The sequence below is a fragment of the Bordetella sp. BOR01 genome (assembly GCF_019218885.1).
GTDB lineage: Bacteria > Pseudomonadota > Gammaproteobacteria > Burkholderiales > Burkholderiaceae_B > Bordetella_A.
The window spans coordinates 1-112,687 of sequence record NZ_JAHUWT010000004.1 but is presented as its reverse complement, the minus strand read 5'-3'; the positions used below and the strand labels follow the sequence as shown (position 1 = coordinate 112,687).

109 protein-coding genes, 2 tRNA genes and 1 pseudogene (1 of these 112 cut by a window edge) are annotated in these 112,687 nt (G+C 64.4%); 42 read left to right on the top strand and 70 right to left on the bottom strand.

What is annotated here, in order from left to right; translation table 11 throughout:
• The 5 genes from glcF to aroG all read right to left on the bottom strand — a co-directional run.
• Positions 1–828 carry the 5' portion of a glycolate oxidase subunit GlcF gene (gene glcF, locus KW845_RS22230; protein ID WP_218371553.1) on the bottom strand. Its footprint begins 393 nt before the window's first position, so only the first 828 of its 1,221 coding nucleotides appear in the window; the start codon lies at positions 826–828; the stop codon falls past the left edge of the window.
• Between the two features lie 6 nt (positions 829–834).
• Positions 835–1,944, bottom strand: coding sequence for a glycolate oxidase subunit GlcE (glcE, locus tag KW845_RS22225; RefSeq protein WP_218371552.1), 1,110 nt, complete (start codon positions 1,942–1,944; stop codon positions 835–837).
• Between the two features lie 10 nt (positions 1,945–1,954).
• On the bottom strand, positions 1,955–3,454 hold the full coding sequence (locus KW845_RS22220) for an FAD-linked oxidase C-terminal domain-containing protein (protein WP_218371551.1): 1,500 nt from the start codon (positions 3,452–3,454) through the stop codon (positions 1,955–1,957).
• 90 nt (positions 3,455–3,544) lie between these two features.
• Complete coding sequence (locus KW845_RS22215) at positions 3,545–4,954, bottom strand: FAD-binding oxidoreductase (protein ID WP_218371550.1); 1,410 nt, start codon at positions 4,952–4,954, stop codon at positions 3,545–3,547.
• A gap of 113 nt (positions 4,955–5,067) precedes the next feature.
• Positions 5,068–6,141, bottom strand: coding sequence for a 3-deoxy-7-phosphoheptulonate synthase AroG (gene aroG / locus KW845_RS22210; protein ID WP_218371549.1), 1,074 nt, complete (start codon positions 6,139–6,141; stop codon positions 5,068–5,070).
• Between the two features lie 288 nt (positions 6,142–6,429).
• Here aroG and KW845_RS22205 point away from each other — a divergent pair, with 288 nt between their 5' ends.
• On the top strand, positions 6,430–6,990 hold the full coding sequence (locus KW845_RS22205; protein WP_218371548.1) for a M23 family metallopeptidase: 561 nt from the start codon (positions 6,430–6,432) through the stop codon (positions 6,988–6,990).
• A 54-nt stretch (positions 6,991–7,044) separates the two neighbouring features.
• Here the strand turns inward: KW845_RS22205 and tldD are convergent, their stop codons facing one another.
• Both tldD and KW845_RS22195 read right to left on the bottom strand, forming a co-directional pair.
• Positions 7,045–8,505 carry a metalloprotease TldD gene (tldD, locus tag KW845_RS22200; RefSeq protein ID WP_218371547.1) on the bottom strand — a complete coding sequence of 487 codons (1,461 nt, stop codon included), beginning with the start codon at positions 8,503–8,505 and terminating at the stop codon, positions 7,045–7,047.
• Positions 8,506–8,518: 13 nt separating this feature from the next.
• Entirely contained in the window at positions 8,519–9,337 is an 819-nt protein-coding gene (locus tag KW845_RS22195) for a carbon-nitrogen hydrolase family protein (protein WP_218371546.1), read from the bottom strand.
• A 136-nt stretch (positions 9,338–9,473) separates the two neighbouring features.
• Here KW845_RS22195 and KW845_RS22190 point away from each other — a divergent pair, with 136 nt between their 5' ends.
• Complete coding sequence (locus KW845_RS22190; protein WP_218371545.1) at positions 9,474–9,836, top strand: H-NS family nucleoid-associated regulatory protein; 363 nt, start codon at positions 9,474–9,476, stop codon at positions 9,834–9,836.
• 99 nt (positions 9,837–9,935) lie between these two features.
• On the opposite strand, the gene KW845_RS22185 is transcribed toward KW845_RS22190, so the two are convergent.
• On the bottom strand, positions 9,936–10,574 hold the full coding sequence (locus KW845_RS22185; protein WP_218371544.1) for a DUF4136 domain-containing protein: 639 nt from the start codon (positions 10,572–10,574) through the stop codon (positions 9,936–9,938).
• A 142-nt stretch (positions 10,575–10,716) separates the two neighbouring features.
• Here KW845_RS22185 and pepN point away from each other — a divergent pair, with 142 nt between their 5' ends.
• Positions 10,717–13,422 carry an aminopeptidase N gene (pepN, locus tag KW845_RS22180; RefSeq protein WP_218371543.1) on the top strand — a complete coding sequence of 902 codons (2,706 nt, stop codon included), beginning with the start codon at positions 10,717–10,719 and terminating at the stop codon, positions 13,420–13,422.
• 37 nt (positions 13,423–13,459) lie between these two features.
• Positions 13,460–14,479, top strand: coding sequence for a class 1 fructose-bisphosphatase (locus KW845_RS22175; protein WP_218371542.1), 1,020 nt, complete (start codon positions 13,460–13,462; stop codon positions 14,477–14,479).
• Between the two features lie 57 nt (positions 14,480–14,536).
• On the opposite strand, the gene KW845_RS22170 is transcribed toward KW845_RS22175, so the two are convergent.
• The 4 genes from KW845_RS22170 to alaC all read right to left on the bottom strand — a co-directional run bounded on the left by KW845_RS22170 (position 14,537) and on the right by alaC (position 19,044).
• Complete coding sequence (locus KW845_RS22170) at positions 14,537–14,758, bottom strand: YgdI/YgdR family lipoprotein (protein WP_218371541.1); 222 nt, start codon at positions 14,756–14,758, stop codon at positions 14,537–14,539.
• A gap of 221 nt (positions 14,759–14,979) precedes the next feature.
• Positions 14,980–16,389 carry a threonine synthase gene (gene thrC, locus KW845_RS22165; protein ID WP_218371540.1) on the bottom strand — a complete coding sequence of 470 codons (1,410 nt, stop codon included), beginning with the start codon at positions 16,387–16,389 and terminating at the stop codon, positions 14,980–14,982.
• 38 nt (positions 16,390–16,427) lie between these two features.
• On the bottom strand, positions 16,428–17,732 hold the full coding sequence (locus KW845_RS22160; protein ID WP_218372133.1) for a homoserine dehydrogenase: 1,305 nt from the start codon (positions 17,730–17,732) through the stop codon (positions 16,428–16,430).
• A gap of 124 nt (positions 17,733–17,856) precedes the next feature.
• The gene (gene alaC / locus KW845_RS22155) at positions 17,857–19,044 is read right to left on the bottom strand and encodes an alanine transaminase (RefSeq protein ID WP_218371539.1); all 1,188 of its coding nucleotides are present in this window, start codon (positions 19,042–19,044) and stop codon (positions 17,857–17,859) included.
• 184 nt (positions 19,045–19,228) lie between these two features.
• Between alaC and KW845_RS22150 the strand changes: the two genes are divergently transcribed.
• The 5 genes from KW845_RS22150 to KW845_RS22130 all read left to right on the top strand — a co-directional run bounded on the left by KW845_RS22150 (position 19,229) and on the right by KW845_RS22130 (position 24,132).
• Positions 19,229–19,687 carry an Mth938-like domain-containing protein gene (locus KW845_RS22150; RefSeq protein ID WP_218371538.1) on the top strand — a complete coding sequence of 153 codons (459 nt, stop codon included), beginning with the start codon at positions 19,229–19,231 and terminating at the stop codon, positions 19,685–19,687.
• Entirely contained in the window at positions 19,684–20,148 is a 465-nt protein-coding gene (locus KW845_RS22145; RefSeq protein WP_218371537.1) for a peroxiredoxin, read from the top strand. The genes KW845_RS22150 and KW845_RS22145 overlap by 4 nt, the downstream gene beginning before the upstream one ends.
• 57 nt (positions 20,149–20,205) lie before the next feature.
• The gene (locus KW845_RS22140) at positions 20,206–21,864 is read left to right on the top strand and encodes a PhoH family protein (RefSeq protein ID WP_218371536.1); all 1,659 of its coding nucleotides are present in this window, start codon (positions 20,206–20,208) and stop codon (positions 21,862–21,864) included.
• Entirely contained in the window at positions 21,864–22,844 is a 981-nt protein-coding gene (gene pdxA / locus KW845_RS22135; protein WP_218371535.1) for a 4-hydroxythreonine-4-phosphate dehydrogenase PdxA, read from the top strand. The genes KW845_RS22140 and pdxA overlap by 1 nt, the downstream gene beginning before the upstream one ends.
• A gap of 319 nt (positions 22,845–23,163) precedes the next feature.
• Positions 23,164–24,132 (top strand): bile acid:sodium symporter family protein, encoded by a 969-nt coding sequence (locus KW845_RS22130; protein WP_218371534.1) that lies wholly within the window; start codon positions 23,164–23,166, stop codon positions 24,130–24,132.
• 21 nt (positions 24,133–24,153) lie between these two features.
• On the opposite strand, the gene KW845_RS22125 is transcribed toward KW845_RS22130, so the two are convergent.
• The 3 genes from KW845_RS22125 to purL all read right to left on the bottom strand — a co-directional run bounded on the left by KW845_RS22125 (position 24,154) and on the right by purL (position 30,367).
• The gene (locus KW845_RS22125) at positions 24,154–24,708 is read right to left on the bottom strand and encodes a DUF1415 domain-containing protein (RefSeq protein WP_218371533.1); all 555 of its coding nucleotides are present in this window, start codon (positions 24,706–24,708) and stop codon (positions 24,154–24,156) included.
• A 7-nt stretch (positions 24,709–24,715) separates the two neighbouring features.
• The gene (locus KW845_RS22120; RefSeq protein WP_218371532.1) at positions 24,716–26,185 is read right to left on the bottom strand and encodes a M20 family metallopeptidase; all 1,470 of its coding nucleotides are present in this window, start codon (positions 26,183–26,185) and stop codon (positions 24,716–24,718) included.
• Between the two features lie 129 nt (positions 26,186–26,314).
• Positions 26,315–30,367, bottom strand: coding sequence for a phosphoribosylformylglycinamidine synthase (purL, locus tag KW845_RS22115; protein WP_218371531.1), 4,053 nt, complete (start codon positions 30,365–30,367; stop codon positions 26,315–26,317).
• A 361-nt stretch (positions 30,368–30,728) separates the two neighbouring features.
• Here purL and KW845_RS22110 point away from each other — a divergent pair, with 361 nt between their 5' ends.
• From KW845_RS22110 to KW845_RS22100, 3 genes are read left to right on the top strand one after another with little or no spacing between them, the layout of a single operon-like run.
• On the top strand, positions 30,729–31,268 hold the full coding sequence (locus KW845_RS22110; RefSeq protein ID WP_218371530.1) for a TRAP transporter small permease: 540 nt from the start codon (positions 30,729–30,731) through the stop codon (positions 31,266–31,268).
• On the top strand, positions 31,265–32,563 hold the full coding sequence (locus KW845_RS22105) for a TRAP transporter large permease (RefSeq protein ID WP_218371529.1): 1,299 nt from the start codon (positions 31,265–31,267) through the stop codon (positions 32,561–32,563). Before KW845_RS22110 ends, KW845_RS22105 begins: the two co-directional genes overlap by 4 nt.
• A 54-nt stretch (positions 32,564–32,617) precedes the next feature.
• Positions 32,618–33,646, top strand: coding sequence for a DctP family TRAP transporter solute-binding subunit (locus tag KW845_RS22100; protein ID WP_218371528.1), 1,029 nt, complete (start codon positions 32,618–32,620; stop codon positions 33,644–33,646).
• Between the two features lie 152 nt (positions 33,647–33,798).
• On the opposite strand, the gene greB is transcribed toward KW845_RS22100, so the two are convergent.
• The 7 genes from greB to KW845_RS22065 form a co-directional block, all read right to left on the bottom strand.
• A complete protein-coding gene (gene greB, locus KW845_RS22095; protein ID WP_218371527.1) occupies positions 33,799–34,356 on the bottom strand; it encodes a transcription elongation factor GreB in 558 nt (185 codons plus the stop codon).
• 7 nt (positions 34,357–34,363) lie between these two features.
• On the bottom strand, positions 34,364–35,209 hold the full coding sequence (locus KW845_RS22090) for a 3',5'-nucleoside bisphosphate phosphatase (protein ID WP_218371526.1): 846 nt from the start codon (positions 35,207–35,209) through the stop codon (positions 34,364–34,366).
• A gap of 43 nt (positions 35,210–35,252) precedes the next feature.
• Positions 35,253–36,188, bottom strand: coding sequence for an alpha/beta fold hydrolase (locus KW845_RS22085; RefSeq protein WP_218371525.1), 936 nt, complete (start codon positions 36,186–36,188; stop codon positions 35,253–35,255).
• 51 nt (positions 36,189–36,239) lie between these two features.
• Positions 36,240–38,621, bottom strand: a complete 2,382-nt coding sequence (locus tag KW845_RS22080; protein WP_218372132.1) for a DNA internalization-related competence protein ComEC/Rec2 — start codon at positions 38,619–38,621, stop codon at positions 36,240–36,242.
• 222 nt (positions 38,622–38,843) lie between these two features.
• A complete protein-coding gene (locus KW845_RS22075) occupies positions 38,844–39,644 on the bottom strand; it encodes a TatD family hydrolase (protein WP_218371524.1) in 801 nt (266 codons plus the stop codon).
• Between the two features lie 29 nt (positions 39,645–39,673).
• Positions 39,674–40,381: an ABC transporter ATP-binding protein gene (locus KW845_RS22070; protein ID WP_218371523.1), complete on the bottom strand. Its 708-nt coding sequence runs from the start codon at positions 40,379–40,381 to the stop codon at positions 39,674–39,676.
• Positions 40,374–41,606 (bottom strand): lipoprotein-releasing ABC transporter permease subunit, encoded by a 1,233-nt coding sequence (locus tag KW845_RS22065; RefSeq protein ID WP_255592923.1) that lies wholly within the window; start codon positions 41,604–41,606, stop codon positions 40,374–40,376. The genes KW845_RS22070 and KW845_RS22065 overlap by 8 nt, the downstream gene beginning before the upstream one ends.
• A 57-nt stretch (positions 41,607–41,663) precedes the next feature.
• On the opposite strand from KW845_RS22065, the gene KW845_RS22060 reads away from it, so the two are divergent.
• From KW845_RS22060 to KW845_RS22035, 6 genes are all read left to right on the top strand, one after another.
• Positions 41,664–42,662 carry a hypothetical protein gene (locus KW845_RS22060; RefSeq protein ID WP_218371521.1) on the top strand — a complete coding sequence of 333 codons (999 nt, stop codon included), beginning with the start codon at positions 41,664–41,666 and terminating at the stop codon, positions 42,660–42,662.
• Positions 42,644–44,344 (top strand): single-stranded-DNA-specific exonuclease RecJ, encoded by a 1,701-nt coding sequence (gene recJ / locus KW845_RS22055; RefSeq protein WP_218371520.1) that lies wholly within the window; start codon positions 42,644–42,646, stop codon positions 44,342–44,344. Before KW845_RS22060 ends, recJ begins: the two co-directional genes overlap by 19 nt.
• Before the next feature lie 48 nt (positions 44,345–44,392).
• Positions 44,393–45,497, top strand: a protein-coding gene (gene prfB, locus KW845_RS22050; protein WP_218371519.1) for a peptide chain release factor 2 whose coding sequence is annotated in 2 segments (ribosomal slippage) — positions 44,393–44,473 and positions 44,475–45,497 — 1,104 coding nt in all. Because the reading frame shifts where the segments join, the coding sequence is not laid out codon by codon here.
• A 46-nt stretch (positions 45,498–45,543) separates the two neighbouring features.
• Positions 45,544–46,299 carry an SDR family oxidoreductase gene (locus KW845_RS22045; protein ID WP_218371518.1) on the top strand — a complete coding sequence of 252 codons (756 nt, stop codon included), beginning with the start codon at positions 45,544–45,546 and terminating at the stop codon, positions 46,297–46,299.
• Positions 46,300–46,305: 6 nt separating this feature from the next.
• The gene (lysS, locus tag KW845_RS22040; RefSeq protein WP_218371517.1) at positions 46,306–47,826 is read left to right on the top strand and encodes a lysine--tRNA ligase; all 1,521 of its coding nucleotides are present in this window, start codon (positions 46,306–46,308) and stop codon (positions 47,824–47,826) included.
• Positions 47,827–47,861: 35 nt separating this feature from the next.
• On the top strand, positions 47,862–48,170 hold the full coding sequence (locus KW845_RS22035) for a hypothetical protein (protein ID WP_218371516.1): 309 nt from the start codon (positions 47,862–47,864) through the stop codon (positions 48,168–48,170).
• A 15-nt stretch (positions 48,171–48,185) separates the two neighbouring features.
• Here KW845_RS22035 and KW845_RS22030 read toward each other — a convergent pair whose 3' ends face one another.
• The 11 genes from KW845_RS22030 to uvrB all read right to left on the bottom strand — a co-directional run bounded on the left by KW845_RS22030 (position 48,186) and on the right by uvrB (position 57,517).
• Positions 48,186–49,073 (bottom strand): methylglyoxal synthase, encoded by an 888-nt coding sequence (locus KW845_RS22030; protein WP_218371515.1) that lies wholly within the window; start codon positions 49,071–49,073, stop codon positions 48,186–48,188.
• A 3-nt stretch (positions 49,074–49,076) separates the two neighbouring features.
• On the bottom strand, positions 49,077–49,271 hold the full coding sequence (iscX, locus tag KW845_RS22025) for a Fe-S cluster assembly protein IscX (RefSeq protein WP_218371514.1): 195 nt from the start codon (positions 49,269–49,271) through the stop codon (positions 49,077–49,079).
• Positions 49,271–49,612 (bottom strand): ISC system 2Fe-2S type ferredoxin, encoded by a 342-nt coding sequence (gene fdx, locus KW845_RS22020; protein ID WP_218371513.1) that lies wholly within the window; start codon positions 49,610–49,612, stop codon positions 49,271–49,273. The genes iscX and fdx overlap by 1 nt, the downstream gene beginning before the upstream one ends.
• 16 nt (positions 49,613–49,628) lie before the next feature.
• Positions 49,629–51,491 (bottom strand): Fe-S protein assembly chaperone HscA, encoded by a 1,863-nt coding sequence (hscA, locus tag KW845_RS22015; protein ID WP_218371512.1) that lies wholly within the window; start codon positions 51,489–51,491, stop codon positions 49,629–49,631.
• 58 nt (positions 51,492–51,549) lie between these two features.
• Positions 51,550–52,062: a Fe-S protein assembly co-chaperone HscB gene (hscB, locus tag KW845_RS22010; protein WP_218371511.1), complete on the bottom strand. Its 513-nt coding sequence runs from the start codon at positions 52,060–52,062 to the stop codon at positions 51,550–51,552.
• 3 nt (positions 52,063–52,065) lie between these two features.
• Complete coding sequence (gene iscA / locus KW845_RS22005) at positions 52,066–52,389, bottom strand: iron-sulfur cluster assembly protein IscA (RefSeq protein WP_218371510.1); 324 nt, start codon at positions 52,387–52,389, stop codon at positions 52,066–52,068.
• A 1-nt stretch (position 52,390) separates the two neighbouring features.
• Positions 52,391–52,813: a Fe-S cluster assembly scaffold IscU gene (gene iscU / locus KW845_RS22000; protein WP_218371509.1), complete on the bottom strand. Its 423-nt coding sequence runs from the start codon at positions 52,811–52,813 to the stop codon at positions 52,391–52,393.
• Positions 52,814–52,844: 31 nt separating this feature from the next.
• Positions 52,845–54,056, bottom strand: coding sequence for an IscS subfamily cysteine desulfurase (locus tag KW845_RS21995; RefSeq protein WP_218371508.1), 1,212 nt, complete (start codon positions 54,054–54,056; stop codon positions 52,845–52,847).
• 16 nt (positions 54,057–54,072) lie between these two features.
• The gene (gene iscR / locus KW845_RS21990; RefSeq protein WP_218371507.1) at positions 54,073–54,612 is read right to left on the bottom strand and encodes a Fe-S cluster assembly transcriptional regulator IscR; all 540 of its coding nucleotides are present in this window, start codon (positions 54,610–54,612) and stop codon (positions 54,073–54,075) included.
• A gap of 157 nt (positions 54,613–54,769) precedes the next feature.
• Positions 54,770–55,261, bottom strand: coding sequence for a low molecular weight protein-tyrosine-phosphatase (locus KW845_RS21985; RefSeq protein WP_218371506.1), 492 nt, complete (start codon positions 55,259–55,261; stop codon positions 54,770–54,772).
• 228 nt (positions 55,262–55,489) lie between these two features.
• Positions 55,490–57,517, bottom strand: coding sequence for an excinuclease ABC subunit UvrB (gene uvrB / locus KW845_RS21980; protein ID WP_218371505.1), 2,028 nt, complete (start codon positions 57,515–57,517; stop codon positions 55,490–55,492).
• 75 nt (positions 57,518–57,592) lie between these two features.
• Here uvrB and KW845_RS21975 point away from each other — a divergent pair, with 75 nt between their 5' ends.
• Both KW845_RS21975 and lexA read left to right on the top strand, forming a co-directional pair.
• Complete coding sequence (locus KW845_RS21975) at positions 57,593–58,798, top strand: amino acid aminotransferase (protein ID WP_218371504.1); 1,206 nt, start codon at positions 57,593–57,595, stop codon at positions 58,796–58,798.
• Positions 58,799–58,948: 150 nt separating this feature from the next.
• Positions 58,949–59,623, top strand: a complete 675-nt coding sequence (gene lexA, locus KW845_RS21970; RefSeq protein WP_218371503.1) for a transcriptional repressor LexA — start codon at positions 58,949–58,951, stop codon at positions 59,621–59,623.
• Between the two features lie 83 nt (positions 59,624–59,706).
• On the opposite strand, the gene lon is transcribed toward lexA, so the two are convergent.
• The 8 genes from lon to KW845_RS21930 form a co-directional block, all read right to left on the bottom strand.
• Entirely contained in the window at positions 59,707–62,163 is a 2,457-nt protein-coding gene (gene lon / locus KW845_RS21965; RefSeq protein WP_218371502.1) for an endopeptidase La, read from the bottom strand.
• A 174-nt stretch (positions 62,164–62,337) separates the two neighbouring features.
• Positions 62,338–63,636 carry an ATP-dependent Clp protease ATP-binding subunit ClpX gene (gene clpX, locus KW845_RS21960; RefSeq protein WP_218371501.1) on the bottom strand — a complete coding sequence of 433 codons (1,299 nt, stop codon included), beginning with the start codon at positions 63,634–63,636 and terminating at the stop codon, positions 62,338–62,340.
• Between the two features lie 107 nt (positions 63,637–63,743).
• Positions 63,744–64,397: an ATP-dependent Clp endopeptidase proteolytic subunit ClpP gene (gene clpP / locus KW845_RS21955; RefSeq protein WP_218371500.1), complete on the bottom strand. Its 654-nt coding sequence runs from the start codon at positions 64,395–64,397 to the stop codon at positions 63,744–63,746.
• Between the two features lie 2 nt (positions 64,398–64,399).
• Positions 64,400–65,710: a trigger factor gene (gene tig / locus KW845_RS21950; RefSeq protein ID WP_218371499.1), complete on the bottom strand. Its 1,311-nt coding sequence runs from the start codon at positions 65,708–65,710 to the stop codon at positions 64,400–64,402.
• 135 nt (positions 65,711–65,845) lie between these two features.
• A complete protein-coding gene (locus KW845_RS21945; protein WP_218371498.1) occupies positions 65,846–66,601 on the bottom strand; it encodes a M48 family metalloprotease in 756 nt (251 codons plus the stop codon).
• A gap of 210 nt (positions 66,602–66,811) precedes the next feature.
• On the bottom strand, positions 66,812–67,018 hold the full coding sequence (locus tag KW845_RS21940) for a cold-shock protein (RefSeq protein WP_207405529.1): 207 nt from the start codon (positions 67,016–67,018) through the stop codon (positions 66,812–66,814).
• A 247-nt stretch (positions 67,019–67,265) separates the two neighbouring features.
• Entirely contained in the window at positions 67,266–67,469 is a 204-nt protein-coding gene (locus tag KW845_RS21935) for a cold-shock protein (RefSeq protein ID WP_012249703.1), read from the bottom strand.
• Between the two features lie 270 nt (positions 67,470–67,739).
• Positions 67,740–68,060: a hypothetical protein gene (locus KW845_RS21930; RefSeq protein WP_218371497.1), complete on the bottom strand. Its 321-nt coding sequence runs from the start codon at positions 68,058–68,060 to the stop codon at positions 67,740–67,742.
• Positions 68,061–68,158: 98 nt separating this feature from the next.
• On the opposite strand from KW845_RS21930, the gene KW845_RS21925 reads away from it, so the two are divergent.
• Positions 68,159–68,455, top strand: a complete 297-nt coding sequence (locus KW845_RS21925; RefSeq protein WP_218371496.1) for a DUF2513 domain-containing protein — start codon at positions 68,159–68,161, stop codon at positions 68,453–68,455.
• A gap of 13 nt (positions 68,456–68,468) precedes the next feature.
• Here the strand turns inward: KW845_RS21925 and KW845_RS21920 are convergent, their stop codons facing one another.
• Both KW845_RS21920 and KW845_RS21915 read right to left on the bottom strand, forming a co-directional pair.
• Positions 68,469–68,744 (bottom strand): hypothetical protein, encoded by a 276-nt coding sequence (locus KW845_RS21920; protein WP_218372131.1) that lies wholly within the window; start codon positions 68,742–68,744, stop codon positions 68,469–68,471.
• 99 nt (positions 68,745–68,843) lie between these two features.
• Positions 68,844–68,930 (bottom strand) — tRNA-Leu (locus KW845_RS21915).
• 45 nt (positions 68,931–68,975) lie between these two features.
• On the opposite strand from KW845_RS21915, the gene dapC reads away from it, so the two are divergent.
• Genes dapC through KW845_RS21890 form a run of 5 tightly spaced genes read left to right on the top strand, consistent with a single transcriptional unit; the run spans position 68,976 to position 75,015 of the window.
• Positions 68,976–70,172 (top strand): succinyldiaminopimelate transaminase, encoded by a 1,197-nt coding sequence (gene dapC / locus KW845_RS21910; protein WP_218371495.1) that lies wholly within the window; start codon positions 68,976–68,978, stop codon positions 70,170–70,172.
• A 29-nt stretch (positions 70,173–70,201) separates the two neighbouring features.
• Positions 70,202–71,023, top strand: coding sequence for a 2,3,4,5-tetrahydropyridine-2,6-dicarboxylate N-succinyltransferase (dapD, locus tag KW845_RS21905; protein ID WP_218371494.1), 822 nt, complete (start codon positions 70,202–70,204; stop codon positions 71,021–71,023).
• Positions 71,023–72,165: a succinyl-diaminopimelate desuccinylase gene (gene dapE / locus KW845_RS21900; RefSeq protein WP_218371493.1), complete on the top strand. Its 1,143-nt coding sequence runs from the start codon at positions 71,023–71,025 to the stop codon at positions 72,163–72,165. Before dapD ends, dapE begins: the two co-directional genes overlap by 1 nt.
• A gap of 10 nt (positions 72,166–72,175) precedes the next feature.
• Positions 72,176–73,084: a 50S ribosomal protein L3 N(5)-glutamine methyltransferase gene (gene prmB / locus KW845_RS21895; protein ID WP_218371492.1), complete on the top strand. Its 909-nt coding sequence runs from the start codon at positions 72,176–72,178 to the stop codon at positions 73,082–73,084.
• Positions 73,081–75,015, top strand: coding sequence for an ATP-binding cassette domain-containing protein (locus tag KW845_RS21890; protein WP_218371491.1), 1,935 nt, complete (start codon positions 73,081–73,083; stop codon positions 75,013–75,015). The genes prmB and KW845_RS21890 overlap by 4 nt, the downstream gene beginning before the upstream one ends.
• 39 nt (positions 75,016–75,054) lie before the next feature.
• Here KW845_RS21890 and KW845_RS21885 read toward each other — a convergent pair whose 3' ends face one another.
• Complete coding sequence (locus KW845_RS21885; protein ID WP_218371490.1) at positions 75,055–75,957, bottom strand: LysR family transcriptional regulator; 903 nt, start codon at positions 75,955–75,957, stop codon at positions 75,055–75,057.
• Positions 75,958–76,128: 171 nt separating this feature from the next.
• On the opposite strand from KW845_RS21885, the gene KW845_RS21880 reads away from it, so the two are divergent.
• From KW845_RS21880 to KW845_RS21870, 3 genes are read left to right on the top strand one after another with little or no spacing between them, the layout of a single operon-like run.
• On the top strand, positions 76,129–77,382 hold the full coding sequence (locus KW845_RS21880; RefSeq protein WP_218371489.1) for an aromatic ring-hydroxylating dioxygenase subunit alpha: 1,254 nt from the start codon (positions 76,129–76,131) through the stop codon (positions 77,380–77,382).
• Between the two features lie 5 nt (positions 77,383–77,387).
• Positions 77,388–77,861 (top strand): aromatic-ring-hydroxylating dioxygenase subunit beta, encoded by a 474-nt coding sequence (locus KW845_RS21875; RefSeq protein WP_218371488.1) that lies wholly within the window; start codon positions 77,388–77,390, stop codon positions 77,859–77,861.
• 33 nt (positions 77,862–77,894) lie between these two features.
• Positions 77,895–78,209 carry a non-heme iron oxygenase ferredoxin subunit gene (locus tag KW845_RS21870; protein WP_218372130.1) on the top strand — a complete coding sequence of 105 codons (315 nt, stop codon included), beginning with the start codon at positions 77,895–77,897 and terminating at the stop codon, positions 78,207–78,209.
• 16 nt (positions 78,210–78,225) lie between these two features.
• On the opposite strand, the gene KW845_RS21865 is transcribed toward KW845_RS21870, so the two are convergent.
• Genes KW845_RS21865 through KW845_RS21855 form a run of 3 tightly spaced genes read right to left on the bottom strand, consistent with a single transcriptional unit; the run spans position 78,226 to position 81,988 of the window.
• Complete coding sequence (locus tag KW845_RS21865) at positions 78,226–78,531, bottom strand: chorismate mutase (protein ID WP_218371487.1); 306 nt, start codon at positions 78,529–78,531, stop codon at positions 78,226–78,228.
• A gap of 5 nt (positions 78,532–78,536) precedes the next feature.
• Positions 78,537–80,798 carry a UvrD-helicase domain-containing protein gene (locus KW845_RS21860; RefSeq protein ID WP_218371486.1) on the bottom strand — a complete coding sequence of 754 codons (2,262 nt, stop codon included), beginning with the start codon at positions 80,796–80,798 and terminating at the stop codon, positions 78,537–78,539.
• Positions 80,795–81,988, bottom strand: a complete 1,194-nt coding sequence (locus tag KW845_RS21855) for a fatty acid desaturase (RefSeq protein WP_218371485.1) — start codon at positions 81,986–81,988, stop codon at positions 80,795–80,797. Before KW845_RS21855 ends, KW845_RS21860 begins: the two co-directional genes overlap by 4 nt.
• Positions 81,989–82,272: 284 nt before the next feature.
• Here KW845_RS21855 and KW845_RS21850 point away from each other — a divergent pair, with 284 nt between their 5' ends.
• Positions 82,273–82,686 carry a hypothetical protein gene (locus KW845_RS21850; RefSeq protein WP_255592859.1) on the top strand — a complete coding sequence of 138 codons (414 nt, stop codon included), beginning with the start codon at positions 82,273–82,275 and terminating at the stop codon, positions 82,684–82,686.
• Here KW845_RS21850 and KW845_RS21845 read toward each other — a convergent pair.
• Both KW845_RS21845 and purN read right to left on the bottom strand, forming a co-directional pair.
• Entirely contained in the window at positions 82,683–84,251 is a 1,569-nt protein-coding gene (locus tag KW845_RS21845; RefSeq protein ID WP_255592858.1) for an RsmB/NOP family class I SAM-dependent RNA methyltransferase, read from the bottom strand. The genes KW845_RS21850 and KW845_RS21845 overlap by 4 nt on opposite strands.
• Before the next feature lie 68 nt (positions 84,252–84,319).
• Complete coding sequence (gene purN, locus KW845_RS21840; protein ID WP_218372128.1) at positions 84,320–84,964, bottom strand: phosphoribosylglycinamide formyltransferase; 645 nt, start codon at positions 84,962–84,964, stop codon at positions 84,320–84,322.
• Positions 84,965–85,034: 70 nt separating this feature from the next.
• Here purN and KW845_RS21835 point away from each other — a divergent pair, with 70 nt between their 5' ends.
• From KW845_RS21835 to KW845_RS21815, 5 genes are read left to right on the top strand one after another with little or no spacing between them, the layout of a single operon-like run.
• A complete protein-coding gene (locus KW845_RS21835) occupies positions 85,035–86,000 on the top strand; it encodes a bifunctional riboflavin kinase/FAD synthetase (protein WP_218371484.1) in 966 nt (321 codons plus the stop codon).
• A complete protein-coding gene (ileS, locus tag KW845_RS21830; RefSeq protein WP_218371483.1) occupies positions 85,990–88,851 on the top strand; it encodes an isoleucine--tRNA ligase in 2,862 nt (953 codons plus the stop codon). The genes KW845_RS21835 and ileS overlap by 11 nt, the downstream gene beginning before the upstream one ends.
• Before the next feature lie 4 nt (positions 88,852–88,855).
• On the top strand, positions 88,856–89,380 hold the full coding sequence (lspA, locus tag KW845_RS21825; RefSeq protein WP_218371482.1) for a signal peptidase II: 525 nt from the start codon (positions 88,856–88,858) through the stop codon (positions 89,378–89,380).
• 56 nt (positions 89,381–89,436) lie between these two features.
• Positions 89,437–90,639 (top strand): bifunctional phosphopantothenoylcysteine decarboxylase/phosphopantothenate--cysteine ligase CoaBC, encoded by a 1,203-nt coding sequence (gene coaBC, locus KW845_RS21820; protein WP_218371481.1) that lies wholly within the window; start codon positions 89,437–89,439, stop codon positions 90,637–90,639.
• A 14-nt stretch (positions 90,640–90,653) separates the two neighbouring features.
• On the top strand, positions 90,654–91,880 hold the full coding sequence (locus KW845_RS21815) for a DUF418 domain-containing protein (protein WP_218371480.1): 1,227 nt from the start codon (positions 90,654–90,656) through the stop codon (positions 91,878–91,880).
• On the opposite strand, the gene KW845_RS21810 is transcribed toward KW845_RS21815, so the two are convergent.
• Complete coding sequence (locus tag KW845_RS21810; protein WP_218371479.1) at positions 91,861–92,823, bottom strand: hypothetical protein; 963 nt, start codon at positions 92,821–92,823, stop codon at positions 91,861–91,863. The genes KW845_RS21815 and KW845_RS21810 overlap by 20 nt on opposite strands.
• A 133-nt stretch (positions 92,824–92,956) precedes the next feature.
• Between KW845_RS21810 and KW845_RS21805 the strand changes: the two genes are divergently transcribed.
• Positions 92,957–93,415 (top strand): Lrp/AsnC family transcriptional regulator, encoded by a 459-nt coding sequence (locus KW845_RS21805; protein ID WP_218371478.1) that lies wholly within the window; start codon positions 92,957–92,959, stop codon positions 93,413–93,415.
• Positions 93,416–93,434: 19 nt separating this feature from the next.
• Here KW845_RS21805 and KW845_RS21800 read toward each other — a convergent pair whose 3' ends face one another.
• The gene (locus KW845_RS21800; RefSeq protein WP_218371477.1) at positions 93,435–94,490 is read right to left on the bottom strand and encodes a metal-dependent hydrolase; all 1,056 of its coding nucleotides are present in this window, start codon (positions 94,488–94,490) and stop codon (positions 93,435–93,437) included.
• 123 nt (positions 94,491–94,613) lie between these two features.
• On the opposite strand from KW845_RS21800, the gene KW845_RS21795 reads away from it, so the two are divergent.
• Together KW845_RS21795 and KW845_RS21790 are read left to right on the top strand one after the other, a co-directional pair.
• A complete protein-coding gene (locus tag KW845_RS21795) occupies positions 94,614–95,105 on the top strand; it encodes a hypothetical protein (RefSeq protein WP_255592857.1) in 492 nt (163 codons plus the stop codon).
• A 123-nt stretch (positions 95,106–95,228) separates the two neighbouring features.
• Entirely contained in the window at positions 95,229–95,858 is a 630-nt protein-coding gene (locus KW845_RS21790; protein ID WP_218372127.1) for a dUTPase, read from the top strand.
• A gap of 33 nt (positions 95,859–95,891) precedes the next feature.
• Here KW845_RS21790 and KW845_RS21785 read toward each other — a convergent pair whose 3' ends face one another.
• The 13 genes from KW845_RS21785 to thrS all read right to left on the bottom strand — a co-directional run bounded on the left by KW845_RS21785 (position 95,892) and on the right by thrS (position 107,982).
• Positions 95,892–96,662 (bottom strand): amino acid ABC transporter ATP-binding protein, encoded by a 771-nt coding sequence (locus KW845_RS21785; protein WP_218371475.1) that lies wholly within the window; start codon positions 96,660–96,662, stop codon positions 95,892–95,894.
• Positions 96,659–97,330 carry an ectoine/hydroxyectoine ABC transporter permease subunit EhuD gene (gene ehuD / locus KW845_RS21780; protein WP_218371474.1) on the bottom strand — a complete coding sequence of 224 codons (672 nt, stop codon included), beginning with the start codon at positions 97,328–97,330 and terminating at the stop codon, positions 96,659–96,661. Before ehuD ends, KW845_RS21785 begins: the two co-directional genes overlap by 4 nt.
• Entirely contained in the window at positions 97,327–97,968 is a 642-nt protein-coding gene (gene ehuC, locus KW845_RS21775; protein WP_218371473.1) for an ectoine/hydroxyectoine ABC transporter permease subunit EhuC, read from the bottom strand. Before ehuC ends, ehuD begins: the two co-directional genes overlap by 4 nt.
• 15 nt (positions 97,969–97,983) lie before the next feature.
• Positions 97,984–98,910 (bottom strand): ectoine/hydroxyectoine ABC transporter substrate-binding protein EhuB, encoded by a 927-nt coding sequence (gene ehuB / locus KW845_RS21770; RefSeq protein WP_218371472.1) that lies wholly within the window; start codon positions 98,908–98,910, stop codon positions 97,984–97,986.
• Between the two features lie 189 nt (positions 98,911–99,099).
• Positions 99,100–100,260: an ABC transporter substrate-binding protein gene (locus tag KW845_RS21765; protein WP_218371471.1), complete on the bottom strand. Its 1,161-nt coding sequence runs from the start codon at positions 100,258–100,260 to the stop codon at positions 99,100–99,102.
• A gap of 57 nt (positions 100,261–100,317) precedes the next feature.
• Positions 100,318–101,280: an ornithine cyclodeaminase family protein gene (locus tag KW845_RS21760; RefSeq protein ID WP_218371470.1), complete on the bottom strand. Its 963-nt coding sequence runs from the start codon at positions 101,278–101,280 to the stop codon at positions 100,318–100,320.
• A gap of 95 nt (positions 101,281–101,375) precedes the next feature.
• Entirely contained in the window at positions 101,376–101,561 is a 186-nt protein-coding gene (locus KW845_RS21755) for a hypothetical protein (RefSeq protein WP_218371469.1), read from the bottom strand.
• A gap of 255 nt (positions 101,562–101,816) precedes the next feature.
• A complete protein-coding gene (gene ptsP / locus KW845_RS21750) occupies positions 101,817–103,523 on the bottom strand; it encodes a phosphoenolpyruvate--protein phosphotransferase (protein ID WP_255592918.1) in 1,707 nt (568 codons plus the stop codon).
• Positions 103,524–103,578: 55 nt separating this feature from the next.
• Positions 103,579–103,848 carry an HPr family phosphocarrier protein gene (locus KW845_RS21745; RefSeq protein ID WP_218371468.1) on the bottom strand — a complete coding sequence of 90 codons (270 nt, stop codon included), beginning with the start codon at positions 103,846–103,848 and terminating at the stop codon, positions 103,579–103,581.
• A 106-nt stretch (positions 103,849–103,954) separates the two neighbouring features.
• Complete coding sequence (locus KW845_RS21740; protein WP_218371467.1) at positions 103,955–104,353, bottom strand: PTS sugar transporter subunit IIA; 399 nt, start codon at positions 104,351–104,353, stop codon at positions 103,955–103,957.
• Positions 104,354–104,362: 9 nt separating this feature from the next.
• Positions 104,363–105,319: a glutathione synthase gene (gene gshB, locus KW845_RS21735; protein WP_218371466.1), complete on the bottom strand. Its 957-nt coding sequence runs from the start codon at positions 105,317–105,319 to the stop codon at positions 104,363–104,365.
• Positions 105,320–105,463: 144 nt separating this feature from the next.
• Entirely contained in the window at positions 105,464–106,009 is a 546-nt protein-coding gene (gene infC / locus KW845_RS21730) for a translation initiation factor IF-3 (protein ID WP_218372125.1), read from the bottom strand.
• 20 nt (positions 106,010–106,029) lie between these two features.
• Positions 106,030–107,982 (bottom strand): threonine--tRNA ligase, encoded by a 1,953-nt coding sequence (thrS, locus tag KW845_RS21725; protein ID WP_218371465.1) that lies wholly within the window; start codon positions 107,980–107,982, stop codon positions 106,030–106,032.
• 426 nt (positions 107,983–108,408) lie between these two features.
• Between thrS and KW845_RS21720 the strand changes: the two genes are divergently transcribed.
• Both KW845_RS21720 and KW845_RS21715 read left to right on the top strand, forming a co-directional pair.
• The gene (locus tag KW845_RS21720) at positions 108,409–109,146 is read left to right on the top strand and encodes a response regulator (RefSeq protein ID WP_370628290.1); all 738 of its coding nucleotides are present in this window, start codon (positions 108,409–108,411) and stop codon (positions 109,144–109,146) included.
• A gap of 5 nt (positions 109,147–109,151) precedes the next feature.
• Positions 109,152–109,553, top strand: a complete 402-nt coding sequence (locus tag KW845_RS21715) for an Hpt domain-containing protein (RefSeq protein WP_218371464.1) — start codon at positions 109,152–109,154, stop codon at positions 109,551–109,553.
• A 23-nt stretch (positions 109,554–109,576) separates the two neighbouring features.
• Here KW845_RS21715 and KW845_RS21710 read toward each other — a convergent pair whose 3' ends face one another.
• From KW845_RS21710 to fabZ, 3 genes are all read right to left on the bottom strand, one after another.
• On the bottom strand, positions 109,577–109,780 hold the full coding sequence (locus KW845_RS21710) for a cold-shock protein (protein ID WP_218371463.1): 204 nt from the start codon (positions 109,778–109,780) through the stop codon (positions 109,577–109,579).
• Positions 109,781–110,015: 235 nt separating this feature from the next.
• The gene (locus KW845_RS21705) at positions 110,016–110,267 is read right to left on the bottom strand and encodes a hypothetical protein (RefSeq protein WP_218371462.1); all 252 of its coding nucleotides are present in this window, start codon (positions 110,265–110,267) and stop codon (positions 110,016–110,018) included.
• 140 nt (positions 110,268–110,407) lie between these two features.
• The gene (gene fabZ, locus KW845_RS21700) at positions 110,408–110,851 is read right to left on the bottom strand and encodes a 3-hydroxyacyl-ACP dehydratase FabZ (RefSeq protein ID WP_218371461.1); all 444 of its coding nucleotides are present in this window, start codon (positions 110,849–110,851) and stop codon (positions 110,408–110,410) included.
• Positions 110,852–111,067: 216 nt separating this feature from the next.
• On the opposite strand from fabZ, the gene KW845_RS21695 reads away from it, so the two are divergent.
• The gene (locus KW845_RS21695; RefSeq protein ID WP_218372183.1) at positions 111,068–111,277 is read left to right on the top strand and encodes a hypothetical protein; all 210 of its coding nucleotides are present in this window, start codon (positions 111,068–111,070) and stop codon (positions 111,275–111,277) included.
• A gap of 183 nt (positions 111,278–111,460) precedes the next feature.
• On the top strand, positions 111,461–111,706 hold the full coding sequence (locus KW845_RS21690; RefSeq protein WP_218371460.1) for a hypothetical protein: 246 nt from the start codon (positions 111,461–111,463) through the stop codon (positions 111,704–111,706).
• A 19-nt stretch (positions 111,707–111,725) separates the two neighbouring features.
• Here the strand turns inward: KW845_RS21690 and KW845_RS21685 are convergent.
• The 3 genes and pseudogenes from KW845_RS21685 to KW845_RS21675 all read right to left on the bottom strand — a co-directional run.
• A tRNA-Val gene (locus KW845_RS21685) sits at positions 111,726–111,802 on the bottom strand.
• Positions 111,803–111,829: 27 nt separating this feature from the next.
• Positions 111,830–112,492, bottom strand: a complete 663-nt coding sequence (locus KW845_RS21680; RefSeq protein ID WP_218371459.1) for a phosphoribosylanthranilate isomerase — start codon at positions 112,490–112,492, stop codon at positions 111,830–111,832.
• Positions 112,493–112,496: 4 nt separating this feature from the next.
• Positions 112,497–112,687 (bottom strand): annotated as a pseudogene (locus KW845_RS21675) (C4-dicarboxylate ABC transporter); the annotation flags it as partial.

Here is a 112,687-nt window from a genome sequence, read left to right as displayed (position 1 = left end):
GGCCACGACGCGCGCAGCGCGCTCGGCATAACGCGCGTCGCCACGCAGATGATGGGCGTATTCCTTGACCATGGCGCCGCAGCCCGACGCATTCATGACGATGGCCTCGACCTCGCCGCGCTCGATCGGCGGCCACCACGCGTCGATATTCGCGCGCATCTGGTCCAGTGCCTTGGCCTGCGCATCCAGGTGGAAATTGACGGCGCCGCAGCACCCTGCCCCTGACAGGCGTGCGCCGATACCCACCGCATCCAGCACCCGAATTGTTGCGCTGTCGATAGTGGGCATCATCGCTGGCTGCACGCAGCCGGTCAGCATGAGCACCTGGCGGGTATGGCGCGTCGAATCGGGCAGCAAGCCGGGGTTGCGCCAGACAGGCACCTTGCGCTTGAATGCCGCCGGCAACAAGCCGCGCACCATCTGTCCGGCTCGCATGGCAGGCCCGAACAACGCCGAATTCAACCCTTTGCGCAGCAGCGCGCGGCGCAGGCGATCGCGCCATGGGCGCTGCACTTTCTGGTCGACCAGATTGCGGCCGATATCGACCAGATGACCGTACTGCACGCCCGATGGGCAGGTGGTTTCACAATTGCGGCACGTCAGGCAGCGGTCCAGGTGCTGTTGCGTGGCGAGCGTGGGCTCGCTGCCTTCCAGCACTTGCTTGATCAGGTAGATGCGGCCGCGCGGGCTGTCGAGCTCATCGCCCAACACCTGGTAGGTTGGACAGGTTGCCGTGCAGAACCCGCAATGCACGCAGCGACGCAGAATCTCATCGGCCTCGCGGCCATAGTCTGTATCGCGCGCCCAGGAAGCAAGATTGGTCTGCATACTGCGTTATAGCTCCAACACCAGACGGCCCGGATTGAACAATCCGGCCGGATCCAGCTCCTGCTTCAGGCGCCGGGTAATCGCCGCTACGCCGGGCGACAAGGGATGAAACACACCATCGGCGGGAACAGCCGCGCCGGCCGGCCGGAACAACGTGGCGTGGCCACCCAGGCCTTGCGCCAGTTCGCGCATCGCCTGCGCGTCGGCGGCACCGCTTACCCAGCGCTGGCCGCCGCCCCACTCGAGCAAGGTCGGCAGGGCCAGGTCCTGCACCGGCGCGGTGGGCGGCAAGGCCAGGCGCCACAAGGGTCGCCCGCGCCCGAAGAACGGATGGGTATGCTCGCGCAGCGATGCCCACCATTGCACGGCCTGTGCGGCATCCAGTTCCTGCCCACCGATGCGATGAACCGCATTGCGCACCGCCGGCGGCGCACCCGATAGCCGCACCGTAACGTGTCCACCAATGCCGTCGTCAGCGGGGCTCCAGCACGTGGCCGACACAGCCAGCGGCTGGCCGCGCCATTGGGTGAAATGCGCCAGCGCTTCTTGCTGGGTAGCTTCGAAGCGCAACGTGCGCTCTTCGAATGGCCGCGGCGCAACTTTCAGCGATACCTCGAGAATGGCGCCGAAAATACCATGCGAGCCTGCCAGCAGGCGCGACACATCGTAGCCCGCCACGTTCTTCATGACCTCGCCACCGAACGACAGCATGCGGCCCTGGGAGTCGAGCAGGCGCGCACCCAGCACGAAATCGCGCACACCGCCCGCTGCCATGCGGCGCGGCCCGGCCAGGCCGGCGGCCACGCACCCGCCTACCGTGGCCGACGAACTGAAATGTGGCGGCTCGAATGCCAGCATCTGGCCATGCTCGGCCAACGCCGCTTCCAGAGCGGCCAGGGACGTACCGGCGCGGGCCGTCACCACCAGCTCGGACGGCTGATAACTGACGATGCCGCTGTAGGCGGTCATGTCGAGCAGGCAATGGCCATCTTGCGGCGTGACCGGCCGGTAATTGCCATAGAAGGATTTGCTGCCGCCTCCCATGACGAACAGCGACTTGTGGCCGGCGCGCGCCGTCATGACCTGGTCGCACAACTCCGACAGGACGAAATCCATGGGGCGCGCCTTAGAAGCGTGCCAGGTCGGGAAAGCTCAGCGCTCCGCCATGCACATGCATCTTGCCGTATTCGGCGCAGCGTGCCAGGGTGGGAATCACCTTCTCAGGATTCAACAGGCCCGGCGGATCGAACGCCCGCTTCACGGCAAGGAACGCGTCCAGCTCATCACGCGAAAATTGCACACACATTTGATTTATCTTCTCCATACCCACCCCGTGCTCACCAGTCAGGGTGCCTCCTACTTGCACGCACAGCTCAAGAATCGCTGCGCCGAATTTTTCCGCCCGCTCGACTTCGTCGGGCTTGTTCGAGTCGAACAGGATCAACGGATGCAGGTTGCCATCGCCCGCATGGAACACATTGGCGCAACGCAATCCGAATTCGTCTTCCATTTGCTCGATGGCACCCAGCACGCGCGCCAGATGACGGCGCGGGATCGTGCCGTCCATGCAGTAATAGTCGGGCGACACGCGCCCCGCGGCCGGAAACGCATTCTTGCGCCCGGCCCAGAACCTGAGCCGTTCGGCCTCGTCGCGCGAGACCTGCAGGCGCGTGGCGCCAGCCTTGCGGAACACGGCCTCCATGTGTTCGACCTCGTGCGCCACCTCTTCGACCGTGCCATCGGATTCGCACAGCAGGATAGCCTGCGCCGAGACGTCGTAGCCCGCGTTCACGAATGGCTCGACCATCTGCACCGCCTGACGGTCCATCATTTCGAGCCCGGCCGGAATGATCCCCGCCGCGATAATGTCGGTGACCGCCTGGCCGGCCGATTCGGCGCTGGAGAAACTGGCCATGACCACTTGCGCGCACGCCGGCTTGGGGATGAGCTTGACCATGATCTCGGTCACTACGCCCAGCATGCCTTCCGAGCCGACGAACACCGACAGCAAGTCCAGCCCGGGCGCGTCGGGCGCCTCGGACCCCAACTCGACAATATCGCCATCGATGGTGACCACACGTACGCGCAGCACGTTGTGCACCGTCAGGCCATACTTCAGGCAATGCACGCCTCCTGAGTTCTCGGCAACGTTGCCACCTATCGAACAGGCAATCTGGCTGGACGGATCGGGGGCGTAGTACAGGCCGTAAGGCGCAGCCGCTTCCGAAATGGCCAGGTTGCGCACACCCGGCTCGACCACCGCCATGCCGCTGGCCGGATCGATCTGCTTGATGCGATTGAATTTGGCCAGCCCCATCAATACACCCTGGGCGTGCGGCATCGCCCCGCCGGACAAGCCGGTACCGGCGCCGCGCGCCACCAGCGGCACGTTCAGGCGCTTGCACAGGCGCACGATGGCCACCACCTGCTCTTCGGTTTCAGGCAGGGCCACCACGGGAGGCAGCGCACGATACAGAGACAGGCCGTCGCACTCGTATGGGCGGGTATCTTCTTCGCGGTGCAGCACGCAATGTGCGGGCAGCACGCCATGCAGTGCGTCGATGACCTGGGTCGCGGAAAACGGCTGCTGAGCGTGACTGAGGTTCGGTTCGACCAATGAATTCATGAGCGCAACAATAGCGCGTGGCTATCTTTCCCGGCAGAGCGGATTTACCCGCACCCGCCGCCATCAAAACACCCCACGACGGACGTGGGTTTACCAGTTGATGATCTTGCCGGGGTTGAGGATGTTGTTCGGGTCGAACGCGTGTTTCAGGCTGCGCATCAGCGCCAGCGCGTCTTCACCGTGTTCTTCGGCCATGAACTGCATTTTGTGCAGGCCCACGCCATGCTCGCCGGTGCAGGTGCCATCGGCAGCAATGGCGCGCCGCACCAAATTGTGATTAATAGTTTCAGACTCTTTCCACTCGGCCTCATTGTCGGCATCCAGCAACATCAGCACATGGAAATTACCGTCGCCCACGTGGCCCACGACGGTGTATGGAAAGCTGGCGCGGTCGAGTTCATCGACTGTTTCGCGCACGCAATCGGCCAAACGGGAAATCGGCACGCAGACGTCGGTGGTGCTGGCGCGGCAGCCGGGCCGCAATTGCAGGCCGGCAAAATAGGCGTTATGGCGCGCGGCCCAGAGCCGGCTGCGATCTTCGGGGCGTTCCGCCCATTCGAAATCCATGCCACCGTGTTCGGCGGTAATACCCTGCACAGTCTCGGCCTGCTCTTGCACGCCGGCCGGGCTGCCGTGGAATTCGAACACAAGCATGGGCGTCTCGCGCAGCGTCAATTTGCTGTGCAGGTTCACGCTACGCACGGCAGCCGAGTCCATGAACTCGACACGCGCCACCGGCACACCCATCTGGATGATCTCGATGACGCTTTGCACCGCATCGCCCAGGGTAGCAAAATTGCACACCGCGGCCGAGACAGCCTCGGGCTGCGGATACAACCGCACCGTGACTTCGGTGATGATGCCCAGGGTACCTTCGCTGCCCACGAAGATGCGGGTCAGGTCGTACCCGGCCGCCGATTTACGGGCGCGTCCAGCGGTACGCACGATGCGGCCATCGGCCGTGACCACCGTCAGCGACATCACGTTTTCGCGCATGGTGCCGTAGCGCACGGCGTTGGTACCCGAGGCGCGCGTGGCGGCCATGCCGCCCAGGCTGGCGTCGGCGCCGGGATCGATGGGAAAGAACAGGCCCGTGTCGCGGATTTCTTCGTTGAGCTGCTTGCGGGTGACGCCGGCTTGCACCGTGGCGGTAAGGTCTTCGGCGTTGACCGCCAGCAGGCGGTTCATCTGCGACAGGTCGAGGCTGATCCCCCCCTGGATGGCCAGCAGGTGCCCTTCCAGCGACGACCCGGCGCCGTAGGGAATCAGCGGCACGCGGTGTTCGTTGCACAGGCGCGCCACGGCCGCCACTTCTTCGGTGCTGTGGGCGAACACCACGGCCTCGGGCAGCATCGGTGGATACGGCGATTCGTCGCGGCCGTGATGCTCGCGCACAGCCTGCGACACGGACAGGCGATCGGCGAACTGCGCGCGCAGGGCGTCCAGGCAGGCAGCGGGTACCGGGCGGCGCAGGGATTCGGCAGAGGCAGGAGCATTCATGGCGGCGTGAAAGCAAGCAAAGGACGAGAATCTTGCATTCTACGCCGGCAGCGGCACGAAGGCCGGGTTCGGGCTTGATGGACGATGAGGTGCTCGCGGCCCGATTATCCCCGCTACTTTCCTGCCGTCGCGGCCGCGCGGCGGCGTTCTTTGATGGCGCGAGCCAGGCGCTCGAGTACCTGCACGGAAGCGTCCCAGTCAATGCATCCGTCGGTGATGCTCTGCCCATACACCAAAGACTCGCCCGGCACCATGTCCTGGCGCCCGCCCAGCAGATGGCTTTCGACCATGACGCCCACGATGCGCGCATCGCCGGCCTCGACCTGGCTCGCCACATCGTCTATCACCAGCGGCTGGTTCTCGGGCTTCTTGCTGCTGTTGGCATGGCTGGCGTCGATCATCACGCGCTGCGCCAAGCCCGACTTGGCCATGTCCTGGCAAGCGGCCGCCACACTGGCCGCATCGTAGTTGGGCGCCTTGCCGCCACGCAGGATCACATGGCAGTCTTCATTGCCCGCGGTGGACACAATGGCGGAATGCCCGCCTTTGGTGACCGACAGAAAATGGTGCGGCTGCGACGCGGCCTTGATGGCATCGACGGCGATCTTCACGTTGCCGTCGGTGCCGTTCTTGAACCCCACGGGACACGACAGCCCGGAAGCCAGCTCGCGGTGAACCTGGCTTTCGGTCGTGCGCGCACCGATGGCGCCCCAGGACACCAGGTCGGCAATGTATTGCGGGGTGATCATGTCCAGGAACTCACAGCCGGCGGGCAAGCCCTGGCTGTTGATGTCCAGCAGCAGCTCGCGCGCCACGCGAATGCCGCGGTTGATATCGAAGCTGCCATCCAGGCCCGGGTCGTTGATCAGGCCTTTCCAACCCACCGTGGTGCGCGGCTTCTCGAAGTACACCCGCATCACGATTTCAAGTTCGCCCTGCAACCGGTCGCGCACCGGCTTGAGCCGGCTGGCGTATTCCAGCGCCGCCTTGGTGTCGTGGATCGAGCATGGCCCGATGACCACGATCATGCGATCGTCCATGCCGTGCAGGATGCGATGCATGCCCTGGCGCGCCGCGAAGACGGTTTCGGAAGCCTGCTGGGTGCAGGGAAACTCGCGCATCACATGCGAGGGCGGGTTCAGTTCTTTGATTTCGCGTATGCGAAGATCGTCGGTATTGTGCGACACGGTGTGGCTCCTGGGTTGCCCGCCAGGCTGACGGCACAAAAAAGCCGCCAGGGAGCTGGCGGCTTTTTCGAGGGATTCTCTACGGACTTCAGATTGAGCGCGTCCCTTCCTCCGCCAGCGGCTTCAGAAAACCATAAAAATAAAAATAAAAAGCGGGGGACGCGAATTTCATAACGAGAAACTCTAGCACAAAGCTACCAACGCGTCCACGGCTTTTGCTGGCAACTGAACCACTGCCCTTGAGCGGCATCCAATCAACAAGTAATAGCAAGTCATAGGCAATGAAAAATGACCGCCATCCCGACTGTCCTGCGCACCGTCGCACGCATTGCCGCCCGCCTGGCGTTGCTCGGCCTGCTTGGTGCTGGCGTCTGGTGGGGCTGGCCGCGCCTGCCCGATACCTGGCGGGCGCCCTGGCACGTGCTGCGGCTTTCCCTGCAGCCTATTCCCACTGCCTTGCCCGTACCGGTAGCGGGGGTCGCCCCGCGCCAATTGGCCGATACCTGGAAGGCAGCCCGTTCCGCCGGCCGGCAGCACGAAGGCATCGATATCTTCGCCGCGCGCCGCACCCCGGTGCTGTCGGCGACAGAAGGCGTGGTGACGCGCGTGGGCCGCAACACGCTGGGCGGCCAGGTAGTATGGGTACTGGGCCCCGGGCGGCAAATGCACTACTACGCGCACCTGGACGGATACGCCGACGTGGCACCGGGCGCCCTGGTCATGCCGGGCACGCCGCTGGGCTATGTCGGGAACACCGGCAATGCGCGCACGACCCCGCCGCACCTGCACTATGGCATCTACCAGGCCGGCGGCGCCATCAATCCCTATCCCCTGCTGCGCGCCCCGTAAAGCTGCGCGCCCCGGGAAAATATCGAGGCCATCGGAACGCGCCCAGGTGTCCGCTCAGGCCGTGCCGCCCACCGTCAGCCCATCCATGCGCACCGTGGGCATGCCCACGCCCACCGGTACGCTTTGGCCGTCTTTGCCGCAGGTGCCCACGCCCGAATCCAGTTGCAGGTCATTGCCGATCAGGCTGACGCGGTTCATCGCGTCAGGCCCGTTGCCGATCAGCGTCGCACCCTTGACCGGATAGGTGACCTTGCCGTTCTCGATCATGTAGGCCTCAGAGGCCGAGAAGACAAATTTGCCGTTGGTGATGTCGACCTGGCCGCCACCGAAATTTGCCGCGTAGACGCCGTGCTTGACCGAGGCGATGATTTCCTCGGGCGGCGTCTGGCCGGCGAGCATGTAGGTATTGGTCATGCGCGGCATGGGCAGATGGGCGAACGATTCGCGCCGCCCGTTGCCGGTAGCCGGCGTCTTCATCAATCGCGCATTCAGCGTGTCTTGCATATAGCCGCGCAGGATGCCGTCTTCGATCAGCACATTGCACTGCGTGGCATTGCCTTCGTCATCGATATTGAGCGACCCGCGGCGATCAGGCAGCGTGCCGTCATCGATGACGGTAACGCCCTTGGATGCCACGCGCTGACCGATACGGCCGGAAAACACACTGGACCCCTTGCGGTTGAAATCGCCCTCAAGGCCATGCCCCACGGCCTCGTGCAACAAGATGCCGGGCCAACCCGACCCCAGCACAACCGTCATCTCGCCGGCCGGCGCGGGGCGGGCGTCAAGGTTCACCATCGCCTCGTGCACAGCCCGCTCGACGTAGCCCTGCAGCATTTCGTCCGAGAAATAGGCCAGCCCCAGGCGCCCGCCCCCGCCCGCATGCCCCATTTCGCGGCGGCCGTTGCGCTCGGCGATCACGGTCAGCGACAGGCGCACCAACGGCCGTACGTCGGCGGCCAGGCGGCCATCGCTACCCGCCACCAGCACCACGTCGTATTCAGCGCCCAGCCCCGCCATCACCTGGATGACGTGCGGGTCGCGCGCCCGCGCCATGCGTTCGATCCGTTCCAGCAGCGCGACTTTCTCGGGCGCGCTCAGCGTGGCCAGCGGATCGAGATCGCCATACAGGCTGCGGCCGGCTTCCGGCGGCACCTGGGCAGCCACCTTGACCTTGCCCGCGCCACGGCGGGCGATACTGCGCACGGTGCGTGCCGACGACAACAGAGCCTCGGGCGACAGCGAATCGGAATACGCAAAGGCGGTTTTCTCGCCGCTGATGGCGCGTACCCCTACGCCTTGGCCGATTGAAAAACTGCCCGTCTTGACGATGCCTTCTTCCAGGCTCCAGCCTTCGCTGCGCGTGTACTGGAAATACAGGTCGGCATAATCGACCTTGTGGGTGAAGATTTCGCCCAGCGCGTGAGCCATATCGGCCTCGGTCAGGCCCCATGGGTCGAGCAGCAGCGATTTGGCGGTAGCCAGGGATTGAATATCGGGATCGATCAGATTCATGAAATTTCAGCCTTTACAGGACTCGATGACGCAATGCGGGCAGCGATGCGCGCACTTGCGCCAGGCGCTCAGGCTCTATGGTACCGCTGACCACGCCCGGCCCGTCGGCCAGGACCTCGACAATCTCGCCCCACGGGTCGACCAGCATGGAATGACCCCAGGTGCGCCGGCCGTTCGGGTGGTGCCCGCCCTGCGCCGCAGCCAATACGTAACATTGGTTCTCGATCGCGCGTGCCCGCAGCAGCAGTTCCCAGTGTGCCTTGCCTGTGGTGTATGTGAAGGCGGCCGGCACCAGAATCAAGTCCACCTGGCCCAAGGCCCGATACAACTCGGGAAACCGCAAGTCGTAGCATACTGACAGTCCCACCCTGCCCCATGGCGCGTCGAAGGCGCGCACCGAATCGCCGGGGCGGATGGCAATAGATTCATCGTAGGCCTCGGCCCCGCGCTGGAAATTGAATAAATGGATCTTGTCATAGCGCGCCACCGACTGCCCGTCGGGGCCATAGACAAAGGTCGTATTGAAGACCCGGCCCGGGTCGGGGCAAGCCAGCGGCAAGGTGCCGCCTGCCAGCCAGATACCGTGCCGCCGGGCCTGTGCCGACAGGAATTCCTGGATTGGCCCCACGCCGGGCTGTTCTTTTATTTCCAGTTTCTGAAGGTCGCCCTGCCCCATAAAGCAGAAATATTCAGGCAGGGAAATCAGGCGCGCACCCGAGGCAGCGGCCGCTTCGATTAATTCGCCGGCCTGCCGGAGATTATCCTGCACATCGGGGCTGGAAATCATCTGGATGGCAGCCACTGCCACTGAATTCGACCCGGAAATACCCATTTTTCGGCCCTCTGAAATGACGATTACGACTCATAATAATGAATCGATCGCATAATTTCTGTATTATGGTAAACACAGCCCTGACCGGGGCCAACTATGGCACCAGACCGCTCTTATTATTATCCAGGACTCTTCCATGCCTCGTGAAACCTACGCCGCCCTGCAGGCAAAAATAGAAAAAGAAATCAACAAACTGCAAAAGAAAGCAGAAGTTCTGCAGACCAAGCGCCGCAAGCCCGTTATTTCGTCGATTGTGGCGTCGATGCGTGAATACAATATTACCCCCGAAGAAATCATTGCCGCTTATGGCGGCACCCCCAAGGCGCCGCGCGCTTCAGCCGGCCGTAAATCCGCGCCGGTCGCCAAACGCCAGGTCGCACCCAAGTACCGCCATCCCAAAACCGGCGAAACCTGGAGCGGGCGCGGCAAAGCGCCGCGCTGGCTTACCGCCGAAGAGGCCGAAGGCAATAGCCGCGATACCTTCCTGATCGCCGAATAACGGCCACAGGAAATATCCGGCGATTTTGACCGATATTATTCCAATACGCGGACCGGCAATAAGAAAAGCCGGCCCCGTTTGGCGTTCCGTCGCGGCCGCCTAGCGGTTCAGCTGATATTCGACTTCGCGTTCCGAGCCATTATTGCCAGGAAAGCCGTCGAAGATCGCACGAACCAGATAGGGCATGGTGCGAACCAGGTCTTCCTGGCCGGTAACTATATAAGCGGTCGAGCGGTATACCTCGGCCCCATTGCGCTCGGTATCGTGGATTTGCACGCTGAGGCGGTTGCGATAAGCCACCGTCGGAACGTCGATCCAGTCGGGTCCCCAATATCCCATACCGCCGCCCCACCAGCGCGGGCCGTAAAAACCGCCAAACCCGCCATAAAAATACGGATCATAGGCGCGGCGCACCATCACCTGGGTTTGCTCGGACCCATACTTGAACGAAACCTTGAATCGCGCCGGCTGTCCGGGCTGCGCCTCGACCAGCCCGGTAGGCCCGATGCCGGCACGCATGGTGTCTTGGTAGGCCTGGTATTCCAGATTGCCGGCCTGGCCAGGAACCGAATCGACGAATCGGTACGTCTGGCCGACGACATCGGCTGGCCATTGCTGGAATGACGTCACGCGAGCCTGCACCGTGGGCGCGGCGCAGCCGGTCAATAACCCGGCCGACAATGCGACTGCGATGCCCGCCCATCGCCAAAGGCCGAGCCAGGATTGGGTTTGAAACATGGTGTTCTCCTGCGAGGGCGCCATCATACGTAGATTTCGACCACCCTGGCCGATGAAAGTTTTCAACCGGATATTTCCGCTGATATATGGCCGGCGGGGTACTACTACAATACGTCATTCCCTATTCTGGACTGATCCACGCATGCGCACCGAAACGCCTGTAACCGTATTTCGCAAGGATTATCAGCCCTATCCTTATGCCATTCCGGAACTGGCGCTGGCGTTCGAGCTGGACCCCGCGTCCACCCAGGTGCACAGCACGCTGCGCATCGAACGCAAGGCCGATGCGCCTGCCGAGGCGCCGTTGGTGCTGGACGGCATCGAACTGGAACTGGTGTCCCTGCAGGTGGATGGCCAGGCTTGGCCGGCCACGCGCTATACGCTGGACGACCATACCCTGACCCTGTCGGGCCTGCCGGCCCGCGCCACGATCGACATCGTCAGCCGCTGCCGGCCCAGCGCCAATTCGACGCTGATGGGCCTGTATGTGTCGGGCGGCAATTTCTTCACGCAATGCGAGGCCGAGGGCTTTCGGCGCATTACCTGGTTTGCCGACCGGCCCGACGTCATGTCGCGCTACCGCGTCACGTTGCGTGCCGCTCCCGACTATCCCGTGCTGCTGTCCAACGGCAACCTGTTGGCCACGCAAACCCTGCCCGACGGCCGCCAGGAAGCGCAATGGGAAGACCCGTTTCCCAAGCCCTGCTATCTGTTCGCGCTTGTGGCCGGACGCCTGACGCATCGGGAAACCACCGTGCAGACCGCCAGCGGGCGCCCGGTGCTGCTGCAGGTATACAGCGACCCCGGCTCGGAAGACCGCACCGAATGGGCGCTGGAATCGCTGGTGCGGGCGTTGCGGTGGGATGAAACCCGCTTTGGCCTGGAACTCGACCTGGACCGCTTCATGGTGGTCGCCGTGCGCGACTTCAATATGGGCGCCATGGAAAACAAAGGCCTGAACATTTTCAATGCGGCCTACGTGCTGGCCGACCCCCACACTGCCACCGATGCCAACTACGAGGGCATCGAGGCGGTCATCGGCCATGAATACTTCCACAACTGGACCGGCAACCGCGTCACTTGCCGCGACTGGTTCCAGCTCAGCCTGAAAGAAGGCCTGACCGTATTCCGCGACCAGGAATTCACCGCCGACATGATGGCGCGCGAACTCGATGCCGCCGCAGCCGCCAGCGCGCGCGCCGTCAAGCGCATCGACGATGTCGTCACCTTGCGCGCGGCCCAGTATCCGGAAGACGCCGGCCCGATGGCCCACCCGATCCGCCCCGAAAGCTATCAAGAGATTGGCAATTTCTACACCGCCACGGTGTATGAAAAAGGCGCCGAAGTGATCCGCATGCAGCACACCCTGCTGGGCGCGGAGGGCTTTCGCGCCGGCATGGACGAATACTTCCGGCGCCACGACGGCCAGGCCGTGACCTGCGACGACTTCGTGGCCGCCATGGAATCGGTATATGCACTCCAGCATCCCGGCCGCGACCTTGCCGTGTTTCGCCGCTGGTATCGCCAGGCCGGCACGCCGCGCGTGGCGGTGTCGTTGGCCTACGATGCCGCCGCCCGCCGTTGCACCGTCACCCTGACCCAGCGCTGCCCGGCGGTGGGCGTGGAAAAGCGCGCCGGCGACGGCTATGCCAAGGCCCCGTTCCACATTCCGTTTGCCTTGGGCCTGCTCGATCCGCAAGGCCGGACGTTGCCGCTGCGCCTGGCAGACGGTACGCAGGATACGGTGCTGCTCGAGTTGAACCAGGAAACCCAGCAATGGGTCTTCGAAGATATCCCCGCCCAGCCGGTGCCGTCATTGCTGCGCGGCTTTTCCGCACCCGTCATCGTCGAATACGACTGGAGCGATGCCGAGCTGGCCTTGCTGTCGGCCCACGACAACGATCCTTTCGCACGCTGGGAAGCCGGCCAGGAACTGGCAACCCGCCAGATCATGGCCCTGGCCGCACGACATCAGGCAGGCGCGCCCCTGATGGCCGACGCCGCCTTCATCCAGGCCTGGCAAGCCCTGCTGACCGACCCCGCGCTGGATGCCGGCTACCGCGCTCGGGCGCTGGCGTTGCCAACGGAAAAAACCCTGGCCGAGCGCATGGAAGCCATCGATCCGCCAGCCCTGTCGGCAGCGCGCGACTTCCTGCGCGCCGCCCTGGGCCGTGAACTGGCGGCCCAATGGCGTGCCGCGTTCGACGGCAACCAGACGCCCGGCGAGTACAGCCCGGCGCCCGGGCCGGCCGGGCGGCGTGCCCTCAAGAACCAGGCACTGGGCCATTTGATGGCCGCCGGCATCGATGGCGCGCAGGCCCTGGCCCAATCGCAGTTCGACCAGGCCGGCAACATGACCGACAGCCTGGCTGCGTTGTCCGCGCTGGTGAACTACGGCCAGCCCGATGTTGCCGCACGGGCGCTGGATGCCTTTTACAGCCGCTGGCAGAACGACCCGCTGGTCGTCGACAAATGGTTCACGCTGCAGGCCACGGCACACAGCACCGACATCGAGAGGGTGCGTGCCCTGATGGCGCACCCTGCCTTCACCTTGCGCAACCCCAATCGCGCCCGTGCACTGGTATTCCAGTTCTGCCTGAACAATGCACGCGGCCTGCATCGCCCCGATGGCGCGGGCTATGCCTACTGGGCCGAACAGGTACTGGCGCTGGATGCATTGAATCCGGAAATCGCCGCCCGGCTGGCGCGTGCGCTGGACAACTGGGGCCGCTTCGTACCGACGTTGCGCGCCCCCATGCAGGCCGCGCTGCAGCGCGTGCGCGACCATGCCGGCCTATCGCGCAACGTGCTTGAAATCGTATCCAAGGCGCTGGAATTCGCCGCTTGAATCCCGCGCCCTCATTCGCTGCTAACGGAGACCGCTCTTGAAACGCAAAACCCTTACTCAATACCTGGTCGAGCAGCAGCGCTCGGCCAGTGCCCTGGCCCCCGAAGTGCGGCTGCTGATCGAAGTCGTGGCGCGCGCCTGCAAGGCCATCAGCCATGCGGTCAGCAAAGGCGCGCTGGGCGGCGTGCTGGGCAGCCTCGAATCCGAGAACGTGCAGGGCGAGGTACAGAAAAAGCTCGACGTGCTGTCCAATGAAATCCTGCTCGAGGCCAACGAATGGGGCGGCCACCTGGCTGCGATGGCATCCGAGGAAATGGAAACCATCCACCTGATTCCGAACCGCTATCCCAAGGGCGAATACCTGCTGCTGTTCGATCCGCTGGACGGCTCGTCGAACATCGACGTCAATGTGTCGATCGGCACCATCTTCTCAGTGTTGCACGCGCCGCCCCGCGTGGCCGGCGCCGAAGTCTGCGAACAGGATTTCCTGCAGCCCGGCAGCCGGCAAGTGGCCGCCGGCTATGCCGTGTACGGCCCGCAGACCATGCTGGTGCTGACCATCGGCACTGGTGTGATGGGCTTTACGCTGGATCGCGAAATGGGTTCGTGGGTACTGACGCACGAACAGATCCGCGTGCCCGAAGACACCAAGGAATTTGCCATCAACATGTCGAACATGCGCCACTGGGCACCGCCGGTCAAGCGCTACATCGACGAATGCCTGGCCGGCAAGACCGGCCCGCTGGGCAAGGACTACAACATGCGCTGGATCGCCTCGATGGTGGCCGACGTGCATCGCATCCTGACCCGCGGCGGCATCTTCATGTATCCGTGGGACGCACGCGAACCTGGCAAGGCCGGCAAGCTGCGCCTGATGTACGAGGCCAATCCAATGAGCATGATCGTCGAACAGGCCGGCGGCGCGGCCATCGACGGCAAGCAGCGCATCCTGGACATCCAGCCCGAAAAGCTGCATCAGCGCGTCAGTGTGATCCTGGGCTCGAAGAATGAAGTCGAGCGGGTGGGACGCTATCACGCCGAGGAAAAAAGCGCCTGATTGCCATCAGGGCTGGTGCGGAGCGCCGGGCGCATTATGCGCCCGGCGCTGCCACGCTTACTTCACTTCCTCGATACTCTTCACGTCGTCCTTGTTGACCTGGACTTTCTGGCCGTCTTTCTCGTATTCGTAGAAGCCTGTGTCTTCGTTGTATTGCGGTTTGTCGGCGGTGAAAACCTGGCTGCCGTCCCGCGTATGTACGGTAGAAGGCGTCGAGCAGCCTGCCAGTACGCCGACTCCGGTCACTATCAAGGCGAGCGTCGTGGTCTTCAGGTTCATGGGGCGTTTCTCCGTCAGTCTTGAATGAGTTTTCACTGTAGGCCCGGGCCTCCCCCCATTCGGTGACGGGATGTCGTCAAAATGCATAAGTCTGTAATGACACGGCCATACAGGCGGCCATGCCCGATGCAGACGCGCTGCCCCCTGCCGGTACACCCCAAAGCAAAACCCCGGCCTATCCTGGCCGGGGTGCTGCCACCGTAAACACGCAGCAATGAAGCTTACACTTTGGCATTGGCCTCGATGTGGCGCCGTACCAACTGTGCGTCGCAATCCATTACGGTGACGCGTTGCGGCAGCGACTCAAGATTGGCCAATGCGGGCGGCGGCGTGACTGGCTTGCCCAGCGCCGCTTCGATGGTGTCCGAGAACTTGGCCGGCAAGGCCGTTTCCAGCACCAGCATCGGCACACCGGGCTCGATGAATTCGCGCGCCACTTTCACGCCGTCGGCCGTATGCGGATCAACTAGTACGCCCGTGGCGTCATAGGTGCCGCGAATCACGGCGAGGCGATCCGCATGGGTGCTGGTGCCCGCCACAAAACCGTATTGCGATTCGAATGCCGGCTTCAAGGCCGACAAGTCGAAGTAGCCCTTGCGTGCCAGATCGGCCCACAACGCCTTCACCCGTTGCGGATCGCGGCCCGTCAGGTCGTAGACAAAACGCTCGAAGTTCGATGCGCGCGAGATGTCCATGGATGGGCTGGACGTGGCATAGGTATGCTCGGCGCCACGCGGCCGGTAAATGCCGGTGCGGAAGAACTCTTCCAGCACATTGTTCTCGTTGGTGGCCAGCACCAGCCGGCGCACCGGCAGGCCCATGGCGCGGGCGATATGGCCCGACAGGATATTGCCGAAATTGCCGGACGGCACCGCAAACGACACCTGCTGGCCGGGGCCCGATGTGGCCCGCAGCCAGCCATGGAAGTAGTACACCACTTGCGCCGCGATGCGGGCCCAGTTGATGGAGTTCACTGCGCCGATGCGATAGCGGGCCTTGAAGTCGAGATCGCCCGCCAATGCCTTGACGATATCCTGGGCTTCGTCGAACACGCCGTGCACGGCAATGTTGTGGATGTTCGGGTCTTGCAGCGAGTACATCTGCGCCCGCTGGAACGTGCTCATGCGGCCATGCGGCGACAGCATGAACACGGCCACGCCCTGTTTGCCGCGCAACGCGTATTCAGCCGCCGAGCCGGTATCGCCCGAGGTGGCCCCCAGGATGTTCAACGTGGTGCCACGCTGCGTCAGCACGTATTCGAAGACCTGGCCCAGGAACTGCATGGCCATGTCCTTGAAGGCCAGCGTCGGGCCTTCGGACAGGCCCAGCAACTGCAGCCCGCCATCCAGGGGCCGCAAGGGCACGATGTCTTCGCTGTTGAATATGCCCTGCCGATACGCCGCGCGCGTCAGCCGGCGCAGATCGTCGGCCGGGATATCGGTGGCGAAGCGCGACAAGACCTCGAAAGCCAGGTCGGCATACGACAGGCCGCGCCAGCTTTCGAGCGTATCGGCCGCCACCTGCGGCAAGGCTTCCGGTACGGCCAACCCGCCGTCGGGCGCCAGGCCCTCGAGCAGGATGTCGCTGAATGCTTGCGGGGCCATGCCTCCGCGAGTAGAGATGTATTTCATGTCAGTCCGTATTCATGCATGCCGGCGCCGGCAGGCGCTTATGCCAAGGTCTCGACACGCAGGCGCGTGACGCTGGAACGCACGAATGGCAATTGCTCGATGCTGCGGATGGCCAGGTCGACATTGCCCTCGACAGCCTGATGCGTCAGGAAGATGATGTCGGCGCCGCCGATATGCGAGGGCTGCTGGATCATCGAGCCGATGGAAATGCCGCGTTCAGCCAGTTCGCGAGCGATGTCGGCCAGCACGCCGGGCTGGTCGTCCACGCGCAAGCGCAAGTAGTACGAGGTGCTGATCTTGTCGATCGGCAGGATCGCCAGGTCGGACAGCGCATCGGGCTGGAACGCCAGGTGCGGCACGCGATTGCCGGGGTCTGCCGTGTGCAGGCGGGTAACATCGACCAGGTCGGCCACCACGGCCGACGCGGTGGGCTCTTCGCCCGCGCCCTGCCCGTAGTACAGGGTCGGGCCGACAGCGTCGCCGCGCACCAGCACGGCGTTCATGGCGCCTTCGACGTTGGCCAGCAGGCGCTCGGCCGGCACCAGGGCCGGATGCACGCGCAATTCGATGCCGTCGGTACGGCGCTTGGTGATGCCCAGCAGCTTGATGCGGTAGCCCAGGCGTTCGGCATGGGCGATATCTTCCTGGGCCAGATTCGAGATGCCTTCGATATAGGCCTTTTCGAACTGGACCGGCACGCCGAAGGCCAACGAGGCCAACAGCGTGAGCTTGTGCGCCGCGTCCACGCCTTCGACGTCGAAGGTAGGGTCGGCTTCGGCATAACCCAGGCGCTGCGCCTCGGCCAGCACCTCGGCAAACGGCAGGCCGCGCGAACGCATCTCGGACAGGATGAAGTTGGTGGTGCCGTTGATGATGCCGGCCACCCACTCGATGCGATTGGCGGTCAGGCCTTCGCGTATGGCCTTGATGATGGGAATGCCGCCCGCGACGGCCGCCTCGAAGGCCACCATCACGCCCTGTGCCGATGCCGCGGCGAAGATCTGGTTGCCATGCTTGGCCAACAGTGCCTTGTTGGCAGTGACCACATGCTTGCCATGCGCAATGGCTTCCAGCACCAGTTCGCGCGCGAGGGTGTCGCCTCCGATGAGCTCGACCACGATATCGATCTCGGGGTCGCGCACCAGCGCATGCACATCGGTATCGACCTCGACCGCATCGCCGACACGGCTGCGCGCCTTGGCCACGTCGCGAACCGCGACACGACTGACTTCGATGCGCCGGCCGGCGCGGCGGGCGATTTCCTCGGCGTTGCGGGACAGCACGCTCCAGGTGCCGCCACCCACCACGCCCAGGCCCAGCAGGCCGATCTTGATGGGCTTGATGTCGGCAGCCGGCCGGGAGGCATCCGCGGCGGGCAGCGAATGCAGCGTACGTGTAGCGTTTGTCATATCAGGTATCCAGAGTGCGACGCCCCGTCTGCGGCGCGTAAATCAGCAAAAGCCAAGGTCATTTCAGCAGGCCGTCCTTGCGGAACATGTCTTTGATGCCGCGCACGGCCTGGCGCGTGCGCTGTTCGTTTTCGATCAGGGCGAAACGTACGTATTCGTCGCCGTATTCGCCAAAACCGATGCCTGGCGACACGGCCACCTTGGCATCGGACAGCACCCGCTTGGCGAACTCCAGCGAACCCATGGCGCGATACGGTTCGGGAATCTGCGCCCAGATGTACATGGACGCCTTGGGGATCTCGACGTTCCAGCCGGCCTCGTGCAGGCCGCGCGCCAGCACGTCGCGGCGGCTGCGGTACTGCTCGACGACCTCGTTCACGCATTCTTGCGGGCCGTCGAGCGCGGCGATGGACGCCACCTGTATCGGCGTGAACGTACCGTAGTCGTGGTAGCTCTTGATGCGCGCCAGCGCATTGACCAGTTCGCGGTTGCCCACCATGTAGCCGATGCGCCATCCAGCCATGTTGTAGCTCTTGCTCATGGTGAAGAACTCGACGGCCACGTCGCGCGCACCCGGCACTTGCATGATGGACGGCGCCACGTAGCCGTCGAAACAGATGTCGGCGTAGGCCAGGTCGTGCACCACCAGGATGTCATGCTCTTTGGCCAGCGCCACCACCCGCTCGAAGAACGACAGGTCGACGCATTGCGCCGTGGGATTGCTGGGAAAGCCCAGGATCATCATCTTGGGCTTGGGAATCGACTCGCGCACCGCGCGCTCGAGCTCTTCGAAGAAATCGACGCCCGGCGTCATGCGCACGGAACGGATGTTGGCGCCGGCGATGACCGCCCCATAGATATGGATGGGGTAGCTGGGGTTGGGCACCAGCACCGTATCGCCGCGGTCGAGCGTGGCCAGCATCAAGTGGGCCAGGCCTTCTTTCGAGCCGATGGTGACGATGGCCTCGCTGTCGGGGTCGAACTCGACCGCATAGCGGCGCTGGTACCAGTCGCAGATGGCCTTGCGCAGGCGCGGGATGCCCTTGGACACCGAATAGCCGTGGGTGGTGGGCCGGGTCGAGGCCTCGACCAGCTTGTCGACGATGTGCTTGGGCGTGGGGCCGTCGGGGTTGCCCATGGACATGTCGATGATGTCCTCTCCGCGCCGCCGGGCGGCCATCTTGAGCTCGCCGGTAATATTGAACACGTACGGGGGCAGACGCTCGATGCGGGAGAACTTCCTCATGGGATGATCCTTGATTAAGGCGGAGGTGACAAAAAGAGGTTTGCGGTGCAGCAAAACTTAGTAATCTAGCGCAAGCGGGCGCGGGCGGCAAATGGGTATATTCCGTCCCCGTTGCCCGTGGATACCCTGCAACATGGCCTCATTCTGATGCGCTATGATCGGAATCATAAAGCCGGAGTTTTTATTGAAGCTGCACACCGACCCTGCATCGGCCCTCAATACCGTTACCGCCTACGGTGACGGCTATATCGAGGTGAACCAGGTACGATTTTCCCACGCGATCGCCTTCGGTCCCGAAGGCCCCGTCGCCGAATGGCCGGTCCGGGCCGCCACCGACATCACTTCATCGCTGCTGCGGCAGGCTGCCGGGCTGTCCGAGGCCCCGCGCGACCCCATGGCGTTCCTGGACACCCCCGAGACGGCCGCCCCAGCCACCGGGCCAGGCCCGGAAGTGCTGCTGGTGGGCACCGGCAGCCGCCAGAGGCTGCTGCCCCAGGACGTGCTGCGCCCCCTGCTGGCGGCCGGCGTCGGTGTCGAGGTCATGGACACCCAGGCGGCCGCCCGCACCTACAACATCCTGATGGCAGAAGGCCGGCGTGTCATCGTCGCGCTGTTGCCTACCCAAGGAGATCCCCCCGCATGACGCCGCACATAGGCAAACCCGCCCCGCAGTTCACCGCCGAAAGCACCATCGGCCCCATCAGCCTGGAACAATGCCAGGGCCGTGCCGTGGTGCTGTACTTCTACCCCAAGGACAACACCCCGGGTTGCACCACCGAAAGCCAGGATTTCCGCGACCTGCATGCCGACTTCCTGTCGGCGGGCGCGGTCGTGGTGGGCATCTCGCGCGATTCGCTGAAGTCGCACGAGAATTTTCAGACCAAGTACCAGCTACCCTTCCCTCTCATCTCTGACACGGACGAAACGGTATGTAATCTGTACGGCGTCATCAAGCAGAAGAATATGTACGGTAAACAGGTACGCGGCATCGAGCGCAGCACGTTTCTGATCGATGCCTATGGCAGGCTGGTGCAGGAATGGCGTGGGGTCAAGGTGCCGAACCACGCCAGCGAAGTGCTGCAGGCAGCCCGCAGTATCGGTTGAGCCCGTACTGGAATCATTGTCAGGCGCTATAGCCGGCCCCACAGGAGAATCACCTATATGCCGCTACCGAAGTTGCCCTCCCGACCCGCAGCCATCCTGACATTCCCCTCGGGCGAAGCCGCCCGAAGCAAGACCCGGCCACCAGCCAAAACGGCCGCTCCGGCCGCACCCGCGGCCCCTGTTAGCACTGTCAAGCCCTTGACGGTGCAACCCGAGCTCGACGGCCTGAAGCCACAGGCAGCGGGCGCCGCCGCGCCCGCCCCGGCGCCCGTCGCCGCGGTGCGTCCGGCCAGGCCGGCGGCAGCGGCGCGCAAACCCAAGACACGTGCCGAGCATGCCGCGCGCAAGCTGTTCGTGCTTGATACCAACGTGCTGCTGCACGACCCGAGTTCGCTGTTCCGCTTCGAAGAACACGACATTTTCCTGCCCATGATGACGCTGGAAGAACTCGATCACCAGAAAAAGGGCATGTCGGAAGTGGCGCGCAATGCGCGCCAGGTCAGCCGTTCGCTGGATGCGCTGGTACACGATGCCCAGCAGCTCGACGACGGCCTGGAACTGAGTGCGCTGGGCAATAAAGACGCCACCGGCCGCCTGATGTTCCAGACCACGGCCATCCATAGCACCCTGCCCTCGGACCTGCCCATGGGCAAGGCCGACAACCAGATCCTGGGCGTGGTGCGCGCCCTGCAGGAAAAATTCCCGCAGCGCGAAGTCGTGCTGGTGTCCAAGGACATCAACATGCGCCTGAAGGCCCGCACGCTGGGCATGGCGGCCGAAGACTACTACAACGACCACGTCCTGGAAGATACCGACCTGATGTATTCGGGCGTGATGCAGTTGCCCGAAGACTTCTGGAACCGCCACGGCAAGGACGTCGAGTCCTGGCAGCAAGGCGGCACGACGTTCTACCGCGTGCATGGCCCGCTGTGCTCGCAGTTCATGGTCAACCAGTTCGTGTATTTCGAAGGCCAGATGCCGCTGTATGCGCAAGTGCGCGAAGTCAGCGGCAAGACGGCGGTGCTGGCCACGCTGCGCGACTACACCCATGGCAAGAATAATGTGTGGGGCATCACCGCGCGCAACCGCGAGCAGAACTTCGCCCTGAACCTGCTGATGAATCCCGATTGCGACTTCGTGTCGCTGCTGGGCCAGGCCGGTACCGGCAAGACCCTGCTGGCCCTGGCGGCCGGCATCACCCAGGTGCTGGAAACCAAGCGCTATACCGAGATCATCATGACGCGCGTCACGGTGCCGGTGGGCGAAGACATCGGTTTCTTGCCGGGCACCGAAGAAGAGAAAATGCTGCCCTGGATGGGCGCGCTGGAAGACAACCTGGACGTGCTCAACATGGGCGATGGCGACGGCGGCGACTGGGGCCGCGCCGCCACCATGGACCTGATCCGCTCGCGCATCAAGGTGAAGTCGCTGAACTTCATGCGCGGCCGCACGTTCCTGAACAAGTACCTGATCATCGACGAGGCGCAGAACCTGACGCCCAAGCAGATGAAGACCCTGGTTACCCGGGCCGGCCCGGGCACCAAGGTGGTGTGCCTGGGCAACGTCGCGCAGATCGATACCCCCTACCTGACTGAAGGCAGTTCGGGCCTGACCTTCGTGGTGGACCGGTTCAAGGGCTGGCCGCACGCCGGTCACGTGACGCTGCAACGCGGCGAACGTTCACGCCTGGCCGACTACGCGGGCGACGTCCTGTAATGCGCGAGCCTGTGCCGGTAGGCATCACCATGGGCGATGCCGCCGGCATCGGCCCGGAGATTATCGTCAAGGCCTGCGCACAGGGCCTGAAGGCCCCCGCGGTGGTCTACGGCGACGCCGGCGCCATGCGGCGCGCAGCCGCCTTGCTGGGCGCACGGCTGGACATCGCCGAAATCGTCGATGCCAGCCAGGCCCAGGGCGGGCCGGGCCGTATCGAGGTCATATCCTGTACCCCGCCCTTGCCGGCCGACCTGCCGGTGGGGCGCGCCAGCGCGGCCGCGGGCCAGGCCGCCTACGATTACCTGTGCGCAGCCATCGACGAGGCCCAGGCCGGACGCATCCGCGCCATTGTCACTGCGCCGCTGAGCAAGCATTCGATGCACCTGGCCGGCATCGACCAGCCGGGCCATACCGAAATCCTGGCCGAACGGTCGCACACGGCCGATTTCGCCATGATGCTGGCCAACGACGAACTGCGCGTGTTGCTGGTCACCATCCACATGGCGCTGGCGGACGTACCGGCGGCCATTACGCCGCAGGCCGAGGCGCGCGCCATCCGGCTGGCCGACCGCGCCTGCCGCCAGATGGGTATCGAGCGGCCCCGTATCGCGGTAGCCGGGTTGAATCCCCACGCGGGCGAAGATGGCAAGTTCGGACGCGAAGACCTGGACATTATCGCCCCGGCCATCGCCCAGGCACACGCCGATGGACTGGATGCATCCGGCCCCTGGCCTGGCGATACGATTTTCATGCGTGCGCGGCGCGGCGAATTCGACATCGTGGTGGCGCAATACCACGACCAGGGCCTGATTCCGGTGAAATACCTGGGTGTGGACCAGGGGGTCAACGTCACGGTAGGCCTGCCCTTCGTGCGCACCAGCGTCGACCACGGCACGGCGTTCGATATCGCCTGGAAAGGCGTGGCCGACCACGCATCGCTGGTGGCCGCCTTCGATCTGGCGCTGGCCATGACGCCTTAGTCTTGGTGCTAGTGCTGGTGCTACGACCAGGGCGATTTCGTACCGTTTGCGTTCCTGGGTCGCCTTGCCGTTCTGGACGTGGTCTCGCCACGCAAAACACCCCCACACTCGAACACGATCATCGAGTCCATACAGCCGATGGTTCGAAATCACATAGACGCAGTCCCGCGCCGCTGGGGCAGGCGGTGGCGGCGCGGGACGGGGCATGAAATCAAACCACCCTCCGCCCCACCCAAACCCTACAACATCCTGAACGAAAAACCTCTAACAGGCCGTCTACAATAGCGCCCTTTAGCCGCCGAGACGGCGACCGCCCTCCATGTCCCGCTACGCCCGTTTCCTGCCTGACCGCTTCACGCTGTTCCTCGTCATCACCATTCTCGTCGCCAGCGTGCTACCGGCCCACGGCAAGGGGATGGCAGCGTTCGAATGGATCACCAACATCGGCATCGCCCTGCTGTTCTTCCTGCATGGCGCCCGCCTGTCGCGCGACGCCATCATCGCCGGTTTCACCCATTGGCGGCTGCATCTGACGATTTTCTCGGCCACCTTCATCATGTTCCCGTTGCTGGGCGTGGCGCTCAAGCCGTTGCTGCAACCCATGGTGACGCCCGAGCTCTACACTGGCGTGCTGTTCCTGTGCTGCCTGCCCGCCACGGTGCAGTCGGCCATCGCTTTTACGTCCATGGCGCGCGGCAACGTCCCGGCCGCAGTGTGCAGCGCCTCGGCATCCAGCTTGCTGGGCATTTTCCTGACGCCGCTGCTGGTGGGTACAGTGGTGGTAGCCAGCGCCAACGCCCCGATTTCATTCGATGCCGTGGGCAAGATCATGCTGCAGCTGTTGCTGCCGTTCGTGCTGGGACAGTTCATGCGCCGCTGGATCGGCGCATGGGTATACCACCGCAAGGCCTTGCTGAAGTTCGTCGACCAGGGCTCCATCCTGCTGGTGGTGTACACGGCGTTCTCCGAAGCCGTGAACGAAGGCCTGTGGCGCGAAACGCCCGTGCCCGCCCTGCTGGGCCTGGTGTTGTGCTGCGCGGTGCTGCTGGTGCTGGCGCTGCTGGGCTGCATGGCCCTGGGCCGCTTGTTCAATTTCAGCCTGGAAGACCGCATCACGCTCTTGTTTGGCGGATCGAAGAAAAGCCTGGCCAGCGGCATCCCCATGGCCCAGGTGATCTTCGCCGGCCAGGCGGTGGGCGCCATCGTGCTGCCGCTGATGCTGTTTCACCAGATCCAGTTGATGGTGTGCGCCGTGATGGCCGCGCGCTACGCCAAGCGGCCCCGCTAGAGGCCATCGGCCGGGCAGATGTCAGCCCGCCATCAGCTTGCGCCAGCCTTCCCACCCAAGCCGCTGCAGCGTTTCGATGTTTTTCTCGTAGATGTCGGCGGCGTCGGCGAAAGCATCGACCGCACGATCGATGCTTGCTTCACGCAGCAGGTGCAGGATAGGATGCGGCGACCGGTTGGTGCAGTTCTCGATATCGTCGGGCTCGGTATCGGCGAACTGGAAAGCCGGATGAAACGTGGCAACCTGCAGGTCGCCCACCAGCCGCAGGCGCTTGAGCAAGCGGTCGGAAAGCTCGGCGAAATCGTTGAACTCGTAGAAATCGTCAAACGCATCGGGCACGATCAGCAGCGTGGTGTCGACCTGTTCGGGGTTGGCCTGCGACAACAGCAGCAGTTCGTCTTCCAGGTCGGCCAGCACGCCCTCGGCATCGGTGACGTCGCTGGCGACGTAGCGCACCTGTTGCCTGACTTGCACCGCCTTGGCGAACGGGCATAGATTCAGGCCTATGACGGCCCGCTCCACCCACAGGCGGGTGTCGTCGATGACGTGCTGGTAGGCACCGGCGGTGTGCGTCATGGGTGCATCAGGCCGGCATGGCCGCCATGGTTTGCGCCACGGCGGCGGTCAGGCGCTTGCCATACGGCACGTGCAGGAATTCATTGGGACCGTGCGCGTTCGAGCGCGGGCCCAGCACGCCGCAGACCATGAACTGCGCCTTGGGAAAACCTTCCTGCAACAGGCTCATCAGCGGAATGGTGCCGCCCTGCCCGATGTAACCGCAGGGTGCGTCGTAGTACTGGCGCGATGCCGCGTCCAGCGCCTGGGTCAGCCACTGCGCCGAGGCGGGCGCGTTCCAGCCGGTGGCGGCGCCCTGGTTGGCATGGAAAATGACTTTGGCGTTGTAAGGCGAGTCGGCTTCCAGCAGCTGTTTTATTTCCTGGGAGGCGGCAACCGCATCGATCAGCGGCGGCAGGCGCAGCGACAGCTTGAACGCGGTGCGCGGGCGCAGCACATTGCCGGCGCTGGACAGCGGCGGCAGGCCTTCGGCGCCCGTCACCGACAGCGTGGGACGCCAGGTGCGGTTCAACAGGGCCTCTTCGGGGTGCGTGGTCATGGGCAGGACCAAGCCGCCATCGGCGCCACAGCTCCAGGGAAAGCGCCGCCACACTTCGTCGCCCAGGATGCGGGCGGTTTCGACCACCTGTTCGCGGCGCTCGGCGGGAATCTCGCAATGCAGGCTCTGCGGCAGCAGGCGGCCCGTGGAGCTGTCTTCCAGGCGGTCGAGCAGATGGCGCAGGATGCGGAAGCTGGAGGGCACCACACCGCTGGAATCGCCCGAATGCACGCCCTCGTCGAGCACTTGCACTTCCAGCGTGCCCGCCACCATGCCGCGCAGCGAGGTCGTCATCCAGAGCTGGTCGTAGTTGCCCGCCCCCGAATCCAGGCAGATCACCAAGGCAACGTTGCCCAGGCGATCGCGCAGCGCATCGACATAGGGCAGCAGGTCGTAGCTGCCCGATTCTTCACAGGTCTCGACGATGCCCACGCAGCGCGGGCGGGCAATGCCCTGGGCGTCCAGGGCCATGATGGCGGTCAGCGAGGCATAGATGGCATAGCCGTCATCGGCCCCGCCGCGCCCGTAGAGCTTGCCGTCTTCGTACTTGGGCGTCCAGGGCCCCAGGTCGGAGCGCCAGCCCGAGAACTCGGGCTGCTTGTCCAGGTGCCCGTATAGCAGCACGGTGTCGCCGTTGTCGGCGCGCGTGGCGGGCGCGTCGAAGAAGATGACCGGGGTGCGGCCCGGCAGGCGCACCACTTCCAGCTTCAGGCCCGCGACCTTGCGCGACTCGACCCACTGCGCCGCATCGCGTACCACGCGCTCGATGTAGGCGTTCTTTTCCCAGTCGGCATCGAAGGCCGGGCTCTTGGCCGGCACGGCAATGTAGTCGGTCAGCGCGGGAATGATCTCGTCATCCCACTGGCGGTCGACGAACGCCTGCAGGGCGTCGGGATCGAGGGCGGGCGGCAATGCGTCGTCGGGAATGCGGGCGTTCATGGCGCGGATCCTGTCGAAAGGGGCGAAAAGTTGATTTTATGCCTGATTTTGTGCCGCTACCCACGAAAATGGGGCGGCTTGCCGCCGCCCCATTGGCCCCTTGCACTTGCCCGCCGCCCGCCCGGCGGCTTATCCCACCCAGACCCGCGCGTTGCGGAACATGCGCATCCAGGGGCTATAGGCACCGCCGCTGTCGGCGGCACCCCATTGCTGGGGCGCCCACGACATCATCACGTTGCGCGTGACCCGCTCGGGGTGCGGCATGATGACAGTGAAGCGGCCATCGGCCGTCGTTACCGACGTCTGTCCGCCCGGGCTGCCGTTCGGGTTGAACGGATAGGCCTCGGTCGCCTGGCCACGGTTGTCGATATAGCGTGCGGCCACCAGCACCTTGCCGGCATCGCCCTGCTGGGCATAATTGGCATAGCCTTCGCCGTGCGCCACAGCCACCGGCACCCGCGTGCCTTCCATGCCCGCGAAGAAAATAGAGGGCGTCGCGGCGATTTCCACCAGCGACAGGCGTGCTTCGTACTTCTCGGACTGGTTGCGGGTAAAGCGCGGCCAATGCCCTGCGCCGGGGATCATGGGCGCCAGGGCGGCCATCATCTGGCAGCCGTTGCACACACCCAGCGCGAAGGTATCGGACCGGGCGAAATACGCCGCGAACTGATCCGACAGCCGGCTGTTGAAGCGGATGGTGCGCGCCCAGCCTTCGCCGGCACCCAGCACGTCGCCGTAGCTGAAGCCGCCTACCGCCACCAGGCCTTGCATGGCGCTCAGGTCGATGCGGCCGGCCAGCAGGTCGGTCATGTGCACGTCGACGGCATCGAAGCCCGCGGTATCGAAGGCCCAGGCCATTTCGACCTGGCTGTTGCAGCCCTGCTCGCGCAGGATGGCCACGCGCGGGCGCTTGCCCGTGGCGATGAAGGGCGCGGCCACGTCTTCTTGCGGATCGAACGCCACGCGCGGCGCCAGGCCGGGGTCGGCCACATCCTGCCAGGTATCGAGCTCGGCTTGCGCGCAGGCCGGGTTGTCGCGGCGCGCCATGATGCGGTAGCTGGCTTCGCTCCAGGCATGGCCCAGGTTGGCGCGCGGCTCGCTCCAGACTTTTTTGCCGTCGCGGAAGAATTCCACCGTGTCGGCGTCGTTGAGCCCACCGATGACATGCGAGTGGGCCGACAGGCCCGCGCCGCGCAGCACCTGCATGACCGCATCGCGCTGCGCCGCCGGCACCTGGATCACGGCGCCGGCCTCTTCCGAGAACAGCGCCTTGAGCGTCAGTTCCTCGCGCTGCACCGAGACCTGCTCGGGACGGATCTTGTAATCGCCCCAGTCGGCCGAGTCCGGATCGAAGGTCAGCATATCGAGGTTGACCGAGATACCGGTACGGCCCGCGAACGCCATTTCGCACAAGGTGGCGAACAGGCCGCCGTCGGAACGGTCGTGGTAGGCCAGCAGCACACCGGCTTCAGCCAGGGTGCGGATGGTGACGAAGAATGCGCGCAGGTCTTGCGGCGCATCGATGTCGGGCACGCTGACGCCCACCTGCTTGTAGGCTTGCGCCAGGATCGAGCCGCCCATGCGATGGCGTCCGCGGCCCAGGTCGATGACGATCAGCACGCTATCGCCCGCATCGGTGCGCAGTTGCGGCGTCAAGCTGGCGCGCGCATCGCCCACCGGCGCGAAAGCGGTGACGATGAGCGACACTGGCGCCACCACCTGGCGCGTTTCGCCGTCCTGGTCCCAAGTGGTTTTCATGGACAGGGAATCTTTGCCCACGGGAATAGACAGGCCGGTGGCCTGGCACAGTTCGCTGACCGCGGCCACGGTGTCGTACAAGGCGGCGTCCTGGCCATCGACCCCGCAGGCCGCCATCCAGTTGGCCGACAGCTTGATGTCTTCCAGGCTGCCCACGTCGGCGGCCGCCAGGTTGGTCAGGGCCTCGGCCACGGCCATGCGGCCCGATGCGGGCGCGTTCAGTACCGCCAGCGGCGTGCGCTCACCCATGGCCATGGCTTCGCCGCGGAAACCTTCGTAGTCGGCCAGGGTAACGGCGCAATCGGCCACCGGCACCTGCCACGGGCCCACCATCTGGTCGCGGCTGGACAGCCCGCCCACGGTACGATCGCCTATGGTGATCAGGAATGACTTGTTGGCCACCGTGGGGTGGCGCAACACGCGGTATGCAGCCTCGGTGAGGTCGATGCCGACCAGGTCCAGCGGCTGCGACACGCCGGGCTGGCGCTGCACGTCGCGCGTCATGCGCGGCGCCTTGCCCAGGATGACGTCGATGGGCACGTCCACGGGACGCGTGCCGGCGCTGCCCGCCGATGCCTCGGGATCAACGCCGGGCAGGCCCTCGCCGTCGACCACGCGCAATTGGCGCGACTCGGTCGCCACGCCCACCACGGCATACGGACACCGTTCGCGCCGCGCTATGGCATCGAAGCGTTCCAGGTCTTGAGGCAAGATGGCCAGCACGTAGCGCTCTTGCGATTCGTTGCTCCAGATCTCGGCCGGCGACAGTCCGGACTCTTCGAGCGGCACGCGTTTCAAGTCGAACACGGCACCGCGCCCGGCATCGTTGACCAACTCGGGAAACGCATTGGACAAGCCCCCTGCCCCGACGTCGTGAATGGCCAGGATGGGGTTGTCTTGCCCTTGTTGCCAGCAGCGGTCGATGACCTCTTGGGCACGGCGCTCGATCTCGGGATTGCCGCGCTGCACCGAATCGAAGTCCAGTTCGGCCGAGTTACTGCCCATGCTGATGCTGGATGCCGCGCCGCCGCCCATGCCAATACGGAAACCCGGGCCGCCCAACTGGATCAGCAGAGCGCCGGGCGGGATGATCTCTTTGTGCGTGAGCTCGGCATCGATGCTGCCCAGGCCGCCGGCGATCATGATGGGCTTGTGGTAGCCCCAGCGCGTGCCGCCGGCGCTTTGTTCGTAGGTGCGGAAGTAGCCCAGCAGGTTGGGACGCCCGTATTCGTTGTTGAAGGCCGCAGCGCCGATGGGGCCATCGATCATGATGGACAGCGGCGAGGCAATGCGCGCCGGCAGGCCGTGGTGGTCGGATTCCCAGGGCTGCAGGGCGTCGGGGAAACGCAGGTGCGACACGGTAAAGCCAGTCAGGCCAGCCTTGGGCTTGGAGCCGCGTCCGGTGGCGCCTTCGTCGCGGATCTCGCCGCCCGCGCCGGTCGAGGCCCCCGGGAACGGCGCGATGGCGGTGGGATGGTTGTGCGTCTCGACCTTCATCAGGGTATGCACGATGGTATCGCGGCGCACGTAGCGCGCGGCACCGCCATCCTGCCCGCCCGCCTGCGGCAGGCCTGCCTGGAAACGCTGCGCGGCACCGCCTTCCATGACCGCGGCATTATCGGAATACGCCACCACGGTGCCGGCCGGCTGCGCCTTGTGCGTGGCCCGGATCATGCCGAACAGGGTCTCGGACTGCGGCTGGCCGTCGATGACCCACTGCGCGTTGAAAATCTTGTGGCGGCAGTGCTCGCTGTTGGCCTGGGCGAACATCATCAGCTCGACATCGGTGGGATCGCGGCCCAGGCTGGTGAACGACTGCGTCAGGTAGTCGATTTCGTCTTCGGACAACGCCAGGCCCAGCGAGGTATTGGCCTCGGCCAGCGCATCGCGGCCGTGCGCCTGCACCGCCACCGTGCGCATGGGCTTGCCGGCCAAGGGCTGGAACAGCGCCTGACCGTCGAAGTCGGCGCCCACCACGGTTTCGGTCATGCGATCGTGCAGGCAGTCGGCCGCGCGCGCCAGCATGGTGTCATCGAGCGCCTTGGCGCCCCCCAGCAGGCCGCGTTCTGGCACCAGGAAATAGCGCACGCCGCGTTCGATGCGCCGTACCGCCGCCAGGCCGCAGTTGCGGGCGATGTCGGTGGCTTTGCTGGCCCATGGCGATATCGTGCCCAGGCGCGGAATGACCAGCAGCGCCAGGCTTTTGGCCGGTGTGTCGCCGGCGGGCTCGATGCCGTAGTCCAGCAACTGCGTCAAGTGCCGTTGCTGGCTGTCATCCAGGGCAGTGTCAGTGCAGACGAAATGCTCATGGCGAGCGGCAACGTCGGCAATGGGCAGGCCGGCTTCCCGAAGCTGTGCCAGCAGGCGTTCGCGGCGAAACGCGGAAAGGACGGAAGAACCGGGCAAATGCTGGACGAGAGACACGATGCGGGCGCCGTTTGAAGGTAAGAAGAAGCAAAACGGGGATTTTACCTTTTCAGGGATTTCCCCGAGCGCCGCCCCCCGGAACCCGCGCAAAGGGCCGTGCCCCGGGGGCATCCAAGGAAAGTTACAAAATAATTCACTCGCGGTGGGGCCTTGTTTATCGCAGCGCAGCAAACTAGTGCCTGCCCAGCCAAACTTGGCGCCAAAGAATGCAAGCCGGCAAGGCGTCCGGCCTTCCATGCTGCTTCGCAGCATGTTGCAAAAGCCCTTCACCCACGGGAAAACACGCACTAACGCGGTGCCTCGCGAACGGTAGGATGCTGCGATCCCGACTCGCCCCGCCTTACCGCTGCTGTTGCCAATGTCCCGCCCTGACGTCCCCGTCGAACCGGCCGAGCCGGTTGAGCCCATCATCCCCGTAGAACAAGATCCCGCCGTAAAAGTCCCGCTGGCCGTGGAGGACTGGCTGGCGGTTGCCGTGCTGGCCGTTCTGGCGCTGATCACTTTCGTCAATGTCCTGGTGCGCTACTTCACCGACCAGTCATTTGCCTGGACGGAAGAAATCTCGGTCTTCCTGCTCATCGTGCTGACCATGGCCGGCGGCAGCACCGCATTCGTGCGCAATCACCATATCCGTATCGAGGCCGTGGCCGATGGCGGCACGCCGGCGCGCCGACACAAGCTGGCACTGGCCTCCAATACCGTGGTGCTGCTGTTCTTCATCCTGCTGGCCGTGCTGTCGGTGCGCCTGGTCATCGACGAATACGTCTACGAAGAAACCTCGCCAGCTATTGGCGTACCCACTTGGTGGTATTCGATCTGGCTGCCGGTGATGGCCACGGCGATCGCGCTGCGCACGCTGGGCACGCTGCGCCGCCTGCTGCGGAGCGGCGCGCAATGATCGCCACCCTGCTCTTCGCGGTGTTTGCCGTGCTGATGGTCATAGGCGTGCCCGTATGCGTGGCGCTGGGCGTGGCCGGCACCCTGGCCATCGTATTGTCCAACCAGGACGTCGCCTGGTTCGGCCTGCTGGCGGTGCCGCAGAACTTCTACGCCGGCCTGGCCAAGTACCCGCTGCTGGCCATCCCCATGTTCGTGCTGGTGGGTTCGATTTTCGACCGCTCCGGCGTGGCCCGGCGCCTGGTCGACCTGGCCATTTCGATCGTGGGACGCGGCCCGGGCATGCTGCCCCTGGTGGCCATCGCCGTCGCCATGTTCCTGGGCGGGATCTCCGGCTCGGGCCCGGCCTGCGCGGCCGCTGTGGGCGCGGTCATGATCACCGCCATGTCGCGCGCCGGCTATCCCGCCCCGTTCTCGGCCTCGGTCGTGGCGGCAGGGGCCGCCACCGATATCCTGATCCCGCCGTCGATTGCCTTCATCATTTATTCGGTGCTGGTGCCGGGCGCCTCGGTGCCGGCATTGTTTGCCGCGGGCATGGTGCCGGGCCTGCTGGCGGGCTTCGCCCTGATCGTGCCCGCCGTCTGGCTGGCGCGCAAGCACAAGATGGGCATGCTGGAAGCGCATCTGCCGCGTCCGCCCTTCTGGGCCAGCCTGCGCCAGGCCAGCTGGGGCCTGGCCGCGCCCGTCCTGATCCTGGGCGGCATGCGGCTGGGCTGGTTCACGCCCACCGAGGCGGCCGTGGTGGCCGTGTTCTATGGCCTGTTCGTCGGCATGTGCATCCACCGCACCATCCAGGTACGCGACCTGTTCGGCATTCTGCGCGAAGCGGCAGAGCTGTCGGCGGTGATCATGCTGGTCGTGGCATTAGCCGGTATCTTCGCGTGGGCCCTGTCCACGCTCAGCATCATCGACCCCATTACCCACGCCATCGTCAATTCGGGACTGGGCGAATGGGGCGTGCTTGCATTGTTGATCGTGCTGTTGATGACCATGGGCATGTTCCTGGATGGCATCTCGATCTTCTTGATCTTCGTGCCGCTGCTCATGCCGATCGCCAATGCCTATGGCTGGGATCCCGTCTGGTTCGGCGTCATCCTGACCTTGAAGGTGGCACTGGGCCAGTTCACGCCGCCGTTGGCCGTGAACCTGATGGTGTCTTGCCGCATCGCGCGCGTGCCCATGGAATCCACGATCCCCTGGGTACTGTGGATGCTGGGCGCGATGTTCCTGGTGCTGGTCGCGGTATTGGTATTTCCGCAACTGGCCCTGTGGCTACCGCATCGCCTGGGGTACTGAGGCGATGGGCCGTATTCTCATAACCAATCAACGTCATATCGCGAGGAGAACTCAATGAAGCTGCACAACTTGATCGGTGCCGCGCTGTGCGCTGCCGCCACGCTGGCCATGGCGCCGGTACAGGCACAGAACTACAAGCCGGAATACAAGCTTTCCATCGTGGTGGGCACGACCTTCCCGTGGGGCCAGGGCGCGCAGATATGGTCGGACCTGGTGCGCGAGCGCACGGAAGGACGCATCAATATCAAGGTGTACCCGGGCACGTCGCTGGTGCAAGGCGACCAGACGCGCGAGTTCACCGCGATCCGCCAGGGCGTGATCGACATGGCCGTGGGCTCCACCATCAACTGGTCGCCACAGGTCAAGCAATTGAACCTGTTTTCGCTGCCCTTCCTGATGCCCGACTATGCCGCCATCGACGCGCTGGTGCAGGGCGAGGTGGGCAAAGAGATGTTCAAGATCATCGAGAAAGCCGGCGTGGTGCCGCTGGCCTGGGGAGAAAACGGCTACCGCCAGCTCAGCAATTCGCGCAAGCCGGTGTCGACCCCCGAAGACTTGAAAGGCATGAAGCTGCGCGTGGTCGGCTCGCCCTTGTACATCGACACCTTCACGGCCCTGGGCGCCAACCCCACCCAGATGAGCTGGGCCGACGCCCAGCCTGCGCTGGCCAGCGGCGCGGTCGATGGACAAGAGAATCCGCTGTCCATCTACACCGGCGCCAAGTTGTATGACGTGGCCCAGAAATACCTGACGCTATGGAACTACGTGGCCGACCCGCTGGTGTTCGTGGTGAATCGCGAGGTCTGGGAATCCTGGTCAGAAGCCGATCGCAAGATCGTGCGCGAAGCCGCGCTGGAAGCCGGCAAGCGCGAAATCGCCATCGCGCGCCAAGGCGTCACCCCGGAAGACCCATCGTTGCTGAAGGAAATCGAAGGCCACGGCGTTACCGTGACTTCGCTGACCGAAGCCCAGCACGACGCATTCGTGAAAGTGACCAAGCCGGTCTACGACAAGTGGAAGCCGCGCGTCGGCGATGAGCTGGTCGAGCTGGCCGAAAAATCGATCGCGGCCCGCAAGAAATAAGCAGCAGCCCAGGGGAGAACGGCGGCGCAAGCCGCCAACGGAAGGCGTGGGCACCAGAACCCCGCCTCCAGCACGGACGCCGGCATCGGCGTCCGTGTTTTTTTGGGGACCAGGACAACACTGAATGGCCGGTGCCAGGCACCGGAGCATCGTCAGCCCTGCCCGGGATACTGCACTTCCAGGATATCCAGTTCTTCGACCCCGCCCGGCGTACGCAGCGCCACGGTATCGCCTTCGCGCGACTTGATCAGCGCGCGCGCCACCGGTGAGATCCAGCTGATCTTGCCCGCCAGCGGCTCGGCCTCGTCGACCCCCACGATGGTCACGGTGTGGGTCTCGCCCGCCGTGTCCAGGTACGTGACCGTGGCCCCGAAGAACACCTGGTCGCGATTGGGCTGCGTCGCCGGGTCGACCACTTCGGCGATATCCAGCCGCTTGGTCAGGAAGCGCATGCGCCGGTCGATTTCGCGCAGGCGTTTCTTGCCGTACAGGTAGTCGCCGTTCTCGGAGCGATCGCCGTTGGACGCGGCCCAGGACACCACCTGCACCACCGATGGACGCTCGACGTTCATCAGTTGCGTCAGCTCGTCGCGCAGGCGCTCGTACCCGGCAGGCGTCATGTAGTTGCGGGTGCCGGCCGGCAGCGCCTGCGCTTCGGGCAGGTCATCGTCGTCGTCGCGATCCGACTCTTTGACAAAAGCCTTGTTCATGGAAATTTCAGAGCCAGTCGTGCCAGACCGGCTTCAGGTCGTCGGGCAACGCAGGCAAGGAGCCCAGGTCGGCACGGCTTTCCTGCGGGCTATGGAAATCGGACCCGCGCGAGGCCAGAAAACCGTAACGCCGCGCCACTCCGGCGTACTGGCGGGCCTCGTCGGCCGTGTGGCTGCCCGTGGTGACTTCGATGCCCACGCCGCCACACTGCAGGAACGCATCGAACAGCGCGTTGAACTGCAGCGGCGAGTATTTGTAGCGTCCCGGATGGGCGATCACGGCTCGCCCGCCGGCGTTGCGGATCCAGCCCACCGCATCGGCCAGCGTGGCCCACTGCATGGGCACATGGCCGAGGCAGTCGTCGCCCAGGTACTTGTTGAAAACGGTTTGCACATCGGGGCAATAACCGGCCTGCACCAGATAGCGTGCAAAGTGGGTACGGCTGACCAATTCGGGATTGCCGGCAAACGGCAAGGCACCTTCGTAGGCTCCCGGCATGCCCATGTCGGCCAGGCGCTCGCCCATGCGGCGTGCGCGCTCGGCCCGCCCGGACCGCGTATCGTGCAAGCCCTGCACCAGTGCCGGATTGGCGGCATCGAAGCCCAGGCCCACGATATGGACGGTTTGGCCCGCCCAGGTCACCGAGATCTCGGTGCCGGTGATGAAACGCATGCCCACTTCGCGAGCGGCGGCCTCGGCTTGCGCCAGCCCGCCGACTTCGTCATGATCGGTCAGCGACCAGACATCGACGCCGTTGGCGTGCGCACGCCGCGCCACCTCGGCCGGCGGCAGTACGCCGTCGGACACGGTGGAATGGCAATGCAGATCGACGTTCAGGGCAGCGGATTGCATGCCCCTATTGTACGGCTGTCGCGCCGGACGGGGGCAGTGGTCGTCAGGCCGCCGGGCGGTCCAGCAGGAAATCGGCCACCGGCCCGATCTGTGCGTCGTCCATGAGGGTGGGCGCGTGCCCCACCCCGGGCACATCGACCAGGCGGGCATGGCGGTTCCGTGCCAGCATCTCTGTCGCCGTGGCTTCGGTCAGCAGGTCGGATTGCGCACCGCGCAGGATCAGCACCGGGCAATCCAGGGTCTCGTACGCGCGCCACAGTATCTGTTCGCCAGCCGAATAGGCATCGGCGGTCTGCGACGCCAGTGGCAGCGCCAGGCCCAGGTCGTAGTGCTTCGTCCATTTGCCGCCGCGCTCGATATAGACGTGGCGCGTCAGGGCTTCCCATTGCGCATCGGTATGCGGTCCAAACGAGGCGGACACCTGGCGCACCGCCTCTACGGCTTGCGCGAACGAGGCGAATTCGGTCGGCTGGCCCACATACTGGCCGATGCGCCCCAGCGCCGCCGGGTCCAGCCGCGGGCCGACGTCATTGAGCACCAGGTGGCTTAGGCGTATATCGCGGTCGGCCGGCCATGCGTCGCCATGCGCCTGTGTGGCGCGCACCGCGCGCGCGTAAGTGGCCGCGCCGGCCAGCGCCAGACCGATCAACCCGCCCATCGACGTACCCACCCAAGCCAGCGAAGCCGGCCGCAGGCGGGCGATCAGCGTCACCATGTCCGACACATACTGCGGCACGGTATAGAAGGCCGGGACAGACAGCCAATCGGACCGGCCGCGGCCCACCACGTCGGGGCAGACCACGCGGAAATCGCCTGCCAGGCGCCGCGCCAGGTCATCGAAATCGCGTCCGGTGCGTGTCAGGCCATGCACGCACACCAGCACCCTGTCGTTGTCGGGATCGCCCCATTCGCTGTAGGCCATGCGGTGCAAGCCGGCCGGGCTGGCGCATGTGACGAAATCGAATCGGGGTTCCAGCATGGGGGCTCCGGATGGTGCGCGATAAAGAGCCCACATCTTATAGCAGCCCAGTCAGGGACTTGCACGATGCCAGTAGCGCCGCGCGGCATCGACCTGGGCGGTCGCGGCCAGCCCCGCCGGACTCGACGCGACGGTGACGGCCCCGTGCCGGTCGGTGCGCCAGAACATGGCGCCGGCATGCTGCCAGCGTGCCTGTACCTGCGGCGAGGGATGGCCGAAGCGGTTCAGGTGGCCGGCCTGCGCAATCACATGGGCTGCCGCCGTGGCTTGCACCAGATCGGCACTGGAGGACGTGGCCGAGCCGTGATGCGGCGCCAGTACCAGGTCGATGGGCGGCAGGTGCGGTGCCAGCCAGCGTTCCTGCGCCGCGCCGATGTCGCCAGGCAGCAGCACGGCATGCGACCGGCCCTGCAGCAGCAACACGCAACTCTGGGCATTGCCCTGCCCGCGGCCTGCATTCGCCCCCGCCGCGGGGTGCAGGAAACGGAATGCCACGCCATCCACCTGCCAGGCTTGTCCGGCCTGGCAACGTCGCACCGACGCGGGCAAAGGCGGCAGCGCCGTCCCGCCGGCCGGATCGGCCTGTCTGCGCAGCAACCCCGCCAGGTCGAACGAGGCATAGGCCAATTCGACGGGTACGGCAGCCAACACACTGGCCAGCCCGCCGGCGTGATCCAGGTCGGCGTGCGAGACCACCAGGCCGTCCAGGCGCCTATGGCCGCGGACGCGCAAGAAAGGCACCACGGCGCGTGCGCCTGCATCCGTGGCCTCGCCGTGGCGTGGCCCGGTATCGAACAGCCATGCCTGCGTGGCGGTTTCGATCACGACGGCGCTGCCCTGACCCACATCCAGCGCCGTGACCGTCCAGTGCCCGGTTGACGGCCGGTCGGGCCGCCAGCACAGCATGGGCAGCATCAACAACCAACCCGCCGCGCGCACCGGCCAGCCCGGTGGCTGCAGGGCCCAGGCCACGCCCGCCAGTGCCAATACCGTCAAGGGCCATGGCGCGGCGGCCACATCGACTACTGCCCAGCGCGACGCGCCGATCCAGGCCACCGGCACCATCGTCCATTCGAAAATGGCATGGCCCGCGATGCCGCAGACCTGGGCCAGGATTGCCAGCCCGGGCACCGCCGCGAACGCGGCGCACAGCAATGCCAGCGGCGTGACCAGGAAGCTGACGATGGGAATCGCAAAAACATTGGCCAGCGGCGATGCCAGCGATACCTGTTGCAGCAGGTAGGCCAGCAACGGCACCAGGCCCAGCGTAATGGCCATTTGCACGTGGCCGAACTCGCGCAGCAAGCCACCCAGGCGTGCTTGCCACCCGGGCCGCCGCGATGCATGAGGCGCACTTGCCGAGGCTGCCGCGCGCAGCAGGATCGCCACCGCGCCGAACGACAACCAGAAACCGGGCGCCAGTACCGCCCAGGGGTCGAACACCGCCACGGCGGCCGCGGCCAAGGCCAGGATGCGCGACGGACACAGCGGCAGGCGCGCGATGGCCGCCAGGGCCACCACTGCCAGCATGAAGAAAGTGCGGCGCGCCGGTACGCCCCAACCTGCCAACAGGCAATACAGCAACGCCACCACCAGGGCCGCTGCCGCGCCCACGACCTGGGCCGGCAGCATTTCCGGCAGGCCGGTGCTGCGCCAGCGAGCCCGTCGCCAGGCGCTGGCCGCCAGTGCGCCGCCCAGGCCGGCGATCAGTGTCACGTGCATACCGCTGATCGATACCAGGTGCGTGATGCCGCTGCGGTTGAATATCTGCCAGTCTTCGCGGGCCACGGCGGCTTGGTCGCCCATGGCAAGCGCGATCAGCACGGGTGCATAGCGACGCTCGCCCATGGCTTTGCGCATGCCTTTGCGCACATGGTGGCGAATGCGCTCGATGATGACGCCGGCACTCGACCAGGGCTCGTCGCGCAGTAGCGCGGGAACACCGCGCACCGTGGCGGTTGCGCGGATGCCCAGCGCGAACAGCCGGGCTTCGGCGTCATATCCATGCGGGTTGCGCGCGCCATGCGGATGCCGCAATACCAGCGCCATGCGCCACACCTGGCCCGGCAGCAGCGCGGGCAGGCTGGCCCCGGGCGGCGCACGCCAGGACACTGCTATCCGTTCGGGAATCCCGGCCGGGCGCCGGGCGTCGGTTTCGGCCATGAACCGCCACTGGCTGGCATCGCCCTGCGGCAGATCGATAACGCGCACCGCCAGGCGGCTGACGACGTCATGGTGGTTCGATGCCAGCCCGTCATCGAGCCGGACCTGGCCCTGCCAGACGGCCCAGGCCACGCCCAGGCCGAAGCCCAGCCAGGTCGCGGCCCAGTGCCGGACCGGGCCGCGCCGTCGACCGTGCCATGCGGCCAGGCCGGCTGGCAACAATGCCGCCGCCCAGGGCAGCCACCAGCCCGCCTGCGGCAGCGCCGGCATGTGTTGCACGGCGGCCGTGCCTGCCACCAGGCCCAGCAAGAACAAACGCCCGACGATGCCGCTCTCCCAAAGCGCACAGCGTAGGGCGCGGCAGGGTCATCGGGGGCGTCCGGTGAACGGCAATGTCCATGCGTGGCAGCCGCAGGTTGGCGCGCTTGTGCCGGTACGGGGCGCGCCATAGCAGTCGACGCAACGAGAAACAGATGGGATGAAAGAGTCGGGTCAGACGACCAGGCGAGGCAACACGCGCCGGGCGGTTGCGGTGGTGGCCAAGGCGATCTCGGCGGCATCGGCGCCGCGCAATTCGGCCAACACTTGCGCAATGCGCGGCAATTGAGCCGGATCGTTGCGCCGCATGGGGGGATGCAGCCAGGCGGGCGGAATATCCGGTGCATCGGTTTCCAGCACCAGGCAGTCCAGTGCAATGCCTGTGGCATGACGGCGTATCTGCAGGGCGCGCGGGTAGGTCATGGCGCCCCCCAGGCCCAGTGCGAAACCGCGCTCGACGAAGGCCTGTGCCTGCTGGGCGCTGCCATTGAATGCATGCGCGATGCCGCCACGCACGCCCGGCCGGCGGCGCAGATACTTGAGCAAGATGTCCTGCGAGCGCCTGACGTGCAGCAATACCGGCAGGTCGAATTCGGCCGCCAGGGCAAGCTGTGCGTCGTAGAAACGTTCTTGGCGGGCGCGGGGTTCGCCCGCGGCGATGGCGGGCACGAAGAAATCCAGGCCGATCTCGCCTATGGCAACAAAGCGCGGATCGTCCAGCGCGGCGACCACCGCCTCGCGCAATGCCTGCAGGTCGTTTTCGTGCGCACGCCCGACATACAAGGGGTGTATGCCCAGCGCGTAGGCCCCGCCTGCAACTCGATGCGCCAGCTCGCGCACGACGGTGAAATTGCCGCGCTCGATCGCCGGAATCACAATGGCCCGCACGCCGGCCGCCTGGGCCTGGCACGCCACGTCCAGGCGGTCGGCATCGAATTCGGCGGCATCCAGGTGGCAGTGCGTGTCGATCAGCATGGCGTGTCAGTCAGGCCGCGGCGCCAGCGCTATCCCGAGACCAGTTGCCCGCGTTCCATCAGCAATTGGCGGTTGGCCAGCGCGGCCAGTTCGGCATCGTGCGTCACGATAGCAAACGCTGTGCCGGATTCACGGTTCACCTGGGTCAGCAGCTCGAACATCTTGTGCGCCGTGCCCCGGTCGAGGTTGCCTGTGGGCTCGTCGGCCAGCACGCAAGCCGGCCGGGTCACCAGCGCACGCGCCAGTGCCACCCGTTGCCGTTCGCCCCCCGACAACTGGCCGGGAAAATGGCCTTCGCGCTCGGCCAGGCCCACCAAGGCCAATACGTTGCGCGCCGCCTCGCGGGCAGTATCGCGGCGTTCTCGACGCACGATCAGCGGCATGGCAACGTTATCCAGCGCAGAGAATTCGGGCAACAAATGGTGGAATTGGTAGACGAACCCCAGGCTGCGGTTTCTCAGGGCGCTTTTCTGCGATTCGGACAGGCCCGCGGCAGCGACACCATCCACGGTAACCGTGCCCGTGCTGGGCACGTCGAGCAGGCCCAGGATGTGCAGCAAGGTGCTCTTGCCCGATCCCGAGGCCCCCACGATGGCCACCATCTCGCCGCGGGCGACGGTCAGGCTGACATCGTCGAGCACCTGAATGCGCGCCGGGCCTTCGTCGTAGACCTTCACCAGATTGCTGGCCTGCAGGGCCGGAATATCGCTGCCCGGCGTCAACAAAGCGTCAGTCATGGCGAAGCACCTGGGCGGGTTGCAGGCGCGATGCGCGCCAGCTTGGATACAGGGTGGCCAGCAGCGACAGCACCAGCGAGGTCACGCCGATGGTGATGATGTCGCCCGATTGCGGATCCGACGGCAATTCGCTGATGAAGTAGATCTCGCGCGGCAGGAAATGAATGCCCAGCAGGCCTTCGATGAATGGCACGATGATGTGGATGTTGTAGGCAATCAGCATGCCCCCCAGCACCCCGACTATGGTGCCGACCACGCCGATCAGTGCGCCCTGCACCAGGAAGATGCGGGCCACTTCGCCAGGGCCGGCCCCCAGCGTGCGCAGGATGGCGATATCCGATTGCTTGTCTTTCACGGCCATGACCAGCGACGACAGCAGGTTGAACGCGGCCACCGCCACGATCAGCGCCAGGATCAAGAACATCATGCGTTTTTCAGTCTGCACCGCGGCGAACCAGGTGCGGTTGTTGCGCGACCAGTCGCTGGCCATGACATAGGGCGGCAGCACCTTGGACAATTCGCTTGCCACTTGCGGGGCGCGCTGCATATCTTGCACGCGCAGGCGCACGCCGGCGGTGCCGCTGTCGCGGAATACCCGCGCTGCGTCCTGGGCGTCGATGAACGCCAGGCTGGAATCGTATTCATAGTGGCCGGACGTGAACGTGCCCACCACCGTGAACTGCCGCATGCGTGGCGTGAAGCCCGCCGGGCTGATCGATCCTTGCGGGGCCAGCATCAGCAGCGTGTCGCCGACATGCACGCCCAGGCCGTCGGCCAGGTCGCTGCCCAGCACCACGCCGAAACCGCCCGCCTTCAGGTCGGATAGCTTGCCGCTGCTCATCTGGCGGGGAATGTCGGACACCTGGCCCTCGGTACCCGGATCGATGCCGCGCACCTGCACGCCCCGCAGCGCCTGGCCGCGCGCCAGCATGGCCTGGGCGGCCACGAATGGCGCCGCGCCCTTGACTTCCGTATTGCGCTCGGCGGCATCGGCGAACTGCCGCCATTGCTCGAGCACCCGTTCGGGTACGGCGCCGGGGATATACAGTTCGATATGCGGCAGCACCGACAGCATGCGGTCGCGCACTTCTTTCTGGAAACCGTTCATCACCGACAGCACGACGATCAGGGCCGCCACGCCCAGCGCAATACCCGCCATCGAGGTGGCGGCAATGAAGGATATGAAACGATCGCGGCGGCCGCGTCGCTGGCGGATCCGGGCCATGCCCGCGTAGCGGGCGCCGATCCAGAGTTCGTAGGGTATTTTCAGCACCCAGGCATTATGGCATTAACCGGGACACAAGCCCGCGGGCAGCCTGCGACTACAATCGGCTCCATGCTCATCGTGATACCGGGCGCCCTGCCGCCCCTGCCCGTCGCCGGCGAATTGGCACGGCTGCTGCCGCAGCGCGCGCCGGTGCTGCATGGCTGGCTACAGGCCGGCGCCGCCCGGGTGGCGGGCTTCGACCCACGCTTGCACGGCTGTACGCCCTTTGAGGCCTGGCAACTGGAGCAGGCAGGCTATCAGCCGCCACCCGGTACGCCCCTGGGCGCCGGATTGGGCCCGCTGCACGCCGGCACGACCGCCGCCGATGGCCAGCCGGTCTGGCTGGCCGAGTTGACCCATTTGGCCTTGGGCACCGACCAGGCCACCCTGCTCGATCCCGAACAGATGGATATACGCTCCGACGAAAGCGTAGCCCTGTTGAACGACGCCCGCTCCAGCATCGAGGCGGCCGGCTTCGCGGTGCAATTCCTGGTACCGCGGCGCTGGCGGCTGCGCCTGCCCGAAGGGCTGGCGCCTGTCACCGCCAGTCCCGCCGCGGTGGCCGGCCATCCGCTGCGAGACTGGTGGGGCCAGGATCCCACCATGCGCCCGTGGCGCCGCCTGCTCAATGAAATCCAGATGGTGTGGCACGAACACCCGGCCAACGAGGCGCGCGCAGCCCGCGGCGTGGCGCCGATCAACGCTTTGTGGCTGTATGGCGGCGCACCGGCCTGGCCCGCCCACGAGGCCGCCGCCGCACGGGTGGCTGCCGAACTCGACGCGCCCCACCGGGCCGCCGATTGGGCCGGCTGGCTCGATGCCCTGGCCGATCTCGACCGGCGCCACCTGCAGCCGCTGGCCAACTCCGCCGGGCAGCCTGGCCAGCCCGTACAACTGATCCTGCTGGGTGCCGATCGACGCGCCACCCTGACCCTGCAACCGCGCGGCCGCCTGCTGGCCTGGCTGCCCGCGCCCAAGAAAAACTGGAACACCTGGTGGTCTCGCCCCGTCTGACAGTCCGCTCGACCAACCCCGATGCCCGCCGCGTGCTCGAAGCCGCGGGCATCCATCCGCTGCTGGCCCGGCTATGGGCCGCGCGCGGCGTCACTCACCCCGATCAGACCCGCCTGGCCTGGCCCGCCCTGCTGCCGCCGGCCGGCCTGACGCATGTCGACCATGCCGCTGGCATCCTGGCCGATGCCATTGCCCAGGGCAAGCGGCTGCTGATCGTGGCCGACTATGACTGCGACGGCGCCACCGCGTGCGCGGTCGGCCTGCGCGCGTTGCGGGCGTTTGGCGCCGACGTCGATTTTCTGGTGCCGAACCGCTTCGAGACCGGCTACGGCCTGTCACCCGCCGTGGTCGACCTGGCATGCGTCCACCACAGCGGCAAGCCCGACCTGATCATCACCGTGGACAACGGCATCGCCAGCGTCGATGGCGTGGCCGCCGCCAACGCGGCCGGCATAGGCGTGGTGGTCACCGACCACCACCTGCCGGGCGACACGCTGCCCGATGCCCTGGCCATCGTCAATCCGAACCAGCCGGGTTGCGGCTTCCCGTCCAAGAACCTGGCGGGCGTGGGCGTGATCTTTTACCTGATGCTCGCGCTGCGCGCCGAGCTGCGCCGCCGCGGCACCTACCCGCCCGACGGCGGCCCGCGCCTGGACGCATTGGCCGACCTGGTGGCGCTGGGCACGGTAGCCGACGTGGTCAAGCTCGACGGCAATAACCGCCTGCTCGTCACCCAGGGCCTGCAGCGCATGCGCACTGGCCGCATGCAGCCCGGCCTGCGGGCCTTGTTCGCGGTGGCCGCGCGCGAGCCCCGCAGCGCCAGCGGCTTCGACCTCGGCTTTGCCCTGGGGCCGCGCATCAACGCGGCCGGCCGGCTGGCCGACATGAGCCTGGGCATTGCCTGCCTGACCACCGATGACGAAGCGCAGGCGCTCGACATGGCCCGCCAGCTCGACCAGATCAATCGCGAACGGCGCGGTATCGAAGCGGAAATGCGCGAACAGGCGATGGCCGCCATGGATGCGGCCGGCAGCGCCGGCGGCGCTACCGTATGCGTGTTCGATCCGGGTTGGCACCAAGGCGTCGTAGGCCTGGTGGCCTCGCGCCTGAAAGAGAAATACTGGCGTCCCACACTGGCTTTCGCCCCTGCCGGCGACGACGAAATCCGGGGCTCGGGCCGCTCGATTCCCGACGTACACCTGCGCGATGCGCTCGACCTGGTCTCCAAGCGCCATCCCGGCCTGATCCGCAAGTTTGGCGGCCACGCCATGGCCGCCGGCCTGACCCTCGGGCTGCACGATTTTCCCGCCTTCGGGCCGGCTTTTGACGCTGCGGTGCGCGAGCTGACCGGCCGCGACGCATTCGAGCCGCTGCTCGAGACCGACGGATCGCTCGAATCGGGCTATGCCAACGCCGACGTCGCCACGCTGCTGCAGCAGCAAGTCTGGGGAGCCGGCTTCGCAGCCCCCTTGTTCCTGGACGAGTTCATCGTGCGCAACCAGCGCCTGGTAGGCGAAAAGCACCTGAAGCTGTCGCTCGAACGCAGCCACCAACGCTTCGACGCCATCTGGTTCGGGCACGACCAGTCGCTGCCCGAGCACGTCCAGGTGGCCTATCGCCTGGAACCCAACGTATGGAATGGCATGGTGTCGGCCCAGCTTGTCATCGAGCACGCCGAATAAACCACGCTAAAATGCTGGGTTTCGCACTAATACCCACCAGGAAGCACCATGGAAGCCGAACGTCAGAACCAGCTCGCCGCCCGCATTGCCGACTACGCGCAGCGCGAGCAGGCGCTACGGGGGTATCTTTGACTACGATCTGAAGGCCGAACGCCTGCAGGTCGTCAACGCCGAGCTCGAAGACCCGGCCGTCTGGAACGACCCCAAGCACGCCCAGGACCTGGGCCGTGAAAAAAAATCCCTGGAAGACGTGGTCGACACCCTGACCGCCCTGCGCACCGGCATCGCCGATTCCCAGGAATTATTCGACCTGGCTTCGGCCGACGACGACGACGCCACGCTGGAATCCATCGAGGCCGACGCCGACGGCTTCCAGCAACAGCTCGAGGGCCTGGAATTTCGCCGGATGTTCGCCAATCCGGCCGATCCGCTGAACTGCTTCCTCGACATCCAGGCCGGCGCCGGCGGCACAGAAGCGCAAGACTGGGCATCGATGCTGCTGCGGCAGTACCTGAAGTACGCCGAGCGCAAGGGCTTCAAGGCCGAGATCCTGGAAGAATCCGAAGGTGAAGTCGCCGGCATCAAATCGGCCACCATCAAGCTCGAGGGCGACTACGCCTTCGGCTACCTGCGCACCGAAACCGGCGTGCATCGCCTGGTGCGCAAAAGCCCGTTCGACTCCTCCGGCGGTCGGCACACCTCGTTCGCCAGCGTGTTCGTCTACCCCGAGGTCGACGACTCGTTCGAGATCGAAGTCAATCCGGCCGATCTGCGCGTCGATACCTATCGCGCCAGCGGCGCGGGCGGGCAGCACATCAACAAGACCGACTCGGCCGTGCGCCTGACCCACATACCCACCGGCATCGTGGTCCAGTGCCAGAACGATCGTTCCCAGCACCGCAACCGCGCCGAAGCCATGCAGATGCTGAAATCCAAGCTTTACGAGCTCGAGATGCGCAACCGCATGGCCGAACAGCAAAAGCTCGAAGACTCCAAGACCGACGTGGGCTGGGGCCACCAGATCCGCTCGTACGTGCTCGACCAGAGCCGCATCAAGGACCTGCGTACGAACGTGGAAATCTCCAATACCCAGAAGGTGCTCGACGGCGACCTGGATCCCTTCATCCAGGCCAGCCTGAAGCAAGGCGTGTGATCCCGCGGGTGCCCGCCGGCACCCCCTATCCTGAAGAGGCAAGCGCATGACCGACACGATCGCAATCCTGACCGGCGCCTCGCGCGGCATTGGCGCCGCGCTGGCCCGCGGCCTGGCCCGGCCCGGCACCCGGCTGATCACCCTGGCCCGCCGCGCCGACCCCGAGCTGGCCGCCCATGCCCAGGCCCAGGGCGCCGACCTGGAACAGATCCAGGTCGACCTGTCCGACCTGCAGGCAGCCGCGCAAGCCGCCGAGCGCATCGGCGCCGCCCTGCCGCGCGATGCCGGGCGCTACCTGCTGATCAACAACGCCGGCACCGTGCAACCCGTGGCCGCGGCTGCTGCGCTGGCAGACGGCCCGGCCATCGCCGCTGCGTTCAACCTGAACGTGTCCGCAGTGATGCTGCTGACCGCGCATTTCGTCACGGCCGTACAAGGCCTGCAGGCCGATCGCCGGGTACTGAATATTTCGTCTGGCGCCGGCCGCAATCCCAATGCCGGCTGGGGTGTGTACTGCGCCACGAAAGCCGCCCTCGACATGTACACCCGTGTGCTCAACCAGGAACAAGGCGCCCAGGGCGTGCGCGCCGTCGCCCTGGCTCCCGGCATTGTCGATACCGGCATGCAGGAAACCATCCGCGCCAGCGACCCCGCCAGCTTTCCGGCGTTGGCCAAGTTCCAGGAATTCCATGCCACCGGCAAGCTGGCCGCGCCCGCCGGCGTGGCCGCCCGCATCGTGGCCTACCTCGACCGCGACGACTTCGGCACCACCGAAATCGACGATATCCGCAATTACGACTGACCCATCATGACCGATCACTCGCCCGCCGCGGCCCCCCAGGACGAAAACCGCTTGATCGCCGAACGGCGCGCCAAGCTGACCAAACTGCGCGAAGCCGGCGTTGCGTATCCCAATGACTTCGTGCCGGACGCGCGCGCCGCCGACCTGCATCGCCAATATGGCGAACAAGACCAGGAAACCCTGGCCGCTGCCGGCGTGCAGGCCAAAGTGGCGGGCCGCATGATGCTCAAGCGCGTGATGGGCAAAGCCAGCTTCGCCACCTTGCAAGACGGCAGCGGCCGCATCCAGATCTATCTCGACCGCGGCACGCTGGGCGACGAGGCCTATGCTGCCTTCAAGCAATGGGATATCGGCGACATCATCGCGATCGAAGGTTCGGTGTTCAAGACCAACAAGGGCGAACTGTCGGTGCATGCCGCCACCGCCCGCTTGTTGTCGAAGTCGCTGCGGCCGCTGCCCGACAAATTCCACGGCGTGGCCGACCAGGAACTGCGTTACCGCCAGCGCTACGTCGATCTCATCATGACCGACGCCACGCGCCGCACATTCGAAGTGCGCAGCAAGGCGGTGGGCAGCATACGTCAGGTCATGCTCGATGCCGGTTTCCTGGAAGTCGAGACGCCGATGCTGCACCCGATTCCGGGCGGCGCGGCCGCCAAGCCGTTCGTCACGCACCACAATGCGCTCGACATGGAAATGTTCCTGCGTATTGCGCCCGAGCTATACCTGAAGCGCCTGATCGTGGGCGGCTTCGAGCGCGTGTTCGAGGTCAACCGCAATTTCCGCAACGAAGGCGTCAGCCCCCGGCACAACCCCGAATTCACCATGATGGAGTTCTATGCTGCCTACGCAGACTACCGGTGGCTGATGGACTTCACCGAGAAGATCCTGCGCGAGGCGGCCATTGCCGCCACCGGCAGCGCGGTACTCACCTACCAGGAACGCGAGCTCGACCTGTCCAGGCCGTTCGATCGCCTGACCATCTGCGAAGCCATCCTGAAGTACGCCCCGGGCTACACCCAGGCCCAGCTCGACGACGCCGGCTTCGTGCGTGCCGAACTGAAGAAACTGGGTGCCGACGTGAACGGCCCGGTGCTGTCGCGGGCTGGCCTGGGCGCGCTGCAACTGGCGCTGTTCGAGGAAACCGCCGAAGCGCAGCTCTGGAACCCCACCTACATCATCGACTACCCGATCGAGGTGTCGCCGCTGGCCCGCGCCTCGGATACCCGCCCTGGCATCACCGAACGCTTTGAACTGTTCATGACCGGCCGCGAAATCGCCAACGGGTTCTCCGAGCTGAATGACCCCGAAGACCAGGCCGAACGCTTCCGCGCCCAGGTCGAGGCCAAGGACGCGGGCGACGAAGAAGCCATGTATTTCGATGCCGACTACATCAGGGCGCTCGAATACGGCATGCCTCCCACCGGCGGCTGCGGCATCGGCATCGACCGCCTGGTCATGCTGCTGACCGACAGCCCCAGCATCCGCGACGTCATTCTCTTTCCCCACCTGCGGCCCGAAGACTGAACCCTGGCAACACGCACTAAAAGGATCCGGCCACCATGCTCGTCAAGCTGCTGATCATCGTGGCCTTCATCGTTCTGCTGCTGTATGTGGTGCTGCCCAAGCGCCGCACGCTGACAGCGCCGCCGCGCGCCGGCCGCCTGATGCTGACGCTGCTGGCCAGCGCGGCCGTGCTGCTGTTCATCCTGGCGCTGTTCTGCGCCCTGCTCTGGCTGGGCGGCATATCCGACACAGTGGTCGGCGGTGGCGATGTGCTGGGCGGCACCGGCTTGCTGCGCATTGCCGCCCTGTTGTTGGTACTGTCGATTGCCTGCGCGATTGCCGCGCTGATGAAACGGCCACGCTAAACGCGTGGCCCCGCCTCAGGCGCCGCGGCGCTCCATGGCCTGGGCCCAGCGCCGCGCCACCGATGGCGAAGTCGCACAGATGGCCGAGGCCGTCACCACGCGCACCGCACGCTCCAGCAACTGGATGTCGGCCTCGTGCTGGCGCGCGACGTGCGGATCCTCGAAGAAAATGACGCGCTGGCATTGGTGTTCCAGCACCAGTTCGGCAATCTGGGCATCGCCGCCCAGCGGGCCGCTCAGGTAGCGCTGCACCCACGGACGATCCGCCGGCCAGCCGCGCGACCACGCCAGCTCGTTCAGGCGCGCACCAGTGGTGCCCGTGGCCACGCGCCGTGCAAACTGCGACAGCAGCTCGAAATGATCGGCGGCAAATGCCACCATTTCGTCTTTGAGTGCGTCGTGAGAAATCAACGCCAGCGTGTGGCGGCCGAAATCGAACAGGCGCGCCACCGACGGATCAGGCACCCATCCGGCATGCAGCCGCTCGACCTCCATCCATTCGATGGCGCCCGCCAAGGTCGAAATGAACGGCCGCCCATGCGTGATGCACTGACGCTTCAGCGCCAGGGCCTCGGGAAAGATCGATGACGGGTCGACCGGATCGATCAGGTAAATGGCGCCGTCGAATGGCGCCTCGCCGTCGCGGCCCTCGGTCACCCGCGCCACCAGTTTCATCAGGCCGCCTTCGCGGCCATAGGGATAGCGGATCAGGCCCGGATACCCCTGCAACATGCCTTCGCGCACGATCGCGTCGTGGGTTCGCCCTACCGTATGCAGTTGCACGCCCAGTTCGCGGATGGCCGGCGAACTGGTCCGCAGCCAGTTGAACAGCGCCGCATCGGGCGTTTCATGGTGCAGGCGATTGGCGGCCAGGCCGAAGCGCAGTCGGGTGGGCGTGGTCATGGATCAGGCCGCTTCGTCGATCCAGGCCATCTGGATGGCCTCCAGGATTTTTTCGCCGCTGTGGGAGGGATCATCATCGAAGCCGGGCAAGGCAATGACCCACTCGCGCAACTGCGTAAAACGCACCGTGTTCGGATCCACGTCGGGATGCGTATCGGCCAATGCAGCGGCGATATCGTATGTGTCGACCCACTTCATCAGTGTTCCTCTTTGGCGTGGTTGATCGTGTACTTGGGAATCTCGACCGTCAGGTCGGCATCGGCAACCAGGGCCTGGCACGACAGCCGCGACGTGGAGCTCAGGCCCCAGGCCTTGTCCAGCAAGTCTTCTTCGTCGTCGGTGGCGTCTTCCAGCGAAGAAAACCCCGCGCGTACGATCACGTGACAGGTCGTGCAGGCGCACGACAATTCGCAGGCATGCTCGATCTCGATGTGGTTATCGAGCAGCACGCGGCAGATGGATTTTCCTTGCGGCGCGTCTTCGATCACAGCGCCCTCGGGGCACACGTCTGGATGAGGCAATACAGTCAGTTTGGGCATACTTCGGGCGGTTCGATCAGGCGATTTCGTCCAGTTTACGGCCGGCCAGGGCCGCGCGGATACCGCGGTCCATGCGCCGGGCGGCAAATTCCTCGGTGGCGTCCGACAGGGCCTTGACAGCGCTTCGGACGGCATCCGCATCGTCGGCGTCCTGGGCCGCGGCCGCCGCCTGCAGGCACTCATCCACCAGGCGGCGCTCGTCGGCATCCAGCAAGTCGCCATCGGCGGCCAGCGCGGCATGCACAGATTCGACCAGCCGGCGGGCTTCAACCTGCTGCTCGCGCAGCATGCGGGCTTGGGCGTCGCTGTCGGCCTGCGCAACGCTGTCGGCCAGCATGCGCGTGATTTCGTCGTCAGACAGGCCGTACGACGGCTTGACCGACACTGCCGCCTCGACACCGGTGCTTTGTTCGCGGGCCGTGACGCTGAGCAAGCCATCGGCATCCACCTGGAAGGTCACGCGGATACGCGCCGCGCCTGCCACCATGGGTGGAATGCCGCGCAACTCGAAACTCGCCAGCGAGCGGCAATCGGATATCAGCTCGCGCTCGCCCTGCACCACGTGCAAGCTCATGGCGCCCTGCCCATCTTTGAATGTAGTGAATTCCTGGGCGCGCGCGACCGGAATGGTGCTGTTGCGCGGAATGATGCGCTCGACCAGGCCCCCCATGGTTTCCAGGCCCAGCGACAAGGGAATGACATCGAGCAGCAACCAGTCTTCGCCGGGCAGGCGATTGCCCGCCAGCAAATTGGCCTGCAGGGCCGCTCCCAGTGCCACCACCTGGTCCGGATCAAGCTCGACCAGCGGCTCGGTGCCGAACAACGCGCCCACGGCCCGCTGGATGACCGGCATGCGGGTCGCACCGCCCACCATCACCACACCCTTGACGTCGGACACGGTCAAGCCGGCATCGCGCAGCGCCGCCCGGGCTCGATCCAGGGTACGGCGCACCAGCGGCTCGGCCAATTGCTCGAACTGTTCGCGAGTCAGGGTCAGGTCCAGCGCGCGGCCGTCTTGCAGCGTGGCGCGCAGCGCAACGGACGACTCTTGCGACAACGCTTCGCGCGCCGCACGGGCCGCTACCAGCACCGTGCGGCGGTCAGCCGGTATCAACGGCGCATCGCCCAGCGTGGCGCGGGCGAATTCGCTGATGGCCCAGTCGAAATCGTCGCCACCCAGCGCCGTATCGCCGCCCGTGGCAACGACTTCGAACACGCCCTTGGTCAGGCGCAGGATGGACACGTCGAACGTGCCGCCTCCCAGGTCGTATACGGCATACGTGCCTTCAGCCGCCTGATCCAGCCCATAGGCGATGGCGGCTGCCGTGGGCTCGTTCAACAGGCGCAGCACGTTCAGGCCGGCCAACCGCGCGGCATCGCGCGTAGCCTGGCGCTGGGCATCGTCGAAATAGGCAGGCACGGTAATGACCGCGCCCACCAGGTCGTCGCCCAGTACGTCTTCGGCACGCTGGCGCAATACCGCCAGGATCTGCGCCGACACTTCCACCGGGCTGAGCTCGCCCTGTACCGTACGCAGCCGCACCATACCGGGGGCCTCGACGAACTCGTAAGGCGCACCGCTGGCGCGCGCCTCATCCAACGAGCGCCCCATGAAGCGCTTGACCGAGACAACGGTATTGAACGGGTCGGCAGCTTGTTGTGCCAGCGCTTGCCCGCCGATGGCCACCTTGCCGTCGGCGAAATAGCGCACCGCCGAAGGCAGCAGCGCCTGCCCATCGGCATCGCGCAGCACTTCGGGCGTGCTGCTGCGCACGGCGGCGACCAGGGAATTGGTCGTGCCCAGGTCGATGCCCACCGCCAGCTTGCGTTGGTGCGGCGCGGGCGACTCGCCAGGCTCGGAAATCTGCAATAAGGCCATGATTAAGCTTGGGATAGGAAAGCGGGGAAACAGCGCGGCGCGGGCCGGGCCGATGCGGCTAGTCGGTCGGCCGGGCGGCCGCCAGCTCTTGCGCCAGTTTTTCGACGAACATCCATTCGCGTACCTTGGCACCAGCGGCAGCGTAGTCTTGGCGTTCGTCGAGCAGCGTGGCCAGGGTGTCGCGCATCTGCCGGCGCGCCTCGCCAAGTTCGGTCTCCAGCGTGGCAAACACGGCAGGATCGTGGCGCGCGTCATCCAGCATCTCGCGCCATTGCATCTGCTGCATCAGGAACGCCGAGTTCATTGCGGTGTTGCTTTCGGTCTGCAGATCCACGCCCCCCTGCTCGCACAGATAGCGCGCCCGCAAGAGCGGATCGCGCAATTGCCGGTAGGCCTCGTTGGCGCGCGCCGCCCACTGCATGGCCACACGGCGCTCGGCCGGGCTGGCGGTGGCATAGCGGTCGGGGTGCACCTGGGCGGCCACGGCACGCCAGGCGCGTTCAAGTGCCTGGACATCTACATCGAACCGTGCGGGCAGGTCAAACAGGCTGAAATGGTCGTCTGCCACCAAGACCTACACCGTGAACGACTCGCCGCAGCCGCAGGTCGCCTTTTCGTTGGGGTTGCGAAACTTGAAGCCCTCGTTCAAGCCGTCGCGCGCATAGTCGAGCTCGGTGCCTTCCAGGTAAGAGAAACTCTTGGGGTCTACGAATACCTTGACGCCGAAGCTCTCGAAAACCATGTCTTCGGCCGTGGGCTCATCCACGTACTCAAGCTTGTAAGCCATGCCCGAGCATCCGGTGGTGCGCACGCCCAACCGCAGGCCTACGCCCTTGCCGCGCTTTTGCAGGTAGCGCCCGATGTGCGAGGCCGCCTGCTGGGTCAGGGTAACGGACATTTCAGTTCACCGCCGCAACTGCCGCGGCGTCGGCCTCGGCCGGCGACGCGTGCTTTTCCTTGTAGTCCTGCACCGCCGCCTTGATGGCGTCTTCGGCCAGGATCGAGCAGTGGATTTTCACGGGCGGCAAGGCCAGCTCTTCGGCGATATGGGTGTTGCGGATGTCGAGCGCTTCGTCCAGCGTCTTGCCCTTGACCCATTCGGTAACCAGCGAGCTCGAGGCAATGGCCGAACCGCAACCGTAAGTCTTGAAGCGCGCGTCTTCGATGACACCCGACTCGCTGACCTTGATCTGCAGTTTCATCACGTCGCCACAAGCGGGCGCGCCGACCATGCCGGTACCCACCGAGTCGTCGCCCTTGTCGAACGAACCCACGTTGCGGGGATTCTCGTAGTGATCCAGAACTTTGCTGCTGTATGCCATGATGTTTCTCCTGTGTCGATCGCGCGGGCGCTCAGTGGGCGGCCCACTGTACAGTGTTCAGGTCGATGCCCGCCTGGGCCATTTCCCACAGCGGCGACATATCGCGCAGCTTGCCCACGCGGCTCTTGATCAGTTCGATCGTGTAGTCGATTTCCTGTTCGGTGGTGAACCGGCCCAGGGTGAAGCGGATCGAGCTGTGCGCCAGTTCGTCGTTGCGGCCCAGTGCGCGCAGCACATAAGACGGCTCGAGACTGGCCGAGGTGCAGGCCGACCCGCTGGAAACAGCCAATTCCTTGATGGCCATGATCAGCGACTCACCCTCGACGTAATTGAAGCTGACGTTCAGGTTATGCGGCACGCGCTGCTCGAGACTGCCGTTCAGATAGGTTTCCTCGATTTGCGACAAGCCCACCCACAAACGGTCGCGCAGCATGCGGATGCGCTCGTTCTCGGTTCCCATTTCCTCGCGGGCCAAACGGAAAGCCTCGCCCATGCCGACGATCTGGTGGGTAGCCAGCGTGCCCGACCGGAAGCCACGCTCGTGGCCGCCGCCGTGCATCTGCGCCTCGATGCGCACACGCGGCTTGCGCCGCACATACAGCGCGCCGATACCCTTGGGGCCATAGGTCTTGTGGGCCGAGAACGACATCAGGTCGACCTTGAGCTTCTGCAGGTCGATTTGGACCTTGCCCGTAGCTTGAGCCGCGTCCACATGGAAAATAATGCCCTTCTCGCGGCAGATTTCCCCCAGTGTCTCGATGTCCTGGATCACGCCGATTTCGTTGTTCACCATCATGATCGACACCAGGATGGTATCGGGCCGCAACGCCGCCTTGAACGCATCCAGATCGACCAGGCCATCGTCGCGCACATCCAGATAGGTAAGCTCGAAGCCCTGGCGCTCGAGCTCACGACAGGTATCCAGTACTGCCTTGTGCTCGGTCTTGACCGTGATGATGTGCTTGCCGCGCTCGGCGTAGAAATTGGCAGCGCCCTTGATGGCCAGGTTGTCCGATTCGGTGGCGCCCGAGGTCCAGATGATCTCACGCGGGTCGGCGTTGACCAGATTGGCCACTTCCTGGCGGGCGTTCTCGACCGCTTCCTCGGCTTCCCAGCCGAAAGCATGGCTGCGCGATGCCGGATTGCCGAAGTTGTCGTACAGCCAGGGCACCATTTTCTCGACCACGCGGGGATCGACGGGCGTGGTGGCGGAATAATCAAGGTAGATCGGACGGGTGGTCATGTGTTGCTACTCCTGCTTATACGGTGGCGTCAACGGCGATGGCGGGGCTGGAAACCGCGGGGGCGCCTGCGGCACCGCGCTCTACCCGCACGGCGGTGCAACCCTGCGCCGCCTTGGTGGCCTCCTGCAACTGGCGCAGTCGCTGTTGGTCGACCAGGTCTTGCAGGGACACGGAATCCAGGTAATCGACCATCTTGCGATTCAGGGTCGTCCAGAGCTCGTGCGTCATGCACTTGCCTGACTTGCCGTCGTTGCCGCTGGTGCAGTCATGCTTGCCGCCGCAGTTGGTGGCGTCCAGGGGTTCATCGACCGCAAAGATGATGTCGGCAACCGTCACGTTACGAGCCAACCGGGCCAGCGAATAGCCGCCGCCGGGGCCGCGTACGCTGTCGACCAGTTCGTGCCGGCGCAATTTGCCGAACAACTGTTCCAAGTAAGAAAGCGAAATATTCTGGCGCTGGCTGATGGCCGCGAGAGTCACCGGACCGCTGTGCTGCCGCATGGCCAGGTCGATCATCGCAGTAACCGCGAAACGCCCTTTCGTAGTAAGCCGCATGGTGGATTCCTGTTGAAACCGGCTGGGCGCCCGAATGAAGCGTCCAATACCTGAGTAATTGCGTCAAGTATAGCAAATTCCCGACTAAATTGCTAAGCCATCTCAATCGCAAAAAACCGCGCCATAGCGCGGTTTTTCAGGGCCGGCCAACCGGCGATCAGGCTGCCTGGTATTGGGTGGCCCGCTTGCGGACCAGTTCCAGGACGCCTTGACAGGCATCTTCAAGATAGTCGAGCACTTTGCCGAAACCTTCGGGGCCGCCATAATAAGGGTCGGGCACCGTGGCTTCTTCGAATTCGTTGGCAAAACGCATCAACAACATCAACTTGTGCTGATATGCCTTGGGGCACTGCTGCTGCAGCGCCGACAGGTTGTCCCAATCCATGACCAGGATGAGATCGAACTCGCGGAAGTCGTCGGCGGTAACCTGCCGGGCCTCGCAGTGGTTGATCTCATAGCCGCGCTTGCGAGCGGCGGCCTGGGCCCGGGCGTCGGGGGCCTCGCCAATGTGATAGGCATGCGTGCCTGCGGAATCCACACGCACGACATCGCTCAAACCGGCATCGTTCACCAAATGGCGAAAAACGCCCTCTGCGCTTGGGGAGCGACAGATATTACCCATGCAAACGAAAAGTACCTTGGTCATCATGGGTGCAAGTCTGAGGGAAAACCCGGAATATAGCAAGTTTTTTTTGCAATTGCGCAAGCAAGCCCAACTGCCCGGCATTGATTATTTTTATTTATAAAATCAATAGCTTAATACAATGATCGAAAGTGACACATCAACTATTTTTCAGCCCAGCAGTAACAAAACCGTGGGTTTGCCCGCAATGCAGCACTGCCCCGCCGCGGGGCCGATTCGACCTGCCGCCGGGCGCTAGCCAATGCCGTCGAGCAGCACCCGCTGCTTGAGCGCATTGAGCGCATCGCGCGCAGCCGCGGCCTGCTCGAATTCCAGGTTGCGGGCATGGTCTGTCATGAGTTTTTCCAGGCGGCGGATCTCGCGGGCCACGGCCTTTTCGTCGGCCAGCACTTCGGGCGCGATGCCCGCCTCAAGGGTATCGTGGCGAGCCGGCGCGACAATACCGTCGATGAGTTCGCGCACGGCCTTGCTGACGCCGCGCGCGGTAATGCCGTGATCGACGTTGAATTGCAACTGTTTGTTGCGTCGCCGCTCGGTTTCGTCCATGGCACGCTTCATGGAAGCAGTGACGTTATCGGCATACAGGATGGCATGGCCGTTCAGGTTGCGGGCCGCCCGCCCGATGGTCTGGATCAGGCTGCGCTCGGAACGCAGGAAGCCTTCCTTGTCAGCATCCAGAATGGCCACCAGCGACACTTCGGGAATATCCAGGCCTTCGCGTAGCAGGTTGATACCCACCAGCACGTCGAACGTGCCCAGGCGCAAGTCGCGCAGGATCTCGACACGCTCGACGGTATCAATATCGGAATGCAGGTAGCGCACGCGCACCCCATGCTCGGCCAGGAAGTCGGTCAGGTCTTCGGCCATGCGCTTGGTCAGCGTGGTGACCAGCACGCGCTCCTGGAGCGCCACGCGCTGCTTGATCTGGCCCAGCAAGTCGTCGACCTGCGTGCGAGCCGGACGCACTTCGACCTGCGGGTCGACCAGACCGGTGGGCCGCACCACCTGCTCGACCACATTGTCGGCGTGTTCTTGCTCGTAGGCAGCCGGCGTGGCCGAAACAAACACGCACTGGCGCATGCGCGCCTCGAACTCTTCGAGGCGCAGCGGCCGGTTGTCCAGTGCCGATGGCAGCCGGAAGCCGTATTGCACCAGCGTTTCTTTGCGGGAGCGGTCGCCCTTGTACATGCCGCCCAGCTGGCCGATCGTGACGTGGCTTTCGTCGATGAACATCAGGGCGTCGGCCGGCAGGTAATCGATCAGGGTGGGCGGCGGATCGCCCGGCGCCGCGCCCGACAGGTGCCGCGAATAGTTTTCGATGCCCTTGCAGAAGCCCAGTTCCTGCAGCATTTCGAGGTCGAAGCGGGTACGCTGTTCGAGGCGCTGCGCCTCGACCAGGTGGCCCTCGGCGGTCAGCAGTGTCAGGCGTGCGCGCAGCTCTTCTTTGATGGTCTCGATGGCCCGCAGGACCGTATCGCGCGGCGTGACGTAGTGCGAGCCCGGATAGACAGTAAACCGCGGCACTTTCTGGCGGACCCGGCCGGTCAGGGGGTCGAATAATTCGAGCGATTCGATCTCGTCATCGAACAGCATCAGGCGCAGCGCCAGTTCGGGGCTTTCTGCCGGGAAGATATCGAGCGTCTCGCCACGCACCCGGAACGTGCCGCGCGTGAAGTCGGCGTCGTTGCGCGTATATTGCATGGCCACCAGCCGCGCCAGCACCTCGCGCCGCGAAATACGATCGCCCGAGCGCAGGATGAGCACCATGGCGTGGTAGTCGCCGGGATTGCCGATACCGTAGATGCACGAGACGGTGCCCACGATAATGGTGTCGCGGCGCTCGAGCAGGCTTTTGGTCGCCGACAGGCGCATTTGTTCGATGTGCTCGTTGATGGACGAGTCTTTCTCGATGAACAGGTCGCGAGTGGGAACGTATGCCTCGGGCTGGTAGTAGTCGTAGTAGGAAACGAAATACTCGATTGCATTCTTGGGGAAGAACTCGCGCATTTCCGCGTACAACTGCGCCGCCAGCGTCTTGTTGGGCGCCAGCACCAGGGCCGGCCGGCCCAGCCGGGCGATGATGTTGGCCATGGTGTATGTCTTGCCCGAGCCGGTCACGCCCAGCAGGGTCTGGTACATCAGGCCATCCTGGATGCCCGCTGCCAGGCCCTCGATCGCGGCGGGCTGGTCGCCCGCTGGCGGATAAGGCTGGTACAGGTGAAAGGGGCTATCAGGAAAATCGACGAATCCAGGATCGGTCATGCTAGACTGTCTCAGGGTAAACCCCCCATTATCCACAGCAGCGCCCCCCGCGTCCACATACCCTTACCGAACCTCATGAGCTCTCTTTTCGATTCCGTCGAACTTGCGCCGCGCGACCCCATCCTGGGGCTGAACGAACAGTACAACGCCGATACCCGCCCCGGTAAAGTCAATCTGGGCGTGGGCGTGTATTACGACGACGACGGCCGCATTCCGCTGCTGGCGGCAGTCCGCAAGGCTGAAATTGCCCGCGTCGAAGCAGCCGCCGCACGCGGCTACCTGCCCATCGAGGGCATCGCCGGATACAACAAGGGGGCCCAGACCCTGCTGCTGGGGGCCGATTCCGCCCTGGCCGCCGAAGGCCGGGTACTGACGGCCCAGGCCCTGGGCGGCACCGGGGCACTGAAGATCGGCGCCGATTTCCTGCGCCAACTGTTGCCGCAGTCCAAGGTGCTGATCAGCAACCCCAGTTGGGAAAACCACCGCGCCCTGTTCGAGCGCGCGGGCTTCCCGGTCGAAAACTACGCCTACTACGATGCCGCCACGCACGGCCTGGACTTCCAAGGCATGCTGGCTTCGCTGCAAGCCGCCCCGGCGCAAACCATCGTGGTTTTGCACGCGTGCTGCCATAACCCCACCGGTGTCGACCCCACTGCTGAACAGTGGCAACAGATCGCCCAGGTGGTCAAGGCCCGCAACCTGGTGCCCTTCCTGGACATCGCCTATCAGGGTTTCGGCTCTGGCTTGCAAGAAGATGCCGCGGTGGTGCGCCTGTTCGCCGACCTGGGGCTGACCATGCTGATCAGCTCGTCGTTCTCGAAATCGTTCTCGCTGTACGGCGAACGCGTGGGTGCCCTGACCGTCGTGGCCGGCAATCAAGACGAAGCCAAGCGCGTGCTCAGCCAGCTCAAGCGCGTGATACGCACCAACTACTCCAATCCGCCCACCCATGGCGGCACAGTGGTGTCCACGGTGCTCAACACGCCCGAACTGTACGCGCTGTGGGAACAGGAACTGGCCGGAATGCGCGACCGTATCCGCCTGATGCGCCAGCAATTGGTCGAGAAGATCAAGGCGGCCGGCGTCACGCAGGATTTCAGCTTCGTGCTGCAGCAGCGCGGCATGTTCTCGTATTCCGGCCTGACCGCCGCCCAGGTCGATGTATTGCGCGAAGAGCACGGCATCTACGCCGTGTCCAGCGGCCGCATCTGCGTGGCCGCCCTGAACAGCCGCAACATCGATGTCGTAGCAAAGGCCATTGCCGCGGTCATCAAGCAATAAGCACGCTTGTCACCTGACAGGGGCCCCGCCGCAAGAACGGGCCCCTTTTTCATGGGCGCCCCGCCCGGCTTGGCCCGGGCCCTTGCTTTTTTGCGCCGGCTCATCCAGAATCGCTGTATATCCATACAGTCCGTTTTCCGGATCATCGCCATGGCCAGCAAACTCACCGACCGCCAACAGGAAATCCTGGATCTCATCCGGCAGACCGTCGCGCGCACCGGTTTCCCGCCCACCCGCGCCGAAATCGCGCGGGCACTGGGGTTTCGTTCTCCCAATGCCGCCGAAGACCACCTGAAGGCCTTGGCCCGCAAGGGCGCCATTGAACTTACCGCCGGCGCATCGCGCGGCATCCGCCTGAAAACCCCGGTCGAAACCGGTGCCTCGCCCGTGGAAGCGGCGGCCTCCGCGGCAACTGGGCTGGCCGATGCCATGGGCCGCCTGTTGTTGCCACTGATAGGCCGGGTGGCGGCGGGTAGCCCCATCCTGGCGGCCGAACATGTCGAACGCGAAATCGGTGTCGATCCGGGCCTATTCGCGCAAACCCCCGACTACCTGCTGAAAGTCCGCGGCATGAGCATGCGCGACGCCGGTATCCTCGAAGGCGACCTGCTGGCCGTCAAACGCGCGGCCGACGCTCGCAACGGCCAGATCGTCGTTGCCCGCCTCGGCGATGATGTCACCGTGAAGCGCCTGCAGCGTCGTCAAGGCCGCATCGAACTGCTGCCCGAAAACCCCGACTTCTCCCCTATTCTGGTCGACGGCACCCAGGAATTCGCTCTGGAAGGTATCGCAGTGGGCCTGATCCGCACACAGGCGCTGCATTAACCTGGATAGCGCAGGGCCACGCGCAATAAAAAGGGGCGCCGCAAAGACGCCCCTTTTGCCATGACCGCAAACCGCGCGGCAGCTTAGTGCTTGAACATTGGGTCCCCGGCCGCGTCCGCCTCGGCAGGCTTGGCCACCAAGGATTCTTTCACCGCGTCCTCTTCGGCCAAGGGCTCGGGCTGGCGCTCCAGCGCCAGTTCCAGAACCTTGTCGATCCAGCGCACAGGCACGATCTCGAGGTGGTTCTTGACGTTGTCCGGAATCTCGGCCAGGTCTTTGACGTTTTCCTCGGGAATCAGTACGGACTTGATGCCGCCGCGATGCGCCGCCAACAGCTTTTCTTTCAAGCCGCCGATGGGCAATACTTCGCCACGCAGGGTGATTTCACCCGTCATGGCCACATCGGCGCGCACGGGAATTCGCGACAAAGCCGACACCATGGCCGTGGTGATGGCAATACCCGCCGACGGGCCATCCTTGGGGGTGGCGCCTTCGGGCACGTGCACGTGCATATCGTGCTTTTCGAACACGCTATCGGCAAAGCCCAGGCGGCGTGCGCGCGAACGCACCACCGTGCGGGCAGCCTCGACCGATTCTTTCATGACATCGCCGAGTGAGCCGGTACGCTGGATGACGCCCTTGCCCGGCATGTCGGCCACTTCGATCGTGAGCAGGTCGCCACCCACCTCGGTCCAGGCCAGGCCGGTTACCTGGCCCACCTGGTTTTCTTTTTCGGCCATGCCAAAGGCGTAGCGCCGCACGCCCAGGTAATCGCTGAGATTGTCGGCATCTACATGCGCCGGCGCGCCCGTCTTTACGGACTGGCCTTCGGCCTTGGCCTTGTCGGCTTGCGCCAGCAGTTCCTTGACGACCTTGCGGCAAATCTTGCCTACTTCGCGCTCGAGCGCCCGCACGCCCGCCTCGCGGGTGTAATAGCGAACGATATCGCGCAGCGCCGAATCATCGACCGTCAGCTCGGATTCTTTCACGCCGTTGTTCTTCAGCAGCTTGGGCAGCAGATGGTCCCGTGCGATATGGACCTTCTCGTCTTCGGTGTAGCCCGACAGGCGGATCACTTCCATCCGATCCAGCAGCGCCGGCGGGATATTAAGCGTGTTGCTAGTCGCCACGAACATGACATCGGACAGGTCGAAATCGACCTCGATGTAGTGGTCCTGGAAGGTGTGGTTCTGTTCGGGGTCGAGCACTTCCAGCAGCGCCGAAGATGGGTCGCCGCGGAAGTCCATGCCCAGCTTGTCGATCTCGTCAAGCAGGAACAAGGGATTGCGTACCGCGACTTTGCTCATGTTCTGCACGATCTTGCCAGGCATCGAACCGATGTACGTACGACGATGGCCGCGAATCTCGGCTTCGTCGCGCACGCCGCCCAGCGCCATGCGCACGAACTTGCGATTCGTGGCGCGCGCAATGGACTGCCCCAGCGAGGTTTTGCCCACGCCCGGAGGGCCCACCAGGCACAGAATGGGCGCTTTGACCTTGTCGACGCGCTGCTGCACGGCCAGGTATTCCAGGATGCGCTCCTTGACCTTTTCCAGCCCGTAGTGATCGTCGTCGAGCACTTTCTCGGCATTGCCAATGGAGCTGTTGATCTTGCTCTTTTTCTTCCAGGGAAGATTGATGAGCGTGTCGATGTAGTTGCGCACCACCGTCGCTTCCGCTGACATGGGCGACATCAGCTTGAGCTTCTTGAGCTCGGCATCGGCCTTCTTGCGCGCCTCTTTGGGCATGTGCGCGGCAATGATCTTCTTTTCGAGCTCTTCGATGTCGGCACCCTCTTCGCCTTCACCCAGCTCTTTCTGGATAGCCTTGACCTGTTCGTTCAGGTAGTAGTCGCGCTGGCTTTTTTCCATCTGCTTCTTGACGCGGCCACGGATGCGCTTTTCGACCTGAAGAATGTCGATTTCCGTTTCCAGTTGCGTCAGCAAGCCTTCCAGGCGCTCGGACGTACCCAGGATCTCGAGCATTTTCTGCTTTTGCTCGAGCTTCAGGGGCAGGTGCGCCGCGATGGTGTCGGCCAGGCGGCCGGCATCGTCGATGCCCGCCAGCGAGGTCAGGATCTCGGGCGGGATCTTCTTGTTGAGTTTGACGTACTGCTCGAACTGGGCCACGATCGCGCGGCGCAGGGCTTCGGTTTCGGAACCCTGGACAGCATCAGGAGCCACCGGGGTGACCTGGCAGACGAAATGCGATTCGGCGTCGTCGATGCTGTCGATGCGGGCGCGCTGGGTGCCTTCGACCAGCACCTTGACGGTGCCATCGGGCAGTTTCAGCATCTGCAGAATGCCGGCCACGCAACCGATCTCGTATACGTCTTCGGGCGTGGGATCATCTTTGCCGGCAGATTTCTGTGCCACCAGCATGATGCTCTTGCCCGCTTCCATGGCCACTTCCAGCGCCTTGATCGAGCGCGGACGGCCTACGAACAGCGGGATGACCATGTGCGGAAACACCACCACGTCGCGCAGCGGCAGCAGCGGCAGGTCGATGGGTTCGGAAGGCAGGGTCTGGCTGGCAGACATAAAAGATTCCTTGGTAAGACTCGGCGTATCGGTATCGGACAGGGGGGTAGGACCCATTTATCCGTGTCGGCTACGTCTGATATGGGAACGATAGCCGAAAAATCAAGCCATCGGCATCCGCTCGGCCACCCAAGGCAAAAAAACCCGTTACAGAACGGGTTTTTTGCTTTGTTTTCAGGCTGCTGCGCCGCGCACCTGGTTGCGCGCCGGCTTGTCTGGGGCGGCGGCCTCGTCGGCGTAGATCAGCAAAGGTTTGCTCTCGCTGTCGATGACGTTCTCGTCCAGCACCACCCGGCTGACGTTGCCTTGGGAGGGCAAGTCGTACATGGTGTCGAGCAAAGCGGCCTCGATGATGGAGCGCAGGCCCCGAGCCCCGGTCTTGCGCTTGAGCGCCTTGCGGGCAATGGCCTTCATTGCCCCCGGGCGCACATCGAGTTCGGCGCCTTCCATGGCAAACAGCTTCTGGAACTGCTTGATCAGGGAGTTCTTGGGCTCGGTCAGGATCTGGACCAGTGCGGCCTCGTCCAGTTCGTCCAGCGTGGCCACGACCGGCAGACGGCCGACCAGTTCGGGAATCAGGCCGAACTTGATCAGGTCTTCGGGTTCGACTTCGCTGAATAGCTCGCCCACCCCGCGCTCGGACTTGGCTCGTACGGAGGCCGAAAAGCCGATACCGGACTTTTCAGTACGGTCGCGTATGACTTTCTCCAGGCCGTCGAAGGCGCCACCGACGATGAACAGGATATTCGTGGTGTCGACCTGGACGAAGTCCTGGTTGGGGTGCTTGCGGCCGCCTTGGGGCGGCACCGATGCCACCGTGCCCTCGATGAGCTTGAGCAGCGCCTGTTGCACCCCTTCACCCGATACGTCGCGAGTGATGGACGGGTTGTCGGACTTGCGCGAGATCTTGTCGATTTCATCGATATAGATAATGGCGCGCTGCGCCTTCTCGACCTCGTAGTTGCAGTTCTGCAGCAACTTCTGGATGATGTTCTCGACGTCTTCCCCCACATAACCGGCTTCGGTCAGGGTGGTGGCGTCGGCCATCACGAACGGCACGTTCAGCATGCGTGCCAGCGTTTGGGCCAGCAGCGTCTTGCCCGAACCAGTCGGGCCGATGAGCATGATGTTGCTCTTGGAGAGCTCGACCTCGTCGCCCTTGATCTCGCCGTGGCGGATGCGCTTGTAGTGGTTGTACACGGCCACCGCCAGCATGCGCTTGGGCAAGGTCTGGCCGATGACGTATTGGTCCAGGAAGGTCTTGATCTCGGTGGGCGTAGGCAGTTCGGACCGTATGGCCGCGCGCGCAGTCGCCTGCGCCTCTTCGCGAATGATGTCATTGCAGAGGTCGATGCACTCATCGCAGATGAATACCGACGGCCCCGCGATCAGCTTGCGGACTTCGTGCTGGCTTTTATTGCAGAACGAGCAATGCAGCACTTTTGCGTCGGCCGATCCCTTTTTGTCAGGCATATGTGTTTCGTATCTCTGGTGGGAATGCGCCCGCCGATGAGCGGCCGACGCATTCAACGCTTACTCGGACGTGACGGCACCGCATAGCCCGGGGTGTTTCCGTTCGCTTAACCCTCGGAACGGGATGCGAGAACCTTGTCCACCAGGCCATACGATACCGCATCTTCGGCCGACATGAAGTTGTCACGCTCGGTGTCCACGCCGATACGCTCGACGGGCTGGCCGGTGTTCTCGGCCAGGATGCGGTTCAGGCGCTCACGCAGGTCGAGGATCTCGCGAGCCTGGATCTGGATATCGGAGGCCTGCCCCTGGGCGCCGCCCGAAGGCTGGTGGATCATGATGCGCGAATTGGGCAGCGTGAAACGCTTGCCCTTCTTGCCGGCAGCCAGCAGGAAAGCACCCATGCTGGCAGCCAGCCCCGTGCACAAGGTGGAAACGTCGGGCTTGATGAACTGCATGGTGTCGAAGATGGCCATCCCGGCATACACCGACCCGCCGGGCGAGTTGATGTATAGCGAGATGTCCTTGTCAGGGTTCTCCGATTCCAGGAACAGCAACTGCGCCACGATCAGGTTGGCCGTATTGTCATTGACTGGACCGACCAGGAAAATGAGACGCTCGCGCAACAGGCGGGAATAGATGTCGTAGGCGCGTTCGCCGCGCCCCGACTGCTCGATGACCATGGGGATATAGCCCAGGCCAGTAGGCGTGACCGACGCCCCGCCGTGCATTGCCGCATAGAAATCGGTGAAACGCTGCATACTTACGCCATCCCCATCAACTGATCGAAAGGCACCTGTTCTTCGGTGACCTTGGCTTTGTCGAGCACGTGCTGCACCACGTTGTCTTCGAGCACGATGGCTTCGATTTCGGCGCGGCGCTGGCGGTCGGCCAGGTAGTAGCTGACCACCTGGGCGGGTTGCTCGTAGTTTTGTGCGAACTCTTCGATGCGCGTGCGCACCTGTTCGGGCTTGGCCTGCAACTGCGCCTGCTTGACCAGTTCGGACACCAGCAAGCCCAGGCGCACGCGGCGCTCGGATTCGGTGGAAAAGGCTTCAGCCGGAATGGGCACGGATTCGGCATTGGGCACCCCACGCTGCTTGAGCTCTTCGCGGGCGGCTTGTACGCGGTTCTGCACGTCGTTGTCGACCAGCGCCTTGGGAACGTCGAACTTGCCGGCCTCGACCAGGGCGTCCATGACGCTGGCCTTGGTGCGGCCTTGCGTGCGCGCCTTGACCTCGCGTTCGATGTTGGCGCGAATGTCGGCCTTGAGCTTTTCGACGTCGCCTTCGGATTGGCCCAGCGACTTGGCGAAATCACCATTCACTTCGGGCAGCACGCCTTCGGCGACTTCCTTGACGCTGATGGTGAACTCGGCGGTCTTGCCTGCGACTTCCTTGCCTTGGTAGTCGTCGGGGAACTTGAGCGAGAACACCTTGGTTTCACCCGCCTTCAGGCCGCTGGCGGCAGCTTCGAACTCGGGCAGCATGCGGCCCTGGCCCAGCACGAACGGGAAGCTTTCGGCTTTGCCGCCTTCGAACGGCACGCCATCGATGGTGCCGGCAAAATCCAGCGTGACGCGGTCGCCATCCTGGGCTGCGCGGTCTTCGCGTGCCTCGTAGTTGGCGCGCTGCTTGCGCAGGACGTCGAGCGTTTGCTGCACTTCGGCCTCGGAGACGGCGGTGTCGTAGCGCGTAACGGCCAATCCGGCGAGTTCAGGCACGGCCACTTCGGGGTAGACCTCGAAGGTGGCGGTGAAGGCCAGGGTATCGTCCGTAACGCCTTCGGTCTTGGGCTCGAGCGTGGGCGAGCCGGCCACGCGCAGCTTGGCGCCGTCGACGGCCTGTTCGAAGGCGCGGCCGACCTGGCCATTGATGACGTCGTAGCGGATGCCGGGGCCATGGCTGCGCTCGAGCATGGCCAGCGGGGCCTTGCCAGGACGGAACCCAGGCACCTTGGCCGTGCGGGCCACGCGCTTCAGTTGCGCCTGGACTTCCTTTTCAACGTCGGCCACGGAAACTGCCAGATCGACACGGCGTTCCAGACCAGAGAGGGTTTCAACCACAGGCTGCATCAAAATATTCCGAAAGTAAGTGAACGAACAAATAAACAGCGCATTTTACCGGAAAGTTCAAGCCCCCTGCGCGAGCAGGGCGGCAGCACTGGGGAAGTCCCCAACGCAGCCGCCCTGCGGGAACCGAAACGCCGCTTATTTGGCGGCGGCGATCTTGTCTTCGATATGCTTGGCGCGCTTGGTCGACGAGGGGTGGGAGCTCATCATGTCGCTCTTGCCGCCGTCGAGTTCAGCCAGCTTCTGAAACGCCGTCACCAAACCGCGCGTATTGAGCTTCTTGGCCTGCAGCAAATCGAACGAATAGTCGTCGGCACCGCTTTCCTGCGATTGCGAGAACTGCGCATTGATGAATTTCTCAGTCAGGTCGCCCAGTTGCGACGCGCTCAGGGCCGCCGCCGCGTTGCCGCCGGCCGCGCCAGCCGCATCGCGCGCCGCCGAGACCGTATAGGCGGTCTGCATGGCCTTCTTGGTATGGCCCAGCGCCACGTGGCCGATTTCGTGGCCGATGACGCCCTGCAATTCGTCATCGGTCATCATGTCCATCAGGCCGCTGTATACGCGGATGCAGCCATTGGCCATGGCCCAGGCATTGACATCGGAAGTCAGGTAGACCTTGTAGTTGGCTTTTTGCCCGTTAACCGTGCCTCCCAGCGCCTTGGCCAGCTTCTGCAGGCGTGCATCGTACTTGCTGCCGGATTTGGCGATTTTTTCCTGCTTGTCGCTCTCTGCGCAGGCCTTGTCGGACAAAGACTTGATGTCAGCATCGCTGAGCGTAGCCGCTTGCACGACTTTACTGCCCGCACCGATCAATCCGCCTATATCCAGGGCCTGCGACGCAGAATAAGGGGCCAGAACCAGGGCGAGCGCTGCGGCGCCATGACGCATCTTCATTCGTATTATCTCCGGTATACCGCTCGACGCGAGCGGGCGCGGCAATTCTATCGGCGGGGTGATGCGGCCCCTGCTTTTCGTACATAAATTCGCAAATGCGAAATTTACTTACATATTATTCGGACGAAGCGCAGTTTCCAGACGACAAAACGCCCCCGCCGGCACGAGACCGACGAGGGCGACAGTCGAAACGGCCGGCGTTAGCCGGCGTCAGGCCGTGACTTTGATGTTCTTGGCGCTGGGACCCTTGGGGCCCTGGCCGACTTCGAATGTCACGCGCTGGTTTTCCTGCAGCGACTTGTAGCCTTCGCTGCTGATTTCCGAATAATGCGCGAAAAGATCTTTGCTGCCGTCATCAGGAGTGATGAAGCCGTAGCCCTTTTCGGCATTGAACCACTTGACGATGCCTGTTGCCATGAATGTGTCCTTCACCTTCGAGTAGCGATTGCTCGCGGAGTGCCAGATGATCAAGGATGGGGATGGGCAACTGGGTACCAGTAACGGCGACAGGAGTAACGACCACGTCGCTTGAAAATCTCGCCCGCCCAGTGTATGAGGGAATCTCGAAAGACGTCAAACCTTTAAAGAAGGCCAGCGTTCCGGCCCTACTTTTCGACCAGGCAGCAAAAAAGCCCCCGAAGGGGCTTTCCAAAGCGTCAGGGGCTTACAGCACCTGGATCTTCGTCGCTTGCGGGCCCTTGGGACCATTCGCCGTCACGAAGCTCACACGCTGATTTTCTTCCAGGGACTTGAAGCCGTTGGCCTGGATTTCCGAGAAGTGCGCGAACAAATCTTTGCCGCCCGCTTCCGGGGTGATGAAGCCGTAGCCTTTTTCCGAGTTGAACCACTTAACAACGCCGGTTTCCATACTGTATTTCCTAGAGATAATGGGCAAATGCCCGGGGGTCACGAATCAATCAAGGAGGGGACAGTAGAACAATAACTCTGGCCGGAAAAGGCACTGCACTGAACGAAAATCGCAACGCTTGAGATCGTGTGCCGTCACTATCGTTAGGTTCCCCTCACAAGTCAACATAATCCTCAAAAATACGTGCCAATAATGCAACAAAGCGCAACGACATCCGGTTGATTCCGGAACTATTCAGCTGTCGCGAGGTCTTGCGCGCGCACGAAGTGATCAGGAATCGACCGGCAAGCCCAACAGGTCGAGGGCGGCGTTATAGGCGTCATCGCCGGCACACAGGAACACTGCCACGTCGCCAGGATTGAGGCTCTCGAGCACCTGGTCGATCTGCTCTTGGGCGGTATCGACCGCATCGACCGCTGCGACATGGATTTCGGCGCCGGCCTCGACTTTCTCGCGCGGCACGATATCGGCGATGGCCTCGAGGTCGGTCACGCCCGTGACCACATAGGCGTCGATGCGCTCGCCGTCGAGCAGGGTTTCCAGGGAGACTCCGCCGGCAATGGCGGCGATTTGGCGGCTGATGATATCCATGTCGATACATTCTTTGGTGCGCGGGGACGCGACTATACCAGCCCTACTGTACTGCTGGTATGGTGTCCACTGGCCACACAAAACCGGAGGAACCAGCCATGCAACGCGATTTTGATCTAGTGGTGACCATACTGGGCGAACTGCGCGACGCCGATGCCGCGTCGTTGTCGCACGCGGATATCGAGACAGCGGTGCAGGCCAGCATGCCCGATGCGCCACCGACCGCGACGATTGCCCATCATCTGGATATTCTGGCCGATGCGGGGCTGATCACGGCTGCCTCGGGTGAGCAGGATGGCAGCCCGGACGCCACGCAATGGCGCCTGACCTGGAAAGGCCACGATGCGCTGGACCAGCAGGACGACGATGAAGACGATGAAGACGACGACGATTGATGTCGAAGGCAGGTCAGGACGGGCCGGCCGGAGAATGCCTGGCCAGCCGGCGGCGCCATACTTTGCGCGACACCAGGGTGGCCGCGGTGCCGATTACCAGCGAGAACATGAAGGCAGCCACGGCCAGCAACGCCACGATGTCGCCAAGCCCGGCCTGTGCCGCCAGGTAGCCTACTGCGGCCAGCACCGCCAACGACAATACGGCTACACCGGCCAGGCTGCGGCCGGTGGTGGCGCAGCGGCCCAGCAATGCACCGCCTGCCAGGGCCGACGCAACCACGGCAGCCATGGCCCAGAAAAGATATTCGTAGTGTTGCAACGCGGCTACCCTGCCCGACTATCCGGTCCGATTGAGGCCGTCCGCGCCAAAGGCGGGCCGGCAAAGAACTGGTGCGAAGGGCGGGACTCGAACCCGCACACCTGTTACGGCGTCAGGACCTAAACCTGGTGCGTCTACCAATTTCGCCACCTTCGCAAAGCCAAGCCCGGTATTGTAGCTTGCTTGCTAAAATCTTGCGCCATGAACTCGCGCCTTGATGCCCTGCACCCCTATCCCTTCACCAAACTGCGGACGCTGCTTGAATCAGCCGGCCCTGCGCCGGCCGGCCTGACGCCGATCGATTTGTCGATCGGCGAGCCCAAGCACGCGGCACCGCCTTGCGTGGCGCAAGCGCTGTGCGCCAATCTCGCAGGCCTGTCGGTGTATCCCGCCACCAAAGGCGAGCCGGCGCTGCGCGTGGCCATTTCGCAGTGGCTGGCGCGGCGCTACAGCATCCCTGCACCCGATATCGACACCCAGGTGCTGCCCGTGCTGGGCTCGCGCGAAGCGCTGTTCGCCTTCGCCCAGACGGTCGTCGATGCTGCCGACCAGCCGCTGGTGGTGTGCCCCAACCCTTTCTACCAGATCTACGAAGGCGCGGCGTTGCTGGCCGGGGCCCAGCCCTACTACGTCAATGCCGATCCGGCCCGCAACTTCGGCTGCGACTGGCTCGGCGTGCCCGCCGAGGCCTGGCAGCGCACCCGCCTGGTGTTTGTCTGCACACCGGGCAATCCGGCCGGCAATGTGATGTCGCTGGACGACTGGCGCACCTTGTTCGAACTGTCGGATCGCCATGGCTTTGCCATCGCCTCTGACGAGTGTTATTCCGAGATCTATTTCAACGAAGGCGATGCGCCGCTGGGCGCGCTGCAGGCCGCTCGTCGCCTGGGACGCGACGACTACAAGAACCTGGTGGTGTTCTCCAGCCTGTCCAAGCGCTCGAATGTGCCCGGGCTGCGCTCGGGCTTCGTGGCCGGCGATGCCGCCTTGATGGCCCGCTTCCTGCTGTACCGTACGTATCATGGCAGCGCCATGAGCCCTGTCGTGTCGGCGGCTAGCATCGCCGCCTGGAACGATGAAGACCATGTGCGCGAGAATCGCACCCAGTACCGCGACAAGTTCGCGGCGGTCGTTCCGCTGTTGCAGCCTGCACTCGATGTCGACTACCCGCAGGCGTCGTTCTACTTGTGGGTGGCCGTGCCCGGTTCGGACACGGCCTTTGCCCGCGACCTCTACGCCCGCACCGGCGTAACCGTCCTGCCCGGCAGCTACCTGGCGCGTGAAGCGCACGGAACCAACCCCGGGCAGGGCCGGATCCGTATCGCGCTGGTGGCGCCACTGGCGCAATGCGTCGAAGCCGCCGGCCGGATTGCCCAATTTGCCCGCACCACGCTTTGATCAACCCTTTCTTTGATAACTGAGCCGTTATGACTCTCGACCTGCAGACCACCATCGAAAATGCCTGGGAAAACCGGGTCAACCTGTCGCCTGTCGACGCCACCGCCGAAGTACGCGAAGCCGTCGAACAAACCATTGCGGCCCTGGATCTGGGCCGCCTGCGAGTCGCCGAGAAAACCGAGGCTGGCTGGATTGTGCACCAATGGATCAAGAAGGCCGTGCTGCTGTCGTTCCGGCTGCAGGACAACGCCATCATGGGCCAGGCCCCCATGCAGTTCTACGACAAGGTGCCGCTCAAGTTCGCCGAATATGGCGATGCCGCCTTCAAGCACGGCGGCTATCGTGTCGTGCCGCCGGCGGTGGCCCGCCGTGGCGCCTTCATCGCCAGCAACGTGGTGCTGATGCCGTCGTACGTCAATATCGGGGCCTATGTCGATGAAGGCACCATGGTCGACACCTGGGCCACGGTCGGATCGTGCGCCCAGATCGGCAAGAACGTCCACCTGTCGGGCGGCGTGGGTATTGGCGGCGTGCTCGAGCCGCTGCAGGCCAACCCCACCATCATCGAAGACAACTGCTTCATCGGCGCACGCTCGGAAGTCGTCGAAGGTGTGGTGGTCGAAGAGAACTCGGTACTAGCCATGGGCGTGTTCCTGTCGCAAAGCACCAAGATCTTCGATCGTGCCACCGGCAAGGTGACGTATGGCCGCGTACCCTCGGGCTCGGTGGTGGTTCCTGGATCGCTGCCGTCCGAAGATGGTTCGCACAGCCTGGCCTGCGCGGTGATCGTCAAGCGTGTCGATGCCCAGACCCGTGCCAAGACCAGCATCAACGAACTGCTGAGGGCCTGATGACTACCGACCGCGCCGTTCTCGCGCTGGTGCGCGAACTGATCGCCCGCCCGTCGGTCACGCCCGATGATGTCGACTGCCAGTTGCTGCTGACGCAGCGCCTGGAGCAGGCCGGCTTCCATTGCGAGACCATTGCGCGGGGTGGCGTCACCAACCTGTGGGCCAGGCGCGGCAACGCCGGTCCGCTGGTCGTGTTTGCCGGGCACACCGACGTGGTGCCTCCCGGCCCGCGCGACAAATGGGACAGCGATCCGTTCGTGCCTACCGAGCGCGACGGCTATTTGTATGGCCGCGGCGCGGCCGACATGAAGAGTTCCATCGCTGCCTTTGTCGTGGCGGCAGAGGAATTCGTGGCGGCCGACACTGACCATGGTGGCTCGATCGCCTTGCTGCTCACCTCGGATGAAGAAGGCCCGGCTATCGACGGCACGGTGATTGTCTGCGACGAACTCAAGGCGCGTGGCGTGCAGTTGGACTACTGCATCGTGGGCGAACCCACCTCGGGCGACGTGCTGGGCGACACCTGCAAGAACGGCCGGCGCGGCTCGCTGTCGGGCAAGTTGACGGTAAAGGGCATCCAGGGCCATGTGGCCTATCCGCATCTGGCGCGCAACCCGGTGCACCAGCTGGCCCCCGCCCTGGCCGAACTAGCTGCTACCGAATGGGACCAGGGCAACGAGTACTTCCCACCCACGACGTTCCAGGTCTCGAACCTGCGCGCCGGCACCGGCGCCACCAACGTGGTGCCGGGCGAGGCCGTGATGCTGTTCAACTTCCGGTTCTCGACCGCCAGCACCCCCGGCGGCCTGAAGCAGCGCGTGCATGCGCTGTTCGACAAGCATGGCCTGGAATATGACCTGGACTGGGAATTGGGCGGCGAACCCTTCCTGACCCCGCGCGGCACCTTGACCGATGCGCTGGTCGATGCCATTCGCGCCGAGACCGGCGTGGCGGCGCAACTCTCGACCACCGGCGGCACGTCCGACGGTCGCTTCATCGCCAAGATCTGTCCGCAGGTCATCGAGTTCGGCCCGGGTAATGCCACCATCCACAAGGTCAACGAGCGCATCGAGCTGGCCTCGCTTGAGCCGCTGAAGAACATATACCGGCGCACGCTGGAAAACCTGCTGCGCCCCCGCTGACCATCCACTTATGCCCTTATCTTCCCGCTCTGAATTGCAGACGCTGCGCGACTTGATCCGCTATGGCGTATCGCGCCTGCGCGAATCCGGCGTCGCGCTGGGCCACGGCAGCGACAATGCCTGGGACGAAGCCGTCTACCTGGTGCTGCACGCCCTGCACCTGCCGTTGGATACGCTCGATCCGTTCCTGGATGCGCGCGTCCTGCCGCAAGAGCGCGCCCGCGTACTCGAATTGCTGGACCGGCGCGTGGCCGAACGCCTGCCCGCCGCCTACCTGACCCAAGAGGCCTGGCTGTGCGGCCATCGCTTCTACGTCGACGCGCGCGTCATCGTGCCCCGTTCACCCATCGCCGAATTGCTCGAACAGGGCCTGGCGCCCTGGATCGAACCCGAATCCGTGCAAGCCGTACTGGACATGTGCACGGGCTCGGGCTGCCTGGCGATATTGGCGGCGCTGGCCTTTCCCGATGCGCGGGTCGATGCCGTGGATGTGTCCGACGACGCCCTGGATGTGGCGCGCCGCAACGTCGCCGACTATGGCCTGCAAGAGCAACTGACCCTGCACCGCAGCGACCTGTTCGATCAGTTGCCGGCCCATGCCTATGACGTGATCGTATGCAACCCGCCCTACGTGAACAGTTCGTCGATGGCCGCCCTGCCCGATGAATACCGCCATGAGCCCGCCCTGGCGCTGGCTGGCGGCGTCGACGGCATGGACCTGGTGCGGCGCATTCTGCAGGCGGCTCTCCGATATCTGGCGCCCCGGGGCGTGCTGGTGCTGGAAATCGGCCACGAACGCCCGCACTTCGAGGCGGCCTTCCCGCATCTGCAGCCCGTATGGCCGGATACCGAAGCCGCCAGCGACCAGATATTGCTGCTTACCCGCGAGCAACTGTTCCAGGATTCCTCTGCCCCGTGATACGCGCTTCTGGATTGACCTTGCGCCGCGGCACCAAGGTGCTGCTCGACGGCGCGGACTTTGTCGTGCATCCAGGCGAACGGGTCGGCATCGTCGGCAAGAACGGGGCCGGCAAGTCGTCGCTGTTCGCCCTGCTGACCGGCGCGCTGGACCTGGACGCGGGCAACATAGACCTGCCGGCCGGCTGGCGCATTGCCAGCGTGCAGCAGGAACTGGCCGCCGATGCGCGGCCGGCACGCGAGTTCGTGATCGACGGCGATACCCACCTGCGGCATCTGCAAGCCCAGCGCGCCACCCTGCGTGACGACCAGGGCACCCAGATTGCCGAGGCGGAATCCGCACTGGTCGAGGCCGGTGCCTGGAGCGCGGCCTCGCGCGCCGAACAGTTGCTGGCCGGCCTGGGTTTCAAGCCGCACGAATGGATGCAGCCGGTGGCCAGCTTCTCGGGCGGCTGGCGCATGCGCCTGGCGCTGGCCCGCGCGCTGATGGCACCGTCCGACCTGCTGTTGCTGGACGAACCCACCAACCACCTCGACCTGGATGCGATGCTGTGGCTCGAGAAATGGCTGGCAGCCTACCCTGGCACGGTGCTGTTGATTTCGCACGACACCGAATTCCTGGACGCGGTGGCGCGTGCCATCCTGCATTTCGACCATGGCAAGCTGGTGCGATATCGCGGCGGCTACCAGGACTTCCTGACCCAGCGCGCCGAGCGCCTGCGCCAGACCAGCCTGGCGCATGAGCGGCAGGCGCGCGAGACGGCACGGCTGCAGGGCTTTATCGACCGCTTCAAGGCCAAGGCCAGCAAAGCCAAACAGGCACAAAGCCGCGTCAAGGCGCTGGCGCGCATGGAGGCCCTGGCGCCGCTGCACGCCGAAGCCGGCATCGACATCCGCATCCCCTCGCCCGACCACATGCCCGACCCGCTGCTGGCACTGGAGCACCTGTCCGCCGGCTACAGCGATGCGGCCGGCCAGGCGGTGCCCATACTGCGCGACGTGACACTGATGGTTCGCGCCGGCAGCCGCATCGGCATATTGGGTGCCAACGGCGCCGGCAAGAGCACGCTGATCAAGACCCTGGCTGAAGAACTACCGGTGCAGGCCGGCCAGCGGCGCGCCTCGCGCGGGTTGGCGATCGGCTATTTCCACCAGCACCAGCTCGACATGCTGGACCTGGACGCCACACCGCTGGCCCATCTGGCGCGGCTGGCCCCCGACACCCGCGAACAGGAATTGCGCAACTACCTGGGTGGCTTCGGGTTTTCAGGCGAGGCCGCCACCGGCCTGGTGGGGCCGATGTCGGGCGGCGAGAAAGCTCGCCTGGCCCTGGCGCTGATCGTGTGGCAGAAGCCCAATCTGCTGCTGCTGGACGAACCCAGCAACCACCTGGATGTGGAAACACGCGAAGCGCTGGCCACCGCGCTGGCGGAATTTTCCGGCAGCATGCTGCTGGTATCGCACGACCGGCATCTGCTGCGCACCACGGTCGACACTTTCTGGATCGTGGCCGACGGCGCCGTACGCGAATTCGATGGCGACCTGGAAGACTACCGGGACTGGCTGGCCGCCCGCAACGCCGAGGAAAAAGCGGCCGATGCGGCAGCACGCGACCCGGCCGGTGCCGCTGAAACCGTGAACCGCAAGGCGCAGCGCCGGGTCGAGGCCGAGCAGCGGCAGCGGCTTGCCGCCTTGCGCAAGCCTCTCGAGACCGAACTGGCCAAGGTCGAGGCCGGCATGGACAAGACGCGCACGGCCTTGCAGAAGCTGGACGAGGTCATCGCCGACGCTGGCTTGTATTCAGACGCGCGCCGCGCCGAGCGCCAGCGGGTCATGGCCGAACACGGTGAACTGGGCAAGCGCATGCAGTCGCTGGAAGAGCGCTGGCTGGAACTGCAGGAAGCACTGGAAGACATCCAGCAGGCCGGCTAGCTGGCGCCCCGGGCGCAGCCCTGCCAAGCTGCCCGGCGCCTATTCGCCGAATACGTCGCCGACCGTTTGCCGCAGCCACTGGTTGGCTGCTTCGCGATGGTTGCGCGCATGCCAGAACACATTGATTTCAGATTCGGGGATCTTGACCGGACAGGCCGCGGCGACCAGGCCAAACGGTACACAGACGCAATCGGCAAAGCGCAGCGGCACCACGGCGATCATATCGGTGCTTTGCAGCACCGGCCCGACAGCCATGAAGTGCGGAACCGTCAGACGGATACGGCGCGCGACGCCGGCACGCTGCATGATGTCATCGACCACCCCGTGCCCCGTGCCCTCGGCCAGGATCGCCACATGCTCGGCCGCCCGGAACTGGCGCAGCGACACGGCGCCGCGGGCCAGTGGGTGCCCGCTGCGGAACAGGCAGACATACGGCTGGCGAAACAGGCGGCGCTGGAAGAATCCACTCTTGAGGGCCGGCAGGAACCCCATGGCCAGGTCGATGCGGCCACGTTCCATTTCGTCTTTCACATCCACGGACGTGGTGCGCGCCGTACGGATGGTGACACCCGGCGCGCTTCTGCCCAGGTGCTGCATGAGCCGAGGCAGGAAATAGGTTTCACCCACGTCGCTTACGCCAATGACAAAGCCGCGCCGGCTGCTGGCCGGGTCGAAGGCGGCGCGCGCATTGAGCGTATCGCGGATAGCATCGAGCGCGCCGGCCAGCGGCTCAGCCAGCGCGTCGGCATAGGGCGTGGGGACCATGCCGCGCGAGGTGCGCAGGAACAAGTCATCGCCCAACAGGCGGCGCAGCCGGTTCAGGGCATTGCTGACCCCGGGCTGCGATACCCCCAGGCTGGCCGCGGCGGCCGAGACACTGCCCTGCTTGAGCAACTCTTCGAAGACGACCAGCAAATTCAGGTCGATGTCTTTCAGATTCATGCCTGGTCTCCTCCATTATTGATTTTGGTTATTTTGCTTATTCATCGAATTCTATTTATTAATTCGGCGCCGCGCACGATGATGGCCGCATAAGCACCATAAATGGAGAGACATCATGCGCCACCACGCCTGGCTGCCACCCCCCGCCCCATCCTGTAACCGGAGCGCGCCATGAGCACGGCGCCCTCTCTGGCCCCGGTGGCATGGCCCGACAATGGAACCAGCCGGATCCCCTTCGGCGTGTATACCGACTCGGCCCTGCATGCGCGCGAGATGGAACGTTTTTTCTACCGCGGGCACTGGAATTACGTCGGCCTGGAGGCCGAAATCGCGCAACCGGGCGATTTCAAGCGCACCGCCATTGGCGAGCGGTCTGTCATCATGGTGCGCGATGCGGACGGAGCGGTGCGCGTGCTGGAAAACGTGTGCGCGCATCGGGGCGTGCAATTCTGCCGCGAACGCGCCGGGCACCGCACCGAATTCGTCTGCCCCTATCACCAATGGAACTACGACCTGCAGGGCAAGCTGATCGGCGTGCCCCTGCGGCGCGGCATCAAGCAGGACGGGCGCGTCAATGGCGGCATGCCGCCAGACTTCGACCCGGCCGAACACAGCCTGAACCAACTGGCCGTAAGCTGCCGGCATGGCGTGGTGTTTGCGTCGTTCGATCACCAGCTCGAGCCCCTGGAAGACTTCCTGGGCCCCGATATCCTGCATTATTTCGATCGCGTCTTCGATGGCCGGCAATTGATGGTGCATGGCTACAGCCGCCAGCGCATCGGGGGCAACTGGAAACTGATGCAAGAGAACATCAAAGACCCCTACCACCCCGGTTTGCTGCATACCTGGTTCGTCACGTTCGGCCTGTGGCGCGCCGATAACCGGTCCGAATTGAAGATGGACCGGCATTTTCGCCACGCCGCCATGATTTCCACCCGTGGCCAAGGTGGCAAGGGTTCTGCCACGCAGGGGGTGTCCAGCTTCAAAGAGCAGATGCAGCTCAACGATGACCGTTTCCTGGACATCGTGCCCGAACCTTGGTGGAACGGCCCGACCGCCGTGCTGATGACCTTGTTTCCCAGCCTAGTCATCCAGCAGCAGGTCAATTCGCTGTCGACGCGACACATCCAGCCCGTCGGCCACGACGCATTCGATTTTGTCTGGACCCATTTCGGGTTTGCCGACGATACGCCCGACATGACGCGCCGCCGCTTGCGGCAGGCCAATCTGTTCGGTCCGGCCGGATTCGTGTCGGCCGACGATGGCGAAGTCATCGAACTGTCGCAGGCCGGTTTCAAGCAGAAGCCGCAGCACCGCGCACTGGCCGAACTGGGCGGGCGCACGGTAGAGAACACCGACCACATGGTGACAGAGACCTTGATACGCGGCATGTACGCCTATTGGCGACGCATCATGGAGGCCTGACGAAGATGGTCGATTTCCAGACTTATCATTCGCTGGTGCGCCTTTACACCGATTATGCGGCCGTGGTGGACGCCGGCCAATGGCAGCGATGGCCGGAGTTCTTCACCGACGATTGCGTCTATCGCATCGTGCCGCGCGAGAATCATGAACGCGGCTTTCCGCTGGCCACGCTGGCCTTCGAAAGCAAGGCCATGCTGCAGGACCGGGTCTACGCCATCAGCGAAACCATCTTCCATGACCCTTACTACCAGCATCATGTCATTGGCGCACCACGCATACTGTCGGCCGACGGTAGAAAGATCGAATCGGAAGCCAGCTATGCGGTATTTCGTACCAAGCCCAGCCAGCCGACTACGGTGTTCAATGTCGGGCGCTACCTGGACGTCATTGAACAAACGCCGCAGGGCCTGAAATTCGTATCGCGGCAATGCGTCTTCGACAGCGAGCTGATTCCCAATTCATTGATCTACCCGCTCTAGGTTCCGCCCATGCCAGATACCGAAACCCCGCCCATGACGGCAGGCTGTTGGATTGAAGCCCTGCCGCATAGCGAACTGGCGGCAGACGATGTGACACCGTGCCAAGCCGGCGGGCACGAGCTTGCTTTGTATGCGGTGGGCGATGCCGTATATGCCACCGACAATCTGTGCACCCACGGCCTGGCCCGTCTTTGCGATGGCTTTCTGGAAGGCCATGAGATCGAATGCCCACTGCACCAGGGCCGCTTCGATGTGCGCACCGGCAAGGCGCTGTGCGCGCCGCTGACGCAGGATATTCGCAGCTATCCGGTCAAGATCGAAAATGGGATGGTGTACGTGCAGCTATGACGAAACCGCACGCAGGTCAGGAATAGCGTCGCTCGCGCTGTTGGCGGTGATGGTCTACCACCGTATCGATAATGGCGCGCAGCACGGTGGCCGCCAGGTCGGGCGGCACACCCGCATCGATGGCAAGGTGGCGGATGCGGTCGATCTGCTGGGCCGCCCGTTGGGGGTCGGCCGGATCGAGTCCGTGTGCTTGCTTCAGTTCGCCGATCATGTCGGTGCATCGGAAGCGCACACCCAGCAATAGCATGATCTGCTGGTCGATTTCGTCGATCTCGGCGCGCAGAGCTGCCAGTTCGGACTGTGTTGCCTCGCTGCTGTCCATGATGCTTATCCCTGGATGATGTCCAGCTTGGCAATGCCCAGCGCCAGAGTCTTGGCGCCGACATCGCGAAACTGGATTTGCGCCTGGGCGTCCTGGCCGGAGCCGCTCAGGCCGATGATGGTGCCGTCGCCGAACCGGGCGTGCCGCACCCCCTGTCCGATACGATACTGCCGATCGCCTACCGTGACACCGCTGGCCACGCCACGCGGGGTACGCGGCGCGATGGTGCCCGTGGGCCGGCGCCCGAATGCGTCGTTGCGACCATTCCAGGCTGCCGACTGACCGAAACCCGCGTGCGCATGCGGGGTACCCGCACGCGGCGTAAGCCATTTCAGGTGCTGTTCGGGAATTTCTTCCAGGAAGCGCGAACGCATGGCGTAGCGTGTCTGGCCATGCAGCATGCGGCTTTGAGCCAGGCTAAGGTACAGGCGCTGGCGCGCCCGCGTGATCGCCACGTACATCAGGCGCCGCTCTTCTTCCAGGCCGGCCGGTTCGAGAATGCTGTTCTCGTGCGGGAACAGGCCTTCTTCAAGCCCGGTGATGAAGACTGCATCGAATTCCAGGCCCTTGGCCGCGTGCACCGTCATCAACTGAACGGCGTCCTGGCCGGCCTGCGCCTGGTTGTCGCCGGCCTCGAGAGCGGCGTGCGACAGGAAGGCAGCCAGGGGCGTCAGTCCGTCGGGCGGTGTATCGGGCCCGAGCTCGGGCACCCGGCCGGCAGGCAGGCCGTCGAAGTTCTCTTCCGAAGTGAAAACAGCCGCGGCAGTGATGAGTTCGTTCAGGTTTTCCAGGCGCTCGGCACCTTCGCGCTCGGTCTTGTAGTGCGCCGCCAACCCGCTGGTCTCGAGCATGTGCTCGACCAGTTCGGGCAGCGGCAGCTCGCGCGTCTCGTGGGCCATGCGGCCGATCAATTGGGCGAACTGCGCCAGGTTGGCGCCGCCCTTGCCCGCCACACGCGCCACCGCTGCGAACAGGCTGGTATCTTGCGCGCGAGCCGCGTCGCTCAGTTGCTCGAGCGTACGCGCGCCGATGCCGCGAGTGGGAAAATTCACCACTCGCATCCACGAGGTATCGTCGTCAGGGTTGGCCATCAGGCGCAAATACGCCAATGCGTGCTTGATTTCCTGGCGCTCGAAAAAGCGCAGGCCACCGTACACCTTGTACGGGATGCCAGCGGAAAACAACGCGTGCTCGATCACGCGCGATTGCGCGTTGGCGCGATAGAGTACGGCGATCTCGCGCCGCAGGCTGCCTTCGTTGATCAGCGAGCGCACCTCGTCGACCAGCCACTGCGCCTCGATACCGTCAGAGGGCTGCTCGATGACGCGCACGGGCTCGCCTTCGCCCTGTTCGGTCCAGAGATTCTTGCCCAGGCGCCCATTGTTGTGGCCGATCAGGGCATTGGCCGAATCCAGGATATGGCCGTACGAGCGATAGTTCTGCTCCAGCCGGATGACCGTGCCCCGCGCGTAGTCGCGCTCGAAGTCGGCCATGTTGCCGACATTGGCACCGCGGAATGCATAGATGGATTGGTCGTCGTCGCCCACCGCGAAGATCGCGGCCCCACCACCGCCCAGCAGCCTCAGCCACTTGTACTGCAGGGTGTTGGTATCCTGGAATTCGTCGACCAGGATGTGGCGGAAACGCCGTTGATAGTGTTCGCGCACGGGCGCATTGCGCATCAACAGTTCGTAGGCACGCAACAGCAGCTCGGCAAAATCGACGACCCCTTCGCGCTGGCACTGGGCCTCATAGAGCTGGTAGATCTCGATCAGGCGGCGCCGGTGGCTGTCGTGGGCGTCCAGGTCACCAGGACGCTGGCCGTCTTCTTTGGCGCCGCTGATGAAACGCTGCACATCGCGCGGCGGATATTTTTCATCATCGACGCCGTTGGCCTTCAGCAGACGCTTGATGGCAGCCAGTTGGTCGGTGGTGTCGAGGATCTGGAATGCTTGCGGCAGGCCTGCGTCGCGATGATGAGCGCGCAGCATGCGATTGCACAACCCGTGGAAAGTGCCGATCCAGAGACCGCGCGTATCGATCGGCAATATGGCCGACATGCGCGCCAGCATCTCGCGCGCCGCCTTGTTGGTAAAGGTGACTGCCAACAACCCAGCAGGACTGGCCTGGCCGGTTTGAATCAGCCAGGCCATGCGGGTGGTCAGTACCCGGGTCTTGCCGCTGCCCGCCCCGGCCAGGACCAGGGCGTGCTGCGGTTCGAGTGTTACAGCGGTGCGTTGTTCAGGATTGAGCTGCTCTAGCATCATGCCGCGTAGCGGCTCAGGCGTTGCGCGAATTGCTCGAGCCCGGCGATGCCGCTTTGCTGGGCGCGCTGGCACCAGGCCTGCAGATCGTGCAGCAGTTGCTCGCTGCTGGCGCTGGAGCTTTCCCACAGGCGGCCAAGTTCGCGACGCATTTGCACCAGCGTGGACAGCGACTGGTTCTGCGCGATGGCCTGGTCGACCTCGGCCCGCTGTTCGGGCTGCAGGACTTCTTCGTTGCGATGCAGCCAGCCGCGTACGCGGTGCAGGTGCGACGCCGAACCGTCTTGCGCAGGCTTGAGCTTGTCGAGTTCTTCGCGCACGGCCGTCTTGACGATGTCGGCGTAACGAGCCATGACTTCGTAGCGGTGCGTGATGACGCCTTGCAGCGTACGCAGATCGATGGCCTTGCCGCTGGATTCGAGCTTGAGCTTGGGCGCGACCTTCTTGATCTTGGCCAGGCCGAAGAACTTCAGCACGCTGATGTAGCACCAACCGATGTCGAACTCGTACCACTTGGCCGAGAACTTGGCCGACGTGCCGTGGGCGTGGTGGTTGTTGTGCAGCTCTTCGCCGCCGATGATGATGCCCCACGGGATTACGTTGGTGCTGGTATCGGGGCTGTTGTAGTTGCGATAGCCCCAGTAGTGGCCGATGCCATTGACCACGCCCGCGGCCCAGAACGGGATCCAGGCCATCTGCACGGCCCAGACGGTCACGCCGACCGCGCCGAACAAGGCGACATCGATAGCCAGCATGATCATCACGCCCATCAGGCTGTGCTGGGAATACAGGTTGCGCTCGAGCCAGTCGTCGGGAGTACCGTGGCCGAACTTGGCCATGGTTTCCTTGTTGGCCGATTCAAGGCGATACAGCTCGGCCCCGCGAAACAACACCTTCCAGATGCCGAACAGCATGGGCGAATGAGGATCGCCGTCTTTTTCGCATTTGGCGTGGTGCTTGCGGTGGATGGCGACCCATTCCTTCGTGACCATGCCAGTGGTCATCCAGAGCCAGAACCGGAAGAAATGCATGACTGCCGGATGCAGGTCCAGACCACGGTGCGCTTGGCTACGGTGCAGGAAGACCGTGACCGCCACGATGGTGACGTGCGTCAGGGCCAGCGTGTACAGGACGATCTGCCACCAGGTGGCTTGGGTAAAGCCCCCGGAAAGGAAGGATAGGATTTGATCCATATACTTTTTGCGAGCCTCGCTTGAAGAATGGCAGGCAGTTTAGCCTACCTGGTTTGCTTATGACAGTCTGTTTTCAAAATAGTTTTCAATGACAAATCAAGGACTAAGCCTGCATATCGGAGCTCACGGCGGAGCTTGCGGCGGAGCTCGCAAGCGAAGCCCGGGCAGCCTTGTACAGATGGGGCCGTCCGCCGTGGGGACCAGCGGATTGTACGTTTTGCTACATAACGGCTGGCAGAATGTGGTCTTTGCCTGGCCTTCGCACCCGCTTGGACGCCTAACCCATGATACTGCTGCCCTCCAGACGAACAATCTGGCCCTTTTTATTTTCATGTCTGGGCGTTACAGCCACCGCGGCAGCCGACGTCACGGCTTCGGCAAGCGCCGGGCAGGACGTGCTGCTGGCCAGCTATTACGAGATCCGCCAGGCCGGATGCCTGGCGTTGCAGGCCCCGCGGGTTCGAATCACCGCCCCGCCCGCCCTGGGCAAGGCCACTGTCGTGCGTATCCAACAACAACCCGTCCAGGCTGGCGGACGCTGCGGCACCCTGGCCGTACCGGTCGTCCAGGTACGCTACCGCGCGCGCCAGGCCGGCACCGATAGCCTGGCCTGGGAAGTGCGCTATCAGGCGGACAATACCGCCGGCGACCGGGTGGCTGCCGAAGTGCGGGTATTGCCGCCTCGCCCCGTCCGCTAGGCTTGGCCGGCCGGCTCGGCCGGTTTGTCGCCCGCCACGGGTGATGGGGCTGGCCCGTCCGGTTCAGCCGCTTCGGGCGCTTCTGTTGCCTGCGGCACCGCTTCGACCGCAGCGGCTTCTTCGGCCTGGGGCGTCTGGGCGGTTTCGGCTGCCGGCTGCCTGGCCGTGGCAGCGCCCTTCTTGCGCTCGAACACCGCCGCGAAAAAGCCGTCGGTGCCGTGTACATCGGGACGCAATTGCACGTAAGGGCCTTCCAGATGCAGGTCCGGGCAGCGGTTCTCGAGCAAGGCGGCGCCGTCGATCAATTCGAAATCGGGGTGCGTGGCCAGAAATTGCTGGACCTGGTCCTGGTTTTCTTCGGCCAGCAGGCTGCACGTGGCATAGACCAGCCGCCCGCCGGGTGCCACGCAGCGCGCGGCGCTGTTCAGGATGCGGGCCTGCAGCGCGCACAATTCGGCCAGCGCCTCGGGATGCTGGCGCCATTTCAGGTCGGGGTTGCGGCGCAGCGTGCCAATGCCGCTGCAAGGCGCATCGACCAGGACGCGCTGGGCTTTGCCAGCCAGGCGCTTGACCCGGGTATCGTTTTCGCCGTCGATGGCTACCGGCACCACGTTGGACAAGCCGCTGCGTGCAAAGCGCGGCTTGGCCCGCGCCAGGCGGGCCGCCGAGACGTCGAAGGCATAGAGGCGGCCGGTGGATCGCATCAGCGCCCCCAGCAGCAGGGTCTTGCCGCCCGCGCCGGCGCAGAAGTCGATGATCATCTCGCCGCGCCGTGGCCCCACCAGCAGGGCGAGCAACTGGCTGCCTTCGTCCTGCACCTCGATGCTGCCATTCTCGAACTGCGGCCAACGATTGACCGAGGGCCGGCCGGCCAGGCGGATGCCCCAGGGGGAATGCGGGGTGGGCTGGGGGTCGAAGCGGGCCGCCGGGCTGTCGACCAGGGCTGCCAGCGCGGCATCGCGCTCGGCCTTGAGCGGGTTGACGCGCAGATCCAGCGGCGCCGGGCGGTTCAGCGCGGCCATCAGCGCATCGGGATCTTCCAGGCGCCCCAGGCGTTCGTCCAGCCAGTCCGGCATGCTAGCGCGCACCGCGCGCGGCAGCGTGGCCGGATCGATGCGGTCTACACGCTGCAACCATTCGCCTTCGGCGGCGTCCAGTCCATCGCGCAGGGCCTCGGTGCCCAGCGTGGCCGCCAGGCCCAGGATGGCAAGGCGCCGCGAGGCCGGCCCGCTGCCACTTTCGGATAGCTGGCGATAGCGGCGCAGGTGGCGCAGCACGTTGTAGACGGCTTCGGCGACTTCGCCCCGGTCGCGCCCCCCCAATGCCGGGTGGGCGCGCAGCCAATGCGACAGTGTGGCGTCGGCCGGATAGCGCCATTGCAGGATTTCTCCGAGTACACGCTGAACCTGATCGATGCGGATGACCGCGGGCGGGGTACGCGGCTGCGTGGACGGCGGCGCGGCCGGCCGGCCGGACGGCCCACGCCGGGCACCGCCGCGCGCGTCGGGCCGCTGCGCGGCAGAGGTGCCGGCGTTGCGCGGCCGGGAAACGGAATTCTTGGTCATGATGCTTCCAATCGGGGCCGAGGCGACAGCCTCGGCCAGTCAAACTACCGGGGATGCAACGGGCGGTCTCAGACCGCGCCGGATCCCATGAACAGGCGTTGCGGTTCGCCGTCGACTTCGACCCGCTGGTCGGGGGTCAGATGCACCCGCCCTTCGGCGAGCCAGCGTACCGCCGCAGGATACGCCAGATGCTCAACCTGCAATACGCGCTCGGCCAGGGTTTCGGGCGTGTCCCCGCCCAATACCGGTACGCAGCCCTGGGCGATGATAGGCCCCTGGTCGAGTACGGGGGTGACGAAATGCACAGTGCAGCCATGCAGGCGCACGCCCGTGGCCAGGGCTTGGGCGTGCGTATGCAAGCCTGGGAACATGGGCAGCAGCGACGGGTGGACGTTCACCAGCCGGCCGGCATAGTGGTTGACGAAGGCCGGCGTCAATACACGCATGAACCCGGCCATCAGCACGTAATCAGGCTGGTGCCGGTCGATTTCACGGGCCAGGGCGGTATCGAAGGCCTCGCGACTGGGAAAATCCTTGTGATACAGCGCACCTGTGGTGATCCCCTGTTCGCGCGCCCACTGCAGTCCGGCGGCGTCGGGCCGGCTGGCGATGACCGCGCAGACGGTGGCCGGCCAGGCCTGGTCGCGACAGGCCTGTACCAGGGCTTGCATATTGCTGCCCCGGCCCGATATCAAGATGACCAGGCGGCGCATAAAGGTGGAGGATTCCGGCAAGATAAGGTATTCCAAGGGCGAACCAACCCAAAATTGTAAACTCTCGGTCGTGAAAACCTCGCTGCACCTCTATCGATCCGCACCGCCGCCCGAGCGGCGCACGCCTTGCGCGCTGACCATCGGCAATTTCGACGGTGTTCATCGCGGCCACCAGGCCATCCTGGCGCGCGTCCGGCAAGCCGCACGCGAACGCGGGCTGCTGCCCACGGTCATGACCTTCGAGCCCCACCCGCGCGAGTACTTTGCCACCCTGAACCAGCGTCCCGAACTTGCGCCCACCCGCATCTCGGGACTGCGCGACAAGCTCGATGCCCTGGCCTGCCAGGGCATGGCCCAGGTGGTGATCGAGCGCTTCAACGCGCGCCTGGCCGAAATGTCGGCCAACGCCTTCATCGAAGACCTGCTGGTGGGCGCCCTGCAAACGCGCTGGCTGCTGGTGGGCGAAGACTTTCGTTTCGGCCGCAAGCGCAGCGGCGACATCGACCTGCTGCGCGAAGCCGGCATGGTGCACGGCTTCGAGGTCCAGACCCTGGCCGACATTACCGATCAGCACGGCCACCGGGTGTCGAGCTCGGAAGTCCGCACCGCGCTGGCGGTGGGCGACCTGGCGCGCGCCCAAGACCTGCTGGGCCGCCCGTTCCAGATCAGCGGCCATGTCATCCACGGCCAGAAACTGGGCCGCACCCTGGGCTTTCCCACGATGAACCTGCGCGTGGCGCCCCGCTGCGCGGCGCGCTCGGGCATCTATGTCGTGCGGGCCCATGGCCTGGACGCACACCCCCGCCCGGCCGTGGCCAGCCTGGGCGTACGGCCCACGGTCGAAGACCACGGCCGCGTGCTGCTCGAGGCCCATGTGCTCGATGGGCCCGTCGACGCATACGGTAAACTCGTGCGAGTCGAGTTCCTGCATAAACTGCGGGACGAAGAAAAATTTCCCGATCTCCCATCCCTGACTGCCGCCATCGCCGAAGACGCGCGAAACGCGCGCGCCTATTTTGCCGTTCATGGACTATAAAAAAACCCTCAACCTGCCCGATACCCCCTTCCCCATGCGGGGCGACCTTGCCAAGCGCGAACCCGCCTGGGTGGCCCAGTGGGAAGAAAACCACGTGTACCAGGCCATCCGCGCGGCCAGCCGCGGGCGGCCGCGCTTCGTGCTGCACGACGGACCGCCGTACGCCAACGGCGACATCCATATCGGCCATGCGGTCAACAAGATCCTGAAAGACATCATCGTCAAGAGCCGTAACATGGCCGGCTATGACGCGCACTACGTGCCGGGCTGGGATTGCCACGGCATGCCGATCGAAATCCAGATCGAAAAGAAGTTCGGCAAGCACTTGCCAGTGACCGAAGTGCAGGCCAAGGCGCGCGCCTACGCGCTCGAACAGATCGACCGCCAGCGCAAGGACTTCAAGCGGTTGGGCGTGCTGGGCGAATGGGACCGCCCCTACCTGACCATGAACTTCAGCAATGAAGCGAATGAAATCCGGGCACTGGGCGGCATCCTGCAGAAAGGCTACGTATTCCGCGGCCTGAAGCCGGTGAATTGGTGCTTCGACTGTGGCTCGGCGCTGGCCGAGGCCGAGGTCGAGTACGCCGACCGCGTCGATCCGGCCGTGGACGTGGCCTTCCCGTTCGCCGACAAACCCGGCCTGGCGGCCGCTTTCGGCCTGGACACGGTCGATGACGGCGCAGTGGTGATCTGGACCACCACGCCCTGGACCATTCCGGCCAACCAGGCACTGAACGTGCACCCCGAGCTGGAATACGCGCTGGTGCGCATAACACCGGCCCCCGCGCATGGTCCGCTGCTGCTGCTGGCAGCCGAACGCGTCGAAGCCTGCCTGAAGGCCTGGGGCCTGCAGGGCGAGATCGTCGCGACTGCGCCGGGCACCGCCCTGGCCGGCCTGCGCTTCCATCACCCGCTGGCCCAGGCCGATGCCGGCTATGCACGCACCTCGCCTGTCTACCTGGGCGACTACGTAACGCTGGACGCGGGCACCGGCGTGGTGCACTCGGCTCCTGCGTACGGGATCGAAGACTTTGTCTCGTGCAAGGCGCACGGACTGGTCGACGACGATATCCTGAATCCGGTGCTGGGCGACGGCAAATATGCCGAAAGCCTGCCGCTGTTCGGCGGCCTGTCGATCTGGGATGCCAATCCACGCATCGTCGAGGCCCTGAAAGCGTCCGGCTCGCTGATGGATGTGCAGAAGCTCTCGCACAGCTACATGCATTGCTGGCGCCACAAGACGCCCGTCATTTATCGCGCCACCAGCCAATGGTTTGCCGGCATGGACGTCAAGCCGGCCGATGGCGGCCCCACGCTGCGCGAAAGCGCCCTGGCCGGCATCGATGCCACGGCGTTCTACCCGTCGTGGGGACGCGCGCGCCTGCACGCCATGATCGCCAACCGCCCCGACTGGACCTTGTCGCGGCAGCGCCAATGGGGCGTACCCATGGCCTTCTTCGTACACAAGGAAACCGGCGCGCTGCACCCGCGCACCGCCGATCTGCTCGAGCAAGTCGCGCAGCGCGTCGAGCAGCACGGCATCGAAGCCTGGCAATCGCTTGACCCGCGCGAGCTGCTGGGAGACGAGGCCGACCAATACGAAAAGAACCGCGACACGCTCGACGTGTGGTTCGACTCGGGCACCACTCACGCCACGGTGCTGGGTGGCAAAGACCAGGTATTGGGCGGCTCGCACGGCGCCGAACTGGCATGGCCGGCCGACCTCTACCTGGAGGGTTCGGACCAGCACCGCGGCTGGTTCCACTCGTCGCTGCTGACTGGCTGCATGCTGTATGGCCAGCCGCCGTACAAGGGCTTGCTGACGCACGGCTTCGTGGTCGACGGCCAGGGCCGCAAGATGAGCAAATCGGTGGGCAACGTCATTGCTCCGCAGAAGGTGTCCGACTCGCTCGGCGCCGAGATCCTGCGCCTGTGGGTGGCATCCACCGACTACTCGGGCGAGCTGTCGATTTCCGACGAGATCCTCAAGCGAGTGGTCGAAGGCTATCGGCGCATCCGCAACACGCTGCGTTTCCTGCTGGCCAACCTGGCCGATTTCGACGCGGTCACCCAGGCTGTGCCGTACGGCGAACTGCTCGAGATCGATCGCTACGCCCTGGCCATGACTGCGCAGATGCAGGGCGAGGTGCTGGCCCATTTCGAGCGTTATGACTTCCACCCCGCCGTGTCGCGCCTGCAGACTTTCTGCTCGGAAGACCTGGGCGCGTTCTACCTGGATATTCTCAAAGACCGCCTGTACACCACGGCGACCGGCAGCGCGGCGCGGCGCTCTGCCCAGACCGCCCTGCTCGACATCACCCAGACCCTGCTCAAGCTGATGGCGCCGGTGCTTTCGTTTACCGCCGAAGAGGCCTGGAAAGTGCTGGCCGAATCGGCCTTGCGGCACCAGGCCGACCTTTCACGCACCACGATCTTCGCCGAGGTCTACCACGCGCTGCCGCCCTACGCCGATGCCGAAGCATTGACCGCAAAGTGGGCGCGGCTGCGCACCATTCGCGCCGAGGTGCAGCGCAAGCTGGAAGAAGTGCGCACCGCAGGCGGCATCGGTTCGTCGCTGCAGGCCGAAGTCGACCTGTATGCCGATGGCGACGACCACGCTTTGCTGGCCAGCCTGGGCGATGACCTGCGCTTCGTGCTGATCGTTTCGCGTGCTACCGTCCATGCCGACAGCGGCGCCTTGCGGGTCGAGATCGCGCCGTCGACGCACAAGAAGTGCGAACGTTGCTGGCACTGGCGCCCGGATGTGGGCAGCGATGCCGATCATCCCGAAATCTGCGGCCGCTGCGTGAGCAACCTGTTTGGCTCGGGCGAGCTGCGTGACAAGGCCTGACACCATGGCAGCCGCTTCCGCCGGAAATGCCACCACCGCAACGGGCCGTGCGCCTCGCATCGGGCGCTGGCTGGCCCTGGCCGCATTGCTGATCGTCCTGGACCAGATCACCAAACTGTATTTCGACGCCGCCTTCGACTACGGCCAGCGCGTCAATGTACTGCCGGTGTTCGATTTCACGCTGATGTACAACCGCGGCGCGGCCTTCAGCTTCCTGGCCTCGGAAGCGGGCTGGCAACGCTGGTTCTTTACTGCGCTGGGCATCGTGGCGGCCGTGGTCATTGTCTGGCTGCTGCGCCGCCACGATGGGCAGACGCGCTTCAGCCTGGCGCTGACCCTGATCCTGGGCGGCGCCCTGGGCAATGTGATCGACCGCGTGGCATACGGCCACGTCATCGATTTCCTGCTGTTCTACTGGAACGACTGGTACTTCCCTGCCTTCAACCTGGCCGATGCCAGCATCACGTGCGGCGCCATATTGCTGGTGCTGGACGAGCTGCTACGCGCCCGCAAAGCGCGTAGCGCTTAGAATTGTCATATTCCATCCACCGCCTCGACTGACGGCGCCCCGCGCGCTGGCCCACCATGCTCGATCTTGCCCGCAAACGCATTGTCCTCGGCCTGACCGGCGGTATCGCCTGCTACAAGATTGCCGAGCTGGTACGACGCCTTACCGAACAGGGCGCCGTGGTCGATGTCGTCATGACCGAAGCCGCCACCCATTTCATCACGCCTGTCACCATGCAGGCCTTGTCCGGCCGCCCGGTGTATGTCAATGCCTGGGATGCGCGCATCGACAACAACATGGCCCACATCGAACTGACCCGTGGTGCCGATGCCGTGCTGGTGGCCCCCGCCAGCGCCGACTTCATGGCCAAGCTGGTGCATGGCCTGTCTGACGACCTGCTGTCCACGCTGTGCCTGGCGCGTGCCTGTCCGTTGCTGGTGGCGCCCGCCATGAACCGGGAAATGTGGGCCAACCCCGCCACCCAGCGCAATGTGGCGCAGTTGCGCGCCGATGGCATATCCGTGCTCGGTCCGGCATCCGGGGAACAGGCATGCGGCGAAACCGGCGACGGCCGCATGCTGGAAGCGCACGAGTTGCTTACTGACTTGATCGCGTTCTTCCAGCCGAAGGTGCTGGCCGGCCGCCACGTGCTGCTGACCGCGGGCCCGACATCCGAGCCGGTCGATCCGGTGCGGGTACTGAGCAACCGCTCGTCTGGCAAGACGGGCTACGCATTGGCGCGCGCGGCGCGCGAGGCCGGCGCCCGCGTCACGCTGGTGACAGGCGCCACGGCGCTGTCCATGCCGCGCGGGGTCACCGCCCTGTCCGTCACCACCGCGCGGCAGATGTACGACGCGGTCATGGCCAATGCCCACGACGCCGACGTTTTCATCGCCGTGGCCGCCGTGGCCGATTGGCGCGTCAAGAACGTCAGCACCCAGAAGCTGAAGAAAACCACCGAAGGCGGTGGCGCACCCGTGCTCGAATTCGAGCCCAATCCCGACATCCTGGCCGAAGTCGCCAAACTGTCCCATGGCCCCTGGTGCGTCGGCTTTGCGGCCGAAACCGAAAAGCTGGCCGAGCATGCCGAAGCCAAGCGGCTGCGCAAGGGTATTCCGCTGCTGGTGGGCAACCTGGCGCACAAAGTCATGGATGCCGATACCACCGAACTGGTGCTGTTCGATGCCGGCGGCACGCATCCGCTGCCGTCGGGCTCCAAGCTGGATGCGGCGCGCCGGCTGATTGCCGAAATCGCAGCGCGCCTGCCCACGCCGCCCTGACGGCGCCCGGACCCATGCCAGGCATACCGGCCACCGACGCCCGGCGCCTGCATGATGTCGATGCGCTGCGCGGCTTTGCGCTGCTGGGCATCCTGGTCGTCAATATTGGCGTTTTCGCCTCGCCCTATTACGGCAGCAGCCTGACCGATCCGGTGTTCGACCGGCCACTGGACCACGCCGTGCGCTGGCTGGTGGCCTTCCTGTTCGAGACCAAGTTCTACCTGCTGTTCTCTTTCCTGTTCGGCTACAGCTTTACCCTGCAGATGGCGGCCGCCGAACGGGCCCAGGCGGCTTTCGTGCCGCGCTTCGGCCGTCGCGTGGCAGGCCTGGCGGTGCTGGGCCTGCTGCACGGCCTGCTGCTGTTCCAGGGCGACATACTGTTGACCTATGCGGTGCTGGGCCTGGTGTTGCTGCGGTGGCGCGACCTGGCTGCGCGTCGCGCGCTGCGACGAGCCGTGCTGCTGGTCCTGGCCTGCGCGGGCGCCTGGCTGCTGCTGGGGCTGTTGGTGGCCATGACGCCCACCGATACGGCAGATGCCGCGGGTACGGCATGGCAACACGCCGAGATCGCCGCCGCCTTGGCGGCCTACCGCGGCACCATCGCCACCACGATCGCCCAGCACAGCCTGGAATTGCGCACCACCATGTTGTTCGCCTTGCTGACGGTCCAGGGCCCCTGTGCGCTGGCCATGTTCCTGGTCGGGCTGGCGGCGGGACGCCATTGCGCCTTGGCCGACACGACCGCCCATGCTGGCCTGCTGCGTCGTCTTGTGTGGATCGGCCTGCCCGTGGGCATGGCCGGCGCCGGCTTGTACGCCACGCTGTCGCTGCTGCCCATGGCCCTGGACCTGTCTGTGCTGGGCCTGGGTATCGGCTTGTTGACTGCCCCGTTCCTGACGGCGGCCTATGCAGCGGCGCTGCTGCTGGCCCTGCAGACTGGCCGCGCAGCAGCGCTGGGCGCCGCACTGGCGCCGGCCGGCCGGATGGCACTCAGCAATTACTTGCTGCAGTCGCTGGTTTGCGCGATTGTCTTCAAGGCCTACGGAGGGCGGCTGATGGGCCAGCTATCACCCTTGGCGGTACTGGCGATCGCGGCCATGCTATATGCCGCGCAGCTGGCACTATCGGCGGCCTGGCTGCGGCGTCACCGTTACGGGCCGGTGGAATGGGCGCTGCGCGCCCTGACCTACCTGCAGTGGCCTGCCTGGCGCACCTCCGCCCCTAATTCGCCGCCGGGCTGAGCCGCGCCTGGGCCGTGCCGTCGCCCTTGATCAGCCGTGCCAGGAACGCCACCACCGCCAGCGTCAGGGCAATGCGCCCCACCAGGATGACCCAGATATCCGCGCCCAATGTCAGCAACAGCGCAGTGTCTTCGATCAACGAATGCGACAGGGATATCCAGGCCAGTGCAAGGAATCGCGTACGGGCCGGCAGTTGATTCTTGTCGGCCTCTTCGATGATGAGCGCTCCGCCGTAGCTCAAACCCAGCAATACGCCCACGGTAGTGACCGGCGCCACGCGGGCGTCCAGCCCGGACAGGCGCAGCAAGGGCATCAACAGGGCAGTAATGGCACGCGTCAGGCCGGTGCGCTCGAACACGTCCAGGAGCACCAGCAGGGCCACGATCACGCCGTAGGTGAATACCAGCGATATGGCGGTTCCGCGCAACCAGCCTGCCAAGCCGCCGGCTTGCGTATCGGCCGCCAGCGCCGACCCCTGCAGCCACCCCAGCGACACCGGCTGCTGCAGCCAGCCGCCCCAGCGGCAGGCCCAGGCTACCGCCGCGCCATACAACACAGCGGCCCCCAGGCGCAGGGCCGCGGTGGCCCAGAAACTGGCGCCGGCGCGCCGTACGATGGCCTGTTCGACCGGCAGGCCATGCGCGAACAGCACCATGGCGCACAGCACGCTGAGCTGCGCCACGTTGAGATCCAGTTGGGGCGCCAGCCCGATCAACGCGGCAATGGCGCCGTACACACCCACGCACACGCCGGCCACCCAGATCATGCCTGCCTCGGGCGGCAGGTCCAGCAACGCCATGGCCGGCGCAATGGCCTGGCCCAGCACGTCGATCCAGCCCAGCCATTGGCCAATCTGTACCAGCACCATGACCGGCACCATGACTTTGATCAGGACCAGAAATAAACGGCGGCTACGGCGCAGCAGGTTCAGAAGGTAAGGCACGGGCAATCCGGTGATGGGCAGAAAAAACAGAGGCTCCAGCATAGATTGACCCGCACGAAATAGGCACGCATTTATTGCTTCTACTCAAGCTTTATTGTGCTATTTTTTTGTTTTATCACACAAAAATTGTGCCATGGAACTGGATAGCCTGGATCACCGCATCCTGACGCAGTTGCAGCGCGATGCCGACCTGTCCAATACCGCACTGGCCGGCCGTGTCGGCCTGTCGCCGTCGGCTTGCCTGCGGCGCGTGGAGCGCCTGAAAAAACAGGGCGTCATCCGCCGCATCGTAGCGGTGGTCGATCCGGCACAGGTCGCGCACGGCTTGTCGGCCATCGTCACCGTAGAATTCGCCCGCCACGGGGCGGCCCACCGCCAGGAATTCATGGCTCGTGTGCGGGGCGAGGCCGCCATCACACAGTGCTACCTGGTCACCGGCGACGTCTGTTGCGTACTGATCGTCCATATGCGCGACATGGACGATTACCTGGCGCTGGCCGAACGGTTGTTCGAACAAGATGACAACGTGCAGGCGTTCTACACCCATATCGTGATGCAGACCGTCAAGCACGAACCCGGCATCCGGCTATAACAGCGCCGGCCGCACACTGCTAGGGCACCGCGCGGAATTGGGTGGCGTACTCGGCCCAATCGGCCAGCGGCAAGGGTGTGCCACTGTTGAATATGCGCGCCAGCAGCAACTGCATCTGCGGCCAGCCGCCGCGCCCGCTGGGCCAGCGGCGCGGCGTCACGGCGTGCCATATGCCATCTGCGTCGCGCTCGGCCATCACGAAACGGAACGTATAGTAGCCAGCCACCCCCATGCGCAAGTCCGTGACGACCAGCGTGTCATCGAGCGCGTCGTAGCGCAGCCAGTCGTTGGTGAACCAGCGCAGCCGTTCGTGCAGCGCCACGCCTTTCAGCGCATCGGCTTGCGGCAGGTGCAGCGGCAGGCGCAGCATTTCGGGCGGATCGCGGTCGAACCAGCCGCTGACGGCCTCGTAATAGTGTCCTTCGCCATCTTTGGCGATCGCGCGCCACAGCAAGGTATTCAATGGCATGGGAGTCGCCAGCAAGGCGGTGGTTTGCACGCCCTGCTCGCGCAAGGCCTGGGCGACCTGCTGCTCGGCATGCCAGCGGCCGGCCAGCGACACGCCCAGGTACGCCGCGCAGAACACCAGCACGGCGGCCAGCACCCGCCGCGTGCGCAGCGTGCAGCCAACCACCGCCGCACCGAGCACCGCGGCCGCCAGCGGCACGGTGAATAGCGGATCGATGATATATACCGCCGACCAGCTTTCGGGGATGAGCGGCAGCGGCCAGAACAACTGCGTGCCGTACACCGTGAAGGCATCCAGCACAGGATGCGTAACCAGCACCAGGAACAGCGTCAGGAACAAGCGCCCCGCGCTGTAGGGAGCACGCGGCCATTTCTTGCGCACCAGCCAGGCCAGGACCGCAGCCAGGGCGGTCAATACGAATACCGAATGGGAAAAGCCCCGATGGTAGGTCATCAGCGAGACCGGATCGGGATAGCGCATCAGCACATCCAGGTCGGGCAGCGTGGCCAGCAAGCCGCCGTACAGCAGGGCCTTGCGGCCCTGGTAGCGACCCAGCAACGCCCCCTGGATGCCTGCGCCCAGCACCGCTTGTGTCAGGGAATCCATGTGGTCAAGACGTTTTTCTGCAATCAATGATGAAGGCGCCATGCGCCACGCCCGATGGCGCCGCGGCGGCAGGCGTTAAGATACCGCATCGGCCGTCCGGCCGGCTTTCACAGGACTCGACCCATGGCCATCGATGGCGAACCCAAAGACGGTGATTTCGTGCGCTACATCGACATGCTGAACCGCCAGGCGGGCATTGCCACTCCTGGGCAGGTGCAACGCCGCGAGGGGCGCGCATCCCGGCGTGGCGCCACCCTACCGGCCGATATCCTGCCGTCACCCAACCCTGCCCCCGTGCCGGCTACATCTGGCGGTACGGCCTCCGACGCTGCGCCGGCGAACGCCACGCTGGCCGCACGTACCGGCCAGCGCCGCATTGCCCTGGGCCTGACCATCGCCGGCGTGTTCGCCCTGTGGCACGCCGTGGGCATGCTGCTGACAGCCCTGGACCGCGACCCCATCGAGGTCGACGACCTGATACCGGTGGTCTTCCTGGCGGTCTGCGCTTTCATGCTCTTCAAGGGTGGCAGCCGCTTGCGCGCGGCGCAGCGTGCCCCGCTGGCCAAGCTGCCGCCCCTGTCCACCCTGCCCGGCGGCAAGAAGCACCGAACCTGAGCCAACGGCGGGCTTGCCCGCTTGGTGCTAACATTTCCGGCCCATGGCGGCCACGCCTATAGATATTGCGGAGCAAACGTGAGCGACACCCCGGCCGGATTGACCGAAGCCCAGGCGGCAACCATGCTGAAATTGCAGGACCGCCTCAACAGCATCATCAATCCTCAGTGGATCAGCGGCGGGGCGCGCTTCCTGCGCGCCGCGTTCGTCGAATCGGCCGAAGCACTCGAACACCACGGCTGGAAATGGTGGAAGAAACAGACCATCGACCTGCCCCAGGTACAGATGGAACTGGTCGATATCCTGCACTTCTATCTGTCGCATACGCTGGTGTCGGCCGGCGGGTCGGCCGACGATGCGGCGCTGCTGCTGGTGGCCGACCTGGCCTCGCCGGATGCCATCGCGCTGGACGGCAACACCTACCGCCTGAACGAACTCGATGTACCGCAACTGCTGGAATTGATCGGTGGGCTGGCGGTATGCGGCCGTGCCAGCTACAAGACGCTGGAACACACCATGGCACGCTGCGAGCTGTCATGGAATGACGCATTCACGCAGTATGTATCCAAGAACGTACTGAACATCTTCCGCCAGGAAAACGGCTACAAGGCCGGCACGTACGTGAAAATCTGGCAAGGCGAAGAAGACAACGTCGTGCTGGCGCGCCTGATGTCGGGCCTGGACCCTGCCCGCCCGGATTTCGCCGAAGCCCTGCACGCAGGCCTGCAGCAAGCCTACGCGCAAGTGCGCTGAACGGCGCCGGGCCGCTGGCCCGGCAGCCCGGCCTTATACGGCTTCGATGACCGACTGCAGGAACTGCTGCGTGCGTTCTTCGCGCGGGCGGGAAAACAGCACACTCGATTCCGCATCTTCGACGACATTGCCCTGGTCGAAGAACAAGGTGCGGTCCGAGCTGCGCTCGGCAAAGCCCATCTGGTGGGTCACGATGATCATGGTCATGGTGCGCTTGGCCGCCAGGTCGCGCAGGATCTGCAAGATCCCGCCCACCAGCTCCGGGTCCAGCGCCGAAGTCACTTCGTCGAACAACATGATCTCGGGATGCATGGCCAGCGCGCGCGCAATGCCCACACGCTGTTTCTGGCCGCCGGACAACTGCGCCGGGTAGGTGTCCAGCTTGTCATCCAGGCCCACCAGTTCCAGGTATTCGCGCGCGCGTTGCGATGCCTCGTCGCGCGGTACGCCGCCCACGTACATGGGGGCTTCCATGACATTGCCCAGCGCGGTCTTGTGCGGAAACAGATTGAAGTGCTGGAAGACCATGCCGATCTTGCCGCGCACGCGCCGCACGTGCGCCGAATTCGGCCCCATGCTGCGGCCTTGCGCGTCGACCCACATCGATTCGTCGTCGATCAGGATCTCGCCGCTGGTGGGCCGGTCCAGCGTCATCAACAAGCGCAGCAACGTCGACTTGCCCGACCCCGAAGGGCCGATGATGGATACGGTCTGGCCCGCAGGAATCTCCAGGCTGATGCCACGCAGCACTTCAAGTTCGCCATAGCGTTTGCATAGATTGTTCAGGCGGATGCTTGCGCTCATCGTGTACCTCCGAATTTTTTCAGCCACGCTTCCAGGCGGCGCACACTCCAGGCGGCAACCAGGCTCAGCAGCAGGAACAGTATGCCGACCAGGGTCAACGGCTCGGTATAGCGGAACGTGGCCGACCCAATGATCTTGCTCTGCTGCAGCAGTTCGACCACGGTAATGGCCGACAGCAGCGGCGTGTCCTTGAACATGGCCACCAGGTAATTGCCGAGAGCCGGCACCACCGGGGGAATGGCCTGGGGCAGCACTACCCCGACCGCCGTGCGCCAGGCCGACATGTTCAAGGCCGTGGCCGCCTCCAACTGGCCGCGCGGCACCGATTCGATGCCGGCGCGGTAGACCTCGGCGCAATAGGCGGCATAGTGCACGCCCAGCGCCAGGATGCCCGTGGCCAGCGGCGACATCTGCACGCCACTTTGCGGCAGCACGTAGAACAAGAAATACATCTGCACCAGCAGCGGCGTACTGCGCACGAACTCGATCAGCACGGCCACCGGCGCGGAAACCCAAAACAGGCGCACCCGGCGCAACATGGCCAGCACCAGCCCCAGCACCACGGCAAGCAGCATGCCCAGCACGGTTGCCTGTACCGTGATGATCAGCGCCGAACCCAGCGCGGGCAGGATTTCCCAGGCGAACGCCCAATCAAAGATGGGACTCATCGGACTCGGAACCTCCGCTCGAGCAGGCGGATACCCGCCGTGATCACCAACGCCACGGCGAAATACAGTAGCAGCAGCAGGATAAATATCTCAGTGGTACGCAGGGTTTCGGCCCGCAGCATCTGGCCGCGGAATGTCAGGTCGGTGATTGTGATCAGCGACACCAGCGCGGTGTTCTTCAGCAGTTCTATCAGCAGATTGCCGGTCGGCGGCAGCATGGCCGGAAAAGCCTGCGGCAATACGATGCGCCGCATGGCCTGCGCCGACGTCATGTTCAGCGCAATGGACGCTTCGCGCTGCCCTGGCGCCACGGCCTGGATGGCGCCCCGTACCACTTCGGCGCCATAAGCGCCGGCATTGGCGGCCAGCACGACGATGCCCACGGTCACGGCGGGCAGCTTCAGGCCGAACAGCGGCAGTACGTAATAGAACCAGAACAGTTGCACCAGCGCCGATGTGCCGCGAAAGACCTCGACATAAGCCAGTGCAGGCCAACTGAGCCAACGGTGCGACGACAGCCGCGCCAATCCGGCGGCCAGCGCCAGCGGTACCGCCAACACGGCCGCGCCCACCGTGATGCGCAACGTCATCCACAAACCATCGAGCAGCGGCGGAACCAGCGCCGCAAACCCTTGCATCGAGACCGCCACGCCTTACTGGCCGCCCGCGGCGCACAGCTTGGCTGCAGTCACGTCGCCAGGCAGTTCCTCTTTAGTAAAACCGAAGGGCTGCACCACTTTGGCATGCTCTTCAGTACCGATGAACTTGGCCAGCTCGGCGTTGAACGCGTCGACAAATTCCTGGTCGTCCTTGCGGAACGCAAAGGCGCCATAGCCACGCACGCTCTTGCCGTCGATCACAGGGTCGGTAAAGGGATCAGCCTTTTCCAGGTCGCCGGTGGCGGTCTTGTTCATCAGGTCGTTGACCGTCATGGCGGTGGCAGCGTACGCGTCGGCCCGGCCGGCCTGGACGCCAGACAAGGCGCTGACCACATCAGGAAACACCACCACCCGATCGACCGGGATGTCCATCTTGCGGGCGTACTCGCCTTCTATGGCGCCCACCACGACGCCCAGGCGGGCGTCATCCTGCTTGGCGATATCTTCGTAGCTGTGCAGGTTCTTGGGGTTGCCCTTCTGCACCAGGAAAGATTCGCCCACGCCATAGGTGGGATTCGAGAAATTCGCCTGTTGGCAACGCTCGGGCGTGACATACATGCCGGCCGCGATGATATCGAACCGCTTGGCCTGCAGGCCGGGGATCAGCGAGCCGAATTCGGTCAACACCCCTTCCACTTCATTAATGCCCATGCGCTTGAGCACGATCCGCGCGATTTCCACCGCTTCGCCCGTGATCTCGTTCTTACTACTGTCCATGTAGGCATAGGGAGCCTCATTGGCATAACCGATACGGATCTTGCCGGCGGCCTTGGCGGCTGCCAGCGTGCTCTGGGCTGCCGGCGGATTGCTGGCGGCGGGCTTGGCCGCTTCGTCGTCGGACCCGGAATCGGAGCACGCCGCCATCAACCCGAGACTCAGTGCCAGCACGGCCCATTTCGTCGTGTTCAAAATGCGTGTCATGCGCGACTCCCTTTGAAAATATTTATGTACAGAACCAATTCACGCGAAATAGTACGTCAATTAATCATTTCAGCACAAAGTATATAGCGACAAAAAAGCAGGCTCCCGGCCTGCCCCATCAGCCCGCAAACTATTGCGGGGCAGGCGCGGCAGCGTATGCGGTTGCCTGCGCCCGCTGTAACGGTAATGTTACTGAGCGTAGGAAAAACGTCCGTTGCGTATCACGCCCATGACGCGGGCACGCTCATCGAACCCTTGATGGTCGGTCTTGGAAATGTTCAGCACGCCATTGGGCACCACCAGATCCTGGGTGCTTTCCAGCGCGTCGCGCAGCGCCGCCCGGAATTCCGGCGTGCCCGGCTTGGCCCCGGTTTTCAGGGCACGGCCCACCGCCGAATCAAGCAGCATCCAGGCGCCATAGGCATCGCCGGCGAATTGGGTCAGCGTGTTCGGGCCATGCACGGCTTCGTATTTGTCGGCAAACGCCACGGCCACTGATTTCACCGGGTTGCTGTCGGGCAATTCGCGCGCCACCACGCCGGGGCCGGTGGGAAACAGCGTACCTTCCACATCTTTGCCCCCCACTTTCAGGAATTCCAGCGTGCCGATGCCGTGGGTCTGGTAGACCGGCCCCTTGTAGCCTCGCTCGACCAGGGTTTTCTGCGGCAAGGCAGCCGGCGTGCCCGACCCGGCGATCAGCATGGCATCCGGCTTGGCCGCCATGGCCTTGAGCACCTGCCCCATCACCGATGCGTCGTTGCGCTGGAAGCGTTCATGCGCCACCAGCTTGATATCGTTGCCGGCCGCCTTGCCGAACTCAGTCCACCAGCTGTCGCCGTACGAATCGGCGAAACCGATGAAGGCGACGGTCTTGATCCCCTTGCTGCGCATGTCTTGCACCAGCGCGGCGGCCATCAGCGAATCGTTCTGCGGCAGCTTGAAGGCCCAGCGGCGCTTGGGGTCGTCGGGCGGCTCGACAATGACCGCCGAGGCCGCCAGCGCCACCATCGGCGTGCCGGTTTCGGCCAGCACATCCAGGCCGGCCAGGGCCGCCGCGGTGATATTGGGGCCCACGATGGCATCGACCTTGTCTTCCGAGGTGAGCTTGCGCATGTTCTTGACGGCCCGGCTGACGTCGGTGCCATCGTCCAGCACGATATAGCGCGCCGGCTCGCCGCCCAGGGTGGCCGGCCACAGCCGCATCGCGTTGCTGGTCTGGGCGCCGATGGCGGCGGCGGGCCCGGTGGTCGAGAGGTCGACCCCGATCACGACTTCGGCGCGGGCCGACCAGGACAGCATCGGCAGAATGGTGGCGGCAACAGCGGCCAAGCGTAGCAGCGGAGTGGACATAGCGGATATCCGGCAAAAGTTGGAAGGGAAAGGTCGCTTCAACGACCGCACCAGGCGCTATTTTGCCCCAGGCACGGCCTGACCGCCTGGTTGCCGGGCCTCGTAGGCCATTGCGGCCAGCGTCAGGTCTTCCAGTGCGCTGCCCACGGCCTTGAACACGGTGACCTGGCTGGCGTCGCGCCGGCCCTGCACCCTGCCCGAGATCAGGTCGGCCAGCGTTCCCCGTATGTCCGATTGCGCCAGCGTGCCGGCTTCGAATGCCGCCAGCAGGTCGCCCGCCTTGGTCGGCGCCTCGTCGGTATCCACATAGACCTCGGCGCCCGCAAAACACGCCGGATCGGTTTCTTTCATGTCGGGCTTGAAGCTGCCGATCAGGTCCAGGTGCGTGCCTGGCTGCAGCCAGGCGCCGCGCACCAGGGGTTCCGTGGACAAGGTGGCGCAACTGACAATGTCGGCCTGGCGCACGGCGGACTCCAGGGAATCGGCCATCTGTGCATCGAAACCCTGCGCTGACAGCGACTCGGCCAGCATCCTGGCGCCGGCCGGACGCACATTCCAGACCAAGACGCGCTCGATGGGCCGCACGGTGCGCATGGCGTGCGCCAGCAATCCGGCAATGCGCCCCGAGCCCACGATCAGCAGCACCCGCGCATCTTGCCGCGCCAGGTACGATGCGCCCAGCGCCGCCGCCCCCGCCGTGCGGAATACGGTAACGATATCGCCGTCGACCTGTGCCAGCGGCACGCCGGTGCGCGCGCTATACAGCGTATAGGCGGCGTGCAGGCCCGGCAGCCCCTGGCGGGTATTGTCCGGGAAGATATTGATGACCTTCACGCCGAAATAGCCCTGCTGGTTCCAGGCCGGCATGATCAGCGACGTACCATGCGCCCCGCCCGACTCAATGGCGTGGACATGGCGCGGCGGCACGCTGGCGCCCGCGCGGAACGCCTCGCGCAGCGCCGGGATCACCGCGGGAAACGCCAGGGCGCGGCGGGTCTGTTCGGTATCGATGACAAGCATTCAGGGCCTCCGGTGGAGGCCTATTATCGCTGGCCGCGCCCATAACAAAATGCCAGCCGCGAGACTGGCATTTTGCCTGGCTGCAGAAGGCCAGTTCAGCGGCGGGGATTGTGGTAGGCCGAAATCGTGGGATGGACGTGCCTTGCTTCGTCCATGCCATGCAGTACTTCGCCGATCGACTCCAGGAAGCTGGAAACCCGCTGCTGAAAACGGCGCCAACCGTTAGGCGCCCCGCCCGCCGGCTTGCCCGGCGACACGGCCCTGCTTGTGGAATCTTCCATGACCTACTCCTTGAGAAGAATGAAAGGGAACCACGCAAAGCCATCTTAGACCTGAAATTGCTGCTCCACAACATAATTTGATGCATCAGCTAATTCGTTGTTTATTCGGGACGATGCCCGTTATTCCGCATCCTGTCGGCCTGTGTACGCCTGAGCAGCAGAAATATTTGTGCATTGCAACATTAAATGGCCGGATCCGGGCTCGCCGAATCGTGCAAGGCATGGGAAGGATCGCAGCGCCGCGACGAGCCGGAATCAGCCCTGCAGCAGGTCCAGGTCGACCGGTATCGCCCGGTTCAGTGCCGTAGCCACTTTGACGCGCAAGTCGTTGCTATGGGCGCGGCGGATTTCCCGCTTCACGTCCAGCAATTGCTGCGGATGCATGGAGAACTCGGTCAACCCCAGGCCCAGCAGCAGGCGCGTCAGGTGCGCATCGCCCGCCATTTCGCCGCACACGGCTACCGGCTTGCTCAGCCGGGCTCCGGCGTTGATCGTATTGGCCACCAGGCGCAACACAGCCGGATGCAGCGGATCGTACAGACCGGCGACGTCGTGGTCGCCCCGATCGATGGCCAAGGTGTATTGGATCAGGTCGTTGGTGCCGATGGACAGGAAGTCCAGCGCCTGGGCAAACGGCTCGATGGCAATGGCGATGGCCGGTACCTCGACCATGGCCCCCACTTCCAGGCGCTTGGCATACGCCTGGCCGCGCGCATCGAGCTCGCGGCGCGCAGCCTCGATGGCGGCCAACGCCGCCGTCACCTCGTGCATATGCGTCACCATGGGCAGCAGCAGGCGGACATGGCCATGCGCGGAAGCCCGCAAGATGGCACGCAACTGGGTGGCGAACATCTCGGGATGAGCCAGGCAGTAGCGGATGGCACGCTGGCCCAGCGCCGGATTGGTAGCCACGGTGGCTTCGTCATCGAGCGTCTTGTCGGCGCCGATGTCCAGGGTGCGGATCGTGACCGGCCGGCCTGCCATGATGCGCGCCACCGACGCATAGGCCTGGTACTGCTCTTCTTCGTCGGGCAAGGACCGCCGCCCCATGAACAAGAATTCGCTGCGGAACAGGCCGATGCCATCCGCCCCCGCCGCCAGTGCCCCGGCCGCTTCGTCGGGCAGTTCGATGTTGGCATTGAGCACGATATCGATGCCGTCCAGCGTGACGGCGCGTTCGTCGCGCAACAACGCCAGTTCGGCGCGTTCGGCGGTATAGGCAACCTGCCGATCGCGGTATTCCTGCAGCATGCGCTGCGACGGATTCACCAGCACCACGCCGGCGGCGCCGTCGACCACCAGGGTATCGCCGTCGCGGACCAGCTCGCGTACATTGCCCAGCGCCACCACGGCAGGCACGCCCATGCTGCGCGCCACGATGGCAGTGTGCGAAGTGGGCCCGCCCAGGTCGGTAACGAAGGCAGCGAAGCGGCCGCCGCGCAGCCGCAGCATGTCGGCCGGCGAGATATCGTGCGCCACGACCACCAGAGGATCATTGCCGTCCAGAGAGCCGGCATCGGGCAGCATGGCTGTGCTGCCCGACAACACCTGCAGCACGCGCTCGATGACCTGCCGTACATCGGCGCCGCGCTCGCGCAGGTATTCGTCTTCCATGGCGTCGAACTGCTCGCCCAAGATCTGGCCTTGCGCAGCCAGCGCCCACTCGGCGTTGTAATGGCGCTCGGCGATCAGGGCAAGGGTTTGCTCGGCCAGCAGGGGGTCGCCCAGCAGCAGGCGATGCACGTTCAGCATGGCACCCAGTTCGCGGGGAGCATCGGCGGGCAGGGTATCGGCCATTTGCAGCAGGTCGGCCTGGGCCTGGCACAAGGCCTGGGTCAGGCGATCGCTTTCGGCGACGACATCTTCGGGGGCGATGCGATAGTGGGCCACTTCCAGCGAAGCAGCGCCCATGACGACTGCGCGGCCAATGGCGTATCCGCGCGCCACACCCTTGCCATGCAGCGCCACTACTGCGCACCCCGGGGAGCTCGATGCCGGGGCGGGGTCGGAAGACGTGTTATTCGTGCTCACCGAATTTGCTGTCGAACAAGTTCTGGATTTCGGAAAGTGCCTGCTCGGCATCGCCGCCCGACGCGTCAAGCCTGACGGTGACCCCTTGCCCGGCCGCCAACATCATCACGCCCATGATGCTCTTGGCATTGACACGTTGCGCGCCGCGCGAGATGAAGATTTCACTGCCGAACTTGCTGGCCAGCTGGGTCAGCTTGGCAGCCGCGCGGGCATGCAGGCCCAGCTTATTGGAAATGGTGATGTCAGAAATAGGCATAGAAATCAGGTGAACACAGCCCGGCATGGCCATTCCCGCCGCGGCATTCGCATGCCGCCATACGGCCTTAGTCATGCATCGACATAATAGGACAAAAAACCGCTGCTCAGTCTACTCGCAAACAGCCCTGCACGCCGCCTGCCAGGGCCTTTTCGCGGGTTTCCGCCAAACTGAGATCGCGCGACGTCAAGGCGCGCAGCAGCATCGACGTATTCAGGCCCGCAACAATGCAGCATTGGGTACCTTGCGCCTGGGCGCCGGAAACCGCTCGCTTGGCGATGTTGGCCGGCGTGGCACCTATCAGGTCGGTAAGCACCAATACGCCATCGCCCTTGTCGGCAGCGCGGATATCGCGCAGCACCGCAGGTACGCGGCTGTCGGGCATGTCGTCGGGCTGGATGTCGTGCACGGCCATCTGGACACCAGCCTCGCCCAGCACGTGTTCGGCGAACTCGCGCATGGCTTCGCCCAGCGGGGCATGCACGACGATGACGATGCCAGTCATGGCTTGCCTTTACGCCGCAGCGCGTTCCAGGGCCTGAGCAAAGGTGCCGGCCACGTCGAAGCCGGTTTGCTCGGCGATCTCGACAAAACAGGTGGGGCTGGTGACGTTGACTTCGGTGACGTAGTCACCGATGACGTCCAGGCCCACCACCAGTAGCCCGCGCGCGGCCAGCTTGGGAGCCACGATGGCGGCGATCTCGCGGTCGCGCGCCGATAGCGGCTGCGCCACGCCCCGGCCGCCCGCGGCCAGGTTGCCGCGGGTCTCACCGGCCAGCGGAATGCGCGCCAGCGCAAAGGGCACGGCCTCGCCGCCGATGAGCAGGATGCGTTTGTCGCCCTGGACGATTTCCGGAATATAGCGCTGCGCCATGATCGTGCGCGTGCCGTCTTCGGTCAGGGTTTCCAGGATGGCGTTCAAGTTGGGTTCGCTGGCCTGCAAGCGGAAAATGCCCGTGCCGCCCATGCCGTCCAGCGGCTTGACGATCACGTCCTGGTGCAAGGCATGGAATGCCTTGATACGGGACATGTCGCGCGTAACCAGGGTGGGCGCGGCCAGTTCGGTGAACTCGGTGATTGCCAGTTTTTCCGGATGATTGCGGATGGCAGCGGCATCGTTGAAAACCTTGGCGCCCTGCCCCTGCGCATATTCGAGCATGTGCGTCGAATACACGTATTCCATGTCGAACGGAGGGTCTTTGCGCATCAGTACCGCGTCGAAATGCGACAGCGATACGTCTTGGGCCGCGCCTGCATCGCGCCACCAGTCGTGGCCGTGCAGGTCGGCGCCATCCACCAGTTCAATGGGCGTGGCGCGCGCCTGAACCACACCGGCATCGATGAACAGGTCGCCCTGCAGTGCCACGCTGAGCGTATGGCCGCGCGCGACCAGCGCGCGCATCATGGCGACCGAACTATCCTTGTAGGCCTTCAGGCACGGCAAGGGGTCGATTACGAATAAGACATGCATGGTATGGACATCCCGGTCGCGCGCCGTGCCAGGCACCAGCGCGCCAAACCGACATCGTAGCGTAAATGGAAACCCCGCGCCGGCCACCCGCCGGCATGGCCGGCCGGGTTGCGGCACGGCCAGCCATGTGCCTACGGCAAGAGATCAGGCGACGGCGTCTTTGCCTGGCGTGCTCTTTTTGCGAGGGGCCAGCACCATCACCATCTGGCGCCCTTCCAGCTTGGGCATGGCCTCGACCTGGGCCAATTCGGTCAGGTCGTCGCGCACGCGTTCGAGCACGCGCATGCCCAGTTCCTGGTGAGCCATTTCCCGGCCCCGGAAGCGCAACGTGACTTTGGCCTTGTCGCCTTCTTCCAGGAAGCGGCGCAGGTTGCGCAGCTTGACCTGGTAGTCGCCCTCGTCGGTCGCCGGGCGGAATTTCACTTCCTTGACCTGGATGACCTTCTGCTTGGAGCGCGCTTCGGCCTGGCGCTTCTGTTCCTGGTACTTGAACTTGCCATAGTCCATCAGACGGCAGACTGGGGGCTCGGCGTTGGGCGCGATTTCGACCAAATCGACGTCGGCTTGCTCGGAAAGACGGAACGCGTCGGCCAGCTTGACGATACCGAGCTGTTCTCCGTCCAGACCTATCAGGCGCACCTCGGGAACACGGATTTCACCGTTGATGCGATTGGCTTTTTCAGTGGCGATGTTGACGACTCCTAAAAGATTTAAGTAGCACTGCTTTCAGATTGAATGACATTCCGGCGGGTGGCAACGTCTTCGGCCAGGCGGGCCGCGAAGCCATCGAGCGCGATGACGCCGAGATCGAGCCCTCCTAGGCCGCGGACCGCAACCGTGCCGTTCTGCTTTTCCTTGTCACCCACGACAAGGAGGTATGGCACCTTTTGCAGGCTGTGCTCGCGGATTTTACGAGTGATTTTTTCGCCACGCAAATCAGACTGCACCCTAAAGCCTTGTTTTTTCAGGGTTTGTGTTATTTGTGCAGCATAATCGGCCGAAGGCTCGGAAATGCAGCACACCACAGCCTGCACCGGGGCCAGCCAAGGCGGCATCGCCCCGGCGTGGTTTTCGATCAGCATGCCGATGAAACGCTCGAGCGAACCCAGGATGGCCCGGTGCAGCATGACCGGCGCGCGGCGCTGATCCTGGGCGTCGACATACTCGGCGCCCAGCCGCACCGGCATGGAAAAATCCACCTGCACGGTACCGCATTGCCAATGCCGGCCGATGGCGTCTTTCAGCGTGTATTCGATCTTCGGGCCGTAGAAAGCACCCTCGCCCGGCGAAATCTCGAAGTCGCAGCCGGTGCGCCGCAGGCTTTCCATCAGGGCCGTTTCGGCCTTGTCCCAGATCTCGTCGCTGCCGATGCGCTTGTCGGGCCGGGTGGCCACCTTGTACAGCACTTCGTTGAAACCGAAGTCGCGGTAGACCTTCTGCAACAGCGCGGTGAAATCGGCGCACTCGTCCTGCAACTGGTCTTCGGTACAGAAAATATGGCCGTCGTCTTGCGTGAAGCCGCGCACCCGCATCATGCCGTGCAGCGAGCCGGACGGCTCGTTGCGGTGGCATTGGCCGAATTCGCCGTAGCGCAGCGGCAGTTCGCGATACGAATGCAGCCCGGCGTTGAAAATCTGCACGTGGCCCGGGCAATTCATGGGCTTGAGCCCGTAGACACGGTTCTCGGACTCGGTCGTGAACATGTTTTCACGATAGTTGTCCCAGTGCCCGGTCTTCTTCCAGAGCGACAGATCGAGGATCTGCGGCGCCTTGACTTCCTGGTAGCCGTTGTCGTTATACACGGCGCGCATATATTGCTCGACTTGCTGCCACAAGGCCCATCCCTTGGGATGCCAGAAGATCAGGCCGGGGGCTTCATCCTGGAAGTGGAACAGATCGAGGTCGCGGCCGATCTTGCGGTGGTCGCGGCGCTCGGCCTCTTCCAGCATGTGCAGGTAGGCATCCTGGTCGTCTTTGGTGGCCCAGGCCGTGCCGTAGATGCGCTGGAGCATCTCGTTGTTGCTGTCGCCACGCCAATAGGCGCCGGCCACTTTCATCAGCTTGAAAACCTTGAGCTTGCCCGTGGACGGAACGTGCGGGCCGCGGCAAAGGTCGATGAAATCGCCTTCGCGGTACAGGCTGAGCGGTTCATTGGAGGGAATCGACGCGATGATCTCGGCCTTGTAGGCTTCGCCGATGCTCTTGAAATAAGCGACGGCATCGTCGCGCGTCCATTCCTCGCGCGTGACGACTTCGTCCTTGCGCGCGAGTTCGGCCATTTTCTTTTCGATCGCCGCCAGGTCTTCGGGCGTAAACGGCCGCTTGTACGAAAAATCGTAGTAGAAGCCGTTGTCGATGACCGGCCCGATGGTGACTTGCGCATCGGGAAACAGGGATTTCACGGCATAGGCCAGCAAGTGCGCGGTCGAATGACGGATCAGGTCGAGCCCGTCGGCGTCCTTGGCGGTCACGATGGCCAGTTGCGCGTCCTGGTCCAGGCGGAAGCTGGTGTCGACCAGCCTGGGTTCGCCGCCCGGCAGCGTCACGCGGCCACCCAGGGCGGCCTTGGCCAGCCCGGTGCCGATGGACTGCGCAACCTCGGCGACCGTCACCGGTGCCGGAAACTGGCGCTGCGAACCATCGGGCAATGTGATCTGTACCATCGAAAATTCCTGGGGAAGAAACGACAAACGCGGCTGTCCGCCGCGTTTCGTCTGGTTGCTTGCTTGGGCCTGCCGCCTGCCTGACATGGCGGGGCCCGACGCTCGATAAGAAACTAACGCGACATGGGGCGGAGGTTTCCTGTCGGAGTTCGCGTCGGGCAAAGAATCATGCTCTGGGCCGCCTTGAAGCTGGCACGCAACAACGCATGCCGATAGTCAGACATTGTAGCATCTCCGGCGGCCGGCGTCCCCTGCCGGAGCAGTGGGGCGCTATATGTGAATTTCGGCATTTACGTCAAGCAACGCATGAAATGTCTGACACCGGACATGTCCTATTTGTCCGATACTCAGGTGGAAATCATCCGATCTCAGGCCTGTATCGATGATTCTGCGCCCGAACGTTCCGCCGCCGCCCGCCATACGCCCATGATTCCGCCTGTATTTCCGGCCCCCAGCCCCGCTACTTCGACCACCCCACCCCATGCCGTGGGGCGCCGCTACATGCTGCTTTCCGGCTCCAGCGACCGGGTGCGCATCGCCATCCTGGACGACCATCCGGTCATCACCCTGGGGGTTGCCGCCTACTTGCGCTCGCAGCCCGATTTCGACATTGCGCATGTCGAAACCACGTCCGAGGGACTCATCCAGAGCCTGAAACGCCAACCTTGCGATGTTGCCGTGGTCGATTTCTACCTGCCCAGGCAGGCCTGGGACGGCATGGATTTCATCCGCCGCCTGCGCCGCAAGCACCCGGACATGGCCGTCATTACATTTTCCGCGGGCGCAGCGGCCGAAACCGAATATGCGGCCTACCGGGCCGGCGCCAACGGCTACCTGCCCAAGTCCGCCTCGATGCCGACACTGGTCGAAGTCATACGCGCGGCCTGCAGCCGCAGCTTCAACGGCTTCATCACCCACCAGAACGGCGCCGTGCACATGGCGGTGCCCCGCCACCCCGACTCCCGCCTGACGGCAGCCGAAATCGAGGTGCTGCGCCAGATCGCCCAAGGTTTGTCGGTTACACAGATCGCCAGCCGCCTGCTGCGCAGCAAGAAAACCATCAGCACCCACAAGCGACGCGCGATGAAAAAGCTGGGGCTGTCCGACGACCTGGCCTTGGCGTTGTACCTGAGCGAAAAATTCGATCAAAAAGCGGGGCCCTGATCTCCATGCCCCATATTGACGCCGTACTGCCCCTGTACCCCGACCTCGCCACCCGGCAAACCCTGCTCGAGCTGGCCGTGGCACAGACGCGTACCGACTTGGCAGATATGCGCCGCGCCATCGATGCAGGCGACCACGCCAGCGCCCGCCAGCAGGTACACCGAGCCAAGGGCACAGCCAGTTTTCTGGGCCGGGGCGAACACGAAATACAGGCCTTCGACCTGCTGGCCGATGCCCTGCGGGCGCAAGATATGACGCGCATCGGCCCGGCATTCATGGCGGTCGAGGCCGCCCTGCGTGAACTCGAAGCCATGTTGCTGACTCGGTTGAATCAGTTGCCCGGCACCGTACAGGCTGCCGGGCATGGCCACATCAACGGCCTCCGCCATGAAAAAAGCCCTCCGTAGAGGGCTTTTCGATACCGAATCCGTTACAGGACGCGAATCTTGGTGGCCTGCGGCCCCTTTGCGCCTTGCGACGCAACGTAGCTTACGCGCTGGTTCTCTTCCAGAGACTTGAAGCCCTCGCTTTCAATGTCCGAGAAATGCGCAAACAAATCCTTGCCGCCATTCTCGGGCATGATGAAACCGAAGCCCTTTTCTGCGTTGAACCACTTGACGATGCCAGTTTCCATGAGTACTTCCTTAATATCAACAACATGCGAGCGATCGCTCGAAAAAGACGATCAAGGAAGGACTGTGGACAATGATGGCACGTTAACCGTGCATGACCGCACTACGATCACGACACTTGAAGATCAGGCCCACTATGGACGCCTTGCGCGCAGAAGTCAATCAACGTTTCACAACGCAGCAATTCACGACGCGATTGGCGCGCAAAGACTCGCACGCGATAACGCAAGCCCGGAATCAGTGAAAGCGGTCCTGCGGCTTACCTTGGATCCAGCGCAGTGCATTAGCAAGCTGCAACGCCAGATCTTCTGCCTGGTCGTTGGTCAAGGCATAGATCTTCACGGGCGGAGTGGCGGCATCATTCTTGGAAGCGACACTGTCGTCGCTGGCGCAGGTGATGCGCAGCATCACCGTGTCGCTGGGGCCCGTCAACGCCCCGACCTGGATATTGACAATGCGGATGGAAGCATCGATCTGTGATTTGCTCATGATTCGACGCCTCTATAGGGTTCTAGATTTACTACAGTACCACGCATGCCGGCCAGTCTTGCTGGCTACCATGGGAAGTCGCTGCACCACCCCGCCCCACCCTCGCTTGCGGCAATTCCGACTGGATTGCGATAACCGCCCTATGCAGGCGAATTACGAATTGCGCACAGGATCGTGGCCTCGGCCACCAACTCATCCTCGACAAACGCCTGACCGCGATATTTGCAAATGGCACGGCTCAGCCGCAATGCCTCGACTTCGATGCGCAACCGGTCGCCCGGCACCACGGGCCTGAGGAACGTTGCGGCATCGATGCCGAGAAAATAGTAGACGGCTTGCCCTTGATCCGGGCGGCGCCCGTTGCCTTCGTCTGCAAAAGAGAACAATGCGGCCGCCTGCGCCATGGCCTCGACAATCAGGGGCGCAGGCATGTATAGCCCACCGGCGATGAAAGGGTCATTGGCCGAGACGCTTTTGATCGCGGTGATCTTGCGCTGCGGGACGATCTCGGTCACATGATCTATTAACAGCATGGGATAGCGATGCGGTAATCGCTCCATGACTGCCTTGATGTCCAGGTCCATATAAACCTTCCGCTTGTATCACTGGGACCCGTGACGAGGGGGCGTCCCGACGCCGGGAAAACCGAATTGTCCAGTGTCACACAAAAGCGTGGGACGCACGACCTTTATTGCGGCCCCGGACACCAGGCCCCAAGCACGTTCCGCGGGCATGTCCATGTCCCCGAATGATTAAGTGTTTCAATTCATCATTAGCTTATCGAACTGCCGGCGCGCACCGTGAAGAAGTGGCATTCAGCCACGACAACCCAAGAGGCACCAATCATGACATTCCCGACACGTTTTGGAATTTCCGCTGGCCCCACCGATCAGCCTGGCCAGCCCCAACCCGCCGAAAAGCCGCAAGAACAGCAAACGCAGCAACAAAAAGAAGACGCTGCGCGCAAGCAGGCCCAAGGTGATCCGGACAAGCAGCGCACCCCTCAGTAGGTGTGCCAGGTTCGAGGTGATGCCCGCCCGCGTCGACTTGGCGTTGTCGACAAACAGACTGCATAGGCAGGTCTGATGCACTAACGGCTGGGCTGCGCGGCAACCCATCGGCCGACTACTGTGTGCTGACTCATCGCCTGGACGCGAGAGTCGGCGACACGGGGCAACCGCAGCACATGCGAGTTGCACATCAACACTTCAAGCATTAAAAAAACAGGAAGCCATCACGGACTCGCGCGCCTGAACCAGGCACCTCGCGAGATGCATTGCGTTGGCAGTGCGAGCCTGCATCCGGCAACGAAAACAAAGCGCCGGAAAACAAAAAACCGCCCGGTTGACGACTGGGGCGGCTATGCGGGCGGTGCTGGGCACGGCCGGTATTCTCTGAATTCTGGCCGTGAAATTTTGGCGCTGAAATCTTCGCAGTGAAATTTTGGCAGTGAAATTTTGGTAGGCGGTATTGGAATCGAACCAACGACCTCTACGATGTCAACGTAGCGCTCTAACCATCTGAGCTAACCGCCTGCAAAGAGGAAAGATTATATATGGTTCTTATTGGCCGCGCAAGCGGCCGTCGGCGCCATGCACTGCATCGAACAGGGCGCGGATCTTGTCTGGCGACTTCTGGCCTGGTGCGGTTTCGACGCCACTGCTGACGTCGACCGCCCAAGGACGGATCGCTTCGATGGCCGGCTCGATGTTGACCGCATTCAGGCCGCCAGACAGAATCACCGGACGCGCAGCCGCATCCGCCCGTACCCCGGCCAGCAGGTTGTGATCGAAGGCTTGCCCGCTACCGCCGTAGCCTGTGCTGTAGCTGTCGAACAACCAGCCGGCCGCCTCGCCATACGGACGGCAGGCGGCAGCCAGGCTTTCGGGAGTATCCAGGCCTGGCGCGCCAGCGCGGAACGCGCGCATGAAACGCATGCCATAGCGCGCGCATTCGTGTGGCGATTCGTCACCGTGGAACTGCAACAAGTCTGGACCGACTTGCTCCAGCACAGCTTGGACCTGGGCCGGATCGGGATTGACGAACAAGGCCACCACGTCCACAAAGGCAGGCACGGTGCGGCGTAGCCGCGCCGCCTGCTGAGGCGCGATGTAGCGCTTGCTGCCAGGATAGAACACGAAGCCGATCGCGTCCGCCCCGGCCTGCACGGCCGAAGCGATGTCTGCTTCGCGGGTCAAACCGCAGATCTTGACGCGAGTACGCATGACGCTACTTGAATGCCGCGGCCGGATCGGCCGCATCGTTGCCATATATATTAGTCCCGTACGTGTTCTCGATCTCGATCTTGACCGTACTGGGATCGACGGTAGAGGCGCCGGCCTTGTAGTGCATGACCATGCCGGGGAAGATCATCACCGCGGCCACCATGATCAGCTGGATCACGATGAACGGCACCGAGC

Excerpts from the sequence above, each read along its gene's own strand:
- KW845_RS21740 (WP_218371467.1), bottom strand. The coding sequence starts at position 104,353 with ATGACTGGCATCGTCATCGTCGTGCATGCCCCGCTGGGCGAAGCCATG.
- KW845_RS21785 (WP_218371475.1), bottom strand. The coding sequence starts at position 96,662 with ATGAGCGCAAGCATCCGCCTGAACAATCTATGCAAACGCTATGGCGAA.
- KW845_RS21865 (WP_218371487.1), bottom strand. The coding sequence starts at position 78,531 with ATGGACAGCAGCGAGGCAACACAGTCCGAACTGGCAGCTCTGCGCGCC.
- ehuB (WP_218371472.1), bottom strand. The coding sequence starts at position 98,910 with ATGACACGCATTTTGAACACGACGAAATGGGCCGTGCTGGCACTGAGT.
- KW845_RS22140 (WP_218371536.1), top strand. The coding sequence starts at position 20,206 with ATGCCGCTACCGAAGTTGCCCTCCCGACCCGCAGCCATCCTGACATTC.
- KW845_RS21715 (WP_218371464.1), top strand. The coding sequence starts at position 109,152 with ATGCCCCATATTGACGCCGTACTGCCCCTGTACCCCGACCTCGCCACC.
- KW845_RS22045 (WP_218371518.1), top strand. The coding sequence starts at position 45,544 with ATGACCGACACGATCGCAATCCTGACCGGCGCCTCGCGCGGCATTGGC.
- gshB (WP_218371466.1), bottom strand. The coding sequence starts at position 105,319 with ATGCATGTCTTATTCGTAATCGACCCCTTGCCGTGCCTGAAGGCCTAC.
- fabZ (WP_218371461.1), bottom strand. The coding sequence starts at position 110,851 with ATGGACCTGGACATCAAGGCAGTCATGGAGCGATTACCGCATCGCTAT.
- lysS (WP_218371517.1), top strand. The coding sequence starts at position 46,306 with ATGACCGATCACTCGCCCGCCGCGGCCCCCCAGGACGAAAACCGCTTG.
- iscX (WP_218371514.1), bottom strand. The coding sequence starts at position 49,271 with ATGAAGTGGGTCGACACATACGATATCGCCGCTGCATTGGCCGATACG.
- KW845_RS22205 (WP_218371548.1), top strand. The coding sequence starts at position 6,430 with ATGACCGCCATCCCGACTGTCCTGCGCACCGTCGCACGCATTGCCGCC.
- KW845_RS22060 (WP_218371521.1), top strand. The coding sequence starts at position 41,664 with ATGGCATTAACCGGGACACAAGCCCGCGGGCAGCCTGCGACTACAATC.
- KW845_RS21765 (WP_218371471.1), bottom strand. The coding sequence starts at position 100,260 with ATGTCCACTCCGCTGCTACGCTTGGCCGCTGTTGCCGCCACCATTCTG.
- KW845_RS22070 (WP_218371523.1), bottom strand. The coding sequence starts at position 40,381 with ATGACTGACGCTTTGTTGACGCCGGGCAGCGATATTCCGGCCCTGCAG.
- dapE (WP_218371493.1), top strand. The coding sequence starts at position 71,023 with ATGACTACCGACCGCGCCGTTCTCGCGCTGGTGCGCGAACTGATCGCC.
- thrC (WP_218371540.1), bottom strand. The coding sequence starts at position 16,389 with ATGAAATACATCTCTACTCGCGGAGGCATGGCCCCGCAAGCATTCAGC.
- KW845_RS21815 (WP_218371480.1), top strand. The coding sequence starts at position 90,654 with ATGCCAGGCATACCGGCCACCGACGCCCGGCGCCTGCATGATGTCGAT.
- KW845_RS21760 (WP_218371470.1), bottom strand. The coding sequence starts at position 101,280 with ATGCTTGTCATCGATACCGAACAGACCCGCCGCGCCCTGGCGTTTCCC.
- alaC (WP_218371539.1), bottom strand. The coding sequence starts at position 19,044 with ATGAGGAAGTTCTCCCGCATCGAGCGTCTGCCCCCGTACGTGTTCAAT.
- KW845_RS21805 (WP_218371478.1), top strand. The coding sequence starts at position 92,957 with ATGGAACTGGATAGCCTGGATCACCGCATCCTGACGCAGTTGCAGCGC.
- KW845_RS21705 (WP_218371462.1), bottom strand. The coding sequence starts at position 110,267 with ATGAGCAAATCACAGATCGATGCTTCCATCCGCATTGTCAATATCCAG.
- dapC (WP_218371495.1), top strand. The coding sequence starts at position 68,976 with ATGAACTCGCGCCTTGATGCCCTGCACCCCTATCCCTTCACCAAACTG.
- uvrB (WP_218371505.1), bottom strand. The coding sequence starts at position 57,517 with ATGACCGATCCTGGATTCGTCGATTTTCCTGATAGCCCCTTTCACCTG.
- KW845_RS21855 (WP_218371485.1), bottom strand. The coding sequence starts at position 81,988 with ATGGATCAAATCCTATCCTTCCTTTCCGGGGGCTTTACCCAAGCCACC.
- KW845_RS21885 (WP_218371490.1), bottom strand. The coding sequence starts at position 75,957 with ATGAATCTGAAAGACATCGACCTGAATTTGCTGGTCGTCTTCGAAGAG.
- KW845_RS21720 (WP_370628290.1), top strand. The coding sequence starts at position 108,409 with ATGATTCCGCCTGTATTTCCGGCCCCCAGCCCCGCTACTTCGACCACC.
- dapD (WP_218371494.1), top strand. The coding sequence starts at position 70,202 with ATGACTCTCGACCTGCAGACCACCATCGAAAATGCCTGGGAAAACCGG.
- KW845_RS21745 (WP_218371468.1), bottom strand. The coding sequence starts at position 103,848 with ATGCCTATTTCTGACATCACCATTTCCAATAAGCTGGGCCTGCATGCC.
- KW845_RS21880 (WP_218371489.1), top strand. The coding sequence starts at position 76,129 with ATGAGCACGGCGCCCTCTCTGGCCCCGGTGGCATGGCCCGACAATGGA.
- KW845_RS21930 (WP_218371497.1), bottom strand. The coding sequence starts at position 68,060 with ATGGATATCATCAGCCGCCAAATCGCCGCCATTGCCGGCGGAGTCTCC.
- KW845_RS22125 (WP_218371533.1), bottom strand. The coding sequence starts at position 24,708 with ATGACGCACACCGCCGGTGCCTACCAGCACGTCATCGACGACACCCGC.
- KW845_RS21790 (WP_218372127.1), top strand. The coding sequence starts at position 95,229 with ATGCTGAAATTGCAGGACCGCCTCAACAGCATCATCAATCCTCAGTGG.
- KW845_RS22190 (WP_218371545.1), top strand. The coding sequence starts at position 9,474 with ATGCCTCGTGAAACCTACGCCGCCCTGCAGGCAAAAATAGAAAAAGAA.
- pdxA (WP_218371535.1), top strand. The coding sequence starts at position 21,864 with ATGCGCGAGCCTGTGCCGGTAGGCATCACCATGGGCGATGCCGCCGGC.
- KW845_RS22080 (WP_218372132.1), bottom strand. The coding sequence starts at position 38,621 with ATGCCGGCGCTGCCGCAGGCGGGCTGGTGGCTGCCCTGGGCGGCGGCA.
- KW845_RS21800 (WP_218371477.1), bottom strand. The coding sequence starts at position 94,490 with ATGGATTCCCTGACACAAGCGGTGCTGGGCGCAGGCATCCAGGGGGCG.
- KW845_RS22105 (WP_218371529.1), top strand. The coding sequence starts at position 31,265 with ATGATCGCCACCCTGCTCTTCGCGGTGTTTGCCGTGCTGATGGTCATA.
- KW845_RS22195 (WP_218371546.1), bottom strand. The coding sequence starts at position 9,337 with ATGGGTATTTCCGGGTCGAATTCAGTGGCAGTGGCTGCCATCCAGATG.
- KW845_RS21755 (WP_218371469.1), bottom strand. The coding sequence starts at position 101,561 with ATGGAAGATTCCACAAGCAGGGCCGTGTCGCCGGGCAAGCCGGCGGGC.
- hscA (WP_218371512.1), bottom strand. The coding sequence starts at position 51,491 with ATGGCCTTATTGCAGATTTCCGAGCCTGGCGAGTCGCCCGCGCCGCAC.
- KW845_RS22215 (WP_218371550.1), bottom strand. The coding sequence starts at position 4,954 with ATGAATGCTCCTGCCTCTGCCGAATCCCTGCGCCGCCCGGTACCCGCT.
- KW845_RS22100 (WP_218371528.1), top strand. The coding sequence starts at position 32,618 with ATGAAGCTGCACAACTTGATCGGTGCCGCGCTGTGCGCTGCCGCCACG.
- KW845_RS22220 (WP_218371551.1), bottom strand. The coding sequence starts at position 3,454 with ATGAATTCATTGGTCGAACCGAACCTCAGTCACGCTCAGCAGCCGTTT.
- iscU (WP_218371509.1), bottom strand. The coding sequence starts at position 52,813 with ATGGCATACAGCAGCAAAGTTCTGGATCACTACGAGAATCCCCGCAAC.
- greB (WP_218371527.1), bottom strand. The coding sequence starts at position 34,356 with ATGAACAAGGCTTTTGTCAAAGAGTCGGATCGCGACGACGACGATGAC.
- KW845_RS22065 (WP_255592923.1), bottom strand. The coding sequence starts at position 41,606 with ATGGCCCGGATCCGCCAGCGACGCGGCCGCCGCGATCGTTTCATATCC.
- pepN (WP_218371543.1), top strand. The coding sequence starts at position 10,717 with ATGCGCACCGAAACGCCTGTAACCGTATTTCGCAAGGATTATCAGCCC.
- KW845_RS22130 (WP_218371534.1), top strand. The coding sequence starts at position 23,164 with ATGTCCCGCTACGCCCGTTTCCTGCCTGACCGCTTCACGCTGTTCCTC.
- fdx (WP_218371513.1), bottom strand. The coding sequence starts at position 49,612 with ATGCCCAAACTGACTGTATTGCCTCATCCAGACGTGTGCCCCGAGGGC.
- KW845_RS21985 (WP_218371506.1), bottom strand. The coding sequence starts at position 55,261 with ATGATGACCAAGGTACTTTTCGTTTGCATGGGTAATATCTGTCGCTCC.
- ehuC (WP_218371473.1), bottom strand. The coding sequence starts at position 97,968 with ATGCAAGGGTTTGCGGCGCTGGTTCCGCCGCTGCTCGATGGTTTGTGG.
- KW845_RS22120 (WP_218371532.1), bottom strand. The coding sequence starts at position 26,185 with ATGAACGCCCGCATTCCCGACGACGCATTGCCGCCCGCCCTCGATCCC.
- KW845_RS21680 (WP_218371459.1), bottom strand. The coding sequence starts at position 112,492 with ATGCGTACTCGCGTCAAGATCTGCGGTTTGACCCGCGAAGCAGACATC.
- prmB (WP_218371492.1), top strand. The coding sequence starts at position 72,176 with ATGCCCTTATCTTCCCGCTCTGAATTGCAGACGCTGCGCGACTTGATC.
- KW845_RS22090 (WP_218371526.1), bottom strand. The coding sequence starts at position 35,209 with ATGCAATCCGCTGCCCTGAACGTCGATCTGCATTGCCATTCCACCGTG.
- thrS (WP_218371465.1), bottom strand. The coding sequence starts at position 107,982 with ATGGTACAGATCACATTGCCCGATGGTTCGCAGCGCCAGTTTCCGGCA.
- KW845_RS21935 (WP_012249703.1), bottom strand. The coding sequence starts at position 67,469 with ATGGAAACCGGCGTTGTTAAGTGGTTCAACTCGGAAAAAGGCTACGGC.
- iscR (WP_218371507.1), bottom strand. The coding sequence starts at position 54,612 with ATGCGGCTTACTACGAAAGGGCGTTTCGCGGTTACTGCGATGATCGAC.
- KW845_RS21870 (WP_218372130.1), top strand. The coding sequence starts at position 77,895 with ATGACGGCAGGCTGTTGGATTGAAGCCCTGCCGCATAGCGAACTGGCG.
- KW845_RS21945 (WP_218371498.1), bottom strand. The coding sequence starts at position 66,601 with ATGAAGATGCGTCATGGCGCCGCAGCGCTCGCCCTGGTTCTGGCCCCT.
- KW845_RS21875 (WP_218371488.1), top strand. The coding sequence starts at position 77,388 with ATGGTCGATTTCCAGACTTATCATTCGCTGGTGCGCCTTTACACCGAT.
- KW845_RS22035 (WP_218371516.1), top strand. The coding sequence starts at position 47,862 with ATGCTCGTCAAGCTGCTGATCATCGTGGCCTTCATCGTTCTGCTGCTG.
- ehuD (WP_218371474.1), bottom strand. The coding sequence starts at position 97,330 with ATGAGTCCCATCTTTGATTGGGCGTTCGCCTGGGAAATCCTGCCCGCG.
- KW845_RS21940 (WP_207405529.1), bottom strand. The coding sequence starts at position 67,018 with ATGGCAACAGGCATCGTCAAGTGGTTCAATGCCGAAAAGGGCTACGGC.
- KW845_RS21975 (WP_218371504.1), top strand. The coding sequence starts at position 57,593 with ATGAGCTCTCTTTTCGATTCCGTCGAACTTGCGCCGCGCGACCCCATC.
- coaBC (WP_218371481.1), top strand. The coding sequence starts at position 89,437 with ATGCTCGATCTTGCCCGCAAACGCATTGTCCTCGGCCTGACCGGCGGT.
- ileS (WP_218371483.1), top strand. The coding sequence starts at position 85,990 with ATGGACTATAAAAAAACCCTCAACCTGCCCGATACCCCCTTCCCCATG.
- iscA (WP_218371510.1), bottom strand. The coding sequence starts at position 52,389 with ATGTCCGTTACCCTGACCCAGCAGGCGGCCTCGCACATCGGGCGCTAC.
- KW845_RS21860 (WP_218371486.1), bottom strand. The coding sequence starts at position 80,798 with ATGATGCTAGAGCAGCTCAATCCTGAACAACGCACCGCTGTAACACTC.
- lon (WP_218371502.1), bottom strand. The coding sequence starts at position 62,163 with ATGTCTGCCAGCCAGACCCTGCCTTCCGAACCCATCGACCTGCCGCTG.
- KW845_RS21925 (WP_218371496.1), top strand. The coding sequence starts at position 68,159 with ATGCAACGCGATTTTGATCTAGTGGTGACCATACTGGGCGAACTGCGC.
- lexA (WP_218371503.1), top strand. The coding sequence starts at position 58,949 with ATGGCCAGCAAACTCACCGACCGCCAACAGGAAATCCTGGATCTCATC.
- KW845_RS22030 (WP_218371515.1), bottom strand. The coding sequence starts at position 49,073 with ATGACCACGCCCACCCGACTGCGCTTCGGCCTGGCCGCCAATCGCCTG.
- KW845_RS22075 (WP_218371524.1), bottom strand. The coding sequence starts at position 39,644 with ATGCTGATCGACACGCACTGCCACCTGGATGCCGCCGAATTCGATGCC.
- KW845_RS22185 (WP_218371544.1), bottom strand. The coding sequence starts at position 10,574 with ATGTTTCAAACCCAATCCTGGCTCGGCCTTTGGCGATGGGCGGGCATC.
- lspA (WP_218371482.1), top strand. The coding sequence starts at position 88,856 with ATGGCAGCCGCTTCCGCCGGAAATGCCACCACCGCAACGGGCCGTGCG.
- clpX (WP_218371501.1), bottom strand. The coding sequence starts at position 63,636 with ATGCCTGACAAAAAGGGATCGGCCGACGCAAAAGTGCTGCATTGCTCG.
- KW845_RS21850 (WP_255592859.1), top strand. The coding sequence starts at position 82,273 with ATGATACTGCTGCCCTCCAGACGAACAATCTGGCCCTTTTTATTTTCA.
- KW845_RS22085 (WP_218371525.1), bottom strand. The coding sequence starts at position 36,188 with ATGCTGGAACCCCGATTCGATTTCGTCACATGCGCCAGCCCGGCCGGC.
- KW845_RS21710 (WP_218371463.1), bottom strand. The coding sequence starts at position 109,780 with ATGGAAACTGGCATCGTCAAGTGGTTCAACGCAGAAAAGGGCTTCGGT.
- KW845_RS22170 (WP_218371541.1), bottom strand. The coding sequence starts at position 14,758 with ATGAACCTGAAGACCACGACGCTCGCCTTGATAGTGACCGGAGTCGGC.
- tldD (WP_218371547.1), bottom strand. The coding sequence starts at position 8,505 with ATGAATCTGATCGATCCCGATATTCAATCCCTGGCTACCGCCAAATCG.
- purN (WP_218372128.1), bottom strand. The coding sequence starts at position 84,964 with ATGCGCCGCCTGGTCATCTTGATATCGGGCCGGGGCAGCAATATGCAA.
- KW845_RS21920 (WP_218372131.1), bottom strand. The coding sequence starts at position 68,744 with ATGGCTGCCGTGGTTGCGTCGGCCCTGGCAGGCGGTGCATTGCTGGGC.
- KW845_RS22145 (WP_218371537.1), top strand. The coding sequence starts at position 19,684 with ATGACGCCGCACATAGGCAAACCCGCCCCGCAGTTCACCGCCGAAAGC.
- tig (WP_218371499.1), bottom strand. The coding sequence starts at position 65,710 with ATGCAGCCTGTGGTTGAAACCCTCTCTGGTCTGGAACGCCGTGTCGAT.
- KW845_RS21795 (WP_255592857.1), top strand. The coding sequence starts at position 94,614 with ATGGCCATCGATGGCGAACCCAAAGACGGTGATTTCGTGCGCTACATC.
- KW845_RS21995 (WP_218371508.1), bottom strand. The coding sequence starts at position 54,056 with ATGACCACCCGTCCGATCTACCTTGATTATTCCGCCACCACGCCCGTC.
- KW845_RS21845 (WP_255592858.1), bottom strand. The coding sequence starts at position 84,251 with ATGACCAAGAATTCCGTTTCCCGGCCGCGCAACGCCGGCACCTCTGCC.
- glcE (WP_218371552.1), bottom strand. The coding sequence starts at position 1,944 with ATGGATTTCGTCCTGTCGGAGTTGTGCGACCAGGTCATGACGGCGCGC.
- clpP (WP_218371500.1), bottom strand. The coding sequence starts at position 64,397 with ATGCAGCGTTTCACCGATTTCTATGCGGCAATGCACGGCGGGGCGTCG.
- KW845_RS22110 (WP_218371530.1), top strand. The coding sequence starts at position 30,729 with ATGTCCCGCCCTGACGTCCCCGTCGAACCGGCCGAGCCGGTTGAGCCC.